Below are 115,343 nucleotides of genomic sequence, written 5' to 3'. Positions count from 1 at the left end.
ATTCTCGGAAGGCAGGACGTACTCAGAACAGGAATCGATGAGAAGATGTATGACATCGACGAATTTTCAGAGGATGATGAGGCTCCTTATCCGACCCTTCCTGAGAGAAGGATCAGCGGAGTTACCTTCGTGAAAATCTGTACCTTTTTACTGGCTGTTACCATTGTAATGTGTGCCGCGATCAAGTATCTCTTCGGAGATGCCGTGTCATGGACGGGAATGGTGGTGCTTGGAAGCATTGTGCTGTGGCTTGATATCCTGGCAATAATGAGATATCGGTACAACATTCTGAAGGTCTTAACCGTGGAAGTTATCGTGGCGATCATAGTCGATTATTACATAGATAAACAGACCGGTTTCTACGGTTGGAGTGTCACCTGGATGATTCCCTTCTGCCTGGTGGGACATACGATACTTAGCTGGATCATCGCCAAATTCATGAAGCTAAGATTTGAGGAATATATTATTTATATCGTAATTGATGCAGTTATGGCCTTTCTCCAGATGATCTTTATCTGGAACGGTGAAAACAAGCTTCCTTACGCTGCAGTATTTGTTATAGCCGGCTTTGCCATAGCTCTTATTGCAACAGTTTTATTCAGATTCAGAGAACTTCGAAGTGCAACGCAGAGGATGTTCAACGTATGAATTATAAGGAAAAACGTATACTCCGAAAGCAGCAGTTAGGGCAGCAAATAGGAGATTTTCTAGAGAATTCCATAGATAAAACGATGGTGGATCGTGACCTTATAGCACCGGAGCTTCCGGAGGAGCCGGAGGAGAAAAAGTGGTACAGGGTCATTATTCCCATGGGCTTATCAGGAGATGGATCAGGATACCATATCTATGTAAAAATAGCTGATCCTAAAAAACTATGTATTTTCTTTTCAGGTGGCGGCGTAGCGTATGACGAGTACACTGCGGCAAGACCCATCACAGGTGGCAAGGTTGCTGCCGATCTTCCGAACTATTATTGGAATAACCTTCGTCCTTTGACGCAGATTATGAATATAGACCTTGGCATAATGAATATCAAGGACCCTGAAAATCCCTTCAGGGACTGGAGCATTATCGATATTGCTTATGCTACGGGCGATTTTCATGTTGGTGATAATGACTTCCCCTATGAGGGTGAGGATCACGAACAGCATGTACTGCATTTCCATGGCTATCGTAATTTCCTGGAGTCCATGAAAATTTCAAAGCAGCTTTTTGAGACTCCCGAGCAGCTTCTTATTGCAGGTAACAGCGCCGGAGCATTTACCGTGCCTGCCCTTACAGATGAAATTCTTAGGGACTGGTATCCTGAGGTAAAGGACGTGACACTGCTTTCGGACAGTGCGCTTCTTCTATACTCCAAGTGGGAGTATACAGCGAGAAATGTCTGGAAGGCTCCGGAGCATATATGTGATGCGATAAAGTCGGATAATATAACCCTTAGCTGGTACAGGAATCTGTATGCAAAATATGGTGATAAGCTGCGCTATCTGTACTCGAGCTCCACGAGGGATTATGTCCTTACGGCTTATTATAACGACATTACCAACAAGACCTATAAGACGGATTCCGATGTTCAGGATGCATATCTGGGTCAGTTAAAGGAGATGGTGCATGAGCTCAAGGCTCTTTCTCCTTCCTTTGGGATGTACATAAATAACTGGACACTTCCGATTGTTACCAAGGGCGGTACTGTTCATACTGCGGTCAGAGAACCCTATTTTACACGCTTTACCCAGGATGATGTCAGCATGGCCAGATGGCTCTACGATGCAGTGAATGGGAATGTCTATGACATTGGAATGAATTTACTTTTGGACTAAACTTTTTACCCCCTTATGCCGAAATAATCTTTGTAAAATAATAATTTGGTATGGGGATTTGTGCTTATGCGAAGGCGTAGGGGGAAAATAAAACAGACAATCAGAAATACTATCCTTACGTTATCCTGTATTACCTTTCTGGTAGTGACAGGTATTTTTGCTGTAGAGATATATCAGGAGCAGGTTAGCAGCGCTAACATGAAAAAGGTACAGGCTATGGCAGCGGTCTCAGTTTCGGAATCCAAGGCTGCTATGGACGCAATAAATGAGTCTCCTGAAGAGCAAAACACGAATCTTGTTTCCCTCAAAATCGAATACCTTTACAAAAAGAATAAGGACCTCACGGGCTGGCTCCGAGTGAACGGGTCTGAGATTGATTATCCGATCATGTATAGAGATGGGGATAATGACTATTATCTTCAGCATGACTTCTTCGGGAATGAAGACAGAAACGGTCTTCTGGTTTTGGATAAAAGATGCAGCTTTGACCTGTCCGATAACCACCTTCTGATACACGGACACAACATGAAATCAGGGGCTCTTTTCGGAACCCTAAAGTACTACAAGGATGATGCATATCTAAGAAAGCATCAGGCAGTTGAGCTTGATACTCCCTCTGAGCAGAGGTTCTATGAGGTTATCGCTGTTGTTGATACCACAGCTAACGGTGAGAAAAACGGATTTAATTACGCAGATTATATTCATATAGATAACAAGGAAACCTTTGATAGTTACGTGGCGAACTTAAAGGCCAGATCAATGCACAAAATAGCTGCAACCGCTTCCTATGGGGATCAGCTGCTGACTCTTTCCACCTGTGACTATACCATGAAAAACGGAAGATTACTGGTGGTTGCCAAGAGAGTTGGATGATTTTGAAAGGTGTGGTGATACGAATGAAAAAGATTAAAATGCTTATAGTTATTCCGATGTGCTGCATGCTTATGATGACACCTGTATCTGCTATTAAGGCAGGCGCTGTAACGGTGGATATAAAGGATAATTATAATGCCGGACTTTTGCAGGAAGAGTCTGATTCCAAGAATGTGGATTATACCATGGAGGGAAGTGCTGCGGATGCGGCTTCTTCGACTTCATCCTCATCGGCAAGCTCCTCAGCTTCATCCAGCAGTGCTGCTTCAAAGAGCTCAAGCGCAGCTTCTTCAGCAAGTAATACGGCATCCTCAGCTGCGTCAAGCGCTGCATCAACAGGAACTACGGTAACGCCTGTGTCTACCACGCAGACCACGGATCTCCCCAAGACCGGAGATGACGACAGAATACTCATAACATTTATTGGAATGCTTGCCAGCTTTTCGATTTTCTTAACAGCTCTTGTGGCAGGAAAAGGTTTTGGCAAAAATGCGTAAAAGAGGAATCACAAAATCATATAAAATGCCAATAAACAGACTATTAATTATTTGTTATAGTGATTCTAGAAAGACCATTTATTGAGGGGGGATTTCTATGGTACATATTGTAGCATCTATTTTAATTTTGATTGCGGCAGTCATCTGTTGGTTCATTCCGAGGACGGCTCCGGAAGAATGACTTAAAGACTAAGCCATCGGGTAGCCGATGGCTTTTTAATATCATAGGAAATTCTATTTTATGAGGTTATGTGATATCTTAAATGTAGCAATTATTTTTAAGAGGGGATAATCTAAGATGTTTTATAAGAGATTTGCAGAATATCAGGATGAATTAAAATGGCTTTACAATGAGCTTTATAGCAATGATGAGCAGGCCTATCAGTACTTTGTGAAGATGCTTCGCGAGTTTTACGACAACAGAAGCAAGGAGCTCAAAGAGTGGGATATTAAAAAGGAAGCGGATCCCGGCTGGTATACCGGCTGCGATATGCTTGGAATGCTCATGTATACAGGCTGTTTTGGAGGAACACTTAAGGGCGTACAGAGTCACCTTGATTATGTGGAATCCTGTGGCGTTAACTATATCCATTTGATGCCGCTTCTGGAGAGCCCTAAGGATAGAAGTGACGGTGGCTACGCTGTTTCTGATTTCAGGAAGGTTAATCCAGAGCTTGGAACAATGGAGGATCTGGCTGAGCTTTCTCATGAATGCCATAAGAGAGGCATGAGTGTATGTCTCGATTTTGTCATGAACCACACAAGTGAGGATCATGAGTGGGCTGTAAGAGCAAGGCGCGGAGAGAGGGAGTTTCAGGAAAGATATTTCTTCTTCGATGACTGGAATGAGCCCAATGATTATGAAGAGACCGTTCCGGAGGTTTTTCCTCAGACGGCTCCCGGTAATTTTATCTGGTGTTCTGAAGCAGGGAAAGTCGTTATGACCACCTTTTATCCATATCAGTGGGACCTTAATTACAGAAATCCCACAGTCTTTAACGACATGACTGCCAACATGCTGTTTTTATGTAATCAGGGCGTTGATATCATCCGCCTTGATGCGGTTCCCTATATATGGAAGACCGTTGGAACAAGCTGCAGAAACCTTCCGCAGGTACATATACTTGTAAGGCTTATGCAGATAGCGGCTAAGATAGTGTGTCCCGGAACAATACTCCTTGGCGAGGTTGTAATGGAACCCTCTAAGGTTGTTCCTTACTTTGGAACTCCTGAAAAGCCTGAGTGTCAGATGCTCTACAATGTTACGACAATGGCCAGCACCTGGCATACGGTTGCAACTAAGGATGTCAGACTTTTAAAGCATCAGCTGGGGCTTGTATTCAATCTTCCCAAGCAGTACATTTTCCTAAATTACCTAAGATGCCATGATGATATCGGCTGGGGACTTGATTATGACTATTTGAGACAGTTTAAGATTGAGCAGGTTTCACACAAAAAGTACCTGAACGATTATTTGAGAGGTGCCTTGTATGAGTCCTCCTCCAGAGGAGAGCTCTATAACGATGATCCCAAGCTCGGTGATGCAAGACTCTGCGGAACTACAGCTTCCCTTTGCGGAATCGAGGCTGCTGAGTATGAGATGAATTTAAATAAGCTGGACTGGGCTATAAGGCTGGACATCATGCTCCATGCCTTCCTGTTCACACAAAGCGGCATACCTGTTCTTTACAGTGGAGATGAGATTGGACAGCTTAACGACTACGACTATCATAAGGATCCTGTTAAGTGGTCAGATTCCAGATACCTTCACCGCGGCGACTTCAACTGGGATAACGCCAAGAAGCGCAGGAAAAAGGGCACAAGAGAGAATGCTCTTTTTAACGGCATAACGAAGCTTGCAAAAATAAGGAAAAAGCACCGCGTATTCGACAGTAAAGCTGATGCGTGGATCGTTGAAACCTACAATAATCATGTACTTGGAATTGGAAGATATTACGAGAATGAAAAGCTGATAGCGCTCTTTAACTTCGGCGACTATGATGAACTTGCCTATATCAACGAGGAGGGTCCTTACAAGAACCTCATGACAGGCAAGAGATTCGATGCGAAGAACGTCACCGTTCCTGCTCACGATTTCTTGTGGCTTTGCATGACATATAAGAGATAGGCCCAGAAGTTATAGGGAAGAACAAAAAGCTGCGTAACCAATAGTAATAAAATAGGCCTATGCGCAAATTGGTGCATAGGCTATTTTTAAATCAACCTTCGTTATATACACTTTCAAGTAATTCTTTTTTATCCCAATAAGAAAGATTATCCATAGTTCTAAAAGTGTTCATTGTTGCGGCAAGTTCCGTATCATTGTTTGAGTTAACATTTTTTGAATCATCCTGATGAATTACCTCCAGCTTTCTATCAAGTGCACTGTAGTACAGATCAGATGAGCTGGGATCTATGGTTCGAGGTATGTTCTTATCATCCTCAACGTATGCGAATAATCCATATAGCTCAGTCTGTGATGCAGTTTCAGGATTTACACTATTTACATCTACTTCATATAGATTCTCCTTGCCGTCATATGATGAATAAACTTCAATCTTAGGATTAGTAGGATCATAATCAGCAGGATATTTAGCTTTAAGCTCAAACTCGACTCCGTTTTCATCACTTGATGTGGTACTGTGGAAGAAATAATTTTCGGAGTATCTGTCAGGTATATCCATAGCAGATGCTGCCTGGCTGTTATCAGCGGGAAGCACTGCCAGATTATTCTTATTCATTCTGTCGAAGGTACTCTGATCGGAGGGTTCATAGGTGCCGTCCTTTAATCCGTTCAGGTTCTCTAAGAACTCATCATAAAACTCTACTTCTTTATCAGCGGTATCTGAATTGTCACCATTCATATTTACACGATCCTGCTTAGCAGAGGAGACAGCATCAATTGCTGAATCGACTGTTCCACCCAGGATATCCTGAACACCTGATACGCTGTTATCAGTCATTTTTGCGCTGTTGTTTATCTCAGCATAAAGCCTTGTTGCTGTGTTCTTGGAAGGATCCTCGTCATAGCCAAGGCCATTTGTGCCGGTTTCTTCTGACGCATCCATCCATGCACTCTTTACTTCTTCTGAGGCGTTAGGAGCAACTCTTTCAAGGGCGGCAACGTCAGCATCTGTCTTTTGGAGCTTACTTATTGCGTTGTTCTTTTTTCTCTGAGCATCCCATTCTTCAGCTGTATAGTCTGAGTTAGAGGTTAACTGAGGAGTAGCTGCGGCATTATTAAGATGAGCCTGAAAGCTCTGAGTTTTAGGCTTGTTAGCAGAGCTTTGAGCTTTGTTTGCTTTTGCGGGAACGTTGGTTTTTTGTGTCTTGGTGACCTCTTTGGCACCAGATACTTTGCTGGTTGTTATATTAGTACCATTAGTACTTGCCGTTCCAGCTTTTGCTTTTGATGCGGAATTTGAACTGTTGTAATTGTATGTACCTATATCCTGAACCTGCTTAACCTTTGAGAGCTCTAGCATGCGCATGTCCTCCTTCCTCTAAGAATGATGGAGACCTTTACTACCGGATACTTCTATAAAAAATTACGCCAAATACCATTAGAACTCCATCCTTTGATATTCGGCATATCCCTTGCTATCTTATATATCGGCCAGGGTTAATAAGATGTTAGGGATAATTTTGTGAACTTTTTGTGTTTATAACAGGCGTGTTTGATGAATATATGTGAAAACAGGTCTGTTTTATAAAAGAATAATGTAATACAATTGTTTTAGATATACACATTTTTGTTGCACTTATGACAATTCGTATCTTAGTAAGGGGCAAAATTTAATTTTTGACCCTTACGCTGTTTTTTGAGGGGGAAAAATGAATAAGAGAATTTTTAGTGTACTGATTACTGTTTTAGTAGCTGTAACAATGCTGGTTCCTTCAGGGATAACAGCTTCTGCTGCGAGAGTGGTTCCATTTACGAGCTCGCTTGATTATTCTAAGTCTGAAAACTGGCTGTATGATGGTGCCTATCCTGAAAATGAGGTTGATGTTTTCATCATCGCACCAACAGTGGATGTTGTAAGCGAGGTCAATTCATCTATCACGCCGGAGTTTAAGACCAGGTTCAGAAATGCAATGAATCAGCAGCAGGCCATTTATGCAAATACTGCAAGGATTTATGCTCCATATTACAGGCAGATCGCTATGAATGTGTATACCATGGAAGAGGGGGCAGATAAAGAGCAGGCGAAGAAAAATGCCTTCATGGATGTTGCTGCAGCATTTAAGTACTACTTAGAGCATAAGAATAACGGAAGACCGCTTATTCTTGCCGGTTTTTCACAGGGAGCAGAGATGTGCTACAGACTTCTCGAAGAGTTCTATGGCGGCGAGGGTGAGAGAGCAAAGAGTCTCCGCGATAATCTCATCGCAGTATATGCGATAGGCTGGCCCATGACTCAGGAGATGATCGATAAGTATCCTCAGATTGTTCCTGCAAAGGGAGAGACAGATACAGGCGTAGTCATCAGCTATGAGTGTGAGGATGGAAATGTTACTGGTTCCTTTATTTTACCTACCGGTGAGAAGATGATTTCAATAAATCCGCTCAACTGGAGAACTGACAGTAAAAAGGCTGATAAGTCACTTAATAAAGGCTCTGTGACGCAGGATTCGGTGACAGGGGCTATCACATCTGTTCAGGTGGGAAAATACGGAGCTTATATTGATCCCAACAGAGGATCACTTGTTGTGACTGATATTGATATGAATCAGTATCCCAAGGTACTGGATATTTTCTCTGACGGATGCCTGCATCTCTATGACAATTTCCTTTTCTTTGTAAACCTTCAGGAGAATGTGCAGAAGCGTACAAAGGCATTCCTTGAAAAGGCTATGGATGATGCAGCATAAGTTAACACAGCTAAACGAAGAGCTCGATGAAAAGAATAAAACCAATATGCGAATTGTCGGGAAAAACAAAGAATTATTAAGGAGATATGTTCAGGGGAAATATGGGAATATTTAGAGGGAAAAGATACAGAGTATATGCAGCGGTGCTGCTGATGAGTACTGTCATGTTGGGATGCGGTACTTCAGAAGACGCGCAGAATAATGCTGGTTTATTTGAATCAATTGGAAGTGAGCGTAATTCTGATGCGGATTCCAATACTGTTGAAGTTGAAGATGTTGATGAGGGCACAGATTCTGATGAGGATTCCAATCTGGATTCAGATATAGTTGAAGATGCTAAAGATACCGCCGAAAGAATTTCTGAAGAGACCGGAATTCTTACATCAACCTCCGATATCAATCTTACAGACACAGACGGAAGCGGCACAAACTACACTTTTGTCTATGATTCAGAGACCTACAAGGCAGTTTACAGAACTGACAACTGGACGATTTTCGATTCCTACAAGATAAATAACATGGCTGACATGACCATAATATGTCAGGCACTTATAGATACAAGTCCTGTTCATGGTCGTGATATGCAGAGTTATAGAGAAGCTTCCGACATGGCCTATGAGTGGATGCAGCACAATGTGGCTTACATGGCGCTTCCGGATGATTCACCTTTAAAGAGCCACGCCAAGGATGTGGACTTTGATCCTGAGGACCAGAATAAGACCTTTGATGAAATTTACAAGGATAGGACCGGTAAGGACCTGGATATCGACGATATCCTCACAGAAGAAGAGCAGGACAAGCTCATTGAAGGATTGAAGGACATGCTGAAGTCCGGGAATTGATGTTTCAAACCATATTTTTGTCTGGCGTTACGCCTATGAAATCTTAAGACTGTAAACTGGCGTATCGATTTGCGGAATAAAGAATTGTTTTTGATAGGCGGTTACACCGGTTTGGTCTTATGCTTACTTATAGATTGAATTATCATAGGTTTCATGACTCTTCATTGGATTGAATATCAAGAAAATTACACCGGTAATACTATTACAAGAATAATAGACTTACTGTGTGCGAAATAACGTTAACTTTTGAAATGCTTTGTTCATCCTGATTTCGTGAAAAGCATCCAATAGACGTAAAGCTGCCTTTGATTGTTTGTTTTACGAAGGGTAATTAACAGTAAAACGTTCAAAAATAAAGAGAATTCTAAAAAGACCTAATAATATAGGAATATAAAGAAAAAACAAAAAGACATGAACACAATAACTATCCATACCATAAACATCAACAATCTCAAAGAACCTGAATCAGAAATCCTAAACACCATAACCACCCACTACAGGAACAAGTATGAAAGAGCCAAGGTGAAAAGAGTAAATAAGCAGGAATTATGCGCAGGTTATTTGCTGTACAAATATCTGGGAGTAACAAGTGATGAACAGCTGACCTTCAATGAGTATGGAAAGCCTATGCTCAAAAACGGAGAGAAGGAATTCAGCTTATCCCACAGCGGAGATTATGTTATTCTTGCAGTTTCCGACTATCCTGTTGGAGCAGATATTGAACGCATAGCGAGGGTTAAGCCTGACGTCTTGAAAAGAGTCCTTCCTCCGATATATTACGAAAAGGTTGTAAATGATGCATCGGGTGAAGAAAAACAGATGATTCTTGCAAAAAGCTGGACATCGGTTGAGGCAATAATAAAGGCAGAGGGGAAAGGCTTCCATATTGATCCAAGAGCGGACGAAGCCCTTATGGATGGCTGGAATATTGAAAGCTTTTCTTATGCAGAGAATTATGTTATCAGCGTAGCTTCAAAAGAAATGTTCACATTTGTTATTAAAGAACACAATTAAGAATTTATGATTAGAAGCCTGAAACCTCAGAAAATATCTGGGTTCAGGCTTTTTTATATGTTAAAAAATCCATTATTGATTTCACAAAATAAACACAGACTTATCACTTTCTTTTACGAATTTGAGAGTAATATATAAACCATCAAGAGGAACAAACCTCTTGAAACTCCCTCATAAGAAATAGAAACTTTTCTTCAAAACACAAAAAAAGCTGGCGTTTCCCGTGACAAGGCGCCAGCTTTTCCCCTGTTTATAAGCAGAACACGGGAGTCGAACCCGCCTCTTCAGCTTGGGAAGCTGACATACTACCGATGTACTAGTCCTGCATGATATCTGATTAAATTATATGTCTTATTACTGGAAACTCTTTAGTGAAAATCCTTCTTTATCTTACTTAATATGTGGTATAATTTCAAGTGGTTTGAAATTAGTTTCCAAAATAAATAGGGGAGGAAAAAACAGTGGTAGATAAGAGTAAAGCTATTGAAAAAAGTAAGGGTTTTGCAAATGAATTTCGTGAGTTCATAATGCGTGGAAACGTAATGGACCTGGCAGTCGGTGTCATCATTGGTGGAGCTTTTCAGGGGATTATAAATTCACTTGTTAATGACATTATCATGCCTGTCATCAGTGTACTCACAGGTGGAATTGATTTCTCAAACTGGTTCATCACACTTGATGGAACAAAGTACGCTTCACTTGCAGCAGCTCAGGAGGCAGGAGCAGCTACACTTAACTACGGTGTGTTCATCACAGCAATTATCAATTTCCTGCTTATGGCGCTTGTTATTTTCTGCATTGTTAAGTCTCTTAACAAGCTCAGCGATAAGGTTAAAAAGGAGAAGGAAGAAGAAGCTCCTACAACCAAGATCTGCCCTCACTGCCAGAGTGAGATCAACATCAAGGCTACAAAATGTCCTTGCTGTACATCAGATCTTAAGTAAGAATCAAAAAGCTATATATAATGAATTTTCAGGACGGAAGCATATAAAAAGGTATGCTTCCGTTTTTTTGCACAAAAATGGAAACTAATTTTTGGAGACTTTGCAGAAGTATTTGTGATATCATTTTTTTACGTAAACTTTAATGCATAATTCTATGGGGATAGAATTACACACCGTTTTTAGCGGAGCGGTTTTATTGGGGAATAAAAGGGAATGAAAAAAGTAAAATGGACGATGCGTCAGGCTATTCTTGGTCTGGTCATTGGGTGTACTCTGTTTGCGATTATCGCGCAGACAGTGGCTTTTGAGCTTACATCCAGGAATCAGATCCGTAGGGAGAGCCTTCTTAACAATGATGAAACTCTTCAGCGAATCGAAACTGAGTTAAATTCTTATATTCACAGCCTTACAGTAAAAATGCAGACCATCTATTCGGAAAGTGAAATGCTTTACGACATGAGATACTCTCATGCAAAACGAAGAAGGCTTCTGAATTATTACTGGAAGGCCTGGCATCTTTCTGAGGGGCGCTTCGAAGTCTCAGACCAGCTTCTTGCCATGTATATCTATGACAATGACGACAATCTGGTAAGCTCCTGGAGGAAGCAGCCCTATAATTATCCGCGTGATCTATACAATACCGATCAGTATGTAAATGTATCCCATTTAAAAAGCTATATAAATTCAGACAACTACGTACTTATGCTTTCCGGATATTATAACGAGGAAGCAGACAAGGATGTGTTGAGATTTTGCTTGAAGCTCCACACCTATGATGATGACAGATCGCAGCTCGGCTACCTGGTATGCGATTTTAATACGCAGAACTTATCAGACATCATGAGTAAGTATATTTCCTCAAGAGATGTGTATGTATGGCTGCAGCCAAATGGCGACACACCAATTGCAAAGGTTGGAAATACAACCAAGGAAGAGAGCAGGATTTTTTCGGAGCTTACAAAGAACATAGCCACGGATTCTCAGATAGGCGCAGAGCTTGATGATGAGTACGGAGACTTTTATCTAAATAACAGACCCTCTGAAAAATACAACATGTGCATATACATGCTGACCCCGCAGTCGCTTATGCTGCAGACTCAGAGCGCTCTTGCAAGGATGCTCCTGGTAATTGCCATAATCATTCTGCTTGTAACACTGTTTCTCGGAACGCTTATTTCGAGCTTTATCTACAGACCTGTTGCCAAGCTTAACAGGACCATAATCCGAATAAAAGATGGAGATACCGAGCTTCGTGCGAAGACAGATGGTTGGAGCGAAGAGCTGAAGGTCATGGGCGAAGAGTTTAATGAGATGCTTGACCGCATCCAGACCATGGTTCAGGAGGAGTATGAGGCGAAGGTTTTAATGGAGCGCACTCAGTACAAGGTGCTTCAGGCACAGATAAATCCTCACTTTTTATACAATACACTTGATACCATGAGCGGAATTGCTGCATCCCAGGACTGCACTCTGGTTAGCGGACTTTGCCAGTCGCTCTCGGCGATTTTCAGATATAGTCTGGACATATCAGATACCCAGTCAACTCTTCAGCAGGAGATGGCCCATGTCAGGAACTATCTGTATGTAATGGATGTCAGAACAGGAAACTCAATAAAGTACACATACAAAATCGAGTCGGATACGCTAAGGGACAGCATTCCAAGAATTACCCTGCAGCCTATTGTTGAAAACGCAATCCAGCACGGCTTAAGAAAGAGTCGCCGTAAGGATAAGGAGCTGATTATTTCAGCAAAGCACAAGGATGGAAAGCTTGTAATAACCATAAAGGACAACGGCGCCGGAATGGATGCTGAGGCCATGAATGAGGAGCTTAGTAAGGCTGATATAGGCAGGATCGAAATGGGAAGATCCATCGGAATCATGAATGTTAATGCCAGAGTAAAGAGTGTCTATGGAAGCGAATATGGAATACATTACGAAAGTGTAGCGGAGGATGGAACAAAGGCAGTTATCGTTTTGCCTATAGCAAAAGAGGAGGAAGAAATTGGGGAAGAAATACAAGGTATTGTCAGCTGATGATGAGCTGTGGAGTCGCGAAAATATAAGAAGAATGCTACCGTGGGAGGACTACTCGATTGATTTTCTTGAACCTGCCTGCGATGGCGATGAGGTTTTGGAGAGAATACCTGAGGAAAAGCCGGACATTGTCATAACTGATATAAACATGCCGTTTTTAAGCGGCCTTGAGCTTTTAGACAGGATCCATAAGGATTACCCGGATATCATAACCCTTGCTGTAAGCGGCTATGACGACTTCAAAAAGGTAAAGGGCGTATTCATGTCAGGGGGAATAGACTATCTTCTTAAGCCCGTGAGCAGGGAGCAGCTTGTTGATTCCTTAAGTAAAGCTCTTAAGACCTTAGAGGAGAGAAGGGCTGAGATGGCAGTAAAGGAGGACAGCCTTTTAAGGGAAAACTATGTGTCATCATTTTTAGAGGACGATGAGTTTTCATCACTTTTAAACGGGAAGCTCTTTAGACCCGGCAAGGAATTCCATGTTCCAAGCACCAGAGTCTTTTCAGAGATGTCGACGATTCTCGTTAAGTTCCACGATGTCGAGATATTGAAACAGAGCTATGAAAAGGATGTCTTAAGGATGTCCTATGACCTGAAGGCAAAGCTCAGGGAAATCATTGGAAACGAGAGAACAATCGTCTTTAACTACACGGATAAGGTAAACGAATTCATAATAGAGCTTAACGCCACACCGGGTAGACTAAAGCTCATTGCGAATAAGATTCTGGAAGCCTTTCCAATTGAGAAGCAGGGGCCTGTCACGGCAGTAATTCACGACAGAGCAAGCTCTCTTGATGATATAGCCACTGTGTACAGGGAGATGATCGCAGAGCTTGTTACAAGACCCTTTGGAAAAGAGCACAGCATTGTTATGTGCAGGGGAAGTAAGAAGACAAATGTGTCTCAGGATAAGTATTCCGGAAGGCTTGAGTCACTGATTTCAGGTCATATCAATAACCATGATACAAGACAGGCCAAGTTCGCGATCATGGAAACAGCCGGACTTAAAAAATGTGACATCTCCGGTTGGAGTCTTTTGGATGTTACGCAGTTTACCACAAGAGTTATAAACACCATTGCAGACAGTGACAAAGGAAGTGACGGCAGAACCTATGAGGAGGTTCAGGACGCGATAAACTACGGCCTCAGATCCCTTAATAAGGGAATAGTCCTTGAAAATATTGAACTGGCCCTCAGCATTGCGTCAGGTGTCGGTGCGGTGGAGGATAATTCCATTAGTCGTCAGATTGAGAGCGTCCATGATTATATCAAGCAGCACTATATGGAGCATCTGTCCTTGTCTGACCTTGCGGAAATGTTCTTTGTAGAGCCAAGCTATCTATCAAGGAAGTTTTCACAAAAATACAATGAGACTATCACGGCTTTCATTACAAGATGCAGAATGGATCAGGCAAAACAGCTCATGAAGGATAAGGGAAATAAGCTTGAAGTTATCTCATTTAAAGTTGGCTATGATGACTACAATTACTTTAGCCGTGTGTTCAGAAGGTTTGAGGGAACCAGCCCCACGGAATACAGGAAAAAAGTTTTGTGCTAGCAGATTTTCAAAATAGTGATAGTAAGTTTTTCGAAATTGTGCTAATGACAGAAAAATATAATTGTTACAATAACCTCGTAAACGAGTTAGTTTGCGAGGTTATTTTCTATATGGGAGGAAACAAAGGTGTTTAGAATCAGGAAAATTACAGCTTTTATTGCCGGCGCGGGAATCGCATTCATGCTGATGACTTCCGGCTGTGGAGCTCAGAAATATCAGGGAATAGATACAGAGGATGGAATAACCAATATCCTCGATTATGTCACAGTCACATTTGATGGGAATAACGGCGAGGGAACCGCCTATGTGAATGTGGACTACGACGGATTAGAGACAGAGATGGTAGGCGGAGAGGACAGGATAAAGGAACTCGATGAGATAGAGGATCTCTCAGAGCTTACAAAATATATCAATGCAGTTTCTTCAATATCTTTCAATATCGATAAAAACTCAGGTCTTTCAAATGGGGAGCAGGTAATAGTTTCAGTATCCTATGACGACACTGCGGCACAGTCTGCAGGAGTTGTCTTTGGAAATGAGAAGAGCAAGACCTTTGAGGTTAAGGGGTTAAAGAAGTAAAGGTATCAAATCGGTTCCGCGGATGGCACGGACCGGTCAAATATATGTTTTTATTTCTAAAAGGAGGGCAACAGATCTATGAAAAAGAATTTTAGGAAGTTGGGAGCACTGCTCATGGCAGGTGTTGTGGCATCATCTCTGATGACAGGATGCGGAAAAGCTGCAGGTGGCGGTGGTACCGGCGGGGCATCTGATGCTGGTTCAGGCTCAGGTTCATCCGACATTAAGATCGGTGTTTCAATCTGGAGTTCTACAGACGTTCTCGGAAGCCAGTGCAAAAAGATCGTTGATAAGGCTGCAAAGGCTACAGGCGTTGAAGTTCAGTATGTTGACCAGGGACACGTATCAGAGCAGGTTACAGCTTCTGTTGAGCAGCTTTGTGCAGCAGGCTGTAAGGGTATTATCATCTGTAACTCAGCTGATTCCGAGATGACATCAGCAATCAATACATGTACAGAGAACGGCGTATATATCGCACAGTTCTTCCGCATCATTTCCCAGGAAAACAGCCCTGAGGTTTATAAGACAGCATGTAACTCCAAGTACTATGTTGGTGCTGTTCATGAGGATGAGGTTACAAACGGCTACACACTTGTAAATCTCCTTCTTGAAAAGGGAGACAGAACCATCGGGCTTGAGGCATGGACAGTTGGTGATGCTACATTCCAGCTTAGATGGCAGGGATATCAGCAGGCAATCGAAGAGTGGAATTCAGCTCATCCCGATGATCAGGCTACAATGACTGAGCCCGTTTACGCTAACACATCTTCTGAAGAAGGTGCTGCAGCAGCCATGTCACTTTACAACTCAAATCCCGGTATGGACGCTCTTATCGTTGCAGGTGGCGGCGGTGATCCTCTTGTAGGTTCTATCGGTGCTTATGCAAACGAAGGTCTTACAGGCAAGATTGACGTTGTATCAACAGACTTCCTTGATGACCTCGCAGATCAGCTTAAGTCTGGCGGAATGTTCGCAGAGTCAGGCGGACACTTCTGTGATCCTCTTTTCGCATACTATCTCGTTCTTAACGCAGTTAAGGGCAACTATGTGAAGGAAGAAGGAACCTTCGGTTATGAGATCCTTTTCCCGTATCTGTATGTATCATCTCCTGATGATTATGCAAACTACGAGAAGTATTTCGTAAAGGATGATCCTTATACAGATGAAGAGCTTGCAGCAATGGCAGACTACAGCTTTGATGAGCTCAACAAGGCAGCTACAAATCTTTCAATCGACGATGTTATCACACGTCACAGCAACTAAGGATTTTAGTATAAAAGCCATATCTATAAAGATTTAAATTGGATATGCCGTATTTTCTGCCATCCAGAAGATACGGTGTATCCTATGAAAAAAAGAGACATATAATTCGTGACTCTTGCGGGAGGATTTTATGAGTAAGTTTCAAAAATTCAAACAGAGCCAGTGGTATGGAATGCTTCTTCTGGCTTTGATAGCTTTTGTCTTCTGGGCTTTCTTTAAAGCTCTGGCACCACAGACTTTCGGAGATTTTAACAAATTACAGACTTATCTTAAGACCGCCCTGTATTATGCAGTAGGTGGTTGCGGACTGTATTTTATCTGTGTAATGGGTCCCTTTGATATGAGTGTCGGCGCAAACATCGTGCTTTCATCGGTGCTTGCAGTAAATATGAGCGAACGTTTCGGTTATGCAGGACTCCTCATTGCTCCCATGATAAGCGGAGTGCTTGTAGGTCTCCTCAACGGACTTGTATATATTAAATTCAGAATTTCATCCCTTATCGTAACAGCAGGCTTATCACTGGTTTACGAGGCGTTATCGATCTTTGCGACAAACGGCAAGGAGGCAATACTTGCTCCGCAGTACAGAGCCTTCGGCGATTATCCGGGAAATCTTATACTTGCTCTTTTAGCATTTTTCTTATGCGGTTTCATTTTAAAGTATACCAAGATAGGAACATACACCTATGCAATAGGCTCTAACGAGGTTGTTGCGAAAAACATGGGTGTGGACGTTGACAGATACAAGGTAGTTGCCTTTGTCCTTTGTGGATTCTTCGTAGGCGTGGAATCAATCCTTACAATTTCCTACGGAACTTCCATGACAAGTGCATCCAACCTTCAGTCAATGAGCCGAAACTTCCCGCCTCTTATGGGAACCTTCTTCGGCCTTGCATTTAAAAAGTACGGGCATCCGGTAGTTGCAATTGTTGTCGGCGAGTTTATCATCCAGCTCCTTTTCCAGGGCTTCGTTGCTCTCGGAGCACCCACAACAGTTCAGAACATCGTAACCGGTATCGTTCTTCTTGCAATCGTAACAATGACAATCAAGCCTGTTAAGGGCGCAGTAGTTAAGTAAAGGAGAAAGACATGAGCGAAGTTTTACTTCATGCCGAGGAAATCGACAAAAATTTTGGTGTTACTCATGCTATCGACCATGTCACTCTCGACTTCTACAAGGGAGAAGTGCATGCGCTGATAGGCGAAAACGGATCAGGAAAGTCTACCTTCACATCCTGTCTTACGGGAATTTATCACAAGGATTCCGGAACCTTTACCTTGAATGGAACAGAGGTAAATGCAAAGAATCAGGTGGATGGAAACTACCAGGGCGTTGCCATAATAGTTCAGGAGATAGGAACCCTGTCCGGTCTTACCGTTGCTGAGAATATCTTTCTTGGAAAAGAAAAGGAATTTACAAGCCTCTGTGTTAAAAATACTAACGCAATGAACAGGAAGGCTCAGGAGCTTTTAAACTCCTACGGCTTTAATTACATCAAAGCTACGGACGTCATCGATAAATATAACTTCGAGGACAGAAAGCTCATAGAGATTGTTAAGGCAACTCACTTTAAGCCTCAGATCCTCGTGGTTGATGAGACGACTACAGCCCTTGGAGAAAAGGGACGTAAAGAGCTTTTCAAGGTTATGAAGCAGACCAGGGATGACGGAAGATGTGTTATTTTCATATCTCATGACCTTGACGAAGTAATTGAGCAGTCTGACAACATAAGCGTACTTAGAGACGGTGTCCTCATCGATACAGTAAAAAGCAGCGAGGTTGACACTGACGATCTTAAAAAGCTCATGGTAGGCCGTGAGATGAGTAATAACTATTATCGAACAGACTACGGCACTAAGATATCAGATGAGGTTGTTCTAAGGGGCGAGCACCTGACTGTTCCCGGAGAGATAGATGACTTTAACATCGAGCTCCACAAGGGAGAGATCATTGGAATAGGAGGCCTGTCCGAGTGTGGAATGCATGAGGTTGGAAAAGCACTATTCGGTGCTTCCTATGACAGAGAGGGCAATGTCTATCTTGCAAACGGAACAGAGATAAATGACATAAAAACTGCCATAGATAACAGCATCGCCTACGCCTCCAAGGACAGAGATAACGAGTCACTTGTAATTAACGACACGATTCAGGACAACATCTGTCTGCCGTCTCTTGAGGAGCTTAAAAGGAACCATATCCTTCACGCCAGGGACGAGAAGGCCTTTGCTGAAAAATATGCAAAGCAGATGAGTACAAAGATGGAAGGTGTTCATCAGTTTATGTCAGCTCTTTCAGGAGGTAATAAGCAGAAGGTTGTTCTGGCAAGATGGATAGGAAAGAATTCCGACATTATCATCCTCGATTCACCTACCCGAGGCATTGACGTCAAGGTAAAGGCTACGATTTACCAGATGATGAGTCACATGAGAAAAGACGGAAAGTCAATCATCATGATTTCTGAAGAGATTTCAGAGCTTCTGGGAATGGCTGACCGAATCATCATTATGAAGGACGGAAAGCAGAACGGAGAGTTTATGAGATCAGAAGATCTTAAGGATACAGATCTCATTGCCAAGATGGTTTAGGAGGATTTATGGAAAACGGTAAAAAGGTAGCAGTTCCCTTCACGGAGCGTGCTTTTATAAGAAATGTAATGCCCTTTGCAGGCTTTATATTTATAGTTGTTTTGTTTGCGGTTCTTACAGGGGGCCAGCTGTTTACAGCGGGGAATCTCAAACTTTTATTATCACAGTCCTATGTGCTTCTGATAGCATGTGTGGGAGTATTCATGGTAATGACCATGGGTGGTCTTGATTTCTCACAAGGGTCAATGCTCGGTGTGTGCTCGGTTGTTGTTTGCTTTTTATCTAACGTTAACATCATCCTTGCGATCATATGCGGAGTTCTGACAGGAGGAATCATCGGTCTTGTAAACGGATTTTTCAATGTAAAGCGCAAGATCACATCCTTTATCGTTACAATCTGTAACATGTATCTTTTAAGAGGTATTGTTGCTTACGCCACAACGAAGACACCGGTGTATGGTGTGTCAAATATCACATCCTACAACACAATGCCCTTTAATCTGACCTTTACACTGATAATACTGGTGGTAGCCTTCGCGGTATTCCAGTACACAGGTCTTGGTAACAGACTTAAGGCAATCGGTGCAGGAGAAACAGCTGCGAGATTCGCAGGTGTAAGAGTAGAGAGAACCAAGATGCTCGTATATGCTGCAGCAGGTATGATCACAGGACTCGCAGCCTTCATAAACAGTATCAAGGTTGGCTCCGTTACATCAACAGCTGGTAATCAGCTTGAGACACAGATCATGATCGCTCTGGTTCTTGGCGGAATGCCGGTAAACGGTGGTGCAAAGGTTAAGTTCTACAACATCATCCTTGGCGCACTGACCTACAAAATCCTGACTGCCGGTCTTGTAATGCTTGGTATTGAGCCCAAGACCCAGCAGCTCATAATGGGTATCGTATTCCTTATCATGGTTGCAGTATTCGCTGATCGGGAAACCGGAATGATCGTAAAATAAAAGAAACGTACCTGCTCGAAAAGGGCAGGTACGCTTTTTTACATCTGGTGTTTAACAACCTCATATTCGTTGTTATTGCGGAAGTATGGGCATTCGCTTTTGGAATTACCCATCAGTCTTGCGTAGTCGTCTTCATCCATATCGACTCCGCAGTAGTAGGCCTCATCATCCTCGTCGTACTCGTAGTAAGTACATTCGTCACAGCGCATTTGCATAAATAAAAATCCTTCCTAAAACATTATTTTTTCAGATATTCATACTGATCCTTAAGAACTTGTGGCACCTCGAAGCCGTCATTCTGAATCCTTCTTATCATGTTGGAGATCGGCCTTATCAGTCCGTTAATATGAGCCGTGTATTTCTTAATGAGCTCTCCGTACTGAGGATTATCTGCGAACTTCTCGCGGAGCTCAGCAGAGAAAGGACAGTAGGTGAAAATGATCTCTCTTGAAATCTTATTTAGTCTTGGTGACTGGTTTGCCTCAAATTTTATATAGCACATATATTCTGAGACGAACAGATTCTTGTAGTTGTTGTTGAACTTCTTAAGGTCAGTTCTTAGCTTCTCCTTCATCTCTGTAGAAAGAGAGTGGTTCTTTTTATAGAACTGGAGATAATCGCAGTACATGGAGGTAAGGGAAGGATCCGTAACATCGTTCCAATGAACTCCCTGTATGGTCTTGCACATCTCCCAGCGGAATTCGCCGCATAGACGTATCATAACATCTTCAAAGGTTTCTGTGTTAAAAATCGAAATAATAAATCTTGCAGGAGTACTTCTCTTTTTACCCTCGATTTCCTGCCAGAGAGAAGCGCGGCTTCCCATATTGGGCATAAGTATCATATACGGAGTTACGTCTTCATCGATAAATGCCTGGGTTACGCCGATTTCCGGATCTGAAAAGATACTCTGTCTGCAGAACAGTGAAAAATCGATGGATCTGATATATTTATAAAAGTCGTTGATCTTCTCGGTATTTACGTAGGCAACGTCAAGAGGCCTTATGACATTTTCCTGATCAAATACAGGCACAAACATGGACGGGCGTCCAAAGCTCATTCTGTTACCGAGAGCGAGAAGGTTCTTTATCTCGAACTTTAACCGCTCAAGGGGATCTGTTTTCATCATCTCCATCTGATCTTCGGTTATGTCGCCGCTGGTTTTAAGGGTGCGAAGAGCAGTGAAATAGTCCTCATCAAATTCGTTTCTTGAGGGCTCAAGCTCCATGGAATAAACCTTTTTTAGCCATTCATACACAGTAACAACGCGACCTTCGGGATCAGGCTTATAGGTTTTCATAAGAGCATAGAGCTGTCTTGTGTTCTCAAGTCCGGCGAGTTCTTCATCCACAAAGCCGAACATCAAGAACATCATGACCTCTGAAGGAATGGAAGAGTCGCTAAGACTGCGCAGGAAAGCTGAGGTGTAAATGGTGTAGTAGTCCTTTGCAACACTTCTTCTTAAAGCTCTACTCTCGTCAGAGGTATCATACCTGTTCTTGGTATTTTTGAATTCCATGATGATGCTGCGGAAGTTCTCGGTAGAAGTCTCGTCAGCATCTGCATACTGAAGGATGGTGTTGAGTGCATCCTTGATGTCAATATGGGTAGCCTCGCCCTCTGCGCCGTTTCGCTTCATGTCATCGGATTTAGCTCTGATAAGCTGCATAGCTGAGCGGAATTTATTAGTCTGTCTCTGGAACTCGCGCTTATACTCAGCAAGCTGTTCTCTGCATGCTGCGGTAAAAGATATTGCTTCTAGGGCATACATGATAAAGCCGTTTGAAATATCGGCGGAGCGGGCATAGCAGGTCTTTTTCATGATCTCTTCGTTGTCATTTAATGTGCGGTAGAATTTTTCCTGCCAGTCGGAGAGAGCCTGAGTCCTTACAGGTGGCTCAATGTCTTCAAGTTCAGGGAAATCTTCAACATCCATTCCCACAGAAACAGCCATCATGGGATAATCAGCCAGATCTATATCAAGCTGATTGTATTCTGCCAGGATTTTTTCGAAATCTTCATTATACTTATCAAGACTCAGAACCGCTATTTTTACTGTCTGTGCAGCAAGAATAGGCGATATTTTTGGATTGGAAGCTATGATCTTGAATATGTCATCGATAGAAGTGAAGGGATATGAAAATACAGAGGTTTCCTCCAGTGCTGTGTAGGTATAGACATATTCTGCCCCGGGATGCTCGGGAGCTCCCAGTATGCCACCTACACCGACAACGATGGACTCACCTTCCATGATGACGGAGACAGATCCTTTTACGACAATTTCAAGGGTTTCGACCTTGTCGCCGCTTTTATGGAGTACCTGATTTGTATTAAGTGTTATAAGCCCCATAATGCTCCTTTACACCTAAAAAAGTGCATAATAACCCATCAAAACTAAAGTTACCATTAAAAATATTATAGACGATTTTTTGATAGCTATTTATTAAAGTTTGGTAAATATATTTCAAACTGCCGCGAAAAATCCTATTATCAATCAAAAAATCCCTTGATAAATTAAATTATAGATAATATATTATAGTTATAGGTGGAGGAGAGATGATGAACCGTTACGGGGCCATCATCTTTTTTGCTTTTTATCAGGAAAAATGCTTCATTTATTTTTCCATAAAGCGATAAGTTGCTTGAGGAATATATATGCAGTTTTCATATCAGTTTGATGTTGCCGGAATAATGGTAATATTTACCAGCTTAATATGCGCATGGATCCGTCCTAAGCTTATGAAAAATTTTGGCTTTAGTTTAAAGCTTTTAATTTGCTGCGCAATTGCCTACAACATCCTTGATTCTCTCACTATAATTCTACTTAATATAGGTAATCCCCAGACTTTTTATGTGACGTATATTGCCCTTATTGCGTACTTTGTCGTGCTTTACATGATTCCCTACAGCGCAACCAGATACTTTTATGAGCTTTGCGGTGAGAGCAGCAATACCTGGAAAATGAACATCGGACTTGGCATTATGATGTTCCTTGCGACCTTTGGCAATATTTTCTTTGACATGTTCTTTAAGCTGGACAGGGTAACGCTGGAATACAGTCGCGGTATTGGCGTTCCTGTCACATTTATCTACTATATTATCTGTGCGAGCATGGTCGGCGTTTGTGCCTTCAGGCATAAAAGGTATCTTGGCCGCGTCAGAAGAAGACTTCTTTTCACGGTTTTCTTTATCACGATCTTTAACCTTATTTATCAGGGATTTTTACCGGAGCAGTCTCTAACGGGACTTATCATAGCTTTGGCTGTAGCGATGACGATTGTTGTGTTCTGCTTTGTCGATGTCACAGTTGATGAGCTCACGGGACTTAATAACAAAATAGGTTTTATCCGTTCCTGCGATGAGCTTATGCATAAGCAGGATATGGTTGGCTATGCCATGGTGAAGATCCAGGTATATCACATGCAGGAGCTCAATGAGAGAACCGGTATGGAAAATGGAGACAGGATTCTTTTGCTTTTGGCTGAGAGCGTTAAGAGCTGTGTCGATACTGCAGAGAAAAAATCCGTGTGCGGAAGAATTGGTGGTGATACCTTTGCAATTCTGACCCATGAGGAGATAACCGTTAACACCATCAGTGATATGGATCTGTCGGATGCCATAATTAATCCTATGACAGGTCTTGATTATGCGGTTTCCTTCTATGCTGGTGTTTACAGGCTCGAAGAGGGTGATAAAGACATTGATAAAATGCTTGATCATGCAGGCTATGCTTTGAAGTGGGTTTCCGGTAACTTTAAGACCAATGTTGCCTTTTATGATGCTGACATAAGACGTGAGGACGAGCATAGAAAATCGGTTGAGCAGCGCGTAAGAGGAGCAATCCAGGATAAAGAGTTCAAGGTATATCTGCAGCCCGTATGTGATACCATGTCCCGCAGAAGAGTTAGCGCAGAGGCGCTTGTACGCTGGATAGATGGTAAAAATCAGATGATAAATCCCGGGGACTTTATTCCGATTCTTGAAAAGAACGGCTTTATTACTGAGCTTGACCTTTATGTTCTGGAGGAGGTCTGCAGGATACTCAGGGAGTGGATGAATCAGGGAATGGATGTGGTTCCCGTGTCAGTTAACTTCTCAAGAGTTGATGTTGATCACCACGGCATAGTTGAAGAGATTGTAAGGATTGTTGACAAATATGATATCGATCACAGCCTTATTAAGATCGAGCTTACAGAGAGTGCATTTAACGACAACATGGAAAACATCATAAATATGCTAAATAAGCTCCGTGAAAATGGCTTTATTATCATGATGGATGACTTTGGAAGCGGCTATTCCAATCTCAATATGTTCAAGGATATGCCTGTTGATATAGTTAAGATTGATATGTATTTCTTAAGGAACATCGAGAATAGCGAAAAGGGCATGATCGTCCTTGAATCCGTAGTTCAAATGGCTAAGCGCCTTGGCCTTAAGATCGTGGTAGAGGGCGTTGAAACTCAGGAGCAGTACGATTACATCAGAAAGCTTCACTGCGAGATGATCCAGGGCTTCTATTTTGCAAAGCCCATGCCGTCTGAAATCTTTCCGGATCAGGTCACCGCAGGGTGAAAACTTCATATACTGATACTCAGGGTCGCGGCTTTGCGGCCCTTTTTGTGGTCTCGATTAATGAAGCTATATCTGCTATAATCGTAGCGTTTGTATTAGTAAGTTGGAGTTTTATTATGTTTGATTATTTAGTAAAAAAGGCCGAGAGGGTAAGCTATGCCGAAAGGAATAGGATAAGCAGGATTATTTTAAAGACTGTTGTAGGCGTGGAAACCTTTGCAGCCATTAGTTCGTCGATTATTTCAGTGCTGCTCAGCATGGTTACCAATAGCGATGAGGTAGGTATTATATCCTTCTGTTTCTTTGTTCCCATGATTTCTGTATGGACGTTTATTGCCATGGATACCGATCATATGGGAATGGAGGAGAATGAAAAGGAACTTCCCGTTGAAGATGTATTACCCAGGAAAACAAATGATTATGACTTAATAGTAAGTGCAGACGGCAAGATGCCGCATTTTGGCAGGATGTACAGACAAAGTCAGATTTCCGATATCATAGCGAGTCAGACCTTTCATCCATTTGTTGATGAAAATGGTAAGAAGATAAAATCTATTAAGGTAAGCGAGGATGATAAGTGGGTTTGCATTCTTGGTGGCTACTATCCGATTGACCTTATCTGTGGATATAACAAAGAAATGAATATGCTCTATGCTATTGACGGAACGATGATAAGCCTTCCGCTTAGAGGTAAGCTTCCTTCAGTAAAGGCAGATATAGAAGCATTTTTTGAGAGCAGAGGCGAGTACTTTAAGAAAATGCCCATAAAGGCAAGGAACAAATTTGAAACAGCTCTTGATCGTCCAAAGGAAGAGCTTTCCAAGGCGGACTGGGGCTCAGTTCGTTATCAGTGGGAGAAGCTTAATGCCGGAAACAGAACGGAGGTCATTGATGGAAAAGAGAGGCCATTGATCTTTGAACCTGTTACCAAAAGTGGACATATAGATGATGATATTTTTGAAAGAGTCTTAACTGATGCTGAGATAGCAAAGGCGGTGAAGGCTGTAAGAAAAAATAAGGTAATACTTCAGACCTATACAACTATGGAAAACTACCAGAATGAATATGCTGTCTGCAACGGAATACGCATTCTGAAAAGCCTCGACAGAGAGCTGAGACTGCCCGGAATGGATTTCCTCTTTCAGTGCTTAAATGATGTTGATGAAGCATATTTCCCCATGGCAGTTGATCTCTTAAAGGCATATCCTAAGACAATGGTCAGGGAAAAGATTGAAGAGAACGCCAGAATTGCCTATCAGGATTATGATGTTCAGGAGCTTGGAGGTCTGTTGTTCCTTGCAAAAACCATCGGATATGAGATTGAGTATGTTAAGGAGATAAAGAAAAATCAGATGAAGGCTGAAACAGCAGGCACAAGTGCACTTAATGCTGTTCCGAGCTTTGATATTGATGAAGATGCCCTTTACGGAAGTGAGAATGTTCAGGCGTTTAGTCCTTATGCATATCAGAAACCAGAATAATGGGCGCCTTTGAATATTCGTTAATCGGCGAGCATCCTCTTACGAGGTCATAAATATTTGATGCCGAAACGGTATCGCTAAGAAGCATATAGGCCTTTTCGTCAAGAGCCTTATATGCATCAGAGAGAGTAGATATAACAGGAATGCGAGAGCATTCCTGTATTTTTTTTAGTAAGGGTGAAGCGTTTTTGTTAAAGCCAAGTATTCGTGCATAGGAAGTAAAGGCGCTTCTGTCTGCGCTGTAGACATCAAGCTTATCTGAAGCCATACCAAGGAGAATGTGTAGAAGTGCTCTGTTTATCCTTGTGTAGGTAAGGTTCTTGGACTTAAGCTTCATTACAAAATCTGAAAAAGTGGTAAAGCCATTGATGGCTCCGGCTATTTTATCAGAGAGATCGGAATTTACATCAAGATATCTGGTATAGCCAGCATTTTTCTCTAAGATGAGCTTGTAGTGAAGAAGCTCTGAAAAATCATCCAGTGTGGTGAGCTTTAATTCTCCCTCAGAATGTAGAGCTTTAATATATGCACATACTTCCTCCGGCATGTTAGAGAGGGCTCTTAAGGAGTCCTCTCTTGAAAGAAGATCCTGATTATTAACGCCCGCGTCTGTATCAGGAGCGTTACCTTCAAGAGCAGCTCTTATAGCCTTCGCGGAAGAAAACCCGGCACTGTCGGAAGAGAGTGTTTCGGCATCATAAGAAGCGCCTACACGCTTAATGGCGTAAGGTGTGACAGTGCTCTTTTGAAGAATCAGGGCCTTCACATATTCTGTTGCAAGAATGTCATTGGGGTTTGAAATAAGTGAAGTGATTACTGTATCACTTTCGCTTTCTTTAGATAAATATTTATTTAGAGCAGCGGCCCTTGCGGCAGCGTAGTTCATGCCGCTTCTAAGGTTATCCTTAAGAAGACCGGGGAAGCCTTCAGGCTCATCAGCAAGCACCCCGGCCACTTTTTTTATGGCGGAAATATCCCCTGATTCTGAGCCAAATCCAAGGCAGTTTGTCACTCCGATATTATTTAATATAGAAATGGCACCTCCGGCGAAAAATTCTGCGCTGGATGTGCTATAATAAATAGGCAATTCTAATACAAGGTCGGCTCCTCCCAGAAGGGCCATTTTTGTTCTTGTATATTTATCGAGGATTGCGGGAGCTCCTCGCTGAGTATAATCCCCACTCATTACGATGACAGCATAATCAGACCCGGTCTCTTTTTTCAGAGTACGGATCAGATATTCATGTCCTTTGTGGAATGGATTAAATTCGGCAATAATTCCTACAGTCTTCATAAAAAATATATTATCATGGAGGTTTCATAATGAAAATACTGGTTATCAATTGCGGAAGCTCATCACTTAAATTCCAGCTTATTGATTCAGAAACAGAGAATGTATTGGGGAAAGGTATTTGTGAGAGAATCGGCATCGACGGCAGAATAGTGTTCACTCCCGGTGATGGCGATAAGATTACAAATGACACAGCTATTCCGGATCACAACCGTGCAATCGAGCTTGTTATCGAGGCTCTTACAAACAAGGACACAGGCGTTATCGCTTCTCTTGATGAGATCGGAGCTGTAGGTCACAGAATCGTACACGGCGGTGAGAAGTTCACTAAGTCAGTTGTCATCGACGAGGAAGTTATCAAGGCTATCGAGGAGGTTTCAGATCTTGCACCTCTTCACAATCCTGCTAACCTGATCGGTATCAGAGCATGCCAGAAGTCAATGCCCGGAGTACCTATGGTTGCAGTATTCGACACAGCATTCCATCAGACAATGCCTGAGGAGGCTTACCTTTACGGTATTCCTTACTCTTTATATGAAAAGTACAAGATCCGCAGATACGGCTTCCACGGAACAAGCCATTCTTATGTAAGTAAGAGAGCAGCTGAGATGCTTGGTAAGGATTACAGCGAGCTTAAGACAATCGTATGCCACCTTGGTAACGGTGCATCCGTATCAGCAGTTAAGAACGGGAAATGCGTAGATACATCAATGGGTCTTACTCCTCTTGAAGGTCTTATCATGGGTACCAGAAGTGGTGACATTGACCCTTCAGTAGTTGAGTTCATTATGAAAAAAGAGGGCTGTGATGTTGCTGAGGCAGAGAATATTCTCAACAAAAAGTCCGGCGTGTACGGCCTTTCAGGAGATGTATCTTCAGACTTCAGAGATCTTGAGGACGGTTACTTCAAGGGCGACAAGGGCTGCATCCGTGCGATCAACACCTTCTGCTACAGAGTTGCAAAGTACATTGGTTCCTACGCAGCTGCCATGGATGGTGTAGACTGCATCTGCTTTACAGCAGGTGTAGGTGAGAACGGACCTCTTGTAAGAAGCATTATATGTGAGAGACTTGGTTTCCTTGGCGTTAAGCTTGATAAGGAGGCTAACGAGGTTCATGGTAAGGAGAAGGAGGTATCAACTCCTGATTCAAAGATTAAAGTTCTCGTAGTTCCTACAAACGAAGAGCTTGCAATCGCAAGAGACACTAACGAGCTTTGCAAATAATATAAAATGATCAAGATACGCTCCCTAAGGACTTGTCCAAAGGGAGCGTTTTATATTGTACACACTCTATTTCTCGGATATAATAGAAATGCAATGCTTTTGTGGGGAGGTTTAGTTAGCAATGTTGAAAAAAGTTTTGGATATCAGAAAAAAGAAATGGTTTAAGCCCGTTGTGATAGTCGCTGCTATTGCGCTTGTTGCCGGGCTTTTTCTTATGCCCAAGAGCGGAGATAACGGGATGTTCATTGAGGATACAGCCCAGCTCCGCGATATAAAGACCTATCACAGCTTTACGGGAACCATAGCACCGGTTGATGAGATGAATGTTTATCCCGATGTTGCTGGACCCAAGGTAAAGGAAATCCTTGTGGAAGAGGGAGATGAGGTCAAAAAGGGCGATGTGATAATGAAGCTTGATCCCAGCTCTATTGAGGAGTCTGTGAAGGAACTTGAAGCTACCATGACATCAACCGAGGAATCAGCTTCCCTGTCTCTTAAGGAGGCTCAGAAGAGCTACAGCGATTATAAATACAATCTTGATAACGACCTCAATTCAACAATACTCAGTGCTGAGCAGGCTATAGATAACTCATACGCGCAGCTCGTTTCAGCTCAGGAGAATTATAACAATGAGGTTGAACTGAATAATCAGGGCTTATCAGGAACCATGCTTAATGCTATTGCAAGTCTTGATAATTCCTACAATAACGTAAGAAATAACCAGCTTTCCCTTGAGCAGGCGGAGGGCAATGTTTCCGATGCTGATGGTAAGCTTTCCGATGCAAAGAAGGACTACGAGGATGCAAAGGATGACGTATCCGATGCAAAGGATAAATATAAATCAGATAAAAGTGCAGCTAATAAGACTGCCTTAGAGAGCGCAAGATCAGCAAGAGATGCTGCCAAGAAGGCGGTTGAATCAGCGCAGGATGTTGTTGATTCAGCTAATAATCAAAAGGATCAGGCATCGCTTTTACTTGAAAATGCATGGACCAGCTATAACGATACTCTTGCAAGCTATGAGGCTGCAAAGATAAACGAGCAGAACAGTCTTACCAATTTTTTTGATCAGCTTCTGCAGGCACAGCAGAGCTATCTTAACGCTGTTGATAACTACAACGCTGCAGTTACAAGCTCACGTCAGCAGCTTGAAGCCTATGCCCTTAAGATAGAGCAGGCAAAGCTTCAGGGTGATGACAGCGTAAATGAGGTCAGACTTGAGAATTATCAGAGACAGTTAAATGACTGTGAGGTTAAGGCGGCAACAAGCGGAATAATTACAGATGTCCCTGTTAAGGTGGGCGATGCAACAACATTATCAACAAAGCTTGCGGTCATTACCAATTTTGACAAGATGAAGGTCGATATCAAGATCAATGAGTATGACACCCTGGGAGTAACAGAGGGTAAAGAGGTCGAGATCGATGTTAATGCGCTTGATAAGAAATATACCGGCGCCCTTAACCATATATCCAAGACAGCAACAATAGAAAATGGCGTTTCCTACTTTGAGGCAGAGGTTGATTTTGATGCTGATGATGATATTAAAAGCGGAATGAGCGTGGAAATCCGCCTTGCTGTTAATGATCTTAAGCAGGTGCTCGCAGTGCCCAGTGCAGCCGTAAGTGATAATGAGGATGGTTCTTCCTATGTTCTTGTAAAGGGAGACGGGAAAAATCCTGTAAAGAAGACTGTTACCACAGGTGCAACAGATGGAACCTATGTGCAAATAGTAGAAGGATTATCAGAGGGTGAAGTAATTCTTGAGAATCAGAATGCTATGTATGGAGCCTATGGCATGGGCCGGATGGGTGGAAGACGATGAGTGATAATGAGATTCTCAGAATGAAAGGAATCATAAAGGACTATGTTCTTGGAAGTGGTACCTCGAGAGTTCTTAAGGGGATTGACCTTACCGTTGACAGAGGTGAGTTCCTTGCTATTCTTGGCCCTTCAGGTTCCGGTAAGTCTACGCTTATGAACATAATAGGCTGTCTTGATGTTCCTACAGAGGGTGAATATTATCTCAGTGGCAAAAAGATTGCAGATCAGGATGAAGCATCCCTTGCCCAGATCAGGAATAAGGAGGTTGGATTCATTTTTCAGCAGTTTCAGCTTCTGCAGAGACAGACTGCCTTTGAAAATGTCGAGCTCCCTCTTATCTATGCCAATATGCCTGAAAAGCAGCGAAGGGAGAGAGTAAGAGAGATGCTTGAAAAGGTTCAGCTGGGGGATAAAATGGAGTATTTTCCCAATCAGCTATCCGGAGGACAGCAGCAGAGAGTTGCCATAGCAAGAGCACTTGCGGCTAACCCGACTATACTTCTTGCAGATGAGCCCACGGGAGCCCTGGATCAAAAGACCGGTGCCCAGATCATTGAGCTTTTCCATCAGCTAAATGAAGAGGGCAGAACCATAATAATGATAACCCATGACAGACATATAGCAGAGCATGCATCAAGAATTGTAAGGATTCTTGATGGAGAGCTGAGTGAAGGAGATCTGACAGATGCTTAATTTATCAGTAGTTAAGCAAAGCTTTAGGATGTCTTTGCAGAATATAAAAGCAAACAAGCTAAGATCATTTCTGACTATGCTTGGTATAGTGATAGGTGTTGCCTCTGTAATCGGACTTGTCACTATGGTAAAGGGAGCAACCGACTCGGTTATCGGGAAGCTTTCAGATCTTGGTGCGGGAACCCTTAATGTAAATGCAGTTGGAACCGCTCTAAAACAGGGACTTTCTGAGAGTGACCTCGACAGACTGAGGGGCACGGAGGGCGTTTCGGGAATAGCTCCCACAGCTTCAATGAACGGCGCAGCAAGCCTTGGAAATGAGGTTTATGATAAGGTCTCAATTTCCGGATATGATGTAGTTTACTTTGAACATAATGACATTCTCGACAGAGGACGCATATTTAATAATGACGATATGAACGGTGACGTCAAGGTGTGCATTGTTGATGCTGATTTTGCCAAAAATGTTTTCAAGACGCCGGATGTACTTGGCAGACAGTTTAAGCTAAATGGCTATGAGTACATAGTTGTAGGTGTAAGAAAAGACGATGAGAGTCTTTTCAGTGCCATGTATGACACCAGCGACAGGGATGGTACTGTAATAGTTCCTTATAAGAATGTTCTTAGAATGAGCGGAAAGCAGAACGTATCCAGCGTAGAGGTTTACATTGCTGAAGGCTATGAAAGTACTACTGCCGAGGATAATCTGAGATCTGTTCTTGATGGCATATACAATGATGCAGATAACAGCTATTCCATTATTAATATGGAGAGCCTCATGGATACCATGAGTACCGTTACGGATATGATGACTGCCATGCTGGCGGGAATCGCATCTATAGCCCTTGTGGTAGGTGGAATTGGTATCATGAACATGATGCTGGTATCAGTCTCTGAGAGAACGAAGGAGATTGGGTTAAGAAAGGCTCTTGGAGCTGAGCCTGTGAGAATACAGATGCAGTTTCTTATTGAATCGATTGTTCTGTCCATGATAGGAGGAATAATTGGAATAGGCCTGGGCCTGCTTATTGCATTTGTTGGAGCTATACTAATGAAAATTGATTTTCGAATTTCGTACAGTGCAATAGCTCTTGGAACGGGATTCTCAGCGGCAGTCGGCATTATCTTTGGATGGATGCCTGCCAAGAGAGCAAGCCAGCTCAATCCTATTGATGCACTTAGAAGTGAATGATGATATTGTTAATACATAGAAAGTGGAGGAGATAAGGTATGAAATCAATGAAAATCTTAAAAAAGCTGGGGATATCGGTTCTTGGAATCGCTATGTCATTTGGTATTGCAAGCACAGCCTTTTCTATAAGCGCCAGTGCCGCAGATCTTAAAAAGTGCTACACAGGAGAGGAACTCCTTGCACCTGCAATGACTAAAAATACCGATGCAAACGGTGTTTACAGACAGCTCAGACTTGCTCTTAAATATGAGCAGATAAATGAAGGTGCTGTTAATCATTTCTATTTTGATAAGACAATGAATGTCCCTGCTGAGGCGATGAAAATGTTGTATAAGGACGGCCTTATTTCTTCCTATACATATAAATGTGTGACAGGAGAGGCCCTTACCGCAGCGGATCTTGCAGGAGTATTTGATGCTACATATTATTATAATAACAATGCGGACCTTCAGGCTGCCATCGGTAATGATGCTAATGCACTTCTTACTCATTTTGTGAAGTATGGTATGAAGGAAGGTCGTCAGGGTAACGCTACATTTAATCCTGCAAGCTACAGAACCAAGAACACTGACGTGTCTGCAGCCTACGGTGACAACCTTTCCCAGTATTACAGACATTACCTTCTCTTTGGTCGTTACGAAGGAAGATAGTTTCCGCAGACAGGACTTGAATATAGAATTAATAAAATCTTTGTTGACAATAAAGGCAAGTGTGCATATAATATTTTAAGTGTGTTAACAAATGCAATGAATGATCACTTTCGTGGTTATTGATATAACGCTGTAAGGAGGTGTTACCGAATGTCTATCTGCCCGAAGAATAAATCTTCAAAGGGTCACAGAGACCAGAGAAGAGCAAACTGGAAAATGACTGCTCCCACACTGGTTAAGTGCAGCCACTGTGGCGCGCTTATGCAGCCTCACAAGGTTTGCAAGAAATGTGGCTACTACAACAAGAAGAGCGTTGTAGCTAACGAAGATTGATAATCAATTAGATCTTTTTCAAACCCGAGACTTTTTAAAGTCTCGGGTTTGTTGCTTTTTATGCTGTTTTCTAGTAAACTTTTCAGTGGATGTTTTAACAGAAAACTAATACTTTTTGGGGAGTAATGATGGCAGAATTAGTAAGAGTTGCGGTAGACGCAATGGGAGGAGATAATGCCCCTTTTGAAATAGTAAAGGGCGCAGTTGATGCACTTAACGAATCCGATAAACTCAAGATTTTTCTTGTTGGTAAGGAACAGATAGTTAAGGACGAGCTTTCAAAATATTCTTATGATAAAGATAGAATGGAAGTTGTTAATGCAGAGGAAGTAATCGAGATGGCTGAGCCTCCGGTTATGGCTATCAGAACTAAGAAGGATTCTTCTATAGTTAAGGCCATGTTCCTTGTAAAGCACGGAGAGTGCGATGCTTATGTTTCCGCAGGTAGCACAGGAGCTACTCTTGTAGGCGGACAGGTTATAGTCGGAAGAATAAAGGGAGTGGAGAGATCACCTCTTGCACCACTTATTCCTACTGAAAACGGCGTATCACTTTTGATTGACTGTGGGGCTAATGTTGATGCAAGACCTTCACACCTGGTTCAGTTTGCCAAGATGGGAACAATCTACATGCAGAATGTATGTGGAATCGCCAATCCCAGAGTCGGCATCGTGAATATTGGTGCTGAGGAGGAGAAGGGTAACGCTCTTGTTAAAGAGACCTTCCCGCTTCTTAAGAATTGTCCCGATATCAACTTCATCGGTTCTGTAGAGGCCAGGGATATTCCCAGCGGAGCAGCTGATGTAATTGTCTGCGAGGCATTTACCGGTAACGTTGTTCTTAAGATGTATGAAGGCGTTGCCAAGACACTTCTTAAGGTTGTTAAGAAGGGACTTATGAGTGACCTTAGATCCAAGATCGGCGGACTTTTGATCAAGCCCGCACTTAAGTCAGTTCTTAAGGACTATGATATGGATCGCTACGGCGGAGCACCCATGCTTGGTCTTGAGGGACTTGTTGTTAAGACCCACGGAAGTGCTAACGCGATCGAGGTTAAGAACAGTATTTTACAGTGCGTAACCTTCAAAGAGCAGAATATTGCTGAGAAGATCAGAGAATCCATCACAGCAGATTCATAATCGGCAATTATTTAAAGAAAGTACTTGTAAAGATACTGCAAATCGTATTATAGTTTTAGAACACAGATTTACATCTGTGAATTCGTTATAGAAGGAATGGAGAAGTTATGGAATTCGAAAAGCTTAAGGAAGTTATTGCCAATGTACTTAATGTTGATGTGAACGAGATCACAATGGATTCAACATTCACTGACGATCTTGGTGCTGATTCACTTGATGTTTTCCAGATCATCATGGGAATCGAGGATGAGTTTGATGTAAAAATCGACGCTGAGCTTGCTGAGAAGATTTCAACAGTTGGTGAGGCAGTAGAGCTTCTGAAGAAAGCCAGAAATGAAGGCTGATCTATAAATGATTTTTTCGAAATGATGGTGGTATGAGGCAGGGCTTTGTTTGCTCTGCATCATATCATTTTGTTTATAAAAAGATATTTCTTGTATAGGAGATAACTATGATAGGCGATAATGAACTTGATGAATTACAGAATAGCATCGGATATCATTTTAAGGATAAAAATCTTTTGCTTCAGGCACTGACACACAGCTCTTATGCCAATGAGCAGAAAATAAACAAGCGCGGGGACTACGAGAGACTTGAGTTCCTCGGTGACGCTGTCCTTGAGCTTGTTTCAAGTGACTACTTATATATGAAATACCCGGATAAAAAAGAGGGTGAGATGACAAAGATGAGAGCATCCATGGTATGTGAGCCTGCTCTTGCATATTGTGCTACAGAAGTTCATCTTGAAAAGTATCTCATTCTGGGTAAGGGCGAAGAGGCTACAGGCGGTCGCCACAGAGAGTCCATCATAGCTGATGTTATGGAGGCTATTATTGGAGCTATTTACCTTGACAGCGGAATTGATGCTGCCAGGACTCATATAGAGAAATTTATTTTGAACAACCCCGAGGAGAAGCAGATCTTCTACGACAGCAAGTCTGTGCTTCAGGAAATTGTCCAGAGAGACAGTGCTTTAGAGTTGCGCTATGAAATTTGTGGCGAAAAAGGTCCTGAACATGATAAAATATTCGAGGCTGCGGTCTACGTAGGTGATAAAAAATTGGGAGAGGGGTCAGGAAGGACCAAGAAGTCAGCCGAGCAGAAGGCTGCATATCAGGCAATCCTGGAATTGAAAAAAGAGTAGCATGTATTTAAAAAGCATCGAAATTCATGGCTTTAAGTCATTTGCAAATAAGATAAAACTTGAATTCCACAACGGAATATCAGGAATTGTTGGACCTAACGGTTCAGGTAAGAGTAATGTCGCGGACGCTGTAAGATGGGTTCTCGGAGAACAGAGAATCAAGCAGCTTCGTGGCGGTACCATGACAGACGTAATCTTTGCAGGAACGGAGCTCAGGAAACCCCTGGGCTACGCTTATGTCGCTATCACGCTTGATAATTCAGATCATGCGCTTCCTATCGAATATGATGAAGTAACTGTCTCCAGAAGGCTTTATCGCTCCGGAGAGAGTGAATATATGATTAATGGCAATACTTGCAGACTTAAGGATGTAAATGAGCTGTTCTTTGATACCGGTATCGGTAAAGAGGGCTACTCTATCATCGGACAGGGTCAGATCGATCAGATTTTGTCCAGTAAGCCTGAGGACAGACGTAACCTTTTTGATGAGGCTGCAGGTATCGTTAAGTTCAAGTCCCGCAAGGATACTGCGGTTAAAAAGCTTGAGCAGGAAAAGCAGAACCTCACTCGTGTAAACGACATTCTCTCTGAGCTTGAGAAACAGGTAGAGCCTTTGGAGAAGCAGTCTGAGGTTGCAAAGGTTTACTTAAAGCACAAGGAAGAGCTTAAGACTCTTGATGTTAATATGTTCCTTTTGGATAATCAGGCTCAGAAAAAGAATCTGGAGGATTCAGAGGCTAACCTCAGGATAGCATCCAAGAACCTGGATGAAGCTAAGGCAAAATACGATGATACCAAGCATCAGTACGAGGAGATTCAGACTGAGCTTGAGACACTTGATCATGATATTGAAGAGGCAAGAGCCAAGATCACCGATACTTCCGTAATGAGAGAAAAACTCGAAGGTCAGATCGGTATCATGAATGAGCAGATTCGTTCCGCTACAAGTGATGCGGAGCACTTTGCCAAGAGAAAGGCTGACGAGGAAACTAAGATCGCTGATAAGGAGAAGGAAAAGGAGAAGATCCTTCTTGGAAAGAATGAGATCGACAAGGAGCTTGAAGCTCTCTCTGCTGACAGACAGGAAGCAAGAAAGAAGCTGGACGGAATCATCGCGCAAATAAGCGATATCAACAATGAGATCGAGAACTGCAAGAGCAAGATCATTCAGACTCTGTCTGACCGCTCTACTATAAAGTCCAAGCTCAGCTCCCTTGATACAAGACAGGAGCAGATAAACATTCGCAAGGCGGAGCTTACAGGTAAGCTGGTCAAGGCCCGTTCCGATGAGTCACAGCAGGAGGAGATAATCAAGAAGCTCCAGGCTGAATTCGATCAGATCACTGAAGAAATCCGCACAATGAATATGAAGCAGAAGGATTCTCAGAATGAGCTTGATGGAATAAGGGATAAGCTCACTCAGAAGGATACCAAGCTTCGCGATGTACAGAACCTTTACACACAGCAGAAGTCCAAGCTTGAAGCACTCAGTAACCTTACAGAGCGCTATGAGGGATACGGCGGCAGTGTTAAGAAGGTAATGGAGAAAAAGGATGACAACCCGGGAATCATCGGTGTTGTTGCAGATATCATTAAGACACAGCCCAAGTATGAGACGGCTATTGAGATCGCTCTTGGCGGTAATATCCAGAACATCGTTACCGATGATGAGGATACTGCTAAGGATATGATCGAATACCTTAAGAAATCAAGGGCAGGTCGTGCGACCTTTCTTCCTCTGACAAGTATTCGTGAGCCCCAGGAATTCAAGGCTCAGGAGGCTCTTAATGAAAAGGGCGTCCTCGGCATGGCTGATGAGCTTGTAGATACAGAGGATAAATACAGAAGCGTTGCAAAGGCGATGCTTGGAAGAATCGTAGTTGTAGATACAGTAGATAACGCGGTTCTTATCGCAAGAAAATATAAGTACACAATCAGAATGGTTACCCTTGAAGGAGAGCTTCTTGTTCCCGGCGGTGCCATAAGTGGTGGTACCTTCCGTAATAACTCCAATCTCCTTGGTAGAAGACGTGAGATGGAGGACCTTGAGAAGAGCATTAAGAAGTGCAAGGATGACATCGCTCTTTTCCAGAAGGAGATTGATGATACCAAGAAGCGCAGAAATGAGCTTCGTACAGCAATAGAGGAGCTGAGAACTGCTCTCCAGAGCAAATTTATCGAGCAGAATACTGCAAGAATAAATGTTGAGAATGAGAAGGAGAGACAGAACCAGCAGAAGGGTGACTATTCAGACCTTAAGGCTGAGAGCGAGAACATCGAGCAGCTCATGGTTGAAATAAAGACCGAGCGCGATGAGTATAAGAATGCTCTCGAGCTCTCAGAGAAGACCGAGAAGGATGAGTCGGCCAAGGTTACTGAGTATCAGGCCAGGCTTGAAGCTCTTCATGCTGAGGAGGAAAAGGAATCAGAGAATGTTTCCTCCTGGGATATTGAATATGAGAAGATCCTTCAGAAGGAGACCTTCGAACAGCAGAATCTCGATCGTATAAACGGTGAGATTGATACTGAGAAGGCAGCTCTTGATGAGATACTTGAATCCATTAAGAAGAATGACGAAATCCTTACTCAGAGGAAGAAGGATATTGAAGAGATCAAGCTCACGATCGAGAGCTCCAAGGATGTGCAGACTGATGTCAGCAAGGAGCTTGATGAAAAGAGAGCAAGGAAGGAAGAGCTCACAGCTTCCCAGAAGAATTTCTTCAAGCTTACAGAAGAGCTTAACCAGACAATGAACGGCCTCGATAAAGAGGTTACAAGACTTGGCGCAAGATGCGAGCGCGCTAAGGAAGCAATCGAAACTCAGATCAATTACATGTGGGATGAGTATGAGATTACCCTTACAGATGCAGCATCCATGCGTGATGAGAACATGACAGATGTTTCTGCCATGAAGAAGCAGATTAGCAGCTTAAAGGATGCAATAAGAAAACTCGGGGACGTAAATGTAAACGCTATCGAGGACTACAGGGTACTCATGGAGAGATACACCTTTATGAAGACCCAGCACGATGACCTTGTTGCAGCCGAGCAGCAGCTTAGAGAGATTATCGCAGAGCTCGATGAATCCATGAGAAAGCAGTTCATGGAGGAATTCACCAAGATCCAGACAGAGTTTGATAAGGTATTCAAGGAGATGTTTGGAGGCGGTAAGGGAACTCTGGAGCTCGTTGAGGATGTTGACATCCTTGAGGCAGGAATCAGAATCAACGCTCAGCCCCCGGGAAAGAAGCTTGTTAACATGATGCAGCTCTCCGGTGGTGAGAAGGCTCTGGCAGCAATTGCACTTTTGTTTGCTATTCAGAACCTCAAGCCTTCACCCTTCTGTCTGCTTGACGAGATCGAGGCTGCGCTTGATGAGAATAACGTCGTAAGATTCGCACATTATCTGCATAAACTTAAGTCCACGCAGTTTGTTGTAATTACCCATAGGCGTGGTACAATGGAAAGTGCTGACAGACTCTACGGTATTACCATGCAGGAGAAGGGCGTATCCACGCTTGTCAGCGTTAATTTGATTGATAAGGAGCTAACTGACTAATGGCAAATGGCTTTTTTGCAAGGCTGTCAAATGGTCTTACTAAAACTAAAGAAGGTGTGGTCAAGGGCATAAATAATGTCCTTAGTAACTTCTCTACAGTCGATGAGGATTTCTATGAGGAGCTTGAGGAAACCCTTATTATGGGTGACATTGGTGTTAATGCCACAAGCCGTATCATGGATAAGCTCAGAGAACAGGTGAGAGATAACCACATTACAGATACCTGGGCATGCAAGACTCTGCTTATTTCCAATATTCGTGAGCAGATGAAGACAGACGAGGACACCTATGATTTCGAGAATGATAAGGCTGTTATTTTCGTGATCGGTGTAAACGGAGTAGGTAAGACAACCTCTGTCGGTAAGCTTGCTGCTCTTTACAGAAGAAAGGGCAAGAAGGTTCTTGTGGCAGCTGCCGATACCTACAGAGCAGGTGCGACAGAGCAGCTCAGACAGTGGACTGAGCGCGCTGAGGTTCCGCTTATAGCAGGTAAGGAGGGTGCAGATCCCGCCAGCGTTATTTATGATGCGGTTGCTGCATTCAGATCAAGGGACTGCGATATCCTTATGATCGATACTGCAGGAAGACTTCACAATAAGAAGAACCTCATGGAAGAGCTTGCCAAGATGAACAGAATTCTTGATAAGGAGCTTCCTGATATTCATAGAGAAAACTTTATCGTTCTTGACGGAACAACCGGACAGAATGCTATTTCCCAGGCCAGGGAATTCGGTGAGGTTGCAAACCTTACAGGAATTGTTCTTACAAAACTCGACGGTACAGCCAAGGGAGGTATCGCTGTAGCGATAGTATCCGAACTCAATGTGCCGGTTAAGTATATTGGCGTCGGCGAAGGTCTTGAGGATCTTGAGAGATTTGAATCAGACCAGTTTGTAGATGCACTATTTTCATAAAGAATTGGCCCTCATCCGTCAGCTTCGCTGACACCTTCCCCCAGAGGGGGAAGGCAATATAATTAAAGCCTTCCCCTTGGGGGGAAGGTGGCTGCGTAGCAGCCGGATGAGGGGATTTCAATAGATTATTCGGGAGGAGAAAACCATGTCTGAGAACAACAAGAGCTTAACACTTCCTGCTTTTGAGGAGGCGTATGAGGATGTAAAAAAGGTTACACTTGAAACAAAGCTGATTTTCAGTGACTACTGGAGTGCTACAACAGGTAACAAGGTATACCTTAAGCCTGAGAATCTTCAGAGAACAGGTGCTTATAAGGTAAGAGGTGCTTACTATAAGATTTCCACCATGTCTGAGGATGAGAGGGAAAAGGGTCTTATTACCGCTTCAGCCGGTAACCATGCTCAGGGCGTTGCTTACGCTGCAAAGAGCTATGGAGTTAAGGCAACTATTGTAATGCCTACATCCACACCTCTTATTAAGGTAAACAGAACAAAGGCTCTTGGTGCTGAGGTTATCCTTCACGGAGATGTGTATGATGAAGCCTGCGAGCATGCACTTAAGCTTGCTGATGAGAAGGGCTACACCTTCGTTCATCCCTTCGATGATCTGGATGTTGCTACAGGTCAGGGAACCATCGCGATGGAGATCATCAAGGAGCTTCCCACAGTTGACATGATTCTCGTGCCCATCGGTGGAGGCGGACTTGCTACAGGTGTTGGTACACTTGCAAAGCTTCTTAATCCCAAGATAAAGGTTATAGGTGTTGAGCCTGCAGGAGCTAACTGCATGCAGGTGAGTCTTAAAAACGGAAAGGTAACAACACTTCCTTCAGTTAATACTATCGCTGATGGTACTGCTGTTAAGACTCCCGGAGAAAAGATTTTTCCCTATATCCAGCAGAATATTGACGAAATAATTGCCGTTCCTGATGAGGATCTTGTAGTTTCATTCCTTGATATGGTTGAGAACCACAAGATGGTTGTTGAGAATTCAGGTCTTTTATCAGTTGCTGCACTCAAGCAGCTTGATGTGAAGGATAAGAGAATCGTCTGTGTACTTTCAGGCGGTAACATGGATATCATTACAATGTCATCTGTTGTTCAGCAGGGACTTATAATGAGAAATCGTATCTTCACAGTTTCCGTTCTTCTTCCCGATAAGCCGGGTCAGCTTGCTGCTGTTGCCGGAGTTGTTGCTAAGACAGGCGGTAACGTTATCAAGCTTGAGCATAATCAGTTTGTATCAATAAACAGAAACGCAGCTGTAGAACTGCGAATCACTTTGGAGGCATTTGGTAGCGAGCACAAGGAAGAGATTATTAAGGTCCTTGAAGAGAATGGATATAAGCCGAGACTTGTTCGTACAAATATTTAATCTATGACTTACGTTGAAAAAATATCAAAAAAAGGAACAGACTATTTTTTTATAACCTTCGGAGCATTTCTGTATGCTATAGGAACCAGTCTGTTCAATGATCCAAACAATATTGCTCCCGGAGGAATAACAGGTGCGGCAATTGTCCTTAACAGGATAGTGCCTATTGGAACAGGTATCTGGTTCATGCTCATGAATATTCCTATATTGTTCCTGGCGATCTATAAGTTTGGCATAAGATTTACAATTTCAACTATCTACGCTACGATTGCGAATTCAATTTTTACGGATCTTCTGGCCAAATACGCCACCGGCTTCATCGTTAAGGATGTAATGCTTGGCGCAATTTTCGGAAGTGCCTTTGTTGCGGTGGGAATCGGTATCACTTTTAAAAGTCATGCGACGACAGGCGGTACTGATGTTATAATAAAAGTACTGAGACTTAAATATCCTCATATCAAGACAGGTGTACTGTTTTTGATAAGCGATGTATTCGTAGTTACCTTTGCGGGGATCGTGCTTAGGGATATAAAGGTTGTGCTTTATTCATTCCTCGCAGTCATGATCACTTCATTTGTTATCGATTTCGTATTATATGGTAGAGATGAGGCAAAGCTTATCTACATCATTTCTGATAATACGGATAAGATTACATCCAGACTTCTCGAGGAGCTTGATGTTGGTGTTACCCATGTTTTCGGACAGGGGGCTTATAGCGGAGAGGAGAAGAAGGTTATTCTCTGTGCTATAAAGAAGAGACTTTCTCCTTTGGCGGAGGATATTGTTCGCGAGGAGGATCCTGATGCGTTTATGATAGTAACAAGTGCTTCAGAGATTTTCGGTGAAGGCTATAAGAGCTATTTTGATGAGCGAATATAAGACTTATGAAAAATACTGATAATCCAAAAAATTACAGCAAAATGGTAAAGAATACGAAGATCCTCATTTCGGTAATCTTCCTTAGTCTGGTCAGTGTCTTTTCACTTTCTACCTGTATAGCACTGCTTCTTAGTAATGCGGCTACAAAGAGACAGGCGGATGCTTCGCAGAGTGAGCTGGATGCGCTGGAGAGTGAGGGATATTACACCACTGCTCAGGCACAGCAGCTTATGGATCAGGCAGTTTCAGAGGCAATGAAGCAGGCGGGGGACGAACTCAGGAATGAGTTCAGAAAAAGGCTTGAAGCGGGAGATAAGCTCGGAGCTATAAGGAGCATTTTTCCTGACGATATTGTTACCGAATATGCAGGACAGTATTTCTTTAAACCTATAGATCCCAATGTAGCAAGAAATCCTTTTTCACCGGAAGATTTCGTGGTAGGTGATGACGGATCCATATCATACGCCGGCATGGATGCTAATATATTAGTGACCCGCGGAATTGATGTCTCCAGATCACAGGGAGATATTGATTTCAATAAGGTTAAGGAAGCCGGAATCGACTTTGTTATGATAAGAGCAGGGCTTAGAGGTTCAGCCGAGGGTCAGCTCCTTGAGGATGATTACTTTAAGACTAATCTTGCTAAAGCGCAGAAGGCCGGACTTGAGGTTGGCGTGTATTTCTATTCCCAGGCGATAGATACCACTGAGGCTGCAGAGGAAGCTCAGTTTGTAATAGACCTTTTGAACGGAGCTGATATTACTTATCCTATTGCAATAGACTTAGAGCAGATAAGCTCTTCCGAGGCAAGAACATCCAAGCTTTCACCTCAGCTTTATTCTGAGATTGCCAATGCTTTTTGCCAGAAAATTGACGAGGCCGGATACAGACCTATGATCCAGGGAGGTATCAGAACCTTCAGCGAACTTCTTGATATTGAGGATTTGCAGAAGTATCCCGTATGGATCGTATATCATGGATTCCCGCAGTATTATCCCTATGAATTTGGCATGTGGCAGTACAGTAAAAGCGGACATATAGACGGAATTGAAGGGGATGTAAGCCTGGATATCTATATCGGAACAAAGTAAAGTAAAAATACTTGACACATAAATAATAATGCGATATTATAAGCATCGTGCCTATAGTATCGCATTTTCTATTACATTTTTTGATTCGGAGCAGTTATGGAGAAGATAGTTGAGCAGGGGCTCTTATATGATTTTTATGGTGAGCTTCTGACGGATCATCAGAAGAAGGTATATGAGGATGCGGTCTACAATGATCTTTCCCTTGTAGAGATAGCTGAGGAGTACGATATCAGCAAGCAGGGAGTACATGATCTTTTGAAGAGGTGCACCAATTCTCTTGAAGGATATGAGAAGAGACTTCATATGATCGAGAGAACAGACAGAATCAGAAGACAGCTTGATGAGCTTAAGATGGCAGCTTCTGATAAGGAACTTAAGGATGATGAGCTTAGAAGCAGAGTCCTTGAGACTATAGAATCAATCACAGAGGAGTTGTCATAATAGATGGCATTTGAGAGTTTATCCGATAAACTGCAGAACGTATTTAAGAATCTGCGCGGTAAGGGCCGTCTGTCGGAGGAAGATGTCAAGACTGCCATGAAGGAAGTAAAAATGGCACTTCTTGAGGCAGATGTTAACTTCCGTGTTGTAAAATACTTTGTTAACAAGGTTCAGGAGAGAGCGGTCGGTGAGGACGTTTTAAACGGACTTAATCCTGCTCAGATGGTTGTTAAGATAGTTGATGAAGAGCTGACAGATCTCATGGGTTCTGAGATCACTGAGATTCAGTTCCAGCCCGGTAAGAGCATCACAGTTATCATGATGTGTGGTCTTCAGGGTACTGGTAAGACAACCACCGCTGCCAAGATTGCCGGCAAGGTTAAGCTTAAGGGTAAAAAGCCCCTGCTTGTTGCCTGCGATATTTACAGACCGGCTGCTATAGATCAGCTTAAGATAAATGCTGAGAAGCAGGAGGTTGATTTCTTCTCAATGGGTACGGACGTCAGTCCTGTAGAGATTGCCAAGGCTGCGATCGCTCATGCTGAGAAGAACAATGAGAATGTGGTAATTCTCGATACTGCAGGTCGTCTGCAGATCGATGAAGATATGATGCAGGAGCTTATCGACATCAAGAATGCAGTTACTGTACATCAGTCACTCCTTGTTGTTGATGCCATGACCGGACAGGCTGCAGTTGATGTGGCAGTTCAGTTCAATGATCGCATCGGTATCGATGGTATCGTCCTCAGTAAGATGGACGGTGATACCCGAGGTGGTGCGGCACTTTCTGCGAGACAGGTTACAGGTAAGCCTATTCTTTACGTAGGTATGGGAGAGAAGCTCTCAGATCTGGAGCAGTTTTATCCGGATCGTATGGCGAGCAGAATCCTCGGAATGGGTGATGTCCTTAGTCTGATAGATAAGGCTGTGGAAGCAAATCGTGAGCGCGATGAGGAAAAAGAGCGCGAGATGGCTTCCAAGATGAAAAAGGGTAAGATCGATTTTGAGATGTACCTTGAATCCATGAAGCAGATGCGCAACATGGGCGGCCTTGGAGCAATAATGGGGATGCTTCCCGGAATGGGTAAGATCAGTGATGATCAGCTCCCGGATGAGAAGCAGCTTGCAAGGATTGAAGCTATCGTGCTTTCAATGACTCCTGAAGAGCGTAAGAATCCCAAGCTCATGAGTCCTCAGAGAAAATACAGAATAGCTAAGGGCTCAGGTAATGATATAGCTGAAGTAAACCGTTTTATTAAGCAGTTTGAGCAGATGCAGAAGATGATGAAGCAGATGCCCGGACTTATGGGTAAGAAGGGCAGAAGAGGCCTGGGCGGTCTTGGCGGTTTAGGAAAAGGCGGATTTGGTAAATTTTTCTGATATGCATATTCGGCATAGCCGGATTTCATATATAAAACTAAATGATTGCGGAGAAATTCGTTTATCATAGTCAACATTATTTTTTATTTTTAAATGGAGGATTTTAAAAATGGCAGTAAAAATTAGACTTAAGAGAATCGGAAAGAAGAAGGTTCCTTTTTATCGTATCGTAGTAGCTGATTCTAAGTTCCCTGTAAGCGGAAAGTTCATCGAGGAGATTGGTACATACGATCCTAACACAGATCCCAGCACATGCAAGGTTAACGAGGAGCTTGCTAAGAAGTGGCTTTCAAACGGTGCTCAGCCTACAAACGTTGTAAACAAGATCTTCAAGCAGGCAGGTATTAAGTAATCACTTAAAACTAGGGGAAAATTCATGAAAGAATTGGTTGAAGTAATTGCAAAGGCTCTGGTTGATAATCCGGATGAAGTTGTGGTTAACGAGAAAAACGAAGGCCGCAACATCGTTATAGAGCTGCATGTTGCACCTTCCGATATGGGTAAGGTAATCGGAAGACAAGGAAGAATTGCTAAAGCTATTCGCTCTGTTGTGAAGGCAGCATCTTCCAGAGAAAATCTTAGAGTTGATGTCGAAATTGTCGACTGATATGATATGACTATGCCCGGAGCTGTGTTCCAGTTCCGGGTTATTTATTTTAATAATAACCCTGCCTTCACGGAAGAGTGATGGAAGGTGGCGCGAGGCGCCTGATAAGGGTGTGTGGTGATGTAATGAATTTTTATATAATGACGTTATTCCCTGAAATGGTTATGGATGTACTTAACACCAGCATACTTAAGAGAGCCATTGATAAGGGAACAATTTTTGCAAAGGCAGTAAACATCCGAGACTATGCTAACAATAAGCATAACAAGGTTGATGATTATACATATGGAGGCGGTGCAGGTATGCTTATGCAGGCACAGCCTATTTACGATTGCTACAAGGCAATCCTTGAAGAGATAAGGGAGAAAAATCCTAATGCTAATCCCAGAGTGATATATGTCACTCCCCAGGGAAAAGTATTTTCACAGGGCATGGCAAGGGAGCTGTCACAGAGCGAGGATCTGATTTTTCTTTGTGGACATTACGAGGGAATTGATGAGAGAGTTCTTGAGGAGATAGTGACTGATTACATTTCTATTGGGGACTATGTTCTTACAGGTGGTGAGTTACCGGCCATGGTAATGATAGATGCAGTATCGAGGCTTGTTCCGGGAGTTTTGAATAACGAAGAATCAGCAGAAACAGAGTCCTTTGACGATGGTCTGCTTGAGTACCCGCAGTATTCAAGACCCGAGATATGGATGGATAAAAAAGTTCCGCCTGTACTTTTGTCGGGGAATCATGCTAATGTTGATGTGTGGCGCTTTCAGAAGTCTCTTGAGAGAACTAAGGAGCGCAGACCGGAGCTTTACGATAAATATGTGGAGGAGCATCCGGAACAATTTACAGCCAAGGCACTGAAAAAGAGGAATAAAATATTAGATAAGATAGAAGAAAACAGCTGATACTTTGTTGTGACCGGGATGAGGTGACACTAGGCTACGGAGGAATATAATGCAAGAGTATTTTCAGGTAGGTGTAATTGTAAAAGCACACGGACTTAAGGGTGAAGTAAATGTTTTCCCTACAACAGATGATCCGTACAGATTCAAGAAACTGAAGAAGGTAATAATGGATACAGGCCGTGATGGGAAGAAGGAACTCAACATAGAGCGTGTGAAGATAGGAAGCAAGTTCGTTATAGTGAAGTTTAAGGAATATAATGACATCAATGAGGTTGAGCGCTTCCGTCAGAAGCCCCTTATAGTTCCCCGCGAGGACGCAATTCCTCTTGAAGAGGGTGAGTATTATCTCGCCGATCTTGAGGGTATGACAGTTATTGATGAAGATGGTAAAGAGCTTGGTACTATCAAGCAGGTCATCCAGACAGGCGCCAACGATGTCTACGAGATGAAACGCACTGATGAAGAGGATGCAGAAACAGTTATGATACCGGGCATCAAGGAGTGCGTAAAAAATATTGATATTGAGAACAAAGTAATGACAATTCATGTAATGGATGGATTGTTTGACTAAGGGATATATAATTACTGAACGCTTTAAGGAAAGATTATATGAGTCTTTCTTTAAAGCGTTTTTTGCTATCTGATAGGTAGATTGCTACCGGTATTAGTTAATAACTAAAATTTTTATAAACAGACTGGATAGACGCTATTTGATTGTATAATCTATGTGTAGCCGCAAACATTAAGTGTTATGCCAAAGGATGATAGGGGGACAAATTATGAATTGGAGAAAAGTAAATGCAATAATTGCAACATCACTGGTTGCTACATTGTTGCTTGGGCAGGAAAAAGATGATTTACTGGCACAAACCAAGGAATCAGAACAAATAGAAGATAATGTGGGGGCAGAGTTCTCTGCACTGTCGAATTCAGACTACATCTCTATAATTGATTCCCTTAGAGAGACTGAGCCGGTTGTTCCTTCAAATGCTGATATCTTGTCGGGAATGTGCGATTGTGTAAGCGGTGCAAGAATTCTTGGCTATGAGAATGAGATTTTTTCTGAGATGGATAATGATAATAAGTTTTCACTTCGTTTTCAGATTATGAACAGTGTTCTCTTTATGCAATTTCCTTTATATGAAGACATTGTTGAAAAGGTGAATGGAGAAACAGCAATTCCATTAGACAAAGTAAAGGAATTGTTTAAAGAATTCTATGGCGAAGAGGATTTTATCCCCGATGAGTATGAAAACGTTGATGATGACTATTATTATCCGCTTTATGCTGATGGTGAGGGCTGGCAGATAATATATAATAAGCAATATTATGATAATGACGAGTATTTTCTCGTATCAGGTCCGGGGTTCTATGAGAGCAATGGTGGTGACGAGGAATATTTAGGCTGTGCTGATATACTCTTTAGAAAAAATCCTGATAGCAGGTATGGAGTTACATTGTTGTGCGGAAGATATCGTGATTATAAGATTGAAGTAGCTTCTGTAGAGACTTCATCTGAACTTCCAAAATCCGGAGATAAGACATATTCGGGAGCGAATCTTGTGGATGGTGATAATACAACTGTTTGGGCTGAGGGGGTTCCTGGAACAGGAGAAGGTGAGCAAATAGTACTTCATCTTGATAAAAAGCAGCCTGTATGCGGAGTTCTTATCTGCAATGGCTATACAGCAGGCTATGAACAATACACAAATAACGGCATGCTGACCGAAGCTACAGTGGATTTTGGAGATGGTAATGTAGTCACAGAAAACGTAATGGAAGGTTATGCAGATGAAGGCTTTGATGCGAAATATATCGCAGACACCAGTCGTACAAGGATAGGGCTTGATGAACCGGTTGTTACGGATACTATTGTTATAACAATTACAGGTGCCAAAAAAGGGGCAAAGTATGATGACACCTGCATTAGTGAAATACAGGTATACTGAGTTTGCGGAAGATCTAATTAAAGAGCCTTATACGCCGTAACAAAGAATGTGAGGGGAAGAATGAAGAAGAGAAATTTGAAATCATTATTTTCAATATTCATTAGTGCTGTTTTTGTTATGGGCTTGGCTGCTAACAGACAAGATGAAGAAATAAAAGCCTACGCTGAGTTCTTGTCTGATTACATGGATCATCCTGCGGTAAGCACCTTATATAAAGACGATTTTGGAGAGACGGATAAGCCTGTAGATAAGAGCTGTGTGTATTTTGAACTTATTTATCTTGACGATGATGATACATGCGAACTGGCGATTGCAAATGGAGATTGTCCATGGCATCCGATACATGTTTTTAGCTATTCAGACGGAAAAGTGGAGCAGGGCGGTGAGTACTCCATGTACGGACAGATGTATTATTCGCCGAAAAAAAGTTATGTACTTCCTATGTATTATCTTCCGGCAATGGAAACGGATATAGATATATATGGAACAGATAAAACGATAACATTTAAGCCCGGTGTAGATGAAAATGCATTTTTGAGGCTTTTTGATAATAATGTTGCGCTGCTGTCGGAAGTCAAAGATTTGGAAGCTGAGCTTAATCGTATGAAGGAAGTTGCTCCAATAGGGATAACTCCTATTGGGGCTCCGATTACTGACGATTCATATTTAAAGGAAGGAAAGTCTAAAATCGAAGGTGAGTACGGAGAAGAACTTCCCGGAATATGGTATAGGTTCACAGAGGAATCGGATTTACCTACGTGGATTGAAGTTGATACAAACGGTACCTTTACAGCTCATGCCTTTGACGGCTACGTCGAAGCAACAGGTTATATCAATTACTACGGCGATTCGCCGATTTTGAAAAATGGCTATATCTATAATTTTAAAAATTCTGATGGGACAGAATATATGGACTTTGAAATGGCTCCTGTTAAGGACTATGGATATATGCTGGATTATTGTGGGATCATCTATTATAAGAATCCTGAAAAATGGGATGTAATAGGTGCTTCACCGGATGAAGATATATGGTATGTTGCCTGCAAGAATGACCATACAGTAAAGGCCAGATGCCAGCTAAGGTCAGATGCTTCGGGCGATACATATTTTAAGGAGTATGTACGTTAAAAGTGAGTTCCTGACAAAATAGTGGTATAATAAAAATCCACTCATAAAATAAGTACTTAAAATATGATTACCGGGAGGTTTTAATAATGGTTGATTATACAGAAGGGGCTGGATATCAGTACCATATTCATCTTAAGGAAGGAGACGTCGGAAGATATGTTATTTTGCCCGGCGATCCCGGAAGATGTGAGAAAATTGCAGCATATTTTGATGATGCCAGGCAGGTTGCTTACAATCGTGAATACAATACATATACAGGATATTTAGAAGGTGAAAAGGTAAGCGTTGTTTCCACCGGAATTGGCGGCGCTTCAGCTTCAATCGCAATTGAGGAGCTGCATAAGATTGGTGCAGATACCTTTATCAGAGTCGGAACCTGTGGCGGAATGCAGCTTGATGTAGTTGGCGGAGATCTTATTGTTGTTAACGGAGCCGTAAGAGCTGAAGGAACCTCCAAGGAATACGCGCCTATCGAGTATCCTGCAGTATCTACCTTTGAGGTTACACAGGCGCTCAAGGAGTCAGCCAAGGAGCTTGGCTTCAGACACCATGTGGGCGTGGTTCAGTGTAAGGATGCATTCTATGGTCAGCATGAGCCTGAAACAAAGCCTGTATTCTATGAGCTTCAGAACAAGTGGGAGGCATGGAAGAGATGCGGCTGTCTTGGCTCAGAGATGGAGTCATCCACACTTTTCATAGTTGGACAATGGCTCCGCGCAAGAACAGGTGCCATAATGCTCACAGTTGCAAACCAGGAGAGAGCTAAGGCCGGACTTGATAATCCGCAGGCACACGATACAGATTCAGCTATCAAGGTTACTGTAGAGGCTATCAGAAAGCTTATTGCTGAGGATAAAAAGAATACAAAATAGAAACAGGGAAATGGCATATAAGGTTATGCCATAGGTAAAACGATGAAAACATACGAGGAACTTATAGAGCTTGCACTTGAGGCAAGACAGATGGCGTATACACCCTACAGTCATTTCAAGGTGGGTGCAGCGCTGATGACAAAGGAAGGAAAGGTATACAAGGGCTGTAATATTGAAAATGCTTCCTATACACCCACAAACTGTGCTGAGCGCACAGCGTTCTTTAAGGCGATAAGCGAGGGTGAAAGAGAATTTGAAGCTTTGGCTATAGTAGGAGGTTTTGAAGATCAGGAAAAACTCGAGCTTTGCTCACCCTGCGGTGTATGTCGTCAGGTAATCCGCGAATTTTGTGATGATGATTTTAAGATAATCCTTCTCACCGGACAGGAAGATGGTAAAAATCAATATGAGGTATATGATCTTACTGAAATCCTGCCTCTGAGCTTTGGCCCAACAGACATGCATATAAAACCTAAATCAAGATAATGATTATATGGATAAATCGAACCCTGAAAGGGCGGACAAAAAGCATAGGTATAAAGTAAAAAACCTTGACGAGCTTACTTTGGATATGTTAATATCATGTAGTTGCGAAAATGACGGTCCTCTGGTACGCACTTTTAGAAATGTATTTAAGAACGTCCATTTATATAGTATAGGAGAAAGCAAATGAACACAATCATTGCAGAGATCGAGAAGGAGCAGCTTAACCAGAACGCTCCCGAGTTCAACACAGGTGACACAGTTCGTGTCTACAACAAGATCAAGGAAGGAAACCGCGAAAGAGTACAGGTTTTCGAAGGAACTGTTAAGAAGATTCAGGGTGGTTCAAACCGCGCAACTTTCACAGTTCGTAAGATCTCAAACGGCGTAGGCGTTGAGAAGACATGGCCTCTTCACTCTCCTCTTGTAGAGAAGGTTGAAGTTGTGAGAATGGGTAAGGTTAGAAGAGCTAAGCTTAACTACCTTAAGGGCCTCACAGGTAAGAAGGCAAAGGTCAAGGAAAAGGTTCGCTAAGAATTGATTTCTTTGGTAAGGGCAGTTACTTTTTAGTAATTGCCCTTTTTTAACATTAAGCGGCATCCTATTTTGTAGTTGATGGAGATAATATGCGCAGAAGACAGAGATATCAGTCAATGTTTCAGGAAAAGAAAAAAACAGTTACGCCGGAGTTTATAAGAGAACTTCTTTCGTGGCTTTTTTATACTGCTATAGCGGTCTTTGTGGCCTTTGTTCTTGTGCTGTCCTTTGGAAAGAGAGTCCGCGTAATCGGTGATTCGATGGAGACAGCCCTCTACAACAGCCAGAGTGTGCTTGTTGACAGGATAGTTTACAGACTGACATCTCCTAAGAAGAATGATGTTATTGTTTTTCTTCCCAACGGTAATGCAAAATCCCATTATTATGTTAAGAGAGTAGTGGCTGTTCCAGGTGAGAAGGTTCAGATCGTGGACGGTAATCTTGTGGTTAATGGTGAAACTGTCATCACTGAGGACGGTAAATATGATAAAATGGAAGAAGCAGGTATTGCTGAAAACGAAATAACCTTAGGTAATGGAGAATTTTTCGTTCTCGGTGATAACAGAAACAGCAGTGAGGACAGCAGGAGTGCCAATATCGGCATTGTGAAGAGCGACACCATTGCGGGAAAGGCATGGTTTGCCTACGGATCTAAGGAAGGCAAAACCGGTCTTATAGAATAAAAGGAAGAGTATATGAATAATTATCAGTGGTATCCCGGTCATATGACCAAGGCGATGCGTATGATGCAGGAAAATATACGCATGGTTGACCTCATTATTGAGCTCACTGACGCCAGAATACCCATGTCAGGAAGGAATCCTGACATAGATAAGCTTGGGCAGAATAAATCCAGGCTTGTAATATTAAATAAGGCAGATCTGGCAGACCCGGCCATAAGCAAGGAATGGATTGAGTATTTTTCTTCTACCGGAGCAAGGGTAATGGAGATGAATTCCAAGACCGGTTCTCAGGTGAGACAGGTTCTTGACCAGGTTACGGAGAGCTGCCGTGAGAAGATCGAGAGAGATAAAAAGAGGGGAATCGTAAACAGGCCCATAAGGGCTATGGTTGCAGGTATTCCCAACGTGGGTAAATCCACCTTTATAAATAAGATTTCAGGTAAGGCGGCGGCCAAGACCGGCAATAAGCCCGGTGTTACCAAGGGAAAACAGTGGATAATGCTTGGTAAGAACTTACAGCTTCTGGATACACCCGGTGTGCTGTGGCCCAAGTTTGATGATGAGACTGTGGGACTTCACCTTGCACTCATAGGCTCAATGAATGATGAGAACCTTGATAAGGGCGAACTTGCTGTTAATCTTATAAGGATCCTTGAGGACTGGTATCCGGGCACACTTTCTGAGAAGTACGGTGTTACGGATGAGCAGAAGCTCCTCTACGAGGAGGACCCATATGAAACTCCCGAGTCATCAATTCTGACTGCGATAGCTGATAACAGAAAGCTTATAAAGCAGGGAGGCAAGGCTGATATAGACAGAGCCTGCATGCAGCTTTTGGATGACTTTAGAAACGGGAGACTTGGAAAAATTTCGTTGGAGAGACCGATATGAATAAGATGAAAGAGTTTTTTGAGAATGCTGGAAGTACCATAATTACAATCATTATTGTAGTAATTGCTACATGGTGTTTTATGAAATTCGTGGCACAGAGAACTGACGTTGATGGAGAATCAATGATGTACACTCTTCATGATCGCGATGTTCTTATGGCAGATAAGATCACATACAGATTTTCAGATCCTAAGCGCTTTGATATCGTAATATTCCCTTATCCGCAGGATCCCAGTGAATATTTCATTAAGCGTGTCATCGGACTTCCCGGCGAGACTGTTCAGATCGATTATAACGGTAATATCTACATTAACGGAGAGATTCTTGAGGAGCATTTCGGAGCAGAGATCATCCAGAATCCCGGAAGGGCTGCAGAGCCTATAACTCTTGGCGAAGATGAGTACTTTGTAATGGGAGATAACAGAAATTACAGCATGGATTCAAGAGAGCCCAGCGTTGGTAATATCAAAGGCTCTGACATCATAGGCAGAACCTGGCTTAGAATCTATCCCTTCTCATCCTTTGGCATAATAGACAAGAATAAGGAAAATACTAACAATGGCTGAGAAAATAGGTGATATTAAGGCTGAATTACAGAGTATCGGGGATACGGAAGGATATCAGCTTTTTTGTGAAAAGTACGGGGCAGATTCACGAGCAGGTGTTGTTAAGCTTGTGGAGTCTGCAAAGAAGCATATTACAGCTATAGAAAATGAAAAGCAGCGTCTCTATGAGATGCGTGCATACGAGCGACTTCATGCAGATAAGAAGTATATCTGCGGAATCGATGAGGTTGGAAGAGGTCCTCTTGCAGGTCCTGTCTATGCAGCAGCTGTAATATTGCCTGCGGACGCAGAAATTTTTTATATAAATGATTCTAAGAAATTATCCGAAAAAAAGAGAGAAGAGCTTTATCAGGAGATTTATGATAAGGCTATTTCTGTAGGTATCGGTTGTAGTGATCACAACAGAATAGATGAGATCAATATTCTGCAGGCGACCTATGAGGCTATGGCCAAGGCCGTTGCCAATCTCTCAGTTAAACCGGATGTCCTTTTGATAGACGCTGTTCACATTCCTCAGCTTGAGGAGTATCAGCAGGAGTCCATAATCAAGGGAGATGCCAAGAGCGTTTCCATCGCCGCGGCCAGCATTATTGCCAAGGTGACAAGGGACAGACTTATGGCTGAGCTTGATGACAAGTATCCGGGGTATGGCTTTGCACATAACAAGGGCTATGGCAGCGCTGATCATATAGAGGCGCTTAAGAAGAACGGCCCCTGTGAAATACACAGAAGATCCTTTATCAAGAATTTTTGTAATTGATGCCTGTTTTTAGAGGTTAAATGAAGCCTTCTTACTGGTAAGAAGGTGTCAGCACAGCTGACGGATGAGAGGCCTATGAGTATCATTCAGAATCTGAACACCAACAGACCTGTAGTACAGGTTGATGGGCGAATTATAAATCAGAAGACGTCTGAATCACAGGAATCTTTGCGGTCTTTAGAGACCGGCGAGAGGCTTTCCGGTAAAATCATTTCCATGACTGATGAGGGCGGTGTTAAGAGCGCCCAGATAAGGCTTGGGGATGATATGGTTATTTCTGCAAAATTGCAGGATGGCATGTACCTTAAGGAAGGCCAGGTTCTCTCCTTTGAGGTTCGCGGAGTATCTAATCAGATAACTCTTACCCCTCTTTATGAAAATACTTCAATAGATCCAACCGCACTTAAGGCCCTGAATGCCGCCGGAATAGAGGTGAATCAGGACACAGTTAACATGGTTAAGACCATGATGGAAAATGGTATGGGAATCGACAAGGATTCCTTAAATGCCATGCATCAGATAGTAAATAATAATCCGGATGCCGGCGTTTCATCACTTGTTCAGATGAAAGCCCTTGATATTCCCATTACAGACCAGAATATTGCTCAGTTCGAAAGCTATAAGAACTACGAGCATCAGGTGGTTGAAACCATGAATTCCATAATGGATGATCTTCCTGAGGCATATAACCAGCTTGTTCAGAATGGCGAAGGAAAGGCTGCCAACGACCTCTATGGAGGTATTCTGGATATGCTCTCAAAGGGAGCACAGCAGATGGAAGAGGCTGCGGTCTTAAGTGAGAAGGCTGTTACTACGGATGCCAATATGGCTAATCCCGAAGCCACTAATACCGCAGTTTTGCAGGAAAATGCTCAGGGTCAGGGAAATGTAGCAGATGCCCTTAACCAGGATGGAACCATGAAAACAGCTGAGGGCGTTAGTCCTAAGATCATAGAAGGAGCTGCCTCAGATGAAAAAAATGTTGAAGGAAAGCTGCAGGATGCAAAGCTTGCAGATGGTGAGGCATTAGAGGTTACTTCCAAACAGGTAAATGCTGAGGATGCCGCTATAAAGGGAGATCCCGGGGCAGTGGTTAGGGAAGGCAGAGCTGAGAATCCCAAGATTACGCTTAGTAATGATTTTGCAAATATAATTAAAGAGCTTAATTCCAGCACCGGAGCCACCGGACCTGAGATACAAAAGCTCCTGGCGCAGACCACCTCAGGTGATCTTGCAAAGATAGATCAGACAGCTCTTTTAAAAGAGCTTGCAGAGGCATACAACACATCAGCCCACTCCTCTGAGGGCGCTGAGAAGGCCTTCACAAGACTCTTTGGAAATAATGAGTACAATAAGCTCATGAAGAGTATCATGCAGGATGAATGGCTTTTAAAGCCTGATGATGTGAGTCTTAAGGAAAATGTACAGAATCTGTACGAGAGACTAAACACGCAGGCAAAGCAGCTGACACAGCAGCTTACAGAGAGCCTTGGGCCCGGCAATAAGGTGGCCCAGAGCGCTGCCAATCTTCAGAACAACATCGACTTTATGAATCAGATAAACCAGATGTTCCACTATGTTCAACTGCCACTCAAGATGGCTGATCAGGATGCTCATGGAGATCTGTATGTATATTCCAACGGCAAAAGAAAATTTGAGCCGGGAGATACCGTAAGCGCTATTTTACATCTTGATATGGATAATCTTGGTCCTCTCGATGTGTATGTAAAGATGAAGGACAAGAATGTTAAGACCAATTTCTATGTGGCAGATGAATCTGTAATTGATCTGATTGCGGAGCACATAGATGAGCTGACAGCCAGACTTAACAAACGCGGCTACAATATGGAAGCCAAAATGCTGCTTCATACGGACCAGGATTCCGACAGCGAGGATCCGCCGGTAGAAGCGATACTTGATGCCAAGAAAACTGCTTTTTTATCTATGACATCTTTTGATGCGAGAGCTTAAGAGGTATGGATTATGGCAGATTTAAATAAAGAAAAAGGAAAAGCTAAAGATGGGAAGCCAAAGCAGGCCATAGCCCTTGCCTACGATCCAAATGAAGACGGGGCGCCGAAGGTTATAGCAAGCGGACAGGGCCTTGTGGCTGAGAAGATTATCGACGCTGCTAAGGAACAGAACATCCCCATTCATGAGGACAGCAAGCTGGCTGACACACTTTCCAAGCTTGAGATCGGTGAGATGATTCCTCCCGAGCTCTACGAGGTTGTGGCAGAAATACTTGTATTCGTGGATGCTATGGATAAGATAAAGGCCAAGGAAGCTGCCCACTAGGATTTATGAATAAGAGACAGACAGGAACCTACTATGAAGATCTTGCCTGCGATTATCTTACTGAAAACGGAGCTAAGATAGTATGCAGGAACTTCAGGAGTAAATCAGGCGAGATTGATATAGTTGCAAGAGATGATAAGTATATTTCTTTTATAGAAGTAAAATACAGAACCGGAACCCGATTCGGGGATGCGGAGGCAGCGGTTGATTATCGCAAGCAAAGGATAATCTGCCGCGTTTCTGATTTTTATAGAAGACGCTATGGAATCAGCGATGATTTCCCTATAAGATATGATGTTGTGGCTATAAAGGTTGACGAAACATCGATGGTTCATATAATATGGCATAAAAATGCATTTTCATATATTCCATCCAAGAGTTGGTAATATGTTTATTTTTTAGAGGAGGTTTTAGAAGTGCAGAACGTACTGGTTTGTGATGATGATAAGGAAATAGTTGAGGCGATTGATATATATCTGAAGCAGGAAGGTATCAATGTTTTCAAGGCTTACAACGGTCTGGAGGCTCTGGAGATCGTTCAGAAGAATGAGATCCACGCTGCGATAATAGACATAATGATGCCTGTCATGGATGGCATTCAGTGCACCATGAAGATAAGAGAGCAGAGCTCTATACCGATCATTATTCTTTCTGCAAAGTCTGAGGACGCAGATAAGATCCTTGGTCTTAATATCGGCGCTGATGACTACGTTACAAAGCCCTTTAATCCGCTTGAGCTTGTTGCGAGAGTAAAGTCCAACCTTCGTCGTTATACTCAGCTTGGAAATGCTGATGACAAGGACGCTGATGATGAATTCATTTTCCAGGCAGGAGGACTTGTGCTTAACGATAATTCCAAATCAGTTACAGTGGATGGAGAAGAGGTTAAGCTCACCAAGATCGAGTACAACATCCTGATGTTCCTTCTGAAAAACAAGGGTAAGGTATTTTCAATAAACCAGATATACGAGAATATCTGGAATGAGAATGCCGTATCAGTTGATAATACAGTAGCAGTACATATCAGACATATAAGAGAAAAAATTGAGATCGATCCTAAAAATCCTAAGTATCTTAAGGTTGTATGGGGGGTAGGTTATAAAATCGACACTGAGGACTGATAATGATTAAGAAACTGTTTAGACAAAAGACGATGTCCTGGGTCAGCAGATACATTCTGAGGATTTTTCTGCACACATGTATTGCGATTGTAGTTGCGCTGATATTTTACATTTACAAGGGATCTTCCTTTAAGGGCGCAGACAGCCATGTTTACAACCTTCAGAATGAGGACAGCGAATTATCCTATTCGGATTCGGGACTGTTTAATGAGATTCTGAAAAACAATTTAAGAAATGTTGTAGAGCTTTCGGCCTATCAGTCGCTCTTTGAGACTGATGGTGTATATGATGGCAATAAGAGCATAGATGTTACAGCTTTTATCAACAGAAACAGTATTCTGCAATCTGACTACATAACAGCTGTTTATCCTGTGTCCAACCTTATTAAGTGGTCACAGAACGGCTTCGAGTATGAGGATGTTAACTTTACCAGCTCTGAGAGCAATAACTATCTTGCTACAACAACGGTTTATACGCATCTTCTGAAGAACAATGTTGAAGGTGGTATGAATGCCTTCCTCAATTCTCAGCTTGATAACAATACGGTTCGTACCAATGTTAAGGAAGCTGATAAGGACGGAGCGGGCTTCCACACAGTTCTGGTTCCAAGATATAAAACCATCTATGATGAAAATATAGAGGACATCGTATCAGACTGGGACGAGTATAACGAGCTATGCGCAAACATCACAGAGACTGCTTCAACCATGGCAGCCTGCTATGACCGCTATGCTGAATACAGTGATAAATACGGTTTTTATAAGACTAATCTAAGGTACTATATCACAAGGACTATCAATGCAAGAACTGATGTATTTACAAATGTTGAGTCCCTGAAAAACGGAACCAATGGTCTTAACTTAAAGGATGTATTTAAGTCCTACGGCAGATACATTTATTACTGCCCGTATGATATAGAGTACTCCACCAACACACAGATAGATGAGGATACCTTAAGACAGCTCCTTGGCAATTTCCAATATACTTATCCCGATCAGATGAAATTCTATTTTGCGGTTGATGTGAATAAGACCGCAAACGTAGACGATTTCAAGGTGGGAAAAGAGGCCTTTAACCGCTATATGCCTTACTACAGGCAGCTGCACATGATAATTGCATTTTTTGTAGTTGTGTATCTGATAGTACTTGTTCATCTTGCAATTTATGAGGGAAGAATTGAGTATCCGGACGGAACGGTGGGCGGAATTGAGCGAATAGACATGATTCCTATTGAGCTTGTGGTGATATTTACTTTAGCGGTATTCGGAATCCTGTTTGGATTGTTCCAGTTTTCGATTAATAACTATTCCTCTATTAGTGGCAATACACTTAATATGTCGATTATTGCGGGAGGACTTGCATTCTGTGCGGACAATGCGCTTGCTTATGCGCTGTACAGCATTATAAGAAGAACCAAGGCACACTACCTTTACAAGACTTCGCTGCTGAAGATGATGTCAGAGGCTGTTCGCGGTCTGTTTGACAAAATGACGCTGAAGCAGAACCTGTTTGTAAGAACGGTTGTGCCATATATGATTTCAGCTGTTCTTACTCTTTATCTGGTGCTCAGATGGAGTATGGTCGGAATAGTGATCGTAGTAGTGTTTGACGTTGCTATACTGATCTACATCGTCAATCTTAATAAGGATAAGTTCACTATCCTTGATGCACTTCAGAGAATTGGTAAGGGTGAGATAGACGTTAAGATAGATACCACAAAGCTTCACAGTGCCAACGTATACATTGGTGAAGAGCTTAACAATATTTCTTCATCAGTTGAGGAAGCGGTCAACCGAAGTATGAGAGATGAGAAGCTTAAGGCTGACCTGATTACTAACGTTTCTCACGATATCAAGACGCCGCTCACTTCTATCATTAACTATGTGGATCTTTTGAAAAGAGAGAATATCGACGATCCCAAGATCAGTGAGTATATAAGAGTCCTTGATAATAAGTCCCAGAGACTTCGTCAGCTTACTGAGGACCTGGTGGAGGCATCCAAGATTTCATCAGGTAACATTACACTTACCTTTGGAGAGTTGAACTTTGCCGAGTTTGTTAATCAGATTCTTGGTGAGTTTTATGAAAAGTTTGACAGCGTCAATCTCTATCCGATCCTTAAGTGTGAAAAGTATGATGTTATAATTCAGGCGGATGCAAGACAGCTATACAGAGTTATTGAGAACCTCTTTAACAATGTATGTAAATATGCTCTTCCGAATACCAGAGTTTATATGGATCTTGTGGTGGTTGATCTTGAGAACGATACCCATAAGGCTGTTTTCTCAGTAAAGAATATCTCGAAGAATGAGCTTAATATCAAGGCTGAAGAGCTTACAGAGAGATTTATCAGAGGAGATATTTCAAGAAGCACGGAAGGTTCCGGACTTGGTCTTTCCATTGCCAAGAGTCTTACCACCGCCATGGGCGGAGAGTTCGAGATTGTTCTCGACGGTGACCTGTTCAAGGCGAATGTATCCTTTGAGACATGTAAATTCAGTAACGGTAATCCCGCATCTGAAAGACAGGGGTAAAATAAAAAACGCCTTCCCCCTGGGGGCGCACATCGTCCGGGGGACGATGGTTTTGCGCGGACCGAAGTGGAACGAAGACAGGTGTCTGCGTAGCAGACGGATGAGGGGACTCACCCGTCTGTATTTTATTAATCGAAAAGATCTTCGGTCTTAGCTGTACGTGAATTGTACTTTTCGAGAATCTTGTGGAGCTTGTCAGTAGGAGTGATAACATTGCTCAGGGAATCATCGTGGTTCATGAAGTCGATGATTGTTGCCATGAACTTACTCATATCAGCTACGTGATAGTATTCTCTTTTTACAAATTCAGGATTCTGATATATCAGGTTAGTTGTAATGAGCGCATCGAAGTCTCCGTTATTATAACCTTCGTCAAATACCTCGATACCGTTTGTGAAAAGACCAAAGGTTGTGCAGATGAATACACGCTTTGCTCCTTTTTTCTTAAGCTGGCGGGAGGTGTCTATCATGCTTGAACCTGATGAGATCATGTCATCGATGATGATAACGTCCTTGCCATCTATGGATGAACCAAGATATTCGTGTGCAACGATAGGATTGGAGCCGTTAACGACCTTGCTGTAGTCACGTCTCTTGTAGAACATTCCTGTGTCTACGTTAAGCACGTTAGCGAAGTATACGGCTCTGTCCAAAGCGCCCTCGTCCGGGCTTATTACTGTGAGGTGCTCTTTATCAACTGTGAGATCGTCAATCTCGGAGATGAGAGCCTTCATGAACTGAGGTGATGCCATGAAGTTATCAAAGCCGCAGATAGGAGCAGCGTTTGAAATTCTGGGATCGTGAGCATCAAAGGTAATGAAGTTACCGATGCCCATTTTATAAAGCTCTGAGAACATTACTGCCGCATCAAGTGACTCGCGGCTGTTCTTGTTGTGCTGTCTGCCTTCATAAAGGAAGGGCATGATGATGTTTATTCTTCTTGCCTTGCCGTTGATGGCTGCGATAACTCTCTTTAAATCCTGGTAGTGATCATCGGGAGAGTAGTAATTGTCATATCCGTACATTTTATATGTCATGCTGTGATTCATGACATCTGTCAGAATGAAAACGTCCTTACCGCGGACTGATTCACGCATCTGAGCCTTGGACTCGCCGCTTCCGAAGCGGGGATTTGAGTATTTAACTCTGTAATCGTCCTTAACATAGCCCTGAAAAGCGGGATCATTACCCGGTGTGTCATGAAGATCGTGTCTAAAGGATACAAGGTGTGAATTAACAAGTTCGCCCAGCTCCTTGGCGCTGTCCATAACAATAAGTGCAATGGGAGCAACGGGCATTGATGAATCTAACTTATGAAAATCAGGCATTTTATCTCCTAACATATATGAATACATAGATTTTTACGCCACTATTTTATTGTATCATATCCCAATACGTCAAGATAAGGTATCTCACAAACCTAATTTATGTTACAATCACTATTATGAAAAACGAAGGACATTTAATTAAAAAGGTTGAACCCGGAAGCATTGCAGAGGAAATGGAGATTGCTGCCGGGGATCGTTTGCTTGCAATAAACGATGAACCAATAAAGGATATTTTTGATTATCAGTACATGGTACAGGATGAAGAGCTCACGCTGCTCGTAAGAAAGCCTGACGGCGAGGAGTGGGAGCTTGAGATTGAGAAGTACTATGACGAGGATCTGGGCATCGAGTTTGATAACGGACTTATGGATGACTACAGATCCTGCTGCAACAAATGCATATTTTGCTTCATAGACCAGATGCCCCCGGGAATGAGAGAGACCCTTTATTTTAAGGATGATGATGCGAGACTCTCATTTTTGCAGGGTAACTATGTCACGCTTACAAATATGAGTGATGATGATATAAACAGGATTCTCAAGTATCACTTATCACCCATCAACGTATCCTTCCAGACCACCAATCCGGAGCTTCGCTGCAAGATGCTTAATAACCGCTTTGCAGGTGAAGCACTTAAAAAGGTTGATAAGCTATGTGCTCCCGGCACTGGAATAGAGCTTAACGGTCAGATAGTTCTCTGTAAGGATGTAAATGACGGAGCAGAGCTTCACAGATCACTGACTGACCTGTATAATTACAGACCGAATCTAAGGAGCGTATCGGTAGTTCCTGTTGGCCTTTCAAAATTCAGAGACGGGCTTTATCCCTTAGAACCCTTTGAAAGGGATGATGCCAGAAAGGTAATAGCAGAGATTGAGTACTGGCAGGATAAATCCTTTAAGGAATACGGAGATCACTTTGTTCATGCATCTGATGAGTGGTATATGATTGCAGGACTTCCTATTCCGGGTGCTGAGATATATGATGACTACGGTCAGCTTGAAAACGGCGTTGGAATGGTGAGACTCCTTCTTGATGAATTCTACGAAGGCCTTGAAGATATTAAGAAGAACGGACTTGAAGGAATAGATCTAAATACTTATACTAGTGAGGTTTCTACGGCCAGCGGCAAGCTGATTTATCCGTACATCTGTGAGATGGCAGAGAAGCTTACGGAGGTTATTCCGGGGCTTACGGTTCATGTCCATGAGATAACCAATAATTTCTTCGGAGAGAGGATCACAGTTACAGGTCTTCTTACAGGACAGGACATAATAGAGCAGCTTAAGGGCCAGAAGCTCGGAGATACGCTGATTCTTCCTCAGAACGTCTTGAGGGCCGGAGAGGATTATCTTCTTGATGATGTCAGAGTATGTGACATAGAGAGAGAGCTTGGCGTTAAGGTTCGAATAATCAAAAGTGGGGGAATGGATTTTGTCAGGGGACTTATTTTTGAACAGGATGGTAATTTATGAAAAGAAAAAACATAGTTGCGGTTGTTGGTAGACCAAACGTCGGAAAGAGCACACTTTTTAATGCTGTAGCCGGCAAAAACATTTCCATAGTTGAAGATACACCGGGTGTTACAAGAGACAGAATCTATCAGGACGTGGAGTGGCTTAACTACAACTTCACCCTTGTTGATACCGGCGGTATCGAGCCTGATACAAATGACACTATTCTTGCGCAGATGCGAGATCAGGCTGAGATAGCAATTGAGACTGCCGATGTCATTATTTTCATGTGTGATGTTAAGCAGGGACTTACAGATGCGGATTCTCAGGTTGCGGACATGCTTAGAAAGTCCAGAAAGCCTGTGGTTCTTTGCGTAAATAAGGTGGATAGCTTCAAGAGAGATTCCATGGATGTATATGAGTTCTACAACCTTGGAATCGGCGAGCCTTTCCCTATAAGTGCTGCAAATAAGCAGGGAATCGGCGATCTCCTTGAGGAAGTGACCAAGAACTTTACAACCTCAGATGGCGAAGAGGAAGAGGATGATTCTATAAGGGTAGCCGTTATCGGTAAGCCCAATGTTGGTAAGAGCTCTATTATCAACAGACTTTGCGGTGAGAACAGACTTATCGTATCCGATGTTGCAGGAACTACACGTGATGCCATTGATACTGAGGTTAAGTACAACGGTAAGAAGTACACCTTCATTGATACAGCAGGTCTTCGCAGGAAGAACAAGGTAAAGGAAAAGCTTGAGGAATACATGATCCTCAGAACTGTTACAGCTGTTGAGCGTGCAGACGTAGCCGTAATCGTAATAAATGCGGATGAGGGTGTTACAGAGCAGGATGCTAAGATCGCCGGAATCGCCCACGACAGAGGAAAGGGCATTATCATTGCGGTTAACAAGTGGGATCTTATTGAGAAGGACAACAAGACTGTAAATGAATTTACAAAGGATGTAAGAAACGTCCTTTCATTCATGCCTTATGCAGAGATTATTTTCATCTCCGCAGAGACAGGCCAGAGACTTGTTAAGCTCTATGACATGATCGATGCCGTAAGCGAGAATCATGCCATGAGAGTTGCAACAGGTGTCCTTAACGAGATCATGATGCAGGCAGTTGTTATGCAGCAGCCCCCGTCAGATAAGGGTAAGATGCTTAAGCTCTATTACATCACCCAGGCTTCTGTTAAGCCGCCGACCTTTGTAATATTTGTTAATGATAAAAAGCTGATGCATTTTTCATATACAAGATATATCGAGAATCAGATCCGTGCTTCCTTCGGATTTAAGGGTACGCCTTTGAGATTTATAATTCGCGAGAGAAAAAATGATCAGAAAAAATAAGTGCAGCGATAATGCACTTGGGAGGGGAAAGATATGAATTTAACACCCATACTTGTTAGGGGATTATGCCTGCTTATAGGCTATGGCTTTGGTCTTATACAGTCTGCGGTTATTTACTGCAACATGAAGGGCGTCGATATCAGAAGCGTCGGAAGTGGTAATGCAGGAACCACCAATACACTGAGAGCTCTTGGACCGAGGGCCGGATTTACCGTACTTTTTGCAGACATGCTTAAGTGTATAGCTGCTGTAGTAGTAGCTTCACTTATCACCAGACAGATTCTTGGAAGCGGATATACGGATATGAAATATCTTCTGAAAATATATACCGCTGCCGGATGTGTTCTTGGACACGATTTTCCTTTTTATACCAACTTCAGAGGCGGTAAAGGAATTGCATGTACTGCAGGATATATAGTTGCTTTTAAATGGACATTCGTAATCGGGGGACTTTTGTCATTCCTGATTCCTTTTAACATCACACATTTTGTGTCTCTTGGATCACTTTGTCTCTACGCTGTATTTTTTATTCAGCTGGTGGCAGAGGGACAGATGGGGCTTCTTGGAATGCCTCAGACGTATCTTATAGAGATGTATCTGATTGCCTTTGCGATGACTGCTCTGGCTTTTTATCAGCACAGAACTAACATCGGAAGACTTGTAAGAGGCGAAGAGAGAAAGACTTATATCTGGAAAAAGAACAAGGTAGATTAAAAAAGGAGGACAACTTGGACAGTAACAACATAGCGGTCATAGGCTCTGGTAGCTGGGGAATTGCACTTGCAAGAACACTTTGGAAAAACGGAGCAAATGTAACTATTTGGGCACGAAGCAGAGAATCTGCTGAAAGACTTAAACTAAACAGGGAGGACAAGGACAAGCTTCCCGGAGTAATTCTTGATGGTTCTATTAAGATAACCGATAGCATGGAGGATGCGCTTAGGGACAAGGATATGATTGTCGTAACTGTTCCTTCAATTGCTGTCAGAGAAGTTTGTGAAAAGATGAAGCCTTATCTTGCAAACGAAGATGAGAGGCATCAGATAATCGTAAACTGTGCAAAGGGTATTGAGGCTGACTCACTTATGCTGATGTCAGATGTAATATTAGACGTCCTTCCGGGCAGAGATGTGGCAGTGCTTTCAGGACCTTCTCACGCAGAGGAGGTTGGAAAAGACCTTCCCACTACTATTGTTGTAAGCGCATTTTCCAAGGAATCTGCCAAGGCTGTTCAGGATGCCTTTATGTCAGATTGCTTCAGAGTTTATACAAGTCCTGATATGCTGGGCATCGAGATCGGTGCAGCGCTTAAGAACGTAATAGCTCTGGCGGCAGGTGTATGTGATGGACTTGGCTTTGGAGATAATGCAAAGGCTGCTCTTATCACCAGAGGTATCGCTGAGATGTCAAGACTTGGTGCTGCAATGGGCGGAGATTATGAGACCTTCTCGGGCCTTTCAGGTATAGGCGATCTTGTTGTTACCTGTGCTTCCATGCATTCCAGAAACAGAAGAGCAGGTATTCTCATTGGTCAGGGTAAAACTTGTGAAGAAGCTACAAGAGAAGTCAAGATGGTAGTTGAGGGTGTTAACAGCGCCGCAGCTGCACTTGCTCTTGCAAAGAAATATGATGTTGAGATGCCTATTGTTGAGCAGGTAAATGAGGTGCTCTTTAATAATAAGCCTGCAATAGAAGCTGTCAGAGAGCTTATGAGCAGAGAGAAGAAGGATGAGAACGATCTCCAGGGATGGTAAAATGCAGAGGATTCTTTGTCATTACTGAAAAAAGTACTGAATCAGCATTATGATTTTTTATTTCGTTTAGAATGAAATTTTATGAAAATTTTATACATTAAAATGATAATTAGTTATTGATACATGTTAAAATATTAATCGTTATGGAGATGCTTTTTCTGTAACGATTATTTTTTTGTCACGGAAAATTAAAAAAACTATGGGGGTGAAAGAAATGAAGAAAATTATGAAACAGATGTTAGCGCTGATGCTTGCTTTGGTAGTAGCATTTACATTAGCGCCTGTAAATGCGCAAGCAGCAGGAAAGGTTAAATTTGCTAATTCCGGAAAAGTAAAGGCTGTAATGTATAAGGGCGCTAAAGCTAAGAAAGCATCCTTTTCAATGAATTCTGTAAAGATTAAAGAAGCGATTCCTCTTGAATGGGCTAACGGAGAAAAGGGGTATTATGATGAGTACGAGGTTACGCTCAATTTAAAGAAAGCTAAAATGTCTAAAACGGATATTATAAAGACAGTTAAGGAATCCAGAAAAAAGGGTGGTAAAATAGCAAGTTATTGTACCTTTTTGATTGACGCCAATGGCAATACATTAAAAGGCAATTCTGATGGTGTATTTATACAGAGCGGAGGACTGGATTATTCTGCTTCATCATCTTCTAAAACTTTAAAAGCTAAAGAAGGACGTACAACTTATTACATTTGGAGCTGGAGAAAAACAGAAGTTTACAAATATAAGATTTACATTGAGCACGGAAAGACAGGCATTTATTTAGGAGTTGCAGGTCTTAAGAAGGGACAGATAAAAGAAAAGAATCAGGATAAGCTAAAGGATGGTGCAATAACATATACAAAGGCAGGCTTTGGAAACAAGAAGGGCTTTGCTATAGCCGGTTCTATTGTTAACTGATTTTTGTTTCAAAGAAAATTGAAGATAATCAAGGGGATGCTACATTAGATGACATATCTTAGGTGGCATCCCTTTTTTGAAACAGTTGTCTGGTCCAGTTTATTTCATGATGCTGTAACTGGCCCCAAATAATTTATGAAAAATCAGAGGTAACTAATAGAAGAGCATGAACCTTTTACGATAGAACTACTTGATTAAAGTGGAAATTTAGAAATAAGCGCGTAGTCTTGGGCGGCCTAAGCCTTAAAATTACGCGACAATAATTGGAAAATATGTAAAAGGCGCGTAGCCTTATGCGATTTAAGCGATAATACTACGCGACAAAAATTGGAAAATATGTAAAAGGCGCGTAGCCTTGTGCAATTTAAGCGATAATACTACGCGACAAAAAGTAGAAATATGAGAAAGACACGTAGTTCATGAAAACTATTTTTTTCAGCAAAGTATGAAGAGGGGAACAATAATGAAGAAAATGGGAATGATTATAAGTAAGATGACGTGTACCATCGTAACCTTAGCCATGCTATTATTCACCGCATGTGGAAGTGACAGCGGAGCAGATGATCCAAACCTTGGATTATATGAAGCCACAACTGCCAAAATGAGCGGTATAGAGCTTAACGTAAAAGATGTATGGGAAGATGGACTTACGATTGAGCTTAAGAAGGGCGGAAAAGCACGTCTCCAAAGCGGAGATGAGGACGGTAGCTTCAAATGGAAGCTTGACGGAGAAACCTTCCATGGCGAGGGCGGCGGAGCCACCTTTGACGGAACGTTAAAGGACGGAGTTATGGTGCTTGAAGATCTTGAAGGCTCCGGAGTTACAGTAACGCTTGTGTGTAACGATATAGTTTCATCCCAAAAGGGAAAAGAAAAGGCCGGTACAGGTGAGCAGACTAAAGCCTCTACAGGAACCTTTGGTGATGAAACAACGAAGGCTACAGAAGGAGACCAGGCTGCAGAACCTTTAGCAGGTGATGCAATCTCAGAGAATGATACGGGGGCAACGACCGGTAGTATTGCTGGTGCTGCGGAAGCTGATGATGGCTCAGTAAGCGGATATTACGATGCGGTTGCAGCTTCTGTAAATGGCGAAGAGGATGTGTGGATAGAGGCAGGAGAATATCTTAATGTAAATGAAGACGGTACTCTTAGCATGTATGTAGCTGAGCAGAGCCTGGATTTTGATACAACTATAGAAGACAACAAATTTTATCTTAATGGAAATACAAAGGTAGGCGAAATCAATGCCGATGGCAGCATAACTCTCAATTTGTCTGACACGGTAAAATACTTGTTTGCTAAGAAGGGCAGCGATAAGTGGAATGAGTGGCAGGAAGCCATGGGTGGGGGCTCGCTTGGTCTTCCCGGTGAAGAACAGGGCGGTTCTCTTGGACTTGTAGATGACTCCATGGAGGAAACCGTAGAAGCAGATTATGACTTCGACGAGGCTTTAAAGCTTGTGAGTGATTACAACGGAATATTGATGTTTTTTGGCGGAGAAGGTAAGTTCTACGGAAAAACATTTGACGGCACAGGAACAAATGCCTTCGCTCGTATTGTTATTGATGAAAAGAAGAAACCGATAGTATTTATCCGTTCCATAATGGGCGATTCCAGGAATTTTAAAAATCTGAAAAGTGAGTTCAGGGATGACGGATGGATACAGGTTACCGGTGAAATAGGTACTGACGATGGCGACAAGGAATGGTTTGCTATCATAAAGCCTCCTGTTGGAAATGAGCCCATATGTGTTGAGGCAGTTCTTACTTCAGATTATGAGACACCTATGTTTACACTTTTCATGAAACCAACTGATGAATCCTGGGACTACAGCTATATGGATGATTACCTTGAAAAGAAGGTGTTTGATAACTATATCTATAATATGGATGTGGCTAAGGGAAACACTCTTGAAGATAAACTTAAGTGCTATCAGGATTATTGGGATAAACACAAAACCATCGAATGGGAGACCTATACGATGATAACTGATGATATTCCGGATCCTTCACTCCTAAATTTGTATAAATAATGAATAGTGTTTTATCGGTGACTTCATTTTGTGTGAGGTCACCGACTTTTTTGGAAATAAAAAGAAATTATCTGACGCCTTTTGAATCTTATCTTAAGTAAATCTTAAGAAATCACCCTTCTCGTTGAATAAATTTTTAAAGTGTGGCAAGATATCCCTTGCTGTAAAAATGAAATAAAATTTTAGAGAGGAAATTGGGAAAATGAAAAAAAGTTTTAAAACAGGCGTTTGCAAAGCTCTGACAACTATTGCATGCGCTGCACTCATGTTTGCAGGTGCTCTTGGATTTAACTCTGTAACTGCAAAAGCTGCTGCTACAACTAAGAATTCTACTGTAGATCTTAGAAATGGAAGAGTAATAAATTACACTATGCAGGGTGTAGATGTCTACAAGCCTACAAAAGACTATGTGGATTCATATGTACTTGCCATGATAATGGTTTGCTATGATCCAAATGCACGTAGCTTTGATGGTGCTATAAGCACTCAGCTTACATCTGTATTGTCTAAGAACCCTTATCAGGGAATCGTTCTGACAATGAATGGCACTACAGCCAATATTCGTGCTGCTGAGGGTTCAGTAGGTACAGCTAAATACGTACTTAACAAGGATGTTGTTAAGCAGTGTGCTGATGTTTTTGGCTTTGATAAAGATAATCTTGATGAAGAAGCTATGGAATTTATGACAGCACTTGATGCTATGTATTCAGGAGATGTGAATGCATATTTCCAGAATAATGGCATTGAGCCTAAGGACATCGAGTATGTAGTTGAAGTTAAGTATTCAGATATTCCTGTTAAAACAGATAACAAGGTAAATTCAAATCCTACAGTAACCTATGAAGTAGGAAGCGAGATCGAGGACAACGGAATCAAATATCGTATCCTTGATGCAGCTGGTAACCTCAGCGCAATCAGCCTTACATCAAATGCAAAGAACGTTACTATTCCGGATTCTGTAAATTATTCAGGTGTTTCCCTTAACGTTACTGATATTGCTCAGAACTTCATGAAGGGCAACAAGAAGGTAAAGAAGGTTACAATCGGTTCTAACGTAACATCAATAGGAAGCAAGGCATTCTACCAGTGCAAGAAGCTTAAGAAGGTTACAGTCAAGTCTACAAAGCTTACAATAATTGGTAAGAAGGCATTCGGTAAGGACGCTAAGAACTTCACACTTAAGATGCCTAAGAGCTGCAAAAAAGCTTATAAGAAGCTCCTTAAGAAGGCAAAAATTAAGTTCTAATTACGAAAAAATATAATCTATTGACTCATCCTCCTAAAATATGGCATGATAGCTTTTGCTGAAAAAAAGTATTAGGAGGAATTTGGGGAAATGAAGAAAAGTATTAAAATAGGCGCATGCAAGGTTATAACTACTATTGCATGCGCTGCTTTTGTTTTTGCAGGAGCACTTGGAATTAATTCCATATCTGCAAAGGCAGCAACTTCATCCTGGACTGTTGATCTTAGCAATGGTAGAAATATAGTTTTTAATGAAAAACAGATGAGGAAAGACAAAAATTATACCAAAGACTATAAGGATGCAGTTGTAGTATTAATTTTAATGAATATGTATGACACGCAAGGTATAATGGATGATTTTGAAGCAGAAGATTTCAAGATTGTGTTTTCTGAAAAACCTTACCAGGGAGCGGAATATAAAGAATCAGATAATTCTGATGTTACAGTGAGTGCCCTAAGTAATTCAACAGGAACAGGAAAATATGTAATTTCTAAGGAAACATTAGTTAATTCTCATAGGTTTAATGAAGATGAAGCCTGGATGAATATAAATTGGCTGGAGGAGTTGCTCTTAGGAGAGCGGACTTTGTATGGTGACTCTGTATTCAATGTTGAAATAAAATTTTCGGATACTCCAATTGTTAAGGATGAGGAGGCAAAAGGAACCGGTAAAGTATCCTTAATTCAGGGAGGAGAGTTCGAGGACAACGGAATAAAATATCGCATAATGGATGCGATAGGTAACCTTAGCGCAATCAGCCTCACTGCCAATTCAAAGAGCGTTACTATCCCTGATTCTGTTGGCTTTGAAGGCTATAACCTGAATGTTATTGATGTTGCTCCGAATTTTATGAAAGGCAACAAGAAGGTAAAGAAGGTTACAATCGGTTCTAACGTTACATCTATAGGGAATGAAGCGTTCTACAAATGTAAAAAACTAAAGAAAGTTACAATTACTTCTACAAAGATCACAACCTTTGGAAAGAAGGCATTCGGTAAGGATGCAAAGAAATTCAAATTAAAGCTTCCCAAGAGCTGCAAGAAGACTTACAAGAAGCTCCTTAAGAAGGCGAAGATTAAATACTGATTTTTTCATTTTGGCGACTCTGAATATTTTTAGGGTCGCCGATTTTTTTTGACAGTACCTGCAATTATCTGACTCTTTTTGTAAGTATCCTTAAGGAAATCTTAAGAATCAGATCACAATATGGACACAAACTCAAAAAAATGGCAGGATAATAAATATCAAATTTTAGTTTTTATGGAGGAAAATGGGGAAATGAAGAAAAGTTTCAAAACAGGCGTATGCAAAGCTTTAACAACAATTGCATGCGCTACATTTATGTTTGCAGGTGCGCTTGGACTTGGCTCCATAACTGCAAAGGCTGCAACAAAAAAACTGTCTGTAGATCTTAGTAATGGTAAGACAGTAGGCTTTAGTGAAAAGGATTTAGATGGTGTTACTGATCCTAACAATATTCCCAAGGGAGTTAGTGATAGCTATGCAGTTATGTTTTCTGTACTTACATATGATTGGAAGTTTACAGAAAAATATCAGGATTCCAGACATGCTACATCAGTTTTATCAAACAATCCTTATCAGGGAATTCTTTTAGAGCAGTCTGATGGATATACAGTAAAAATATCTGCTCTTAATGGCTCAACAGGTACAGGTACATATGTAATTAACAAGAAGACTATAATGCAGAATCCTGAGTGCACAGAGAGGGAAGCACTGATCATGCTTATGTTTCTTGATGAAGTAACAGGCGGCGATACAAATAGAAATATATATTCACAAGAGGACCTTGATGCACTTGGAAACCTTGAGTTCAATGTTGAAATCAAATATTCAGATGCTCCGATTATTGCAAACAACAGAGTAAACGCTGCTCCTGCAGTATCATTCGTGCCCGGAAGAGAGTTCCAGGATAACGGCATCAATTACCGTATTATGGATGCTGCCGGTAACTTGAGCGCAATCAGCCTTGCAACAGCTTCTAAGGAAGTTACCATTCCTGAAACAGTAAAACTTGCAGGTTTCAACCTTAATGTAACAGACATTGCTCAGAACTTCATGAAGGGCAATAAGAAGACTAAGAAGGTTACAATCGGCGCTAATGTTACTTCTATCGGCAAGGAAGCATTCTACAAATGTAAGAAGCTTAAGAAGGTAACAGTTAAGTCAACAAAGATCGCATCATTTGGCAAGAAGGCATTCGGTAAGGATGCTAAGAACTTCAAACTGAAGATGCCCAAGAGCTGCAAGAAGGCTTATAAGAAGCTTCTCAAAAAGGCTAAGATTAAAATCTGATATTAAAAAAGTGAGCAGGATGATTGATAAAATTTTATTTCATTAAAACTTACTTTTTATGAAAAATTATGTTATCATATTAACCGCATGAAAAGTTTAGGGAACTGATCTTCAGGTAAGTAGAGGGGACTTATCGTTATGTGAGATCTGATCTCGAGAGAGGAAAGAGGAAAAAAATATGAGAAAAGTTTTAAAATCACTCGCTGGTATTGCTCTTGCATGTGCAATCACATTTACAGCAATGCCTCAGACAGCACACGCTGTTAGCTACTCAGCTAGCAAGCTCAACACAAACGCAAGTGCAGGCGGAAGCTACACAATCAAGACATACTTCCCTGGCATCGGTTATCAGAAGCTTAAGGTAAGATTTGATTCCATCACTAAGGATTATTATCTTCCTTACCTTTACAACGGAATGCTTAAGAAGGCAACAGTAGAGATGCACGTATCTGTTCCGAAGTCAACTCAGAACAAGATCAAGCACAACACAGTTAAGATTGTAAGATCAAGTAAGCACAGATGGGATGATATCATGTGCGGATGCTACCTTATAGATGCTACAACAGGCTATGCGTATAATAACTCAAATGCTGCAGGTAAGGTATATAGAACTTCCGGTTACACTCACAATAAGGAGTGGAAGACATTCAGACAGACAAGCGGTTACTACAGAGCAACTTACTATCTTGATACCAGCTGGGATACAAGCTACGAAGTACAGTACTACACAGCTAACGAAGGCAATATGCTTTTAGGTGTTGCTGGAACAAAGAAGGAAGTAACAAAGAACAGCTCTAAGGTTACTAACTTTGCAAACGGTAACGCACCTATCACAAGCTCAGCATTCTTCAAGAACAAGATGAAGAAGCTTTCTATCTGGACAAGACTTTAATTTATAGCTAGTTTTTCAGACAGATATAATGCGTTTAATAATCCCTGCAATTTCGATGAGGAATTGCAGGGATTTTATCTTGACAATAAATTAAAAATAAGGATAATTATTATTTAAAGGCTATGAACGGAATAAGTAGTTTAATGATTCAGCCACAGAGAGTTGCCGGTTGGTGAGAGGCGCGGATATGACCATTAGATGAATACCTCCGGGAGCTGCGCGGAAGAATGAATTATCTAGTAAGCCGTGACGAGAACCGAGCGTTAGTCGGAAGAGTATGCGGAATATTTTTTCCTAGTACTTACTGAGGCATGAAGCGTGAGCTTTATGTAAATGAAGGTGGTAACACGGATTTAAACCCGTCCTTCGTAATCTATTAACGATTGCGCAGGGCGTTTTTTATTTTCAAAAAATGCCCGAGCAGAAAAGGAAGGTGCAATATGCAGATTTATGAAGAACTTAAAAGAAGAGGACTTATCGCTCAGGTAACAGATGAAGAGCAGATAAGAGAGCTTGTTAACGCAGGAAAGGCTACATTCTACATCGGCTTTGACTGTACAGCAGACAGCCTTACAGCTGGTCATTTCATGGCTCTTACACTTATGAAGAGACTCCAGCAGGCAGGTAACAAGCCCATCGCACTTATCGGTGGCGGTACAACTATGATCGGTGATCCTTCAGGAAGATCCGACATGAGAAAGATGCTCACAAGAGAAGATATCGACCACAATGCTGAGTGCTTCAAGAAGCAGATGGAGAAATTCATCGACTTCGGCGAAGGCAAGGCTATGATGGTTAACAACGCTGACTGGCTCATGAACCTTAACTACATCGAGCTTTTAAGAGAGGTTGGTGCATGCTTTTCAGTAAATAACATGCTTCGTGCAGAGTGCTACAAGCAGCGTATGGAGAAGGGACTTTCCTTCCTTGAGTTTAACTACATGATCATGCAGTCCTACGACTTCTACTACATGTTCCAGAAGTACAATTGTAACCTTGAGTTTGGTGGAGATGATCAGTGGAGTAACATGCTTGGTGGTACTGAGCTTATCAGAAGAAAGCTTGGTAAGGACGCTCATGCTATGACAATTACTCTTCTTACAGACTCTCAGGGTAATAAGATGGGTAAGACAGCAGGTAACGCTGTATGGCTTGATCCTGAAAAGACATCACCCTACGACTTCTACCAGTACTGGAGAAACGTTGGCGATGCTGATGTTGATAAGTGCCTTAAGATGCTCACATTCCTTCCTATCGAGGAGATCGAGGAGATGGAGAAGTGGGAAGATTCCAGAATCAACGAGAAGAAGGAAATTCTTGCATTCGAGCTTACAAGCCTTGTTCATGGCAAGGAAGAGGCTCAGAAGGCTCAGGACGGCGCAAAGGCTCTCTTTGCAGGCGGCGGAGATCTCGCTAACGTACCTGCAGTTAATCTTAAGGAAGAGGACTTCAGAGACGGCGTTATCGATATCCTTCAGGTTCTTGTTTCTTCAGGACTTTGCCCTACAAGAAGTGAGGCAAGAAGAGCAGTTCAGCAGGGCGGCGTAACCTTTGCTGATGAGAAGGTTACAGACTTCAAGACCACATACACAAAGGATACCTTTGCAGGTGACGGTGTTATGGTTAAGAGAGGAAAGAAGTCCTTTAAGAAGGTAGTATTTTAATGGTTTTATTTTTTGATATTGATGGAACGCTTTGGAACTATAAGAATGAGATAAATGAAAAGACAATCGAGGCAATCCGCACTGCCAGGGCTAATGGGCACAAGTGCTTCATTAACACAGGCAGGGCGAGAGCCTTTGTCACTAATGAAAAGCTCCTTAGTATCGGTTTCGATGGCATAGTTTCAGCCTGTGGAACGATGATCGAGTACAATGGAGAAGTGGTCTACAACAGACTTATTCCGACAGAGGATGCCATAAGGTCAATCGAGACTGTTCGCGAATATGGCTTTAAGCCGATTCTGGAAGGCCCCAATCATCTGTATCTTGAACTTGAAGATTTCCAGGGAGACATGTATGGTGATAAGGTTATTAAGGAGATGGGAGATAAGCTCCGCGGCATAGATGAATGCTGGGGCAAATGGGAGATACAAAAGATGTCCTGCGCGACGGAGGTTCCCATTGAAAAAAGAGATGAATGTTTCGATAAACTCTCGGATCTTTACGAATACATGATCCATTCGGACAAGGTTGTTGAAATGGTTCCCAGAGGCTTTAACAAAGGCGTGGGTATAAAAGAGGTATGTGATCTTTTAGGTGAGGATATAAAAAATACCTTTGCTTTTGGTGACAGCATTAACGATAAGGAAATGCTTCTTGCTGCCGGTGTTGGCGTAGGCATGGGAGACACCTATCATGACCTCTCTGAATTTGCGGATTATATCACAACCTCTCTTGAAAATGATGGTATCTGGAATGCCATGAAGCATTTTGAATTAATTTGACGAGCAATTATAAATTTGCTATCTTATTATAGGTAAAAGGGAGTAGTTATCATGCTTTGCATGTAACATTCATCCGTCAATACGGGAACATGGTTCCCCGGGTATGTTGTAATTAACGAGACTTTTACTGCAAAATCTGCAGTGAAAGTCTCTTTTTATGTTATTGCAGATTACTGTTTTTATAATATTTTCAAAACGAAAGGACTTAAAAAATGAAAACACTTGCAATTGTCTTATTTGTGGCCATGTACGTGGGCCTCATCGCTTTTCCCAAGAAACGTGCATTTATCGCTCTTGGAGTAGCTGCTATTTTCGTAGTTACAGGAATACTTCCTTACACAAAGGTATTCTCTGTCGTGGATTGGAACGTACTGCTCATGATATTCGGTACGCTTTTGCTTGTTGATTATTTTATTGAATCAAAGATGCCGAACCTCATTGCAGACCATCTGCTTGACCTTGCACCTAATGTGATGTGGGTCACAATTTATATGTCATTGTTTTCAGGACTTATATCTGCGTTTATTGATAACGTGGCAACACTTCTAATGGTAGCACCGGTTGGGCTTGCTATTTGTAAGAAGCTGAAAATCAATCCTGTACCCATGATAATTTCAATCGCTGTATCTTCAAACCTTCAGGGCGCTGCAACACTTGTAGGTGATACAACATCAATCATGCTTGGTGCATATGCAAAGATGGACTTTAATGACTTCTTCTGGATGAACGGAAGACCTGGTATTTTCTTCGCTGTTGAGCTTGGTGCACTTCTTACAGTACCGATTATGATGGTGCTTTTCAGAAAGGATAAAGAGCCTGTATCAGCAGAAGAGAAGACAGTTGTTAAGGATTATGTTCCTACAATCATGATGGTGGCACACGTTGTTCTTCTTATGGGAGCTTCATTTATTCCGGATAAGCCTGAGATAACAAATGGTGTTATCTGTCTTGTTTGCTCACTTATCGGTATTGTATGGGAGTACTTCAAGGATCACGATACAGAGCGTATCAAAAATGTTGTTAAGAACCTTGACTACGACACAGTTCTTCTTCTTACAGGTTTGTTCATGGTAATTGGTGGTGTTACAGAGGTAGGACTTGTGGATGATCTTGCAGGACTTATTGTTAAGGCAGGCGGTAATAACATTTTCCTTCTGTTTACTATTGTAGTTTGGGGATCGGTTCTTATTTCTGCGTTTATTGATAATATTCCTTATGTTGCTACAATGCTTCCTGTTTTACAGGGGGTTACCGCATCACTTGGAATCGCTCCCTACCTTCTTTATTTTGGACTCCTCTGCGGAGCAACACTTGGTGGAAACATCACTCCCGTTGGAGCAAGCTGCAACATTGCCGGTGTAGGAATGCTTAGAAAAGAGGGCTATGAGGTTAGCTTTAAGGACTTCACAAGAATCGGTATTCCCTTCACACTTGCTGCTGTTATAGGCGCATACGTTTTCCTGTGGGTGCTTTGGAGATAAACTCTGGAACATAAAAAGGTATAATAAAAAGCTGAGAAGATAAATTATCATTTTCTCAGCTTTTATTTTTAATCATTTAGGTTTTTAGATGGTAGTAATAAAAGTGAATTACTTAACCTTTATGCCCTTGATGCTTGACTTTGTAAAGAGCTTTTCATAGTTCTTCTTGCTGCTCTTAGGAGTCTTTACATAGAAATCCTTTGCATCTTTTCCGAAAGCTTTTCTTCCGAATGAAGTGACCTTGGTTGATTTGATCTTAACCTTCTTGAGCTTCTTGCAGTTCCAGAATGCCTGCTTACCGATTGTTGTAACGTTTTTACCAACTGTTACGTTCTTTACCTTCTTATTGCCTCTGATAAAGAAAGGAGCGATATCAGTAACATTCATAGTATAGCCTGAGTAAACAACTGAATCGGGAACATTAACTGTCTTTACACCTTTTGTAAGGTAGAGAGCTGTAAGATTACCCTTTGTGTTTGAAACGCGGTACTTGATTCCATCGGCTTCAAATTCGTAGCCGGTCATGTAAGAAACAGTAGCATCTCCGTTCACCTTGTTTGTGATAAGAACCGGAAGTGAAGAGTACTTGATGGTTACAACAAATACGCTGTCGCCTGTGCCTTCTTTTCCGTTTACTACACGCTCACAATTTTGGATAAACTCTTTTGCGCTTTTTGAAAAGATCGAACCCATACTCTCAGGCATGTTATTAGCTTTTAATCTGCTGGCAATGTAAGTATCTTTGGAAATAATATACTTTCCTGATCCTACGGAATTCTTGGCTGCGCTAAGTATGACACAATAATCCGTTGCAGAAGCTGCGATAGCCTGATATGGTTTTTCGGATAAAACAAAAGTTGTTGTTGTGCTATCAATCTCAGGACCATATATTTTGATAGCAGATTCGAGCATTGTGAAATCTTTATAATTTTTTGGATAATTCTGAGACTTTGTAACTCCAGACAATTCACCATCATTGATTTTAACGCTATTGCCGTTACTAAGATCAACTGAATAAGGAACATCAGCTGCCTTTGCAGAAATGGAATTAACCCCGTTCATCCCCGCAAAAATAAAAGCAGCGCATGCGATAGAGGCGAAGGCCTTGCACACGCCTAAGTTAAAACTTTTCTTCATACAAAATCCTCCCGTAAAAAATATTAAGCAGATTTCATCTTGCCACTAAGTAAAGCCTGTGTCAATGCTTATGGAAACTGCTTCTTTTTTAATCGTTGAGAAAACTACATTAATTATGATATAATACATTTCGATTTTGTGCAAAAATAAATGTTTGATTTAGACTTGAGGAGAATTAAATGAAAAAATTTGTATCCATCTTATGTGCAGGAGCAATTTTTATGACTGCTTTCACAGGCTGCGCTGGAAAGACTGAAGAAGCAGTACAGGATAATAATGAAGTAGTGACAGAGGAAGCTGCTACTGAAACTACTGAGGAGACAGTCGCAGAGACTACTGAAGCTGCAGAAGAAGTGGCAGCTGAGGAAGTTACTGAAGAAACTACAGAAGAAGAGGCTGATGAAGGTACCGAAGTGTCTGCAACAGAAGAAGTAACAGATGTTGATGCAAAGAGCGTTACAATAAGAGTTGGTTCACTTAAAGGACCCACAACAATGGGACTTGTAAACCTCATGAAGGCTTCAGAGAATGGTGAAACTGAGGGCAGCTATGAGTTTGATATGAAAACTCAGCCCGATGAGATCATGGCAGGAATTGTCGCAGGTAACATCGACATCGCACTTGTGCCTGCTAACATGGCAGCTGTTCTTTACAATAAAACTGAAGGCGGTGTAAGCCTTGTAGATATCAACACACTTGGTGTTCTTTACTGTGTGACAGGTGATGAGAGTGTTAAAAGCATTAAGGACCTTGCAGGAAAGACAGTAGTTTCTACAGGCCAGGGTGCATCACCTGAATATGTTCTCAGATATCTTCTTGATAAAAATGGCGTGACTGACTGTGATATGGAGTTTAAGTCAGAGGCGACTGAGATTGCGGCACTTCTTCAGGAAGATCCTACCAAGATCGCAGTTCTTCCCCAGCCCTTTGTGACTGTTGCAACTGCAAAGAACGAAGCACTTTCAGTAGCATTTTCACTTACAGATGAGTGGGATGCGGTTTCAGATGGCTCCAAGCTTCTTACAGGCGTTACTGTTGTAAGAAACGATTTCTTAAAGGAACATGGAGATGCTGTTAAGACTTTCATAGAAGAGCATGAGAGCAGCACTGAGAAGGCTAATTCAGATGTAGAAGCTACAGCTGAACTCGTAGCTGAGTATGGCATCATCGAGAAGGCTGAGATTGCAAAGAAGGCAATGCCCGAATGTAATATTGTATGCATTACTGGAGACGATGCAAAGACTGCGCTTTCAGGCTACCTTCAGGTGCTCTTTGATCAGGATCCTAAGTCAGTTGGCGGAAATCTTCCTGACGATGCATTTTATTCTCTTGACTGATTCAGAGTTAATCTTTACCTATAACTTATGCTGATTAGAAGCGATTGGGGGTCACTTTGAAAAACATAAAAAAGATATGCATAGCTGTATGCTGGCTTATGATATGGCAGATTGTGGCTGTGCTTATACACAACAAAATACTTCTTGCAGGACCGATAGAATCTGCGACTGCCCTTGTTAATATGGCAGGTACTCCTGATTTTGCGACTTCTGTTATTACCTCTGTTTTGCATATAGTTGCAGGTATAGTCATGGGAGCGGTGCTTGGAATACTTCTTGGAGCACTATCCCTTAAATTCAGACTGCTGGGGGATTTTGTATCACCCATAGTGACAGTACTTAAATCAGTTCCTGTAGCAAGCTTTGTAGTACTTATCCTGATATGGATCGGCAGTGACAATTTGTCAACCGTAATAGTGACACTTGTTGTGTTCCCGATTATATATCTTGCTACTACAAGCGGTTTTACTGCTGCAGATAAGGAACTTCTGGAGATGGCTCATGTATACAGAATGCCTACTCCGAATAAAATCAGATTCATATATATACCGGCTCTTATTCCTTCATATATCGGAGCATTTTTCGTAGCAGTGGGAATGGGCTTTAAGAGCGGAGCTGCGGCGGAGGTTATTGGCCAGCCACTTCTTACAATGGGTAACGGTCTTTACAGATCCAAGATAAACCTTGATACCGCCGAAGTATTCGCATGGACATTTACGATAGTTCTTGCTTCCTGGATTACCGAGAAAATCTTTTTACTATTGATTTTTATATGTAAAAAGATATTCATGCCCGGGGCACAAACCGCGGATAACAAATCCGGTAAGGAGGCTTAAATGACTATAGATCTTGAAAATATCTGCAAATCTTATGGCGAGTTAAACGTCCTTAAGGATTTCAATCTCGAGATAGAAGAGGATCATTCCTATGTTGTCACAGGACCGTCCGGCTGCGGTAAGACAACTCTGATAAGGATTCTTCTTAGTCTTGAAGAGCCTGACAGTGGGAAGGTTCATTTTATGGGGGATTACAAATATCCCTATCTGAATGCAGGAGTTGTTTTCCAGGAAAACAGACTTTGCCAGGATTTTACTCCTGTGCAGAATGTGGTTATGGTTAACCGCAAGAACTCTGCGAAGGTTGCAAGAGAAGAACTGTTAAAGCTTCTTCCTGCAGACTGCCTTGATAAGCCTGCATCACAGCTTTCCGGAGGCATGAAGAGACGAGTGGCTATCGTCAGAGCATGCTGTATTCCGTCAGATATGCTGATTCTTGATGAGCCCTTTACGGGACTTGACAGTGAGAACAGGAAAAAGGTTATCGATTACATAAGAGAGAAACAGGGCAGAAATCCTTTGCTTATTACGGCTCATGACACAGAGGGACTTGAGTTTTGCAGGAAAATTGAGCTTTAAGAACTTTTAATTTGTATATATAGGCATAAATGCTATTATATAAGTAGTTAATAACATTTTTTTATTAGAATTGGGAGATTTCTATGGTTACAAACGACAAGGGATTGGTAAGTTTTAAACACAAGATTATGGAGGAGGTTTGCCGCCTTGCCTGGAAGGGTGAACTTGATGAGGAGCACAAGGACAAGCTTGCATATGAGCTTGCACCGGGCCCGAAGCCTGAGTACAGATGCTGCGTTTACAAGGAGCGCGAGATCGTACGTCAGAGAATTCGCCTTGCCTGTGGACAGAGCACAACCTACAATAAGGATTCAAATAACATAGTTCAGGTTATTGATCCTGCTTGTGATGAGTGTCCTATTTCAGCATTTTCAGTAACTGATAATTGCCGTTTTTGTATTGGTAAAGCATGTCTTAACTCATGTAAATTCGATGCGATTCACCCCGGTGATGTAAGAATGCACATCGATTCCGCTAAATGTAAGGAGTGTGGAATGTGTGCAAAGGCCTGCCCTTACGGCGCAATCGTTCATCTTGAGCGTCCCTGCCACAAGGCTTGCCCTGTAGGTGCAATCACATATGATGAGTATGGCTATTGTAAGATAGACGAGGAAAAGTGTATCCAGTGCGGACACTGCATCCACAGCTGTCCTTTCGGAGCTATTGGATCAAAGACTTATCTTGTTCAGATAATTGAAGCTATCAAGGAAGGTAAGGAAGTAATCGCAATGTGCGCTCCTGCAACTGAGGGTCAGTTTGGTGAGAATATCACAATGGCTGCAGTTAAGAAGGCACTTATTAAGCTTGGCTTTGCAGATATGGTCGAGGTTGGACTTGGCGGCGATATGACAGCTGCTTATGAGTCTAAGGAATGGGCTGAGGCCTATGCTGAAGGCAAGAAGATGACAACATCATGCTGCCCTGCATTCATCAATATGCTTAAGAAGCACTTCCCTGAGCAGTTTGAAAACAACATGTCTTCAACTGTATCACCTATGTGTGCTATTTCCAGATACCTTAAGGCTACACGTCCCGGATGCGTTACAGTATTCGTTGGCCCTTGCATTGCTAAGAAGTCTGAGGCTCAGGATCCTAGCGTTCCGGATAATGCAGATTTCGTTGTTACCTATGGTGAACTCAGAGCTCTTATGAGATCTAAGGATATTGAGTTCGAGCCTGTTGAGGATGAGTATCAGGAATCTTCAATCTGGGGTAAGAGATTTGCTACAAGCGGTGGTGTTGCCAATGCTGTTATCGAGTGCATGCAGGAGAGAGGTGAGGATATCGGAGAGCTTAAGCTTCACAGAGCTGCCGGCGGTATTGAGTGTAAGAAGGCACTGACACTTCTCAAGATGGGCAAGTTCCCTGATGACTTCATCGAAGGAATGGTTTGTCCCGGTGGCTGTGTAGGTGGTCCTTCCAAGCACAAGACTGAGACAGAGATCACTAAGGCAAGAGCAAGTCTCCTTGCTAAAGCTGATGGCAGAAAGGTTCTTGAGAACCTCAAGAACTATCCTATGGATAAGTTCTCTATGCACAGAGATGGTAAAAAAATAGATCTTCCAGATTGATTTTAACTGCAGACCCTCATTCGTCAGTGCTACTGGATGAATGAGGGTTTTATCATGTAAGCCTTCTCCCTTTGGTAGAAGGTGGCAGCGAAGCTGACGGATGAGGGCCATATTTATGAAACATTGATAATAATTTATCTATTCTTGAGTTAGCCTGTAGGTAAGTTGTATAATCTTAGGGCGTAATTAATATTCCTTTTACGCAATCCATTAATTTACATCAATACTTTAGGTATTTTTTACCAATTTTCATATTTAGGAGGAAGATAAAATGTACGGTTTTGGAGAAATGATTGCCAAGCTTAAGGCTAACCCAAAGACTATTGTATTTACAGAAGGAGAGGATCCCAGAATCCTTGAGGCATCATCAAGATTACTTGCTGGTAACTTTTTAAAGCCCATACTTCTTGGTGACCCTGATGTAATCAACAGAAATGCTGAAGAAGAAGGCTACAATATCAGAGGTGCGCAGATCATTGATCCCAGACACTATGATGAATTCGAAGAGATGGTTAGTGAGTTTGTAGAGATCCGTAAGAGCAAGGGTATGACACCTGAGCAGGCACGTGAGATTCTTTCACAGTCTAACTATTTTGGAACAATGCTTGTAAAGATGAAGAAGGCTGACTGTCTTCTTGGTGGAGCTACATATTCGACAGCTGATACTGTTCGCCCTGCGCTTCAGATCATTAAGACTAAGCCCGGCAACAGTGTTGTATCTTCATGCTTCATTCTTGTTCGCCCTTCAGCTATCGGTGATAACGAAGTTATCGCTATGGGTGACTGCGCTATCAATATTGATCCTACAGAGGATGAGCTTGTTGAGATCTGTGGTGAGACAGTTGAATGTGCTAAGGCATTCGGTGTAGATCCTAAGGTTGCTTTCCTTTCATTCTCAACTAAGGGATCAGCAAAGAGCCCTTCTGTTACAAAGATGCAGAATGCAACTTTAAAGGCACAGGAAAAGTATCCTGACCTTCCGATCGAAGGAGAGCTTCAGTTCGATGCTGCAGTTTCACCGAAGGTTGCAAGAGTTAAGACTCCCGATTCACCGGTTGCAGGACATGCAAATACATTCATTTTTCCTAACATTGATGCAGGTAACATCGGTTACAAGATTGCACAGCGTATGGGTAACTTCGAGGCTTATGGCCCTATCCTTCTTGGACTTAACGCTCAGATCAACGACCTTTCAAGAGGCTGCAACGCTATCGAGGTATACTCAATGGCTATAATCACAGCTAGTCTTGCATAAACCTCAAATACTTAACGAGGTATTTACGAGTTTAGTATTTGAGAGTTGCTCTGGCGAGCGAAGCGAGAGCAGCGCTTCATATAACGAGGTATTATGGAATACAAAGATTACATGGTGAGGGCCATTGCTGCCAATGCGCAGATAAGAGCCTTCGCAATCACATCAAGGAATCTGGTGGAAGAGGCCAGAAAAATTCACGATCTTAGTCCTATCTGCAGTGCAGCTCTCGGAAGACTTATGAGCGGCGCACTCATGATGGGCGATATGCTTAAAAATGAGAAGGATGCACTTACCATTACCATCGATGGTGATGGCCCTATTGGCGGACTTCTCGCAACTGTTAACAACAGAGGCCAGGTAAAGGGCTACGTTAAGAATAACCAGGTGGCACTTCCTAACAATGAGGGCGGACACCTGAATGTAGGCGGAGCTGTTGGTAACGGAACACTTACTGTTACCAGGGACCTTGGTCTTAAGGATCCCTATGTAGGAACAATCCAGCTTCTCTCAGGAGAGATTGCAGACGACCTTACCTGCTATTTTGTTGAATCAGAGCAGATCCCTTCATCAGTGGGATTGGGCGTTCTTGTTAAAAATGATTTCTCTATTATGGAAGCCGGTGGCTTCATAGTTCAGCTTATGCCCGGTGCTTCAGAAGAGACTATCAGCAAGCTTGAAGGTAACATCCAGGGAATGAAATCTGTCACAGATATTCTCAGAGAGGGTAAGACACCGGAAGAGCTTCTTGCTATGGTTCTTGATGGCTTTGATTATGAGATCACTGCTAATGTACCTGTTGAATTCCACTGCGGATGCGACAGGGACAGAGTTGAGCGAGCACTTATCCTTCTTGGTAAAAAGGAATTACAGAACCTCGCAGAGGACGGAGAGGACATTGAGATTAAATGCCACTTCTGCGGAAAGGCATACTCATTTACTCCTGATGAACTTAGGAATATGCTTGTAAAAGCGAAATAAAAAGGCATAAAAAAATAAACGCACTAAATTAGTGCGTTTATTTTTTACCTTAGATATGAATTTTAGTGTTTTTCTTTTGTGAGAGTGGCCAAAAGAGCTTCTAGTTCTGCTATTCATGCATCTTTTTCAGTCAAGGCATTATCTTTTTCAGCCAGAGCGGCATCCTTTGCAGCGATAGTGCGCTCATATTCACCCTTCAAAACATCGATATCAATTTTGGATAACATATATTCTGTCCTCCATTTCTATCTTTTATTGTAGTCGAAAAGAGTATATAAAACCACGGATTTCGGCTTTATTTAATAAAATAATTTGTTTTGGAATCCTGCAGAATAAATTTCTGCGAAAGATAAACAAGATGCATTTATCATGCGAGACTCATGATTGATATTTTGCGGCAATTTATCAAAAAAGTATTGACATCTTGCGGCAATTTATCAAAAAAAGCGTTGATATCTTGCGGCAATTTATTCATACTTATGTGAAGATTAAAAATAAAGTGAGACTATATGCATCTTATACGAGACGTTTACACAAGAAACAGAATATATTATTACCTATATACAATAAAGAGTGTGTTTTTTCGCCAACTTGATGGAGTGACCATCCGAGGACTGCTCTTTATGCTCATTGGCGAAGCTCTTTTACTATGCGCGGCTTGGTTTTTGTTTTTTAAAAAGAAAAATACTCCAATAAGGAGAATAATACATTACTACCTCTTAATGGCATATGCCGGATTTATCTTATCCGTTACAATCCTAAGGCGCCCATTAGGCTCCAGAGAAAAGGTGATGAATCTTTACATTGACATAGGCCTTGGAAGAACGGGCTATTGGCTATGGTGGTGTCTATTTATCACCTTTTTGAATGTGATTCTATTTATTCCCTGGGGAATCCTTATTGGTCCGTTATTTAGAAAAAAAGGTTATCTGAAAGGAATATTTATCACGACTGCCATAGGATTTTTTACAAGCCTTATGGTGGAATGCATACAGTATAAGACCGGGACCGGGTTCTTTGAATTGACGGATCTTATGACAAATACTATAGGCACATTTATTGGTGCAGTGCTGGCCTTGCCCATCAACCGACTATTTCGCAAGTAAGAAGCGGAGTGGTCGGTTTTGCAATATTTGGGGATATTCCATTTTTGTCAATAAAGTGAGACAATATATATCAGAAACGAAAGATATACTTGTAAACATAAATGATACTGACATTTCTTTGGAAATAGATAAGGAAGTTCAGCAGAAGAATATAATAGCGGATGCAGTTTCTAAAGCCGTTGATTATTGCATTGACAATGATATCCTTCGGGATTTCTTTGAACAGCACAGGCAGGAGGTAATTGATATGGGAATCTTAGGGTATACAGCTGAAGGTCATATGGAAGGCATTCGTGAAGAGGGGGTTGAGCAAGGATATGACGAAGCAAAGAAGGAAGATGAAATAATTATAACTAAGAGCCCGGATATTTTTTGTCCGGGCTCTTTGATATTATTTAAACTATATTTGTGAGAAATTAAGTGTTGTTAAAATATTCTAATAATTTATGAAGAAATCCATATTCTCTGCCTTTGTTCAAAGGCGAAAAATCCATTTGTGAAATACGACAAAAATATCAATAGAATTTAATTAATATTCTTTCTAAGTGTCAATTGTCCAAATTATAAAATTATTATAAACTCTTTAGTGGATTATATGTAATGTTAGATTTAATAATTCTGCACTGGTGTGACGAAATACGCTTGATTACGCCAAATATAGAGCAGATACGGTGGAGTGTTTAGATGAAAGTTTTAATGGTTAACAAATTTCTCTATCCCAACGGAGGATCAGAGACATATATTTTCAAGCTTGGTGCAGCGCTTGTGGGAGAAGGACACCAGGTTGAGTACTTCGGAATGGAACACGAGGGCAGATGCGTTGGCAATAACGTGGACGCCTATACCTCTGATATGGATTTCCATAATGCCAGCAAGCTGGAGAAAATGACATATCCATTAAAAACAATATATTCCAAGGATGCCAGAAACAAGATAAGGCTTGTACTTGATGACTTCAAGCCGGATGTAGTGCATCTCAACAATTTCAATTATCAGCTCACCCCATCCATAATTCTCGAGATAGTCAAATGGAGAAAAGAGAATAAGAGAAAGTGCAGAATAGTATTCACCGCGCATGATTATCAGCTCGTGTGTCCTAATCACATGTGTAACAATCCGAACACACATGAGAACTGCGAGAAGTGTCTTGGTGGTAACTTTATAAACTGCACCAAGGGCAAATGCATCCACGGAAGCACAGCCAAGAGCTTTATCGGTACACTCGAAGCTACCTATTGGAAGAAGAGAGGAACCTATAAATATATAGATAAATTCATCTGTTGTAGCCAGTTCATGAAAAGCAAGCTCGACAGTAATCCTCTTTTTGCTAAGAAAACTGTCGCAATTCACAACTTCATCAAACCGGTTAAGTGGGTTGAGACAGCTAAGGAAGATTACATCCTTTATTTCGGAAGATACTCTGAGGAAAAGGGTATCAGAACACTTATCGAAGCAGCAAGGAGAATGCCTGAGGTTAACTTTATTTTCGCAGGCAAAGGACCACTCGAGAACGAGCTTAGCGGAATAGAGAACATCGAGAACGTAGGCTTTAAGACAGGCGAGGAGCTCGCTAATCTTATACGAAAAGCGAAGGCTTCCATATATCCTTCTGAATGGTATGAAAATTGCCCATTCTCAGTAATGGAATCACAGCTCTTTGGAACACCGGTTATCGGTGCTGACATAGGCGGAATTCCTGAACTCATAAGAGTAGGCGAGACCGGACTTTTATATAGAAGCGGAGATGTGGACGCACTTTGTGATTGCATCCATGAAATCTGGCAGGATGATGCAAAGGCTAAGGCAATGCATGAAGCATGCAAGACACTGAGCTTTGACACAATTGATGAGTATTTAGAGAAAATATTGAAGATTTATCAGGATTGATACCGGTAAATCTCAAGCAATATATAGATGGATTTTTTAAAAGAAAGAGGAGATAAAATGGCAGAGAAGAAACTTAACGGTACAGTAATCGTAACTTACAGATGTAACGCACGTTGCTCAATGTGCAACAGATACAAGGCGCCCAGTAAGCCTGAGGAAGAGATTTCAATTGAGACAATCAAAAAGCTTCCTAAGATGTACTTCACAAACATCACTGGTGGTGAGCCTTTCATCAGAACAGATATTAAGGATATTGTACGTGAACTTTATAAAAAGTCTGATCGTATCGTTATTTCTACCAATGGTTTCTTCACTGACCGTATCGTAGATCTTTGTAAGGAATTCCCTCAGATTGGTATCAGAATTTCAATCGAAGGACTTGAGAACACAAACAACGAAATCAGAGGTCTTGAGAATGGTTACCAGAGAGGATACCAGACTCTTAAGAAGCTTCGTGAAATGGGTATGAAGGACGTTGGATTTGGTATGACAGTTCAGGATAAAAATGCTCCTGATCTTGTACCTCTTTACAAGCTTTCTGATGAGATGGGAATGGAGTTTGCTACAGCATCTCTTCATAACAGCTTCTACTTTGTTGAGGCAAAGAACATCATCAAGGATCGTCCTATGGTAGCTCAGAATTTTGAGAACCTTGTTAATGAGCTTCTTGCAAGCAAGAGCCCTAAGAAATGGTTTAGAGCATACTTCAACCATGGACTTATCAACTACATCTATGGACAGAAGAGACTTCTTCCTTGTGATATGTCCTTTGATACATTCTTCATTGACCCTTATGGAGATGTTATGCCTTGTAACGGTACAAAGGATAAAGAGGTTATGGGTAACCTTAATGAGCAGAGTTGGGATGAGCTTTGGAGCTCACCTGAGGCAGAGTCAGTTCGTAAGAAAGTTCGTTGCTGCGACAGAGATTGCTGGATGATCGGCTCAGTTTCTCCTGCTATGCATAAGTACATCTGGGTTCCTATGTGGTGGGTAATCACTCATAAGCTTAAGTTCTGGACAAAACATAAGTACAGCATGTATGAGAACAAGATTGTTCGTGATCTCAGAGATGGCAAGGTGACTAAAGAAGAGCTTGATAAGTGCAGTACATGTGATATGAACTGCGTAATTAACAATGGTCTTTCTGCAGCTTCAATGGAGCAGCTTAAGAATAAGACCGGTGAAGAGATTGTTGATGCTGATATTGCAGCACAGATGGCGGAGTAATTAGAAATATATATAGATTTGAGAAATGGAGAATATGAGAGAGTTTAAAGATATAAAAGTAGCTGTTGCCGGTACTGGTTATGTTGGATTATCAATTGCAACACTGCTTTCACAGCATCATAAGGTTACAGCAGTTGATATAGTGCCTGAAAAGGTAGAAATGATAAATAAAAGAAAATCACCAATTCAGGATGAATATATTGAGAAATATTTTGCGGAAAAAGAATTGGACTTGGTTGCGACACTTGATGCAAAAGAGGCATATTCTGATGCGGATTTTGTAGTTATTGCTGCTCCAACAAATTATGACAGCAAAAAGAACTTTTTTGATACTTCTGCTGTAGAGGCGGTGATCAAACTTGTTATTGAATATAACCCTGACGCAATAATGGTTATTAAAAGTACTATACCGGTAGGATTTACATTATCGGTTAGAGAAAAATATCATTGCGATAACATAATTTTTAGTCCGGAATTCTTGAGGGAATCTAAAGCTTTGTTTGACAATTTATATCCGAGCAGAATTATTGTGGGAACTGATCCTGAGAATGCTAGGCTTGTTAAGGCAGCGAATGTATTTGCTGAACTACTTCAGGAAGGCGCTATAAAAGAGGATATAGAGACTCTTTTCATGGGATTTACTGAGGCTGAGGCGGTTAAATTATTTGCCAATACATATCTTGCTTTAAGAGTAAGTTATTTCAATGAGCTTGATACTTATGCTGAGATGAAGGGTTTAAAGACTGAACAGATAATTAAGGGAGTATGTTTGGATCCTAGAATAGGAAGTCATTATAACAATCCTTCATTTGGATATGGCGGCTATTGTTTGCCTAAGGATACAAAACAGCTCTTAGCCAATTACGAGGATGTTCCGGAAAATCTTATTGAGGCCATTGTACTGAGTAATAAAACACGAAAAGATTTCATTGCTGATCGTGTACTTGAGACAGCTGGGGCGTATGAAGCAAATGATGCTTGGAACTTAAGCAAAGAAAAAGAAACGATAATTGGCGTATATAGACTTACTATGAAGAGTAATAGCGACAATTTCCGACAGAGCAGCATACAGGGAGTTATGAAGCGCATCAAGTCAAAGGGGGCAACTGTAATTATTTATGAACCAACACTCAAAGATGGAGATACTTTCTTTGGTAGTAAGGTAGTGAATGATTTTGATGAGTTTAAAAAAATGTCACAGGCCATTATTGCTAATAGGTATGATAGTTGTTTGGATGATGTAGCGGATAAGGTTTATACGAGAGATCTGTTTAGAAGAGATTGATGCTGTGATGGAGGAGTTGATATGAATATCCTGATTATTAGAAATTATCCTAGCTATATGGATGTTTTGAATAATACATATAATATTCAGGAGATAGGCCTAGCTAAGGCACTAATAAGAAAGAATAATCGCTGCGATATCCTTTTTTGGACTGATAAAGAAGAAAAAGATGTAGATTTAAATTTTGATGGTGGGGTAGTACATGTTTATTACAGACATGGAAAAACTGCATTAAAAAATACAGTTTTTACTTCATGTGATTCAATAATCGAAAAATATGATGTTTTGCAGACTGCTGAGTATAATCAAATGCAATCATGGCTCTGTGCAAAGAAATACCAGCAAAAAGCAATAATATATCATGGCCCGTATTATTCTTCATTTAATAAGCGATACAACTTGATGTGCTCGGTTTTTGATAAGTTTTTTCTTAAGCGTTATCTGAAGTTGAATACACATTTTTTGGTTAAGAGTGAATTGGCTAAGGACTTCTTGGTGCAAAAAGGCATTCATGAAGAAAATATAACAGTTGCAGGCGTTGGAATAGATACGCAAATGCTTTCAAATGTAGGTGAAGCATGTGAGGAATCAATCTATTTAAAAATGCGTCAATATTCTGGAAAAAAAATACTGTATATTGGACGCTTTGAAGAGAGAAGAAATATTCCGTTTATATTGCATGTATTCAAAAAGGTTAAGCAGATTAATCCAGATACAAAATTGTTTCTTATAGGAAATGGTGATAATGACTATTTGGATGCTGTTTGGAAAATTGCAAAAGAATTGAATATTTTTGAAGATATCGAGTATCAACAGCAGCTAGAGCAAAAATATATGGCTGAAATATATAAATTAGCAGATTGTTTTATGCTACCAACACATTATGAAATATTTGGAATGGTATTATTAGAAGCAATGTTTTATGGAAATATTGTGTATACAACAAATAATGGTGGATCGAGTACTTTGATAGAAAATGGGAAGAATGGTTTCATATTTGATTCCTTTAATTCAGATGAGTGGTGTAAAAAAATTGTTGATATTTTCGATAATAAAAAATTGAGAGATGATATTTCTGAAATGGCTACAAAGACTATCTCAACACATTTTACTTGGGACGCTCTTTCAGAGAGTTTTGTAAGCGCATATGAATTAGTAGGAGAGTCAAAAAAATAGTACTAATACGGATTTCTAAAAGATTTTATGATGTGCATTTTATGGAAGTAGATCAAAAGATGTTTAATTAAATATCTTTTATGGTTAAGTAGATTATCATACATAAAGAATCAAAAATGTAAAGGATTAAGGTGAATTATGTACAAAATAGCATATATTGTCCCTTATTTTGGGAAGCTTCCAAAAGGATTTAAAGCTTGGTTGGCAACATGTTCTACTAATGATGATATTGATTGGATAATTATTACTGACGATGATGAAGAATATGATTATCCCAAGAATGTAAAAGTATATAAATCTTCCTTTGAAGAACTAAAAAAAAGAATTGCATCAATGTTTGATTTTGAAATCTGCTTAGACAGACCATGGAAGCTATGTGATTTTAGGCCTGCTTTTGGAGAGATTTTTGCTTCTGAATTACAGGGATATGATTTTTGGGGATACTGTGATACGGATTTGATTTGGGGGAATATTCGTAAGTTTGTAAATGAAGATATTCTTGACAAGTACGATAAAATTGGATTCCAAGGTCATTCTACAGTATATCGCAATACGACTGACGTGAATAAAAGATATAAAGTAATAGCACCCGGAATTATAAACTATAAAACAGCTTTTTCATGTGAAAAAGGTTGTTGCTTTGATGAAGTTGGTATATCCAATATTTATGAATGGTTACACATTCCATATTACAGAGAAACAAATTTTGCGCATCTTGATATGTTCTCGACAAGTTTCTTCCTTGGACATCTTCCCCAAAATGAAGATTATAAAAATCGATATCAAGTTTTTATATGGGAAAATGGCAAGCTTGAGCGAGTGTATCTGCATGAAGGGGCATTACATTATGAAGAGTATATGTATTTACATTTCTTTTGTAGGCCTATGAAATATTGTGCTGATAATTATGATAAGGACAGTGTGTTTGTTATTTATCCTGATCGGCTTATTAATCTAGATAAAAGCAGAGTAGATGTCTCTTTTGTTAAGAAGCACGGAAGATGTTCTGCATTACATTTTTATTGCGCTGTTTTTTGGGAAAGAAGAAAAAAGCTGACTATTAAGAAGGTTATCAAGGCATTAAGAACAAAGATAAAAAATAATATTACTAGAAGCAATTCGAAGGCGGCTGTAAAAGCTTCTATAGTTTCATGACATGAGGAAAAAAATGATAGGCGAATTTACTTATAAGCTTATAGGAAAAGAATCAGAACAAAATAAAATTATTGATATAAAGAATAGAATAGTGCGGAAAATAGGGTCTCGAATAATACCATTAGGGTATATCATGACACCAGTGAAATTAAGAGAAACAACGAAAAATGTCATTATTAGTCTAACTACATATGGTGAGCGCGCTGATACGGTTTGGATTACAATTGAAAGCTTGTTTCGCCAGAAAGGTGAACGAGCAAATGTTGTTCTGTGGTTATCCGAGAATGAGTTTTCTGCTAATAATTTACCGAAAAATATAAATAAACTAGTAAAAAGAGGCCTTGAAGTCCGTTTTTGTAAGGATATCAAGTCATATAAAAAAATATTTTATTGTGCAAAAGAAAATAGAGAAAAAATAATAATTACTGTAGATGATGATTGTATTTATCCGCCTTATTTTTTAAAAAAATTGTTAAAAGCTAATGAAGACTATCCAGATACAGTATGCTGCTATAGATGTAATAAAATGATCCTAAAGAATGGTAAATTAGCGCCATATTCCTCGTGGGTAAGCGGTGATGATTATAGTGCAATACCAAGACATGACATAGTAGCGACTGGGTGCGGAGGCGTTCTTTATCCGGCCTTCTTTTTTAAAAAAAATGATTTGAATAATATGGCATTTTGTAAAATAGCGCCTAATGTTGATGATATGTGGCTAAAATGCTTGGAACTAAAGAATAACTATAAAGTATGTCAGATAGTTTGTGAATATCAGGGATGGATAGCTGTTAGAGGAACAAAAAAAACAGCATTATACAATACTAATGTTTGTGAGAATAAAAATGATATTTATTTTAACAAATTACTTGAGTATTACAATTTAGACATTAATACATTTATTACTGAGTAAAGGAAGTGATAAAAATTGAATAAAAATGTATATCTTGTAACCTTCCATAATGCGTTAAATTATGGTGCTGTATTACAATGTGTTGCTTTATATAAAGCTATTAACAGAATGGCTAATTGCCAGATTATTGATTATAGATCACCTGCTATAGAACGAAGATATAAGATATTTAGAAAGGGGGCACCTTTTAAGGATATCTTAAAGTCGGCATTGCTATTAAATAATACAAGAAAAAAAAGAAGACAGTTTGAGGAGTTTATACTAGGAAATGCATCTCTTACTGGTAAATACAACTGTTATGATGAATTATGTAAAGAGCATTGGAAGAAAACAGATATATTTATTGTTGGTAGCGATCAAGTATGGAATTTCGATATTACGCATAATGATCCGGCCTTTTTTCTTGATTTCGCTCCAACAGTTTCTAAATGTGTATCTTATGCCGCAAGCCTTGGAAAAGAAGTAGATGACAGATTAGTTTTGGCTTTGAACGACAAAGAAAGAAGCATATCCAGCGTTTCAATAAGAGAACAGTCAGCTGTGGATAAACTTTCTAGTCTGGGGATTACTTGCCAACAAAATATAGATCCTGTTTTTTTACTTACAAGAGAAGAGTGGGCAAGAATTTCTAAAAGTTCAGAAGTTGAATTGAATAAGAAATATGTTTTGATTTATGCTCTTCAGAAATCAAAAAAATTAATTGAAAACGCATTTGAGTATGCAAATCAAAATAATCTAGATGTAATTATGATATCAACAGGATTACGACGGGATTATGATTGTGAGTATGTTAGTAATTGTAGCCCGGAAGAGTTTGTAAGATTGTTTTTTAAGGCGACGGCAATATTCACTAATTCATTTCATGGGATAGCTTTTTCAATTGTGGCCAATAATACATTTTTTTATGAATTGCAAGGAATTGAAAAGGGTAAAGAAAGCAGGAATAGCAGACTTAATGATTTAATAACTATGTTTGGATTACAGGATAGAAACTTGAATGCTATAAAGAAAATAGATGATTGTGAGAAAATTGATTATTCTACAATTAACAACATAATTGATGATGAAAGAAAGAAATCGTTTGAATATTTGAAAAGGGTAATATGCGAATAGGGACTGGTATGTTAGAAATTAAAAAATATAATTTCATGTATGCTTATAAAAAACTTCCGATACAAATGAAGGCTAGTCTTTGGTTTGTATTAAGTACAGTTTTATTAAAAGGAATATCATTTATTACAGTACCTATATTTACTCGTTTGATGGATGCCGATCAATATGGAATTTACAATGTTTATCTTACATGGTGTGAAATATTTACAGTTGTAGGAACTTTTGGCTTTGAGTCATGCGCATATATGTGTGTGTTAACCAAATTTAATATTAAAGACAGAGACGAGGCTGAATCGTCACTACTCGAGCTGGCATTTTTTTTGACAACAAGTTTGCTACTTGTTTTTTGGTTTGCTGGTAATCAGATATCTAAATGGATCGGATTACCTAAAAATATAATTATGTTAATGTGTGTGCAGATATACTTTATTCCAGCTGTAAACTTTTGGTCTGTAAAAAACAGATTTCAATATAAATATAAAAGTTTAGTTTTTGTATCGATTTCTATGGCTGTGGCTAATGCTGTACTGGGTATTTTATTTTTGAAGAATTTTTTTGTCAGGAATCAAGCAATTGGTAGAATTTTTTCAATAATAATTGTTCAAGCAGTATATGGTATAGCTTTACTAAACATTTTGCTTAAAGAAAAAAAGATAAGTATATCCATAAAATATTGGAAATGGGCACTAAAGCTTCATTTGCCATTATTGCCACATACACTTTCTCTTAAAATTCTAGCTGGTGCTGATAAGATAATGATTAATACATTAATAGGTGCTACAGCAACTGCTCTTTATAGTGTTTCGTATTCTGTTGCTGTTGTGGTTAATCTTATAAAGACTAGTATCATAGATGCTATAAGACCATGGATATATACGTGTTTAAGAGATAATAAAACTGATAATGTAAAAAATGTAATGAATGGATTGCTTGTATTTGTGTCTGCTTTAACACTAGTATTTGTAGCATTTGCACCTGAAGTAATAAAAATCGTTGCACCAATAAATTATTATGAGGCTATATATTGTATGCCGCCTGTTATGATAAGTTCCTTTTTTACTTTCCTTTACAGTACATTTTCGATAATTGAAATGTATTATGAAGAAACAAAAAAAGTAATGGTTGCATCTATTTCAGCTGCAATATTGAATGTTATATTAAATGCATTTCTTATCCCGCGTTATGGGTATATTGCGGCTGCTTTCACAACTCTAATATGCTATATTTTTCTTGCTGTATTTCATTTCTTTATGGCAGAAAAAGTCCTAAGACAACATAATATATCAATAGGGCTGTTTGATGGGAAGATGATTACTGGAATTAGTTTATTTCTACTAATATCTTTAGGTACGTTTGAATATTTATATACGAAAATAATTATGAGATACATTTTTATTATAGTTATTCTACTAATAATATTTGTAAAACGTAAGTATTTTATTAATCTTTTAAAAATAATACGAAAAAAGTGATTTGATTAGTGTTAAACAAAGATGATTGTAAAGATTGATAAAGAATTTGTAATTTCTTATTGGGAAAAATTTTAGCAAAGATGATAAGAGAACGAAAAAATGAGATTAAATAGAAGTGCTAAAAAAGAATGCTGTGGCTGCAGGGCATGTGAACAAATATGTCCTAAGAAAGCTATAGTCATGCAAAAAGATAAAGAAGGATTTGCTTATCCAATCATAAACGAAGCATTATGTGTAAACTGTGGATTATGTCTTAAAGCATGTTCTTTTAATGAACACAATTTAAGACATAATAGTGATGATCAAAAATATTATTGGGTTATTAATAAGAATTCTGAAGATAGAAAGCGAAGTAGAAGTGGAGGCTTTTTCTTTGTTTTAGCACAATGGATGATTAAACAGGGCGGAATTGTTTATGGTAGCATTCTTGATGAGAATAATTATGTAAGGCATATTAGAGCATTAGATATAGAAACATGCAAAAAAATGCAAGGCTCTAAATATGTTGAAAGTGATATCTCTGGAATTTATTCACTAGTAAAAAAAGATTTAGAGAACAGGAAGAAAGTATTGTTTTGTGGTACTGCGTGCCAAGTATCTGGACTCTATGGATTTATGAATAAAAGCGATATTAGCAATTTATACACAATAGACATTGTTTGTCATGGAGTGTGTTCATCAGCATTGTTAAATGATTATTTATTGTTTTGGGAAAAGAAAAAAGGTGGTAAGATAACGGAATTCAATTTTAGAGATAAAACTATTGATGGCTGGGATAGTCATGTTGAGAGTTTTGTAATTAAGAATAAAAAGTATTATAGAAATAATTACACTAAAATTTTTTATTCAAATAATGCTTTGCGACCTAGCTGTTATAATTGCAAATTTGCAAAAATGGAACGAGTAGGTGATTTTACATTGGCAGATTTTTGGGGGGTGAAAAAATATTATCCGGAATTAAATGACAATAAGGGAATATCTTCAATATTTTTAAATACTACAAAGGCGAAAACATTATTTGATAAAATCACAGATTATATTTATTTTGGAGAAGTTTCTAAAGAAAGTATTATACAAAAAAATTTATATGAACCATCGAAAATGGGTGAAATGAGAGATGATTTTTGGGAAATGTATTCAAAAAAAGGCTTTAGTAGTATCCTTAAAAAATATGGAGGATATGATATTTTAAGAAGATTAAATTGGGCGTTGAAAAGACTGATATAATACATTCCTATTATTATACAGTTCATTTTATTTGTTTTTATGAATATTATGAATGAATTTCTGTTCTGTTGATTTAACACAATTTATTTAACATAGGTTCATTTAAGATAATTGATATTTTTAACTAGAAGACAAACATTATTTTTTGTGATTATAGCATCTAAACTGTTGTAAATTATTTTTGCAAAGGAATACGGATTAGGTGAAAGAAGAATAGTTATGAGATTTATAGGGAGGTGCAGTGATAGGAGATTCAAGTGAGAATAATAAATGTTATTTATTTATTTTTCTTTTTTATTTATTGCTATTTCAGAACCCATTATCACATATTATTGGGCTAACCAAATATATTGATGAAATAATTGCGATAGTTGCTATTTTGCTAAAAATGCACGAATTAAAGGCTAAAAAGTTTGTCATACGTACAAATAGGGATGGTTTTATTGGCCTTCTTTCTATTTTTGTTTTAATGGGAGTGTGTGGCAATATAAAATATGAATATCAACCTTTTTTTAGTGTTGCAATTCCAGATGTATTTTTATGCGTAAAGTTTTGGATGGCGATTTATACAAGCAAATATCTATTCACCAACTTTAACATAGAAAAATGTTCACAAAAACTGTTTATTTGGTGTGTTAAAGTGCCTACATTTTTGTTCCTGATATTGTATATATTAGATAATTTTATACATATTTATCCGGATAATATTCGATATGGTATAAGAGCAACACATTTATTTTATTCATCCCCTACTGGATTCGTTGCTGCCTGCGCATTTTTGATATCTATCTTGATGATAATTCGACCTTATATAGATAAATATTACTTATATTTAGTATTATTACTATTACTAATGTGTTCTTCCTTGAGGAGCAAAGCATTTGTGGCTGCAACAGTATTTGTTTTAATTCAATATTTTGTTTATAAAAAGGATAAAAAAATTGATTATAAAACGATTTTGCTTTTTTTACCGCTAGTTGTTTTCATTACATGGGATCAAATAGAATTTTATTATTTTAGTGATATTCAAGATGATTCAGCAAGATTTCAATTGTTGGTGACGTCAATTGAGATAGCGAAAAATGCATTTCCCCTTGGTAGCGGATTTGGGACTTTTGGTTCATATATGTCGGCTATAAATTATTCGCCCATATATTATATATATGGATTATCAAATATACATGGGTTGATTGAGGGTGAAACTTTTTTTGCTTCAGATAGTTTTTGGCCTATGATACTTGGCCAAACCGGGGTCATAGGCTTGGTTTGTGTAATTATCATAGTTGTAAGAATGTTCAAAATGATTCAAAGACTGAGAGAATTCGATAGATCATTTTATACATGTGGTTTGATATGTTTATCATATTTGCTTATTAGTTCGACAGCTGAGTCGGCATTTGTAAATCCAATGGCAATACCGCTGGCAATAATGCTGGGAATAATTTATGGTAAATTAGAGAAATTCGAACGAGAGTGATTTTGATGCATAAATGAATGCGGAAGATGATGCCGAAGATTAGACTTGAAAAAATGAACAATGCTTTTTGAATTATATTGATTTAATGGAGTTATGGTAATTGGTTTTAGTGGACGGAGCATACGATGATTGACTTTCATACGCATATACTGCCTGGAATTGATGATGGCAGTAAAGATATGAATATGACTAAGAAAATGATCCGCATGGAACTTGAGCAGGGTGTTGATAGAATTGTATTTACACCGCATTTTTATGCAGATAATGATGATCTTGCTAGGTTTCTTTCCAGAAGACGAGAATCTTATGAACAGCTAGTCGAGTCGTTATCTGAAGATACTGATTTTGAGGAAATTGATATTTCTGAATTTAAACTTGGTGCGGAAGTGTTATATTTTCCGGGGATAGGAAGTTCAAGATGTCTTACTGATTTGTGTGTTGAGGATACGAGAGTTCTCCTCTTGGAGATGCCCTTTAGGAAATGGACTAGAGATGTTTACGGAGAAGTGAGGGATATAGTCGAAAAGCAACACCTTACGGTGGTACTTGTTCACATCGAGCGCTTCAGACATTATCAAAAAGATCTTTCGGTTTGGAACGAAGTTTTAGAACTTCCAGTTATTTCACAGGTAAATACGGAGTGTTTTCTTTCATGGAAATCACGCCGTTTTGCATATAAATTCATTAAAGAAGGACATGATATCCTTCTTGGAACTGATGCTCATAATGTTTCTTCAAGGCCTGTTAATATGGCGGAGGGCCGCACTGCTCTTAAGAAGAAATTTGGAGAAGGCATCTTAACTGAGATTGATCAGCTTTCGGATAAGTTATGGAGGAATGATGAATCGTAAACAATTCAAGTTAATATTGGAATTGTCGGCTGTTGTATTAGCGTTGATTCTTTTCTTCGTAGGAATAAGTAAGCTAGAGGACATTGTTGAATACCACTCAATGGCTGATTATGACGAGGATGACGAGGACGATGAGATAACGCTTAATGAAGGCGAACTTTTGATAAATGGTAAGGTATGCAGATATGATGCAGCAGTTAGGAACTATCTCATAATCGGAACTGATATATCGGGAACCTACGGAGAGGAAAATCCATCTGAGTATAGAGGTAATATGGCAGATGTGCTGCTTTTGGTGGTACTGAACCGATCAGATAATAATTATGCAGTTCTTGAGATTGACCGTAACACGGTTATGAAGGTTCCTATGATGAATTCAGATGGAACTGTAAATGCCAGATCTATGATGCAGATATGTACAGCGCATTGGTATGGCGGAGATCCTAAGATGAGTAGTGAAAATACTGTAAATGCAGTATCAGAGCTTTTAGGAGGACTTCCGATAGATGGTTATTACGAACTCAACATGGATTCAATTGAGCAGCTTAATCATGCTATTGGCGGTGTAACTGTTACAGTTGAAGGTGACTTTAGTGAGGTTGATCCCACACTTATCGAGGGACAGGAGATAACCCTTAACGATAAGCAGGCATATAACTATATTCACGCCAGAATGGAAGTTGGTGATGGCACCAATGAAGCAAGAATGGCAAGGCAGGAAGCTTATATAAAATCATTTCTGAATAAACTCATGGAGAGATCAGAAGAGGATAAGACCTTTCCCAATGAGATATATAAGGAAATGAAGGAAGTTGCTGTGACTGATATGTCAGGTAATGACTTCTCAAGGGTTCTTAACAGAGTAAGCAGAGGAGAGAACCTCGGCACAATCTCCTTCGAAGGTGAACATGTTATTGGACAATTAATTAATGATGATGTTGATCATCAGGAATTTTATATAGATGATGATTCCTATTATAAGGTGATGGATAAGCTGTTTCAGCTAAGTCCGTTAAATGAGTAGTTGTAGTTAGTAGAGGAGTAAAAATGGAAAAGAAACATATTGAGAAAAAGGCTCTTGAAGGATTGAGCATTGAAAAAAAGCAGGATGGAATAGAGATTGATTTGTTTGAACTTTTGAACTATTTCAGAACGAAGCTTGTTCTTATTATTGCAGCTTTTATTCTTGGTTCTGTAATAGCTGGCTCGTATACATACTTCTTGGTTGAACCATTATATACTGCGACATCCAAGATTTATGTGGTTTCAGCTTCAACAGATACCATGGTTAATTTAACAGATCTTAACCTTGGAACAGGGCTTTCTTCAGACTATGAACAGGTTCTTACGATTAGACCTATTTTTAATCAGGTTATAAAGGATCTTGATCTTGACTATACATATGATCAACTTATAGGAATGGTTAAGATTGCAGTTATTAAGAATACCAGAATTATGACTATAAGCGTTACAAGTACCGACCCTAATGAGGCTGAGGCAATTGCTAATGATATTGCAAAGCAGGCTGAGATTCAGATTCCCAAGCTTATGGATACTCCCAAGCCTCACATTATTGAGCCTGCAATTGTACCTATGTATAAGAGTTCGCCCAGCTTCTCTAAGAATATCATGATGGGAGCTTTAGCTGCTACCGCACTTGTACTTGGAATTCTGACAGTAATATTCGTACTTCAGGATACTGTAAATTCCGGTGATGATATAGAGAGAATGTTTGGTAGTCTCCCTCTTGCAGTTATCCCTGAGGGTGACCTTGGAACCCTTGCAGAAGGAAGCGATTCTTATGCAGGTAAAAAGGTTAGAACAATGAAAAATAGTGGTTCACGAAAGGAGAAAAAGATTTCATGAGCACTTTGATTTTAAATAATAATCCTGAACTCCCATATGCAATGGAGGAGGCACTTAACTCTCTTCGTATTAATATCGGATTTCTTGGAAATGATGTAAAGAAAATAATGATCGTATCATCAACCCCCAATGAGGGCAAGAGCTTTGTTGCTATGCAGCTTTACAGACAATTTGTTCAGACAGGAATAAAAACCGCGCTTATTGATGCTGATATGAGAAAGTCTACATTAGTGGCAAAGTATGGAATGGAGCTAGCTGATGGAGGAATGATTAAGGGAACCAGCTCAGTTCTTGCTGGAGACTGTGACTTTAAGGATGCTTTTTATAAGACATCCTTTGATAATGGTTTTATTCTTCCTAATGTTGAGAATGTTGTTAATCCCTCAATGCTTCTTGAGAATAAGAGATTTGAGGAACTTCTAAATTATGCAGGGGAGAACTTTAGATATACATTTGTGGATTCATCACCTCTTGACCTTGTATCAGATGGTGAGCGTATTGGTTCACTTTGTGATGGAGCAATCCTTGTTGTCAGAAGCGGAGTGACCTCGAAATCAATGGTAAGACATTCCGCTATGCAGCTTGAGAGAGCCGGTTGCCCGCTTCTTGGAGTTGTTCTCAACAGAATGGGCAGCTCTAAGGGTAAGTACTATTACAACAAGAGAAACAGCAGATATTATACAGCAAGCAGGTAAAAGTGAATTAAGGCTTTCGTGGAATGGAGTTACCTATGGCGAAAGCTGTAGTTACTCATATATTTATTCGAACCTTTGCAATAGCATTGGCGACGAAAGGAGGAGGAAAATGGTTAAAGTTATGAAAAAAGTCCTTGCATCTGCTCTCGCGGCTGCGCTTCTTGTTTCAACACCTGTTCATGCTGCGCCGTCACCTGATACAGGCAACGTTACTATAAATCAGGATAATGCTAAAGTTGATGTACCTGCAGAGAATCCTGATCTGAACGAAAATGTTGATACCAAAGATGATGGTACTGCTGCCTTTGTATCTATCGACACAAAGGATAAGACCGTAAGGGTGCCTGGTACCGTAACTGTTAATGGTGTTGAGTACAAAGTTACAGAGATTAAGGCTGAAGCATTCAAGGATGCCAAGAAGGCAACAAAGATTGTTGTTTCTTCAAATGTTACAACAATTGACAAGAAGGCATTCTCAAAAGCCAAGAAGCTTAAGACAATTAAGTTTAATTGCAAGAAGAGCATCAAAGTAAAGAAGGGCGCTTTCAAGGGCCTTGACACCAAGAAGATGACCATTAAGGTCACCAAGAAGATGTCAAAGAAGCAGTTTAAGAAGTTCAAGAAGGCACTTGAGAAGGCAGGATTTAAAGGAACTATTAAACAGTAAGTTGAAGGCAGAATTTGCAGATTGCAAAGGCCGGGGGCTAAGGTGCGCACTGTAGCGCACCCCGGGTCCCAGGTCAGAGTTTGGAGTATAGTGTTATGAATCGTTCTAATGTATCAGCGTCTTTTGACGTAGTTCATATGATATTGGATATCTTTTTCCAATGTGCTGCACTTGGGGGGACCGTTCTTGCCTGGGGGTCATTGGTGAGACCGGAGCAGTGGAAAAGTATAATATCAATGTTTTTTATTTTTGTACTAATTTTTATTATTTCAAACAGAGCAGCGAACATTTATAACAACACTTTGTTTTTCTATACAGACAGAGTGATTAAGAGGGAAAGTGTGTCATTTTTCTTTGCTTTCCTAAGTGGGTTTCTTACATATAAATTTAGCCTCTTAGAATCTATTGATCACAGATTCTTTGTTAGATTTCTGATGGTTTCCTACATGGTAATGTCGCTGGAGATTTTGTTTTTCTTAAAGATAATTGACAGGATTATAAACAGAAAGCATATTCCCAGATGTATCTATGTGGGAAGTAAGGCTTCTTACAACAAATTCAGATATTTCCTTAACAAGACTCCACTTACAGTCAATGAGATTGGCTATGTGAGCTTTGATGAGGAATCTGAGTCTCTTGAGTACATCGGCTGCCTTAAGGACCTTGAAAAGATTATTAGAAAATATAATATTGATCAGGTTTTCATAATGCAGAAGCGCGATGTGGATATTGCATATATCCAGAATTACATCGACCTGTGTATCAGAATGGGTGTTACCTGCAGAGTTGTAGTTGATATTTACAGAAGAAGAAAGGCATTTTCCTACAACAGCAGTATAGGAACCTATCCTATCATGACTTACCATACGGTATGCATGAATACATGGGAAGCAGCACTCAAGAGAATTTTTGACATTGTGTTTGCAATAATAGGTATTGTTCTTTCGTCACCTATTATGATAATCACAGCAATTGCAATTAAACTTGATTCTCCGGGACCCGCTATTTTCAAGCAGGTCAGAGTGGGTAAAAACGGAAGACATTTCAAAATCTGGAAATTCAGAAGTATGTATGTTGATGCCGAGGCTCGTAAGGCTGAACTTCAGGCTATGAATGAAGTTGGCGACGGTATGATGTTCAAGATCAAAGATGATCCCAGAATTACAAGAGTTGGCAAGTTCATAAGAAAGACAAGCATTGATGAGCTTCCGCAGTTTTTTAATGTTCTTGCAGGTTCCATGAGTTTTGTGGGAACAAGACCGCCGACCCTGGATGAGGTTGAGAAATATACAACCGACCAGTGGAGGAGAATCAGTATTAAACCCGGTATTACCGGTATGTGGCAGAGTAGTGGCAGAAGTAATATTACCGATTTTGATAAGGTAGTAGGACTTGATGTTGATTATATTGATAACTGGACACCGTTTATAGATATAAGAATACTTTTCAGAACTGTGTCTGAGTTATTTAAATTAAACGGTTCGTATTAAGTAGGAGCAGATATGAAAATCGCAATGATCGGGCATAAGAGAATACCGTCCAGAGAAGGAGGAGTGGAAATCGTAGTCGAGGAACTTGCTACAAGACTTGTTCAGATGGGACACTCAGTTACAGCATATAACCGCATGGGAAATAACGTTGCTGATAAGAATGCAGATAAAGAGGCTCATAAGCTTAAAAAGTATAAGGGAATTCGTATAGTTCATGTACCGACTCCTGGCTTAAAGTCATTAAATGCTGTTGTTTATTCTTTCATTGCTACGATCGGAGCGCTTCTTGGTAATTACGATGTTATTCATTACCATGCTGAGGGACCGAGTGCGATGCTACTTATTCCACATATGTTTGGAATAAGAACGATTGCAACAATTCATGGTCTTGACTGGCAGAGAGCGAAGTGGGGCGGCTTCGCAACAAGATACTTAAAGTTCGGTGAGTGGGTTGCTGCAAGATATGCTGATGAGGTTATTGTTTTGTCACGTAACGTTCAGCAGTATTTCCTTGATAAATACAACAGACAGACCATATATATTCCAAACGGAGTTAATCAGACAGAGTTCAAGGCGCCTAATAAGATTGCAAATAAATTTGGACTTGAGAAGGAAAAATATATTTTATATCTGGGCAGAATCGTTCCTGAGAAGGGCATCACATATCTTCTTGAAGCTTTTTCTAAGGTGGATACAGATATGAAGCTCGTTATAGCAGGCGGCGCCAGTCACTCTGGTGATTATATCGAGCAGGTAAGACAGATGGCAGCTAAGGACCCCAGAGTAGTAATGACAGGATTTGTTCAGGGTGATACTCTGACTGAGCTTTTCAGTAACTGCTATATGTATGTTCTTCCCAGTGATATTGAGGGTATGCCCATAAGTCTTCTTGAAGCCATGAGCTTTGGAAGAAGATGTCTTGCAAGTGATATTCCTGAGAACAAGGAAGCATGTTGTGAGTATGCGCAGTACTTTAAAAAGTCCGATGTTGAGGATTTGAGAAGAATGCTGAAGGAGAGTATTGAGCATCCTGAGATTTACCATTCATATGGTGAGATAACATTTTATTGCTATAAGAGATTTAACTGGAATAAAGTTACCGGTGCGAGCGCAAAGCTTTACATCGATACGATTCTGAATGTTGAGCGGATCAAGAATATTTGATCCGCTTATTTTTTATTGTAAAAGTCTTTTATTATATTTATTGGAAATAACTGATTCATCTATATTACCAGGTGAGAGAATAAGATCAAGGATACGTGCAATCAGCTGATTTATTGATATTTTTTCTTCGCCCTTTTTATAAATTGATCCGGCTTTTTTCCTGATATCTGAAGGCAGCTCTGATACATCGATATTAAAATAGATTCCGATTCCAACTACAATAAACTGGATATCTCCTGTATCAAAGTCAGAGACAGCTTCTGTTAAAATTCCGCAGATCTTTTTATCCTCAAGGAAAATGTCATTTATATTCTTGATTGACGGAGTAAATCCTGTTAATTCTTCAATTGCCCTGCATACACTAAGAACAGAAAAGGGTGTAAAAAGCTTTGAATTTTTAATCGAGAATTCTTCCGGACGCATAATAAGGCTCATGTAAATTCCACCCTTAGGAGAGGAGAAAGAAAGCCTTTTATGTCCGGTTCCGCCGGTCTGCTGCGCAGCGATGATCACTGTACCGTGTGGTGCATCAAAAGTGGCTTCGCTCTTTGCAGTTTTATTAGTTGATTCGAGAGAGTCGTGGACCAAAATAAGATCCGGATCTATCGAAGCTTGTGAGTGCTTTAGAATCTCAGAAGCGCTGATTTTGTCAGCTTTTCCTGATAAAGAATAACCCCTGCGGGATGCGGCTTCTATCTGAAAGCCGTCTCTTCGCAGGGATTCTATAGCTTTCCAGACACTGTTTCTAGAAATGTTAAGCTTTGTGGCGATAGCTTCTCCTGATGAGAATTTTCCACTGTTTTCTTCAAGGTAGCTTAGCACCATTTCTTTTGTGTCCGGCATATTATTTTTCCTTTGTCTGTCAGTTTAGTATTGGCGATAAACGCTTTTTGAGTTCGGGACCGACAATGGCTACAATTATTATCTTCAAAATTGCGGTAGGGATGAACGGCAATACACATGCGGTAAGCCCTGCCAGAAATGTAGTTTTGGAAGCTATCATAAACCAAACGGTTCCGAATACATAGTTTATTGTAGCACCAATTACAAGACAAAGCACGATAGGAAAGTAATACATAATCTTATTGGTTTTATCACTCTTATGACTAAGCTTAATGCCAAGTTCGTCGCCAAGGCCTGCTGTAAGGGATAAAACAGGGAAGGATACAAGGAATCCACCTGTTAATCCAAAAAGTACGCCGATTCCGCCTTTAAAGCCTGAAAAAACAGGAAGACCTACTGCTCCGATAAGGAGATATAAAAGTGTCGCATAGGTACCTCTTTTTTTGCCAATAACGATTCCTGCAAGAGGAATGATAAGTGTTTGCAGTGTCATGGGAACGCCAGCCGGCATGGGAATAGATATCTGCGATAAAACGCATATGATTGCGGCAAAGGCGGCGATGAAACATAGATCCTTTACTGAAGTAGATTGTTTGGTTTCAAGTATTTGTGCTCGGGTATTACTCATTTTAGATCCTTCTTTCATATTATAATTGTCACCCTATAAGATTATAATATTAAGGTGACAATGATAGAATAGGATGAATTGTTTGAATTGTCAACCACAATTACACGTATAGGGTGACAATTGCTAAACACAATATATGGAATATACAACGTAACAAACGCTATATAATGTACTTTTACGTGGCCATTCCTACATTTTATTTAAAGAAATTTGAAATATACTGTTAATTTGATTAAAATAGACTGAAAATAGTGACAAATTTAAAACGAGACAATCATTTTCAAAATAAAACAAAAATAAATTGAAAATGTATTGACATTTTAACTAGGTCTTGATATTATCATATTACCAACAGACGAGCAGATAAATGCTCAGTAGTAGCAAAGGTAGCGTGTGCTTTACCTAAGTAAGAACAGAGTTTTATCTGTTTTGCGAATAGGGGTGAGATGAGGCGGCGTGTGCTTCACCAATTCGATCCTGCTATTCATTATTTTTCTAACGAATCAATTGGACTACATGAACGGCGAGTAATATGGATGCCGGTAGTCAAAAAAGATCATGATGCGCAACATGATTTTGGTTGGAAGATTCGTTGATATAAAAAAACAGAAAAGGAGAACAAGTCCATTGGAAATTCAGAACTAGAGGGCACTGATCGAAGGATCGGTGCCCGTTTATTTTGTTGCACAAGACCGGCAAGCGAATGGATGCTTGCATACAAATTCATTTGCCGGTTGTAAGAACATGGAGCACGAAGTGCGGAATGTTCGTGTGCGAAATCGAGTAGGAGTCAGCCTGCTCGATTGCAAAAACAGTGTTCCTTCCTATATACGTTATTGCTTCTTTTTGGCACTTTGTAAAAAAATCATGTTGCATTGCCCAAAAATATGGTGTATATTTCAAAACTATGATAAGCTCGAAATCGAGTTTCTACTAATTAATGTAAGAGGGGCACATTTAATGGCAACAAAGAAAAAGAACTTACTAATCGTTGAGTCACCTACAAAGGTGAAGGCAATTAAGAAATTCCTGGGCAATGGATACGAAGTGGCAGCAAGTAACGGACACGTTCGCGACCTTCCCAGAAGCCAGATGGGAATTGATGTTGAACATGATTTTGAACCTAAGTACATCACCATAAGAGGTAAGGGGGACGTACTTGCGGCTTTGAGAAAGGCAGCGAAAAACGCTGACCATATTTATCTCGCAACTGACCCTGACCGCGAGGGTGAAGCTATTTCATGGCATCTTATGACAGCACTTAAGCTTGAGAATGCCAAGGATCGTTTTTCAAGAGTGACATTTAACGAGATCACTCAGTCTGCTGTTAAGGAAGCTATGAAGCATCCCAGAGACATTGACATGAACCTTGTTGATGCTCAGCAGGCCAGACGAGTTCTCGACAGAATGGTTGGTTACCAGATATCACCACTCCTTTGGGAGAAGATTAAGAGAGGCCTCAGCGCGGGCCGTGTGCAGTCAGTTGCACTTAGAATTATTTGTGACAGAGAGGATGAGATCAATTCCTTCATTCCTCAGGAATACTGGTCACTTGATGCTACACTTAAGGTAAAGGGTGAGAAGAAGCCCATCGTAGCGCATTACTACGGAAAAGATGGCAAGAAAGCTGAGATAGCATCAAAGGCAGAGCTCGATGAGATTTTAAAGGACCTTAAGGGCAAAAAGTTTAAGATTTCAGAGATTAAGAAGGGCGAGCGTTCCAAGAAGGCTCCGCTTCCCTTTACAACATCAACACTTCAGCAGGAGGCTTCAAAGGCTCTCAATTTCTCAACTCAGAAGACTATGAGAACAGCGCAGCAGCTCTATGAAGGAATCGACATGGGTAAGGCCGGAACAGTCGGACTTATTACCTACCTTCGTACAGATTCCACACGTATTTCTGATGAGGCACAGGCTTCAGCTGCTAAGTATATATCTGATGCATTCGGTGATGAGTATCTTGCTGAGAAGACACCCGGTGCTAAGGCAGGAGCTAAGATCCAGGATGCGCACGAAGCAATCAGACCTACTGATGTAAATAACACACCGGTTGCTGTTAAGGAATTCCTTAGCCGCGATCAGTTCCGTCTCTACCAGCTTATCTGGCGCAGATTCATGGCCAGCAGAATGGCAGCTGCCAAGTATGAGACAACTTCAGTAAAAATTGATGCTGGCGATCATCGTTTTACAGTCGCTGCATCCAGAACAATCTTCGACGGTTTCATGAATGTTTACACCGATGAAGATGATCAGATCGAGAAGAATACACTTGCAAAGAGAATAGATGAGAACTCAGAGCTTGAGCTTCAGGAGTTCGAGGAGAAGCAGCACTTTACACAGCCTGCACCTCACTACACAGAGGCTTCACTCGTTCACGATCTAGAGGCGCTTGGAATCGGAAGACCCAGTACCTATGCACCTACGATCACAACTATCCTTGCAAGACATTATATAACCAAGGAAAACAAGAATCTCTATGTGACAGAGCTTGGAGAAGCAGTTAACAAGATGATGAACGAGGCATTCCCTCAGATCGTTGACGTAAGCTTCACATCAAACATGGAGACACTTCTTGATGGCGTTGCAGAGGGTGACGTTAAGTGGAAGACAATCGTTGAGAACTTCTATCCTGATCTTGCCGATGCAGTTGAGAAGGCTCAGAAGGAGATAGAGAAGGTTGAAATCCAGGATGAGGCAACCGATGTAGTCTGCGAGAACTGCGGACGCAACATGGTAATCAAGTACGGACCTCACGGAAAGTTTCTTGCATGTCCCGGTTTCCCGGAGTGCAGAAACACAATGCCTTATTATGAAAAGACCGGCGTTTCCTGTCCTAAGTGTGGTAAGGATATCGTCCTTAAGAGAACTAGAAAGGGTCGTCTCTACTACGGATGTATTGATAATCCTGATTGTGACTTCATGGTATGGCAGAGACCTTCCAAGAAGGCATGCCCTAAGTGTGGCGGTCTGATGCTTATCAAGAATAACAAGCTTGTATGTAATGATCCTGAGTGCGGCAATATTATTGACCACAACAAGGAAGACGAAGAATAAAAATACATAAAATCACTTAAAAATACTAAAGCAGATGTGCGGATAAAAAGACGGCATCTGCTTTTTATATTGGTGTTCAGGTTTGAATAATATATATTGTATCAACTATTCATTAAATTTTAATTAAAAGATGCACAAATCTCTTTGATGTAGTCTATATTATATGTTACAATCGCATTAGTTGTAGTAGATTCATGTATTTTTGTTAACGTTTTCAGATAAAAGGAGAATTTTTTCATGAGTAGCGTACAGCTTTTGGACAAAACCAGAAAAATTGGTAAACTTCTACACAACAGTAATTCCGGCAAGGTGGTTTTTAATGACATTTGCTCGGTGTTATGTGAAATACTAAATTCTAACATGCTTGTTATAAGCAGAAAGGGAAAGGTTCTCGGAATAGGTGAGGCTAAGGCTGTTGACTCACTTGGCGAGATGCTTGTTGATGATGTGGGCAGCTTTATCGACCCGATGCTTAACGAGAGACTTCTTACGGTTTTGTCCACCAAAGAAAATGTCAATCTCGAAACACTTGGATTTGAAGACGTTGATATGAGAAGATATCAGGCAATTATCACACCTATTGAGATTGCCGGTGAAAGACTTGGAACTCTTTTTATCTATAAATGCGATGAACCCTATGACATTGACGACATAATTCTATGCGAATATGGCACAACAGTTGTTGGTCTTGAGATGCTAAGAGCTGTTAATGAGGAGAGTGCTGAGGAGAGCAGAAAGCTTGCAGTTGTAAAATCTGCCATTGGAACACTTTCATTCTCAGAGATGGAAGCTATCATTCATATATTCGATGAATTAAATGGCATGGAGGGCGTACTTGTAGCAAGTAAGATTGCTGACAGGGTTGGCATCACAAGAAGCGTTATCGTCAATGCTCTTAGAAAGTTTGAAAGTGCCGGAGTAATCGAATCCAGATCTTCAGGAATGAAGGGAACATATATCAAGGTTCTGAATGATGTGGTATTCGATGAGATCAAGAAATTAAAGTCTCAGATGTAAGGAATTTTGCGAAAATGCTTGAACATTCTGTGAACTGTCTAATATGATCCGGCTTATGCTCCGAAACATTATATAGGACGGTGGTGATGAAGGGATTTATCTTTTTTGGATAGATCCCTCATTTTTTAATAAGGACCTGATGAGAAAACTAATACTTGTATCAGCTTGGGTTAAAAAACACAATATAAAGTGTGTTTTTACCTCAAATCACTTGTAATTTGATAAATTTCATTTTAATATGTAAATAAGGGTTAAAAGGTTCATTATGCTTGCCCACTTCGTTTGTTTACGGGGGAGAAAAATATGATCAATAGCAATGCATTTGATTACATTAATGTACTGGATAAGACGGCAGATGCTTCATGGATAAGGAATGAGGTTCTGTCTAATAACCTTGCGAATGTAAATACGCCTAATTACAAGAGACAGGATGTTGCATTCGAAAGAGAGCTTGAGCGTGCGCTTGGTAATTCAAGGTATAAGACCATGGATGCTAAGGTTGCAGGACTTAAGATCAGCAGACTTAAGCCAAGACCTTATACAGACTATTCCAATTTCTCATACAGAATGGATGGCAATAACGTGGACATCGATACCGAGAACGTTACACTTGCAGCTAACCAGATCAAGTATCAGGGCGTTATGCTTGGTATCAAGTCAGAGTTTACCAACCTTCAGAATGCAATGAAAGGATAATGGGGTGTAGCTTATGATCAGTACTGGTAACATTTTTGATTCCTTTAACATTAATTCATCCGGAATGACTGCGGAGAGATTCCGCATGGATATAATCTCACAGAACATTGCCAATGCCAACACTACACGTGATGCTACAGGCGATGTTTATACGAGAAAAGTTGTAACCTTTTCTGAAAAGGGTATGCAGACACCTTTTTCAAAGATTCTCAATGAGAGACTCGACCACTACAGTGGACGAGGTGTTAAGGTGTCATCTGTTAAGGACGATACCTGGACGGATTATAAGATGGTATATGATCCGTCACATCCTGATGCAGACGAGTTCGGATATGTTACTTATCCGAATGTTGATATAGTGACAGAGATGACGAACCTTATTGATGCACAGAGAGGCTATGAAGCTAACGCTACAGCCTTTTCATCAAGTAAGTACCTGATGGGGCAGGGATTATCTATAGCTCAGGGTTAAGAGAACTTAGTAAGAGCATAACTTCCTTGTTAAAAGTTTAAGGGGGGGATATAAATGGCAGATGTTGATATCAGTCAGATCAGAAATGTACATTCAACTGCTATAAGAAATGCAGAGAAGGCTAATTCAAGAGTTTCCAATCCTCTTGGGGACAGATTTGGAAATGACGGATCCTTCACCAATTTTTTTACCAGAGCAGTTGAGAATATAAATACGACAAATGCTTATCTGTCCGATGCTGAGAACGAAGAGATCAAGTGGTCTCTTGGCGAGACAGATAATACACACGATCTGGCTATAGCACTGCAGAAGGCTGAGACAGCGCTGCAGTACACCATTGCGGTTCGTGATAAAATGCTTGCTGCATACAAAGAAATAATGCAGATGCAGATTTAGTAATTAAAGCCTTCTTCCCAAGGGAGAAGGTGTCAGCGAAGCTGACGGATGAGGGGTCTTTTTAGAAGTTTTGGGAGGAGTTTAGTATGCGAGAACGTCTTTTGGGACTCAGGGACAGGGTTCTTGAGTGGTGGAATCGTTTTACAATCAGACAGAAGACGCTTATAGGGGCAGGACTTGCTGCCGTGGCCTTTACGGTTATCATTTTGGTCACGGTGTTTAATCAGCCTCAGTATGTACCGATTGCTACAGCGGATTCGCTCAAACAATCCAATGAGATTATTGAGCTTTTTGATGAAAATGGTATCAGATACAGGATGTCAGATGATGCGCTTAAATTCGACGTTTTGGCGGAGGATAAGACCAGTGCATCTCTTTTGCTTGCAACAAACAATATTCAGGCAGAGCCTTATAGCATTGACAATGTAACAAACGGAAGCTTTTCAACCACAGAATCAGATAAACAGAAGAAATACATAGCTTATCTTGAGGATAAGCTGGGACATGACTTTTCAGAGCGATTCGATGCAATCGACAGTGCCAAGGTTGAGCTTCATATACCTACAAATGATGGAACGCTTTTATCTAAAAACGAAGAGTCTTCAGCAAGTATTTTCCTGAGATTAAAGGATCCTGAAGCTTTCACCGAGGATAATGCAGCATACCTTGCCAAGGCTACGGCAACTATACTTGGTAACAACACCACTGAGAAGATTACTATTATGGACAGTGAAGGTAACATGCTGTTCTCAGGCTCTGAGGATACATCCGCTGCAGGACTTGCAAGCACACAGCTCACTGCTAAGACCAAGGCAGAAGCTCAGATAAGAAATGAGATAATAAGAGTCCTTCGTGGAACAAAGCTCTATAACGAGATCGAGGTGGCAAGTAACCTCGTACTTGATTTTTCAAATATAAAGAAAACAACTCATACCTATACACCGGCTGAAGGCCAGACACAGGGTGTACTTAGTCATGAGGACAGCTATAACGCTAACAATGTAAACGGAACAAGCGGTATTCCCGGAACAGATACCAATAACGATGATGAGACCTCATACATGCTGCAGGATAATGAGAATTCATCATCTACAATTGAGGAAGAGTCCAAGGACTACCTGCCTAACGAGGAGATCACAACAGTTGATACACCTTCAGGTAAGGTTAATTACGAAGAATCCTCAATCTCCGTAACAGCCACAACCTATGTGGTTTATAACGAAGATAATTATAATCCTTCTGATCACAACGATATGACCTGGAAGGAATTCAAGGAGAATACCGGAGTTACTCAGACAGAGGTTTCTGAGGACACTATCAATATTGTAGCTAAGGCTTCAGGTATTTCAGCAGCCAATATTTCAATGACTGCTTATAACCAGCCTGAATTCTTTGATGCAGAGCCTAAGGGAATTACCTTTGCAGACCTGTTGCAGCTCATTCTTATTCTGCTTATTCTTGGTCTTCTCGGATTCGTTATCTGGAGAAGTATCACAACCAGGAAGGAAGAGATTGAGATTGAGGAGCAGGAGGAGGAGGTTCTTCCTGAGGAGCTTTCAGTTGAGGAGCTTCTTGAGTCTCAGCCCGAAGAATTCCTGGAGGATGAGGACAGTCTTGCTGATATCACCATGGAGGAGAGCAGCGAGACCATGAAGCTTATTGAGAAATTTATTGAGGAGAACCCTGAAGCTGCTGCGATTCTTCTTCGCAACTGGCTTAAGGAGGACTACGAGCTATAATTTTACCTGAGTAGATAGAAATACACAGAGGGGAGTATTACCATGGCTATTGACGGCGAAGAGTTTGATGATGACGAGTTAGAAGGCGGCGCAGGTGCGGCTGGAGCACTTCCACCGGCGGGTAATTATGATCCGGCTCTTACTGCGAATCTTTCAGGTACGCAGAAAGCAGCCATCCTTTTGATTGCCTTAGGACCGGAAAAATCATCAGCAATTTTTAAACATCTTAAGGAAGATGAAATAGAGGAGCTTACTCTTGAAATCGCTAACACGAGAAGTGTAACACCACAGATCAAGGAAGCGGTTATAGAGGAGTTCTACGGTATCTGCCTCGCTCAGCAGTATATTGCTGAGGGTGGTATTAACTATGCAAAGGAACTTCTGGAGAAGGCCCTTGGTGAAGATAAGGCGATGGATGTTATCAGTAAGCTGACAGCATCTCTTCAGGTTAAGCCCTT

The 115,343-nt window shown here is 40.8% G+C and carries 105 protein-coding genes, 1 tRNA gene and 1 other annotated feature (2 of these 107 running past the window's edge); of the genes, 97 read left to right on the top strand and 9 right to left on the bottom strand.

Translation table 11 applies throughout. The features are described 5' to 3' along the window. The 5 genes from G587_RS0102490 to G587_RS0102470 all read left to right on the top strand — a co-directional run. Nucleotides 1-648: the 3' portion of a DUF6320 domain-containing protein gene (locus tag G587_RS0102490; protein WP_026490955.1), read on the top strand. The gene continues 72 nt to the left of window position 1, outside the view; 648 of the gene's 720 nt are visible here — the last part of the coding sequence; its start codon lies beyond the left edge, outside the window; its stop codon occupies nt 646-648. Further along, the gene (locus tag G587_RS0102485) at nt 645-1,820 is read left to right on the top strand and encodes a pectin acetylesterase-family hydrolase (RefSeq protein WP_026490954.1); all 1,176 of its coding nucleotides are present in this window, start codon (nt 645-647) and stop codon (nt 1,818-1,820) included. Before G587_RS0102490 ends, G587_RS0102485 begins: the two co-directional genes overlap by 4 nt. A gap of 66 nt (nt 1,821-1,886) precedes the next feature. Beyond that, entirely contained in the window at nt 1,887-2,693 is an 807-nt protein-coding gene (locus G587_RS21080; protein WP_051200571.1) for a class B sortase, read from the top strand. Between the two features lie 23 nt (nt 2,694-2,716). Then, on the top strand, nt 2,717-3,190 hold the full coding sequence (locus G587_RS0102475) for an LPXTG cell wall anchor domain-containing protein (protein ID WP_155829400.1): 474 nt from the start codon (nt 2,717-2,719) through the stop codon (nt 3,188-3,190). A gap of 298 nt (nt 3,191-3,488) precedes the next feature. Continuing rightward, entirely contained in the window at nt 3,489-5,318 is a 1,830-nt protein-coding gene (locus G587_RS0102470) for an amylosucrase (protein ID WP_026490952.1), read from the top strand. 91 nt (nt 5,319-5,409) lie between these two features. Here the strand turns inward: G587_RS0102470 and G587_RS24050 are convergent, their stop codons facing one another. Continuing rightward, nucleotides 5,410-6,675 carry a hypothetical protein gene (locus G587_RS24050; protein WP_051200569.1) on the bottom strand — a complete coding sequence of 422 codons (1,266 nt, stop codon included), beginning with the start codon at nt 6,673-6,675 and terminating at the stop codon, nt 5,410-5,412. A gap of 349 nt (nt 6,676-7,024) precedes the next feature. Between G587_RS24050 and G587_RS0102460 the strand changes: the two genes are divergently transcribed. The 3 genes from G587_RS0102460 (at nt 7,025) to G587_RS21070 (ending at nt 9,918) form a co-directional block, all read left to right on the top strand. After that, nucleotides 7,025-8,062 (top strand): DUF3089 domain-containing protein, encoded by a 1,038-nt coding sequence (locus G587_RS0102460; RefSeq protein ID WP_035785309.1) that lies wholly within the window; start codon nt 7,025-7,027, stop codon nt 8,060-8,062. A gap of 101 nt (nt 8,063-8,163) precedes the next feature. Continuing rightward, entirely contained in the window at nt 8,164-8,904 is a 741-nt protein-coding gene (locus tag G587_RS0102450; RefSeq protein WP_026490950.1) for a hypothetical protein, read from the top strand. Between the two features lie 411 nt (nt 8,905-9,315). Further along, nucleotides 9,316-9,918, top strand: a complete 603-nt coding sequence (locus G587_RS21070) for a 4'-phosphopantetheinyl transferase family protein (protein ID WP_051200566.1) — start codon at nt 9,316-9,318, stop codon at nt 9,916-9,918. A gap of 255 nt (nt 9,919-10,173) precedes the next feature. On the opposite strand, the gene G587_RS0102440 is transcribed toward G587_RS21070, so the two are convergent. Further along, a tRNA-Gly gene (locus G587_RS0102440) sits at nt 10,174-10,244 on the bottom strand. 156 nt (nt 10,245-10,400) lie between these two features. Between G587_RS0102440 and mscL the strand changes: the two genes are divergently transcribed. The 8 genes from mscL to G587_RS0102395 all read left to right on the top strand — a co-directional run bounded on the left by mscL (nt 10,401) and on the right by G587_RS0102395 (nt 19,847). Beyond that, the gene (gene mscL, locus G587_RS0102435) at nt 10,401-10,862 is read left to right on the top strand and encodes a large conductance mechanosensitive channel protein MscL (RefSeq protein ID WP_026490949.1); all 462 of its coding nucleotides are present in this window, start codon (nt 10,401-10,403) and stop codon (nt 10,860-10,862) included. A gap of 213 nt (nt 10,863-11,075) precedes the next feature. Beyond that, nucleotides 11,076-12,899 (top strand): cache domain-containing sensor histidine kinase, encoded by a 1,824-nt coding sequence (locus G587_RS21065; protein WP_051200563.1) that lies wholly within the window; start codon nt 11,076-11,078, stop codon nt 12,897-12,899. Then, nucleotides 12,868-14,457 carry a response regulator transcription factor gene (locus G587_RS0102425; protein ID WP_026490948.1) on the top strand — a complete coding sequence of 530 codons (1,590 nt, stop codon included), beginning with the start codon at nt 12,868-12,870 and terminating at the stop codon, nt 14,455-14,457. Before G587_RS21065 ends, G587_RS0102425 begins: the two co-directional genes overlap by 32 nt. Before the next feature lie 126 nt (nt 14,458-14,583). Further along, a complete protein-coding gene (locus G587_RS0102415; protein ID WP_026490947.1) occupies nt 14,584-15,036 on the top strand; it encodes a hypothetical protein in 453 nt (150 codons plus the stop codon). Nucleotides 15,037-15,114: 78 nt separating this feature from the next. Then, on the top strand, nt 15,115-16,299 hold the full coding sequence (locus tag G587_RS0102410) for a sugar ABC transporter substrate-binding protein (RefSeq protein ID WP_026490946.1): 1,185 nt from the start codon (nt 15,115-15,117) through the stop codon (nt 16,297-16,299). A 130-nt stretch (nt 16,300-16,429) separates the two neighbouring features. Beyond that, complete coding sequence (locus G587_RS0102405; RefSeq protein ID WP_026490945.1) at nt 16,430-17,377, top strand: ABC transporter permease; 948 nt, start codon at nt 16,430-16,432, stop codon at nt 17,375-17,377. Nucleotides 17,378-17,388: 11 nt separating this feature from the next. Continuing rightward, nucleotides 17,389-18,885, top strand: a complete 1,497-nt coding sequence (locus tag G587_RS0102400) for a sugar ABC transporter ATP-binding protein (protein ID WP_026490944.1) — start codon at nt 17,389-17,391, stop codon at nt 18,883-18,885. Between the two features lie 8 nt (nt 18,886-18,893). Beyond that, nucleotides 18,894-19,847, top strand: coding sequence for an ABC transporter permease (locus tag G587_RS0102395; RefSeq protein WP_026490943.1), 954 nt, complete (start codon nt 18,894-18,896; stop codon nt 19,845-19,847). A gap of 38 nt (nt 19,848-19,885) precedes the next feature. On the opposite strand, the gene G587_RS25770 is transcribed toward G587_RS0102395, so the two are convergent. Both G587_RS25770 and G587_RS21060 read right to left on the bottom strand, forming a co-directional pair. After that, complete coding sequence (locus G587_RS25770) at nt 19,886-20,056, bottom strand: DUF6472 family protein (RefSeq protein WP_196812495.1); 171 nt, start codon at nt 20,054-20,056, stop codon at nt 19,886-19,888. 29 nt (nt 20,057-20,085) lie between these two features. Next, the gene (locus G587_RS21060; protein ID WP_026490942.1) at nt 20,086-22,197 is read right to left on the bottom strand and encodes a Crp/Fnr family transcriptional regulator; all 2,112 of its coding nucleotides are present in this window, start codon (nt 22,195-22,197) and stop codon (nt 20,086-20,088) included. Nucleotides 22,198-22,502: 305 nt separating this feature from the next. Between G587_RS21060 and G587_RS24045 the strand changes: the two genes are divergently transcribed. Then, nucleotides 22,503-24,419, top strand: a complete 1,917-nt coding sequence (locus tag G587_RS24045; RefSeq protein ID WP_051200561.1) for a putative bifunctional diguanylate cyclase/phosphodiesterase — start codon at nt 22,503-22,505, stop codon at nt 24,417-24,419. A 116-nt stretch (nt 24,420-24,535) separates the two neighbouring features. Continuing rightward, nucleotides 24,536-25,900: a hypothetical protein gene (locus tag G587_RS0102375; protein WP_026490941.1), complete on the top strand. Its 1,365-nt coding sequence runs from the start codon at nt 24,536-24,538 to the stop codon at nt 25,898-25,900. Here the strand turns inward: G587_RS0102375 and G587_RS0102370 are convergent. Beyond that, on the bottom strand, nt 25,869-27,194 hold the full coding sequence (locus G587_RS0102370; protein WP_026490940.1) for a tRNA(Met) cytidine acetate ligase: 1,326 nt from the start codon (nt 27,192-27,194) through the stop codon (nt 25,869-25,871). The genes G587_RS0102375 and G587_RS0102370 overlap by 32 nt on opposite strands. Before the next feature lie 29 nt (nt 27,195-27,223). On the opposite strand from G587_RS0102370, the gene G587_RS0102365 reads away from it, so the two are divergent. The 34 genes from G587_RS0102365 to G587_RS24030 all read left to right on the top strand — a co-directional run bounded on the left by G587_RS0102365 (nt 27,224) and on the right by G587_RS24030 (nt 60,365). Continuing rightward, a complete protein-coding gene (locus G587_RS0102365) occupies nt 27,224-28,417 on the top strand; it encodes an acetate kinase (protein WP_026490939.1) in 1,194 nt (397 codons plus the stop codon). Between the two features lie 121 nt (nt 28,418-28,538). Next, the gene (locus G587_RS0102360; protein WP_026490938.1) at nt 28,539-30,242 is read left to right on the top strand and encodes an efflux RND transporter periplasmic adaptor subunit; all 1,704 of its coding nucleotides are present in this window, start codon (nt 28,539-28,541) and stop codon (nt 30,240-30,242) included. Continuing rightward, on the top strand, nt 30,239-30,934 hold the full coding sequence (locus tag G587_RS0102355) for an ABC transporter ATP-binding protein (protein ID WP_026490937.1): 696 nt from the start codon (nt 30,239-30,241) through the stop codon (nt 30,932-30,934). Before G587_RS0102360 ends, G587_RS0102355 begins: the two co-directional genes overlap by 4 nt. Beyond that, nucleotides 30,927-32,126, top strand: coding sequence for an ABC transporter permease (locus tag G587_RS0102350; RefSeq protein WP_026490936.1), 1,200 nt, complete (start codon nt 30,927-30,929; stop codon nt 32,124-32,126). The genes G587_RS0102355 and G587_RS0102350 overlap by 8 nt, the downstream gene beginning before the upstream one ends. A 38-nt stretch (nt 32,127-32,164) precedes the next feature. After that, complete coding sequence (locus G587_RS24040) at nt 32,165-32,776, top strand: hypothetical protein (RefSeq protein ID WP_051200559.1); 612 nt, start codon at nt 32,165-32,167, stop codon at nt 32,774-32,776. 150 nt (nt 32,777-32,926) lie between these two features. Continuing rightward, nucleotides 32,927-33,109, top strand: a complete 183-nt coding sequence (gene rpmF / locus G587_RS0102340) for a 50S ribosomal protein L32 (protein ID WP_026490935.1) — start codon at nt 32,927-32,929, stop codon at nt 33,107-33,109. Between the two features lie 128 nt (nt 33,110-33,237). Then, on the top strand, nt 33,238-34,248 hold the full coding sequence (plsX, locus tag G587_RS0102335; protein ID WP_026490934.1) for a phosphate acyltransferase PlsX: 1,011 nt from the start codon (nt 33,238-33,240) through the stop codon (nt 34,246-34,248). Between the two features lie 107 nt (nt 34,249-34,355). Further along, nucleotides 34,356-34,592 carry an acyl carrier protein gene (acpP, locus tag G587_RS0102330; RefSeq protein WP_026490933.1) on the top strand — a complete coding sequence of 79 codons (237 nt, stop codon included), beginning with the start codon at nt 34,356-34,358 and terminating at the stop codon, nt 34,590-34,592. A 107-nt stretch (nt 34,593-34,699) separates the two neighbouring features. Further along, the gene (rnc, locus tag G587_RS0102325) at nt 34,700-35,392 is read left to right on the top strand and encodes a ribonuclease III (RefSeq protein ID WP_026490932.1); all 693 of its coding nucleotides are present in this window, start codon (nt 34,700-34,702) and stop codon (nt 35,390-35,392) included. A 1-nt stretch (nt 35,393) separates the two neighbouring features. Next, nucleotides 35,394-38,951 carry a chromosome segregation protein SMC gene (gene smc, locus G587_RS0102320; RefSeq protein WP_026490931.1) on the top strand — a complete coding sequence of 1,186 codons (3,558 nt, stop codon included), beginning with the start codon at nt 35,394-35,396 and terminating at the stop codon, nt 38,949-38,951. Further along, on the top strand, nt 38,951-39,865 hold the full coding sequence (gene ftsY, locus G587_RS0102315) for a signal recognition particle-docking protein FtsY (protein WP_026490930.1): 915 nt from the start codon (nt 38,951-38,953) through the stop codon (nt 39,863-39,865). The genes smc and ftsY overlap by 1 nt, the downstream gene beginning before the upstream one ends. A 145-nt stretch (nt 39,866-40,010) precedes the next feature. Further along, complete coding sequence (gene ilvA, locus G587_RS0102310; protein ID WP_026490929.1) at nt 40,011-41,240, top strand: threonine ammonia-lyase; 1,230 nt, start codon at nt 40,011-40,013, stop codon at nt 41,238-41,240. Nucleotides 41,241-41,243: 3 nt separating this feature from the next. Then, a complete protein-coding gene (locus G587_RS0102305) occupies nt 41,244-42,119 on the top strand; it encodes a YitT family protein (RefSeq protein WP_035785306.1) in 876 nt (291 codons plus the stop codon). A 5-nt stretch (nt 42,120-42,124) separates the two neighbouring features. After that, entirely contained in the window at nt 42,125-43,210 is a 1,086-nt protein-coding gene (locus G587_RS24035; RefSeq protein WP_051200557.1) for a glycoside hydrolase family 25 protein, read from the top strand. Nucleotides 43,211-43,306: 96 nt separating this feature from the next. Then, a complete protein-coding gene (ylxM, locus tag G587_RS0102295; protein ID WP_026490927.1) occupies nt 43,307-43,651 on the top strand; it encodes a YlxM family DNA-binding protein in 345 nt (114 codons plus the stop codon). Nucleotides 43,652-43,654: 3 nt separating this feature from the next. Continuing rightward, a complete protein-coding gene (ffh, locus tag G587_RS0102290) occupies nt 43,655-45,031 on the top strand; it encodes a signal recognition particle protein (RefSeq protein ID WP_026490926.1) in 1,377 nt (458 codons plus the stop codon). Between the two features lie 109 nt (nt 45,032-45,140). After that, on the top strand, nt 45,141-45,383 hold the full coding sequence (gene rpsP, locus G587_RS0102285; protein ID WP_026490925.1) for a 30S ribosomal protein S16: 243 nt from the start codon (nt 45,141-45,143) through the stop codon (nt 45,381-45,383). 24 nt (nt 45,384-45,407) lie between these two features. Further along, nucleotides 45,408-45,638 (top strand): KH domain-containing protein, encoded by a 231-nt coding sequence (locus G587_RS0102280; RefSeq protein ID WP_026490924.1) that lies wholly within the window; start codon nt 45,408-45,410, stop codon nt 45,636-45,638. Between the two features lie 125 nt (nt 45,639-45,763). After that, nucleotides 45,764-46,543, top strand: a complete 780-nt coding sequence (trmD, locus tag G587_RS0102275; RefSeq protein ID WP_026490923.1) for a tRNA (guanosine(37)-N1)-methyltransferase TrmD — start codon at nt 45,764-45,766, stop codon at nt 46,541-46,543. A gap of 49 nt (nt 46,544-46,592) precedes the next feature. After that, nucleotides 46,593-47,114, top strand: a complete 522-nt coding sequence (rimM, locus tag G587_RS0102270) for a ribosome maturation factor RimM (RefSeq protein ID WP_026490922.1) — start codon at nt 46,593-46,595, stop codon at nt 47,112-47,114. Nucleotides 47,115-47,322: 208 nt separating this feature from the next. Next, nucleotides 47,323-48,492, top strand: coding sequence for a discoidin domain-containing protein (locus G587_RS0102265; protein ID WP_026490921.1), 1,170 nt, complete (start codon nt 47,323-47,325; stop codon nt 48,490-48,492). A gap of 60 nt (nt 48,493-48,552) precedes the next feature. Next, on the top strand, nt 48,553-49,620 hold the full coding sequence (locus G587_RS0102260; protein ID WP_026490920.1) for a hypothetical protein: 1,068 nt from the start codon (nt 48,553-48,555) through the stop codon (nt 49,618-49,620). Between the two features lie 86 nt (nt 49,621-49,706). Next, on the top strand, nt 49,707-50,492 hold the full coding sequence (gene udp / locus G587_RS0102255) for a uridine phosphorylase (protein WP_026490919.1): 786 nt from the start codon (nt 49,707-49,709) through the stop codon (nt 50,490-50,492). A gap of 42 nt (nt 50,493-50,534) precedes the next feature. Next, nucleotides 50,535-50,978, top strand: coding sequence for a cytidine deaminase (locus G587_RS0102250; RefSeq protein ID WP_026490918.1), 444 nt, complete (start codon nt 50,535-50,537; stop codon nt 50,976-50,978). 183 nt (nt 50,979-51,161) lie between these two features. After that, nucleotides 51,162-51,509: a 50S ribosomal protein L19 gene (rplS, locus tag G587_RS0102245; RefSeq protein WP_026490917.1), complete on the top strand. Its 348-nt coding sequence runs from the start codon at nt 51,162-51,164 to the stop codon at nt 51,507-51,509. A 92-nt stretch (nt 51,510-51,601) separates the two neighbouring features. Then, nucleotides 51,602-52,195 (top strand): signal peptidase I, encoded by a 594-nt coding sequence (gene lepB / locus G587_RS0102240; RefSeq protein WP_026490916.1) that lies wholly within the window; start codon nt 51,602-51,604, stop codon nt 52,193-52,195. Between the two features lie 12 nt (nt 52,196-52,207). Next, nucleotides 52,208-53,086, top strand: coding sequence for a ribosome biogenesis GTPase YlqF (gene ylqF / locus G587_RS0102235; protein ID WP_026490915.1), 879 nt, complete (start codon nt 52,208-52,210; stop codon nt 53,084-53,086). A 5-nt stretch (nt 53,087-53,091) separates the two neighbouring features. Continuing rightward, nucleotides 53,092-53,652: a signal peptidase I gene (lepB, locus tag G587_RS0102230; RefSeq protein ID WP_026490914.1), complete on the top strand. Its 561-nt coding sequence runs from the start codon at nt 53,092-53,094 to the stop codon at nt 53,650-53,652. After that, entirely contained in the window at nt 53,645-54,412 is a 768-nt protein-coding gene (locus G587_RS0102225) for a ribonuclease HII (protein ID WP_026490913.1), read from the top strand. The genes lepB (G587_RS0102230) and G587_RS0102225 overlap by 8 nt, the downstream gene beginning before the upstream one ends. A gap of 75 nt (nt 54,413-54,487) precedes the next feature. Continuing rightward, nucleotides 54,488-56,383: a flagellar hook-length control protein FliK gene (gene fliK, locus G587_RS0102220; protein ID WP_026490912.1), complete on the top strand. Its 1,896-nt coding sequence runs from the start codon at nt 54,488-54,490 to the stop codon at nt 56,381-56,383. 12 nt (nt 56,384-56,395) lie between these two features. Continuing rightward, nucleotides 56,396-56,710, top strand: a complete 315-nt coding sequence (locus G587_RS0102215) for an EscU/YscU/HrcU family type III secretion system export apparatus switch protein (RefSeq protein ID WP_026490911.1) — start codon at nt 56,396-56,398, stop codon at nt 56,708-56,710. 5 nt (nt 56,711-56,715) lie between these two features. Continuing rightward, nucleotides 56,716-57,096, top strand: a complete 381-nt coding sequence (locus G587_RS0102210; protein WP_026490910.1) for a YraN family protein — start codon at nt 56,716-56,718, stop codon at nt 57,094-57,096. 30 nt (nt 57,097-57,126) lie between these two features. Further along, nucleotides 57,127-57,831 carry a response regulator transcription factor gene (locus G587_RS0102205; protein WP_026490909.1) on the top strand — a complete coding sequence of 235 codons (705 nt, stop codon included), beginning with the start codon at nt 57,127-57,129 and terminating at the stop codon, nt 57,829-57,831. Nucleotides 57,832-57,833: 2 nt separating this feature from the next. Next, entirely contained in the window at nt 57,834-60,365 is a 2,532-nt protein-coding gene (locus G587_RS24030) for a sensor histidine kinase (RefSeq protein ID WP_051200554.1), read from the top strand. A gap of 128 nt (nt 60,366-60,493) precedes the next feature. Here the strand turns inward: G587_RS24030 and G587_RS0102195 are convergent, their stop codons facing one another. Next, entirely contained in the window at nt 60,494-61,693 is a 1,200-nt protein-coding gene (locus tag G587_RS0102195) for a ribose-phosphate pyrophosphokinase (RefSeq protein WP_035785303.1), read from the bottom strand. 116 nt (nt 61,694-61,809) lie between these two features. Here G587_RS0102195 and G587_RS0102190 point away from each other — a divergent pair, with 116 nt between their 5' ends. The 13 genes from G587_RS0102190 (at nt 61,810) to G587_RS0102130 (ending at nt 77,573) form a co-directional block, all read left to right on the top strand. Continuing rightward, on the top strand, nt 61,810-63,168 hold the full coding sequence (locus G587_RS0102190; protein WP_035785300.1) for a radical SAM protein: 1,359 nt from the start codon (nt 61,810-61,812) through the stop codon (nt 63,166-63,168). Beyond that, on the top strand, nt 63,165-64,499 hold the full coding sequence (gene der, locus G587_RS0102185; RefSeq protein WP_026490906.1) for a ribosome biogenesis GTPase Der: 1,335 nt from the start codon (nt 63,165-63,167) through the stop codon (nt 64,497-64,499). Before G587_RS0102190 ends, der begins: the two co-directional genes overlap by 4 nt. Before the next feature lie 33 nt (nt 64,500-64,532). Further along, nucleotides 64,533-65,213 (top strand): glycerol-3-phosphate acyltransferase, encoded by a 681-nt coding sequence (locus G587_RS0102180; RefSeq protein WP_026490905.1) that lies wholly within the window; start codon nt 64,533-64,535, stop codon nt 65,211-65,213. A gap of 14 nt (nt 65,214-65,227) precedes the next feature. After that, on the top strand, nt 65,228-66,253 hold the full coding sequence (locus tag G587_RS0102175; RefSeq protein WP_026490904.1) for an NAD(P)H-dependent glycerol-3-phosphate dehydrogenase: 1,026 nt from the start codon (nt 65,228-65,230) through the stop codon (nt 66,251-66,253). A 214-nt stretch (nt 66,254-66,467) separates the two neighbouring features. Next, entirely contained in the window at nt 66,468-67,160 is a 693-nt protein-coding gene (locus G587_RS0102170; RefSeq protein ID WP_026490903.1) for a hypothetical protein, read from the top strand. A 463-nt stretch (nt 67,161-67,623) separates the two neighbouring features. Next, nucleotides 67,624-69,195, top strand: coding sequence for a hypothetical protein (locus G587_RS0102165; protein WP_026490902.1), 1,572 nt, complete (start codon nt 67,624-67,626; stop codon nt 69,193-69,195). A gap of 202 nt (nt 69,196-69,397) precedes the next feature. Continuing rightward, nucleotides 69,398-70,441, top strand: a complete 1,044-nt coding sequence (locus tag G587_RS0102160) for a leucine-rich repeat protein (protein ID WP_026490901.1) — start codon at nt 69,398-69,400, stop codon at nt 70,439-70,441. Nucleotides 70,442-70,531: 90 nt separating this feature from the next. Continuing rightward, nucleotides 70,532-71,527 (top strand): leucine-rich repeat protein, encoded by a 996-nt coding sequence (locus G587_RS0102155; protein WP_026490900.1) that lies wholly within the window; start codon nt 70,532-70,534, stop codon nt 71,525-71,527. A gap of 192 nt (nt 71,528-71,719) precedes the next feature. After that, nucleotides 71,720-72,754, top strand: a complete 1,035-nt coding sequence (locus G587_RS0102150; RefSeq protein WP_026490899.1) for a leucine-rich repeat protein — start codon at nt 71,720-71,722, stop codon at nt 72,752-72,754. A 178-nt stretch (nt 72,755-72,932) separates the two neighbouring features. Next, a complete protein-coding gene (locus G587_RS0102145) occupies nt 72,933-73,646 on the top strand; it encodes a hypothetical protein (RefSeq protein WP_026490898.1) in 714 nt (237 codons plus the stop codon). Nucleotides 73,647-73,759: 113 nt separating this feature from the next. Then, nucleotides 73,760-74,016, top strand: a binding site (T-box leader). Nucleotides 74,017-74,086: 70 nt separating this feature from the next. After that, the gene (gene tyrS, locus G587_RS0102140; RefSeq protein WP_026490897.1) at nt 74,087-75,310 is read left to right on the top strand and encodes a tyrosine--tRNA ligase; all 1,224 of its coding nucleotides are present in this window, start codon (nt 74,087-74,089) and stop codon (nt 75,308-75,310) included. Next, nucleotides 75,310-76,092: a Cof-type HAD-IIB family hydrolase gene (locus G587_RS0102135; protein ID WP_035785295.1), complete on the top strand. Its 783-nt coding sequence runs from the start codon at nt 75,310-75,312 to the stop codon at nt 76,090-76,092. The genes tyrS and G587_RS0102135 overlap by 1 nt, the downstream gene beginning before the upstream one ends. 212 nt (nt 76,093-76,304) lie before the next feature. After that, nucleotides 76,305-77,573: an SLC13 family permease gene (locus G587_RS0102130; RefSeq protein WP_026490895.1), complete on the top strand. Its 1,269-nt coding sequence runs from the start codon at nt 76,305-76,307 to the stop codon at nt 77,571-77,573. Between the two features lie 108 nt (nt 77,574-77,681). Here the strand turns inward: G587_RS0102130 and G587_RS0102125 are convergent, their stop codons facing one another. Next, the gene (locus tag G587_RS0102125) at nt 77,682-78,710 is read right to left on the bottom strand and encodes a leucine-rich repeat protein (RefSeq protein ID WP_026490894.1); all 1,029 of its coding nucleotides are present in this window, start codon (nt 78,708-78,710) and stop codon (nt 77,682-77,684) included. 179 nt (nt 78,711-78,889) lie between these two features. Here G587_RS0102125 and G587_RS0102120 point away from each other — a divergent pair, with 179 nt between their 5' ends. The 25 genes from G587_RS0102120 (at nt 78,890) to G587_RS21005 (ending at nt 106,040) form a co-directional block, all read left to right on the top strand. Further along, entirely contained in the window at nt 78,890-80,047 is a 1,158-nt protein-coding gene (locus G587_RS0102120; protein WP_026490893.1) for an ABC transporter substrate-binding protein, read from the top strand. A 56-nt stretch (nt 80,048-80,103) separates the two neighbouring features. Continuing rightward, complete coding sequence (locus G587_RS21035; protein WP_051200552.1) at nt 80,104-80,883, top strand: ABC transporter permease; 780 nt, start codon at nt 80,104-80,106, stop codon at nt 80,881-80,883. Further along, nucleotides 80,884-81,462: an ABC transporter ATP-binding protein gene (locus tag G587_RS0102110; protein WP_026490892.1), complete on the top strand. Its 579-nt coding sequence runs from the start codon at nt 80,884-80,886 to the stop codon at nt 81,460-81,462. A gap of 83 nt (nt 81,463-81,545) precedes the next feature. After that, entirely contained in the window at nt 81,546-83,033 is a 1,488-nt protein-coding gene (locus G587_RS0102105) for a 4Fe-4S dicluster domain-containing protein (protein ID WP_026490891.1), read from the top strand. 271 nt (nt 83,034-83,304) lie between these two features. Beyond that, on the top strand, nt 83,305-84,288 hold the full coding sequence (pta, locus tag G587_RS0102100; RefSeq protein ID WP_026490890.1) for a phosphate acetyltransferase: 984 nt from the start codon (nt 83,305-83,307) through the stop codon (nt 84,286-84,288). A gap of 93 nt (nt 84,289-84,381) precedes the next feature. Continuing rightward, on the top strand, nt 84,382-85,266 hold the full coding sequence (gene hslO, locus G587_RS0102095; protein WP_026490889.1) for an Hsp33 family molecular chaperone HslO: 885 nt from the start codon (nt 84,382-84,384) through the stop codon (nt 85,264-85,266). 623 nt (nt 85,267-85,889) lie between these two features. Further along, nucleotides 85,890-86,372 (top strand): VanZ family protein, encoded by a 483-nt coding sequence (locus tag G587_RS24025; protein WP_196808907.1) that lies wholly within the window; start codon nt 85,890-85,892, stop codon nt 86,370-86,372. A gap of 118 nt (nt 86,373-86,490) precedes the next feature. Then, nucleotides 86,491-86,784, top strand: coding sequence for a hypothetical protein (locus tag G587_RS0102080; RefSeq protein WP_155829399.1), 294 nt, complete (start codon nt 86,491-86,493; stop codon nt 86,782-86,784). Between the two features lie 272 nt (nt 86,785-87,056). Then, nucleotides 87,057-88,259 carry a glycosyltransferase gene (locus tag G587_RS26070; protein WP_026490886.1) on the top strand — a complete coding sequence of 401 codons (1,203 nt, stop codon included), beginning with the start codon at nt 87,057-87,059 and terminating at the stop codon, nt 88,257-88,259. 57 nt (nt 88,260-88,316) lie between these two features. Continuing rightward, nucleotides 88,317-89,489 carry a radical SAM protein gene (locus G587_RS26065; protein ID WP_026490885.1) on the top strand — a complete coding sequence of 391 codons (1,173 nt, stop codon included), beginning with the start codon at nt 88,317-88,319 and terminating at the stop codon, nt 89,487-89,489. 34 nt (nt 89,490-89,523) lie between these two features. Beyond that, nucleotides 89,524-90,774 carry a nucleotide sugar dehydrogenase gene (locus tag G587_RS0102065; protein ID WP_026490884.1) on the top strand — a complete coding sequence of 417 codons (1,251 nt, stop codon included), beginning with the start codon at nt 89,524-89,526 and terminating at the stop codon, nt 90,772-90,774. A 21-nt stretch (nt 90,775-90,795) separates the two neighbouring features. After that, on the top strand, nt 90,796-91,950 hold the full coding sequence (locus G587_RS0102060; protein ID WP_026490883.1) for a glycosyltransferase family 4 protein: 1,155 nt from the start codon (nt 90,796-90,798) through the stop codon (nt 91,948-91,950). 138 nt (nt 91,951-92,088) lie between these two features. Next, on the top strand, nt 92,089-93,105 hold the full coding sequence (locus G587_RS0102055; protein WP_026490882.1) for a DUF6625 family protein: 1,017 nt from the start codon (nt 92,089-92,091) through the stop codon (nt 93,103-93,105). 13 nt (nt 93,106-93,118) lie between these two features. Further along, nucleotides 93,119-94,018 (top strand): glycosyltransferase, encoded by a 900-nt coding sequence (locus G587_RS24020; RefSeq protein ID WP_051200550.1) that lies wholly within the window; start codon nt 93,119-93,121, stop codon nt 94,016-94,018. Between the two features lie 15 nt (nt 94,019-94,033). Next, nucleotides 94,034-95,131 carry a polysaccharide pyruvyl transferase family protein gene (locus tag G587_RS0102045; protein WP_026490881.1) on the top strand — a complete coding sequence of 366 codons (1,098 nt, stop codon included), beginning with the start codon at nt 94,034-94,036 and terminating at the stop codon, nt 95,129-95,131. Nucleotides 95,132-95,139: 8 nt separating this feature from the next. After that, complete coding sequence (locus tag G587_RS0102040; RefSeq protein ID WP_196812488.1) at nt 95,140-96,603, top strand: lipopolysaccharide biosynthesis protein; 1,464 nt, start codon at nt 95,140-95,142, stop codon at nt 96,601-96,603. A gap of 99 nt (nt 96,604-96,702) precedes the next feature. After that, on the top strand, nt 96,703-97,830 hold the full coding sequence (locus tag G587_RS0102035) for a Coenzyme F420 hydrogenase/dehydrogenase, beta subunit C-terminal domain (RefSeq protein ID WP_026490879.1): 1,128 nt from the start codon (nt 96,703-96,705) through the stop codon (nt 97,828-97,830). A 241-nt stretch (nt 97,831-98,071) separates the two neighbouring features. Next, nucleotides 98,072-99,307: an O-antigen ligase family protein gene (locus tag G587_RS0102030; RefSeq protein WP_026490878.1), complete on the top strand. Its 1,236-nt coding sequence runs from the start codon at nt 98,072-98,074 to the stop codon at nt 99,305-99,307. 125 nt (nt 99,308-99,432) lie between these two features. Then, nucleotides 99,433-100,158, top strand: a complete 726-nt coding sequence (locus G587_RS0102025) for a CpsB/CapC family capsule biosynthesis tyrosine phosphatase (protein WP_026490877.1) — start codon at nt 99,433-99,435, stop codon at nt 100,156-100,158. Further along, a complete protein-coding gene (locus G587_RS24015; protein ID WP_026490876.1) occupies nt 100,148-101,182 on the top strand; it encodes an LCP family protein in 1,035 nt (344 codons plus the stop codon). Before G587_RS0102025 ends, G587_RS24015 begins: the two co-directional genes overlap by 11 nt. A 23-nt stretch (nt 101,183-101,205) precedes the next feature. Further along, complete coding sequence (locus G587_RS21015) at nt 101,206-102,024, top strand: YveK family protein (protein ID WP_051200549.1); 819 nt, start codon at nt 101,206-101,208, stop codon at nt 102,022-102,024. Continuing rightward, nucleotides 102,021-102,719: a CpsD/CapB family tyrosine-protein kinase gene (locus tag G587_RS21010; RefSeq protein ID WP_051200547.1), complete on the top strand. Its 699-nt coding sequence runs from the start codon at nt 102,021-102,023 to the stop codon at nt 102,717-102,719. Before G587_RS21015 ends, G587_RS21010 begins: the two co-directional genes overlap by 4 nt. A 109-nt stretch (nt 102,720-102,828) precedes the next feature. Then, entirely contained in the window at nt 102,829-103,386 is a 558-nt protein-coding gene (locus tag G587_RS0102005; RefSeq protein WP_026490875.1) for a leucine-rich repeat protein, read from the top strand. Between the two features lie 95 nt (nt 103,387-103,481). Further along, the gene (locus tag G587_RS0102000) at nt 103,482-104,876 is read left to right on the top strand and encodes a sugar transferase (protein WP_026490874.1); all 1,395 of its coding nucleotides are present in this window, start codon (nt 103,482-103,484) and stop codon (nt 104,874-104,876) included. Nucleotides 104,877-104,888: 12 nt separating this feature from the next. Continuing rightward, nucleotides 104,889-106,040, top strand: coding sequence for a glycosyltransferase family 4 protein (locus G587_RS21005; protein ID WP_051200543.1), 1,152 nt, complete (start codon nt 104,889-104,891; stop codon nt 106,038-106,040). Nucleotides 106,041-106,052: 12 nt separating this feature from the next. Here the strand turns inward: G587_RS21005 and G587_RS0101990 are convergent, their stop codons facing one another. Together G587_RS0101990 and G587_RS0101985 are read right to left on the bottom strand one after the other, a co-directional pair. Next, entirely contained in the window at nt 106,053-106,883 is an 831-nt protein-coding gene (locus G587_RS0101990) for a biotin--[acetyl-CoA-carboxylase] ligase (protein WP_026490873.1), read from the bottom strand. Nucleotides 106,884-106,902: 19 nt separating this feature from the next. Next, complete coding sequence (locus G587_RS0101985) at nt 106,903-107,511, bottom strand: biotin transporter BioY (RefSeq protein WP_051200541.1); 609 nt, start codon at nt 107,509-107,511, stop codon at nt 106,903-106,905. 960 nt (nt 107,512-108,471) lie between these two features. Between G587_RS0101985 and topA the strand changes: the two genes are divergently transcribed. The 7 genes from topA to fliG form a co-directional block, all read left to right on the top strand. Next, nucleotides 108,472-110,565, top strand: coding sequence for a type I DNA topoisomerase (gene topA, locus G587_RS0101975; protein WP_026490871.1), 2,094 nt, complete (start codon nt 108,472-108,474; stop codon nt 110,563-110,565). Nucleotides 110,566-110,802: 237 nt separating this feature from the next. Next, nucleotides 110,803-111,582 (top strand): GTP-sensing pleiotropic transcriptional regulator CodY, encoded by a 780-nt coding sequence (gene codY, locus G587_RS0101970; RefSeq protein ID WP_026490870.1) that lies wholly within the window; start codon nt 110,803-110,805, stop codon nt 111,580-111,582. A 303-nt stretch (nt 111,583-111,885) separates the two neighbouring features. Further along, nucleotides 111,886-112,278, top strand: a complete 393-nt coding sequence (gene flgB, locus G587_RS0101965; protein ID WP_026490869.1) for a flagellar basal body rod protein FlgB — start codon at nt 111,886-111,888, stop codon at nt 112,276-112,278. 13 nt (nt 112,279-112,291) lie between these two features. Beyond that, nucleotides 112,292-112,750 carry a flagellar basal body rod protein FlgC gene (gene flgC / locus G587_RS0101960; RefSeq protein ID WP_026490868.1) on the top strand — a complete coding sequence of 153 codons (459 nt, stop codon included), beginning with the start codon at nt 112,292-112,294 and terminating at the stop codon, nt 112,748-112,750. Nucleotides 112,751-112,804: 54 nt separating this feature from the next. Further along, a complete protein-coding gene (fliE, locus tag G587_RS0101955; protein ID WP_026490867.1) occupies nt 112,805-113,146 on the top strand; it encodes a flagellar hook-basal body complex protein FliE in 342 nt (113 codons plus the stop codon). A gap of 86 nt (nt 113,147-113,232) precedes the next feature. Beyond that, a complete protein-coding gene (locus tag G587_RS0101950; RefSeq protein WP_026490866.1) occupies nt 113,233-114,885 on the top strand; it encodes a flagellar M-ring protein FliF C-terminal domain-containing protein in 1,653 nt (550 codons plus the stop codon). Nucleotides 114,886-114,927: 42 nt separating this feature from the next. Next, nucleotides 114,928-115,343, top strand: the beginning of a protein-coding gene (gene fliG, locus G587_RS21000) for a flagellar motor switch protein FliG (protein ID WP_081673574.1). It continues 685 nt past the right edge of the window; only the first 416 of its 1,101 coding nucleotides appear in the window; the start codon lies at nt 114,928-114,930; the stop codon falls past the right edge of the window.

The organism is Butyrivibrio sp. XPD2002 (genome assembly GCF_000423945.1).
Lineage (GTDB): Bacteria > Bacillota > Clostridia > Lachnospirales > Lachnospiraceae > Butyrivibrio.
Note: the sequence above shows the minus strand (reverse complement) of the source record. Positions and strands in the feature narration are given on the sequence as shown.

Bases quoted from the DNA above. Each gene is read 5' to 3' on its own strand.
- G587_RS0102485 (WP_026490954.1), top strand. From the start codon at position 645: ATGAATTATAAGGAAAAACGTATACTCCGAAAGCAGCAGTTAGGGCAG.
- G587_RS21080 (WP_051200571.1), top strand. From the start codon at position 1,887: ATGCGAAGGCGTAGGGGGAAAATAAAACAGACAATCAGAAATACTATC.
- G587_RS0102475 (WP_155829400.1), top strand. From the start codon at position 2,717: ATGAAAAAGATTAAAATGCTTATAGTTATTCCGATGTGCTGCATGCTT.
- G587_RS0102470 (WP_026490952.1), top strand. From the start codon at position 3,489: ATGTTTTATAAGAGATTTGCAGAATATCAGGATGAATTAAAATGGCTT.
- G587_RS24050 (WP_051200569.1), bottom strand. From the start codon at position 6,675: ATGCTAGAGCTCTCAAAGGTTAAGCAGGTTCAGGATATAGGTACATAC.
- G587_RS0102460 (WP_035785309.1), top strand. From the start codon at position 7,025: ATGAATAAGAGAATTTTTAGTGTACTGATTACTGTTTTAGTAGCTGTA.
- G587_RS0102450 (WP_026490950.1), top strand. From the start codon at position 8,164: ATGGGAATATTTAGAGGGAAAAGATACAGAGTATATGCAGCGGTGCTG.
- G587_RS21070 (WP_051200566.1), top strand. From the start codon at position 9,316: ATGAACACAATAACTATCCATACCATAAACATCAACAATCTCAAAGAA.
- G587_RS21065 (WP_051200563.1), top strand. From the start codon at position 11,076: ATGAAAAAAGTAAAATGGACGATGCGTCAGGCTATTCTTGGTCTGGTC.
- G587_RS0102410 (WP_026490946.1), top strand. From the start codon at position 15,115: ATGAAAAAGAATTTTAGGAAGTTGGGAGCACTGCTCATGGCAGGTGTT.
- G587_RS0102405 (WP_026490945.1), top strand. From the start codon at position 16,430: ATGAGTAAGTTTCAAAAATTCAAACAGAGCCAGTGGTATGGAATGCTT.
- G587_RS0102400 (WP_026490944.1), top strand. From the start codon at position 17,389: ATGAGCGAAGTTTTACTTCATGCCGAGGAAATCGACAAAAATTTTGGT.
- G587_RS0102395 (WP_026490943.1), top strand. From the start codon at position 18,894: ATGGAAAACGGTAAAAAGGTAGCAGTTCCCTTCACGGAGCGTGCTTTT.
- G587_RS25770 (WP_196812495.1), bottom strand. From the start codon at position 20,056: ATGCGCTGTGACGAATGTACTTACTACGAGTACGACGAGGATGATGAG.
- G587_RS21060 (WP_026490942.1), bottom strand. From the start codon at position 22,197: ATGGGGCTTATAACACTTAATACAAATCAGGTACTCCATAAAAGCGGC.
- G587_RS24045 (WP_051200561.1), top strand. From the start codon at position 22,503: ATGCAGTTTTCATATCAGTTTGATGTTGCCGGAATAATGGTAATATTT.
- G587_RS0102375 (WP_026490941.1), top strand. From the start codon at position 24,536: ATGTTTGATTATTTAGTAAAAAAGGCCGAGAGGGTAAGCTATGCCGAA.
- G587_RS0102370 (WP_026490940.1), bottom strand. From the start codon at position 27,194: ATGAAGACTGTAGGAATTATTGCCGAATTTAATCCATTCCACAAAGGA.
- G587_RS0102365 (WP_026490939.1), top strand. From the start codon at position 27,224: ATGAAAATACTGGTTATCAATTGCGGAAGCTCATCACTTAAATTCCAG.
- G587_RS0102360 (WP_026490938.1), top strand. From the start codon at position 28,539: ATGTTGAAAAAAGTTTTGGATATCAGAAAAAAGAAATGGTTTAAGCCC.
- G587_RS0102355 (WP_026490937.1), top strand. From the start codon at position 30,239: ATGAGTGATAATGAGATTCTCAGAATGAAAGGAATCATAAAGGACTAT.
- G587_RS0102350 (WP_026490936.1), top strand. From the start codon at position 30,927: ATGCTTAATTTATCAGTAGTTAAGCAAAGCTTTAGGATGTCTTTGCAG.
- G587_RS24040 (WP_051200559.1), top strand. From the start codon at position 32,165: ATGAAATCAATGAAAATCTTAAAAAAGCTGGGGATATCGGTTCTTGGA.
- rpmF (WP_026490935.1), top strand. From the start codon at position 32,927: ATGTCTATCTGCCCGAAGAATAAATCTTCAAAGGGTCACAGAGACCAG.
- plsX (WP_026490934.1), top strand. From the start codon at position 33,238: ATGGCAGAATTAGTAAGAGTTGCGGTAGACGCAATGGGAGGAGATAAT.
- acpP (WP_026490933.1), top strand. From the start codon at position 34,356: ATGGAATTCGAAAAGCTTAAGGAAGTTATTGCCAATGTACTTAATGTT.
- rnc (WP_026490932.1), top strand. From the start codon at position 34,700: ATGATAGGCGATAATGAACTTGATGAATTACAGAATAGCATCGGATAT.
- smc (WP_026490931.1), top strand. From the start codon at position 35,394: ATGTATTTAAAAAGCATCGAAATTCATGGCTTTAAGTCATTTGCAAAT.
- ftsY (WP_026490930.1), top strand. From the start codon at position 38,951: ATGGCAAATGGCTTTTTTGCAAGGCTGTCAAATGGTCTTACTAAAACT.
- ilvA (WP_026490929.1), top strand. From the start codon at position 40,011: ATGTCTGAGAACAACAAGAGCTTAACACTTCCTGCTTTTGAGGAGGCG.
- G587_RS0102305 (WP_035785306.1), top strand. From the start codon at position 41,244: ATGACTTACGTTGAAAAAATATCAAAAAAAGGAACAGACTATTTTTTT.
- G587_RS24035 (WP_051200557.1), top strand. From the start codon at position 42,125: ATGAAAAATACTGATAATCCAAAAAATTACAGCAAAATGGTAAAGAAT.
- ylxM (WP_026490927.1), top strand. From the start codon at position 43,307: ATGGAGAAGATAGTTGAGCAGGGGCTCTTATATGATTTTTATGGTGAG.
- ffh (WP_026490926.1), top strand. From the start codon at position 43,655: ATGGCATTTGAGAGTTTATCCGATAAACTGCAGAACGTATTTAAGAAT.
- rpsP (WP_026490925.1), top strand. From the start codon at position 45,141: ATGGCAGTAAAAATTAGACTTAAGAGAATCGGAAAGAAGAAGGTTCCT.
- G587_RS0102280 (WP_026490924.1), top strand. From the start codon at position 45,408: ATGAAAGAATTGGTTGAAGTAATTGCAAAGGCTCTGGTTGATAATCCG.
- trmD (WP_026490923.1), top strand. From the start codon at position 45,764: ATGAATTTTTATATAATGACGTTATTCCCTGAAATGGTTATGGATGTA.
- rimM (WP_026490922.1), top strand. From the start codon at position 46,593: ATGCAAGAGTATTTTCAGGTAGGTGTAATTGTAAAAGCACACGGACTT.
- G587_RS0102265 (WP_026490921.1), top strand. From the start codon at position 47,323: ATGAATTGGAGAAAAGTAAATGCAATAATTGCAACATCACTGGTTGCT.
- G587_RS0102260 (WP_026490920.1), top strand. From the start codon at position 48,553: ATGAAGAAGAGAAATTTGAAATCATTATTTTCAATATTCATTAGTGCT.
- udp (WP_026490919.1), top strand. From the start codon at position 49,707: ATGGTTGATTATACAGAAGGGGCTGGATATCAGTACCATATTCATCTT.
- G587_RS0102250 (WP_026490918.1), top strand. From the start codon at position 50,535: ATGAAAACATACGAGGAACTTATAGAGCTTGCACTTGAGGCAAGACAG.
- rplS (WP_026490917.1), top strand. From the start codon at position 51,162: ATGAACACAATCATTGCAGAGATCGAGAAGGAGCAGCTTAACCAGAAC.
- lepB (WP_026490916.1), top strand. From the start codon at position 51,602: ATGCGCAGAAGACAGAGATATCAGTCAATGTTTCAGGAAAAGAAAAAA.
- ylqF (WP_026490915.1), top strand. From the start codon at position 52,208: ATGAATAATTATCAGTGGTATCCCGGTCATATGACCAAGGCGATGCGT.
- lepB (WP_026490914.1), top strand. From the start codon at position 53,092: ATGAAAGAGTTTTTTGAGAATGCTGGAAGTACCATAATTACAATCATT.
- G587_RS0102225 (WP_026490913.1), top strand. From the start codon at position 53,645: ATGGCTGAGAAAATAGGTGATATTAAGGCTGAATTACAGAGTATCGGG.
- fliK (WP_026490912.1), top strand. From the start codon at position 54,488: ATGAGTATCATTCAGAATCTGAACACCAACAGACCTGTAGTACAGGTT.
- G587_RS0102215 (WP_026490911.1), top strand. From the start codon at position 56,396: ATGGCAGATTTAAATAAAGAAAAAGGAAAAGCTAAAGATGGGAAGCCA.
- G587_RS0102210 (WP_026490910.1), top strand. From the start codon at position 56,716: ATGAATAAGAGACAGACAGGAACCTACTATGAAGATCTTGCCTGCGAT.
- G587_RS24030 (WP_051200554.1), top strand. From the start codon at position 57,834: ATGATTAAGAAACTGTTTAGACAAAAGACGATGTCCTGGGTCAGCAGA.
- G587_RS0102195 (WP_035785303.1), bottom strand. From the start codon at position 61,693: ATGCCTGATTTTCATAAGTTAGATTCATCAATGCCCGTTGCTCCCATT.
- G587_RS0102190 (WP_035785300.1), top strand. From the start codon at position 61,810: ATGAAAAACGAAGGACATTTAATTAAAAAGGTTGAACCCGGAAGCATT.
- der (WP_026490906.1), top strand. From the start codon at position 63,165: ATGAAAAGAAAAAACATAGTTGCGGTTGTTGGTAGACCAAACGTCGGA.
- G587_RS0102180 (WP_026490905.1), top strand. From the start codon at position 64,533: ATGAATTTAACACCCATACTTGTTAGGGGATTATGCCTGCTTATAGGC.
- G587_RS0102170 (WP_026490903.1), top strand. From the start codon at position 66,468: ATGAAGAAAATTATGAAACAGATGTTAGCGCTGATGCTTGCTTTGGTA.
- G587_RS0102165 (WP_026490902.1), top strand. From the start codon at position 67,624: ATGAAGAAAATGGGAATGATTATAAGTAAGATGACGTGTACCATCGTA.
- G587_RS0102160 (WP_026490901.1), top strand. From the start codon at position 69,398: ATGAAAAAAAGTTTTAAAACAGGCGTTTGCAAAGCTCTGACAACTATT.
- G587_RS0102155 (WP_026490900.1), top strand. From the start codon at position 70,532: ATGAAGAAAAGTATTAAAATAGGCGCATGCAAGGTTATAACTACTATT.
- G587_RS0102150 (WP_026490899.1), top strand. From the start codon at position 71,720: ATGAAGAAAAGTTTCAAAACAGGCGTATGCAAAGCTTTAACAACAATT.
- G587_RS0102145 (WP_026490898.1), top strand. From the start codon at position 72,933: ATGAGAAAAGTTTTAAAATCACTCGCTGGTATTGCTCTTGCATGTGCA.
- tyrS (WP_026490897.1), top strand. From the start codon at position 74,087: ATGCAGATTTATGAAGAACTTAAAAGAAGAGGACTTATCGCTCAGGTA.
- G587_RS0102135 (WP_035785295.1), top strand. From the start codon at position 75,310: ATGGTTTTATTTTTTGATATTGATGGAACGCTTTGGAACTATAAGAAT.
- G587_RS0102130 (WP_026490895.1), top strand. From the start codon at position 76,305: ATGAAAACACTTGCAATTGTCTTATTTGTGGCCATGTACGTGGGCCTC.
- G587_RS0102125 (WP_026490894.1), bottom strand. From the start codon at position 78,710: ATGAAGAAAAGTTTTAACTTAGGCGTGTGCAAGGCCTTCGCCTCTATC.
- G587_RS0102120 (WP_026490893.1), top strand. From the start codon at position 78,890: ATGAAAAAATTTGTATCCATCTTATGTGCAGGAGCAATTTTTATGACT.
- G587_RS0102110 (WP_026490892.1), top strand. From the start codon at position 80,884: ATGACTATAGATCTTGAAAATATCTGCAAATCTTATGGCGAGTTAAAC.
- G587_RS0102105 (WP_026490891.1), top strand. From the start codon at position 81,546: ATGGTTACAAACGACAAGGGATTGGTAAGTTTTAAACACAAGATTATG.
- pta (WP_026490890.1), top strand. From the start codon at position 83,305: ATGTACGGTTTTGGAGAAATGATTGCCAAGCTTAAGGCTAACCCAAAG.
- hslO (WP_026490889.1), top strand. From the start codon at position 84,382: ATGGAATACAAAGATTACATGGTGAGGGCCATTGCTGCCAATGCGCAG.
- G587_RS24025 (WP_196808907.1), top strand. From the start codon at position 85,890: ATGCTCATTGGCGAAGCTCTTTTACTATGCGCGGCTTGGTTTTTGTTT.
- G587_RS26070 (WP_026490886.1), top strand. From the start codon at position 87,057: ATGAAAGTTTTAATGGTTAACAAATTTCTCTATCCCAACGGAGGATCA.
- G587_RS26065 (WP_026490885.1), top strand. From the start codon at position 88,317: ATGGCAGAGAAGAAACTTAACGGTACAGTAATCGTAACTTACAGATGT.
- G587_RS0102065 (WP_026490884.1), top strand. From the start codon at position 89,524: ATGAGAGAGTTTAAAGATATAAAAGTAGCTGTTGCCGGTACTGGTTAT.
- G587_RS0102060 (WP_026490883.1), top strand. From the start codon at position 90,796: ATGAATATCCTGATTATTAGAAATTATCCTAGCTATATGGATGTTTTG.
- G587_RS0102055 (WP_026490882.1), top strand. From the start codon at position 92,089: ATGTACAAAATAGCATATATTGTCCCTTATTTTGGGAAGCTTCCAAAA.
- G587_RS24020 (WP_051200550.1), top strand. From the start codon at position 93,119: ATGATAGGCGAATTTACTTATAAGCTTATAGGAAAAGAATCAGAACAA.
- G587_RS0102040 (WP_196812488.1), top strand. From the start codon at position 95,140: ATGTTAGAAATTAAAAAATATAATTTCATGTATGCTTATAAAAAACTT.
- G587_RS0102035 (WP_026490879.1), top strand. From the start codon at position 96,703: ATGAGATTAAATAGAAGTGCTAAAAAAGAATGCTGTGGCTGCAGGGCA.
- G587_RS0102025 (WP_026490877.1), top strand. From the start codon at position 99,433: ATGATTGACTTTCATACGCATATACTGCCTGGAATTGATGATGGCAGT.
- G587_RS24015 (WP_026490876.1), top strand. From the start codon at position 100,148: ATGAATCGTAAACAATTCAAGTTAATATTGGAATTGTCGGCTGTTGTA.
- G587_RS21015 (WP_051200549.1), top strand. From the start codon at position 101,206: ATGGAAAAGAAACATATTGAGAAAAAGGCTCTTGAAGGATTGAGCATT.
- G587_RS21010 (WP_051200547.1), top strand. From the start codon at position 102,021: ATGAGCACTTTGATTTTAAATAATAATCCTGAACTCCCATATGCAATG.
- G587_RS0102005 (WP_026490875.1), top strand. From the start codon at position 102,829: ATGGTTAAAGTTATGAAAAAAGTCCTTGCATCTGCTCTCGCGGCTGCG.
- G587_RS0102000 (WP_026490874.1), top strand. From the start codon at position 103,482: ATGAATCGTTCTAATGTATCAGCGTCTTTTGACGTAGTTCATATGATA.
- G587_RS21005 (WP_051200543.1), top strand. From the start codon at position 104,889: ATGAAAATCGCAATGATCGGGCATAAGAGAATACCGTCCAGAGAAGGA.
- G587_RS0101990 (WP_026490873.1), bottom strand. From the start codon at position 106,883: ATGCCGGACACAAAAGAAATGGTGCTAAGCTACCTTGAAGAAAACAGT.
- G587_RS0101985 (WP_051200541.1), bottom strand. From the start codon at position 107,511: ATGAGTAATACCCGAGCACAAATACTTGAAACCAAACAATCTACTTCA.
- topA (WP_026490871.1), top strand. From the start codon at position 108,472: ATGGCAACAAAGAAAAAGAACTTACTAATCGTTGAGTCACCTACAAAG.
- codY (WP_026490870.1), top strand. From the start codon at position 110,803: ATGAGTAGCGTACAGCTTTTGGACAAAACCAGAAAAATTGGTAAACTT.
- flgB (WP_026490869.1), top strand. From the start codon at position 111,886: ATGATCAATAGCAATGCATTTGATTACATTAATGTACTGGATAAGACG.
- flgC (WP_026490868.1), top strand. From the start codon at position 112,292: ATGATCAGTACTGGTAACATTTTTGATTCCTTTAACATTAATTCATCC.
- fliE (WP_026490867.1), top strand. From the start codon at position 112,805: ATGGCAGATGTTGATATCAGTCAGATCAGAAATGTACATTCAACTGCT.
- G587_RS0101950 (WP_026490866.1), top strand. From the start codon at position 113,233: ATGCGAGAACGTCTTTTGGGACTCAGGGACAGGGTTCTTGAGTGGTGG.